At 67.8% G+C, this 112,164-nt stretch carries 104 protein-coding genes, 1 tRNA gene and 1 riboswitch (1 of these 106 only partly in view); of the genes, 62 read left to right on the top strand and 43 right to left on the bottom strand.

Annotated elements, in window-relative coordinates:
• On the bottom strand, positions 1-842 hold the 5' portion of the coding sequence (gene dusB, locus ACRARE_RS08560) for a tRNA dihydrouridine synthase DusB (RefSeq protein WP_432656012.1). It extends 163 nt beyond the left edge of the window; only the first 842 of its 1,005 coding nucleotides appear in the window; its start codon is at positions 840-842; its stop codon lies beyond the left edge, outside the window.
• A 217-nt stretch (positions 843-1,059) separates the two neighbouring features.
• On the opposite strand from dusB, the gene ACRARE_RS08555 reads away from it, so the two are divergent.
• The 3 genes from ACRARE_RS08555 to ACRARE_RS08545 are packed head-to-tail and all read left to right on the top strand — an operon-like array spanning position 1,060 to position 3,181.
• Positions 1,060-2,187, top strand: a complete 1,128-nt coding sequence (locus tag ACRARE_RS08555; protein WP_432656011.1) for a bifunctional 2-C-methyl-D-erythritol 4-phosphate cytidylyltransferase/2-C-methyl-D-erythritol 2,4-cyclodiphosphate synthase — start codon at positions 1,060-1,062, stop codon at positions 2,185-2,187.
• Between the two features lie 14 nt (positions 2,188-2,201).
• The gene (locus tag ACRARE_RS08550) at positions 2,202-2,699 is read left to right on the top strand and encodes a phosphatidylglycerophosphatase A family protein (RefSeq protein WP_432656010.1); all 498 of its coding nucleotides are present in this window, start codon (positions 2,202-2,204) and stop codon (positions 2,697-2,699) included.
• On the top strand, positions 2,696-3,181 hold the full coding sequence (locus tag ACRARE_RS08545; protein ID WP_432656009.1) for a CinA family protein: 486 nt from the start codon (positions 2,696-2,698) through the stop codon (positions 3,179-3,181). Before ACRARE_RS08550 ends, ACRARE_RS08545 begins: the two co-directional genes overlap by 4 nt.
• Here the strand turns inward: ACRARE_RS08545 and ACRARE_RS08540 are convergent.
• The gene (locus ACRARE_RS08540) at positions 3,172-3,618 is read right to left on the bottom strand and encodes a type II toxin-antitoxin system RatA family toxin (protein ID WP_432656008.1); all 447 of its coding nucleotides are present in this window, start codon (positions 3,616-3,618) and stop codon (positions 3,172-3,174) included. The genes ACRARE_RS08545 and ACRARE_RS08540 overlap by 10 nt on opposite strands.
• Before the next feature lie 113 nt (positions 3,619-3,731).
• Between ACRARE_RS08540 and hpt the strand changes: the two genes are divergently transcribed.
• The 3 genes from hpt (at position 3,732) to ACRARE_RS08525 (ending at position 5,457) form a co-directional block, all read left to right on the top strand.
• The gene (gene hpt, locus ACRARE_RS08535; protein WP_432656244.1) at positions 3,732-4,244 is read left to right on the top strand and encodes a hypoxanthine phosphoribosyltransferase; all 513 of its coding nucleotides are present in this window, start codon (positions 3,732-3,734) and stop codon (positions 4,242-4,244) included.
• A 10-nt stretch (positions 4,245-4,254) separates the two neighbouring features.
• Positions 4,255-4,437, top strand: coding sequence for a hypothetical protein (locus ACRARE_RS08530; protein ID WP_432656007.1), 183 nt, complete (start codon positions 4,255-4,257; stop codon positions 4,435-4,437).
• A 129-nt stretch (positions 4,438-4,566) separates the two neighbouring features.
• Positions 4,567-5,457 carry a c-type cytochrome gene (locus ACRARE_RS08525; protein ID WP_432656006.1) on the top strand — a complete coding sequence of 297 codons (891 nt, stop codon included), beginning with the start codon at positions 4,567-4,569 and terminating at the stop codon, positions 5,455-5,457.
• A 164-nt stretch (positions 5,458-5,621) separates the two neighbouring features.
• On the opposite strand, the gene lipA is transcribed toward ACRARE_RS08525, so the two are convergent.
• Positions 5,622-6,572 carry a lipoyl synthase gene (lipA, locus tag ACRARE_RS08520; protein WP_432656005.1) on the bottom strand — a complete coding sequence of 317 codons (951 nt, stop codon included), beginning with the start codon at positions 6,570-6,572 and terminating at the stop codon, positions 5,622-5,624.
• A 264-nt stretch (positions 6,573-6,836) separates the two neighbouring features.
• On the opposite strand from lipA, the gene ACRARE_RS08515 reads away from it, so the two are divergent.
• The gene (locus ACRARE_RS08515) at positions 6,837-7,379 is read left to right on the top strand and encodes a peroxiredoxin (protein ID WP_432656004.1); all 543 of its coding nucleotides are present in this window, start codon (positions 6,837-6,839) and stop codon (positions 7,377-7,379) included.
• A gap of 89 nt (positions 7,380-7,468) precedes the next feature.
• Here the strand turns inward: ACRARE_RS08515 and ACRARE_RS08510 are convergent, their stop codons facing one another.
• Positions 7,469-8,392: a hydrogen peroxide-inducible genes activator gene (locus ACRARE_RS08510; protein WP_432656003.1), complete on the bottom strand. Its 924-nt coding sequence runs from the start codon at positions 8,390-8,392 to the stop codon at positions 7,469-7,471.
• A 133-nt stretch (positions 8,393-8,525) separates the two neighbouring features.
• On the opposite strand from ACRARE_RS08510, the gene ACRARE_RS08505 reads away from it, so the two are divergent.
• Positions 8,526-9,248, top strand: a complete 723-nt coding sequence (locus ACRARE_RS08505; RefSeq protein ID WP_432656002.1) for a VIT1/CCC1 transporter family protein — start codon at positions 8,526-8,528, stop codon at positions 9,246-9,248.
• A 133-nt stretch (positions 9,249-9,381) separates the two neighbouring features.
• Here ACRARE_RS08505 and ACRARE_RS08500 read toward each other — a convergent pair whose 3' ends face one another.
• Positions 9,382-10,494 (bottom strand): DUF6456 domain-containing protein, encoded by a 1,113-nt coding sequence (locus ACRARE_RS08500; protein ID WP_432656001.1) that lies wholly within the window; start codon positions 10,492-10,494, stop codon positions 9,382-9,384.
• Positions 10,495-10,719: 225 nt separating this feature from the next.
• Here ACRARE_RS08500 and ACRARE_RS08495 point away from each other — a divergent pair, with 225 nt between their 5' ends.
• On the top strand, positions 10,720-11,055 hold the full coding sequence (locus ACRARE_RS08495; protein ID WP_432656000.1) for a DUF6477 family protein: 336 nt from the start codon (positions 10,720-10,722) through the stop codon (positions 11,053-11,055).
• Between the two features lie 19 nt (positions 11,056-11,074).
• On the opposite strand, the gene ACRARE_RS08490 is transcribed toward ACRARE_RS08495, so the two are convergent.
• A complete protein-coding gene (locus tag ACRARE_RS08490) occupies positions 11,075-12,619 on the bottom strand; it encodes a trimethylamine methyltransferase family protein (protein WP_432655999.1) in 1,545 nt (514 codons plus the stop codon).
• Positions 12,620-12,826: 207 nt separating this feature from the next.
• On the opposite strand from ACRARE_RS08490, the gene ACRARE_RS08485 reads away from it, so the two are divergent.
• Positions 12,827-14,041, top strand: coding sequence for an MFS transporter (locus tag ACRARE_RS08485; protein ID WP_432655998.1), 1,215 nt, complete (start codon positions 12,827-12,829; stop codon positions 14,039-14,041).
• Positions 14,042-14,043: 2 nt separating this feature from the next.
• Here ACRARE_RS08485 and ACRARE_RS08480 read toward each other — a convergent pair whose 3' ends face one another.
• Positions 14,044-14,871, bottom strand: a complete 828-nt coding sequence (locus ACRARE_RS08480) for a universal stress protein (protein WP_432655997.1) — start codon at positions 14,869-14,871, stop codon at positions 14,044-14,046.
• Positions 14,872-15,034: 163 nt separating this feature from the next.
• On the opposite strand from ACRARE_RS08480, the gene guaA reads away from it, so the two are divergent.
• The gene (gene guaA / locus ACRARE_RS08475) at positions 15,035-16,606 is read left to right on the top strand and encodes a glutamine-hydrolyzing GMP synthase (RefSeq protein WP_432655996.1); all 1,572 of its coding nucleotides are present in this window, start codon (positions 15,035-15,037) and stop codon (positions 16,604-16,606) included.
• Between the two features lie 69 nt (positions 16,607-16,675).
• Here the strand turns inward: guaA and ACRARE_RS08470 are convergent, their stop codons facing one another.
• Positions 16,676-17,797, bottom strand: coding sequence for a cobalamin-independent methionine synthase II family protein (locus ACRARE_RS08470; RefSeq protein ID WP_432655995.1), 1,122 nt, complete (start codon positions 17,795-17,797; stop codon positions 16,676-16,678).
• A gap of 179 nt (positions 17,798-17,976) precedes the next feature.
• Positions 17,977-20,256, bottom strand: coding sequence for a pectate lyase-fold domain-containing protein (locus ACRARE_RS08465; RefSeq protein WP_432655994.1), 2,280 nt, complete (start codon positions 20,254-20,256; stop codon positions 17,977-17,979).
• 235 nt (positions 20,257-20,491) lie between these two features.
• Between ACRARE_RS08465 and ACRARE_RS08460 the strand changes: the two genes are divergently transcribed.
• The 3 genes from ACRARE_RS08460 (at position 20,492) to eno (ending at position 23,392) form a co-directional block, all read left to right on the top strand.
• Positions 20,492-20,923 (top strand): Fur family transcriptional regulator, encoded by a 432-nt coding sequence (locus ACRARE_RS08460; RefSeq protein WP_432655993.1) that lies wholly within the window; start codon positions 20,492-20,494, stop codon positions 20,921-20,923.
• Between the two features lie 118 nt (positions 20,924-21,041).
• Positions 21,042-21,941 carry a DMT family transporter gene (locus ACRARE_RS08455; protein WP_432655992.1) on the top strand — a complete coding sequence of 300 codons (900 nt, stop codon included), beginning with the start codon at positions 21,042-21,044 and terminating at the stop codon, positions 21,939-21,941.
• Between the two features lie 176 nt (positions 21,942-22,117).
• Positions 22,118-23,392 (top strand): phosphopyruvate hydratase, encoded by a 1,275-nt coding sequence (gene eno / locus ACRARE_RS08450; RefSeq protein ID WP_432655991.1) that lies wholly within the window; start codon positions 22,118-22,120, stop codon positions 23,390-23,392.
• A 160-nt stretch (positions 23,393-23,552) separates the two neighbouring features.
• Here eno and ACRARE_RS08445 read toward each other — a convergent pair whose 3' ends face one another.
• Entirely contained in the window at positions 23,553-23,825 is a 273-nt protein-coding gene (locus ACRARE_RS08445) for a DUF2798 domain-containing protein (protein ID WP_432655990.1), read from the bottom strand.
• 285 nt (positions 23,826-24,110) lie between these two features.
• On the opposite strand from ACRARE_RS08445, the gene ACRARE_RS08440 reads away from it, so the two are divergent.
• A complete protein-coding gene (locus tag ACRARE_RS08440) occupies positions 24,111-24,539 on the top strand; it encodes a cupin domain-containing protein (RefSeq protein ID WP_432655989.1) in 429 nt (142 codons plus the stop codon).
• Positions 24,540-25,038: 499 nt separating this feature from the next.
• On the opposite strand, the gene pgi is transcribed toward ACRARE_RS08440, so the two are convergent.
• The 4 genes from pgi to ACRARE_RS08420 form a co-directional block, all read right to left on the bottom strand.
• Positions 25,039-26,643: a glucose-6-phosphate isomerase gene (pgi, locus tag ACRARE_RS08435; RefSeq protein WP_432655988.1), complete on the bottom strand. Its 1,605-nt coding sequence runs from the start codon at positions 26,641-26,643 to the stop codon at positions 25,039-25,041.
• Between the two features lie 99 nt (positions 26,644-26,742).
• The gene (gene pgl / locus ACRARE_RS08430) at positions 26,743-27,414 is read right to left on the bottom strand and encodes a 6-phosphogluconolactonase (protein ID WP_432655987.1); all 672 of its coding nucleotides are present in this window, start codon (positions 27,412-27,414) and stop codon (positions 26,743-26,745) included.
• A gap of 90 nt (positions 27,415-27,504) precedes the next feature.
• Complete coding sequence (gene zwf / locus ACRARE_RS08425) at positions 27,505-28,959, bottom strand: glucose-6-phosphate dehydrogenase (RefSeq protein WP_432655986.1); 1,455 nt, start codon at positions 28,957-28,959, stop codon at positions 27,505-27,507.
• A 150-nt stretch (positions 28,960-29,109) separates the two neighbouring features.
• The gene (locus ACRARE_RS08420; RefSeq protein ID WP_432655985.1) at positions 29,110-30,279 is read right to left on the bottom strand and encodes an anhydro-N-acetylmuramic acid kinase; all 1,170 of its coding nucleotides are present in this window, start codon (positions 30,277-30,279) and stop codon (positions 29,110-29,112) included.
• Between the two features lie 64 nt (positions 30,280-30,343).
• Here ACRARE_RS08420 and tyrS point away from each other — a divergent pair, with 64 nt between their 5' ends.
• The 3 genes from tyrS to ACRARE_RS08405 all read left to right on the top strand — a co-directional run bounded on the left by tyrS (position 30,344) and on the right by ACRARE_RS08405 (position 34,400).
• A complete protein-coding gene (gene tyrS / locus ACRARE_RS08415; protein WP_432655984.1) occupies positions 30,344-31,600 on the top strand; it encodes a tyrosine--tRNA ligase in 1,257 nt (418 codons plus the stop codon).
• Between the two features lie 201 nt (positions 31,601-31,801).
• The gene (locus tag ACRARE_RS08410) at positions 31,802-33,019 is read left to right on the top strand and encodes a multidrug effflux MFS transporter (RefSeq protein WP_432655983.1); all 1,218 of its coding nucleotides are present in this window, start codon (positions 31,802-31,804) and stop codon (positions 33,017-33,019) included.
• A gap of 166 nt (positions 33,020-33,185) precedes the next feature.
• Positions 33,186-34,400, top strand: a complete 1,215-nt coding sequence (locus ACRARE_RS08405) for an NADP-dependent isocitrate dehydrogenase (protein ID WP_432655982.1) — start codon at positions 33,186-33,188, stop codon at positions 34,398-34,400.
• Positions 34,401-34,494: 94 nt separating this feature from the next.
• Here ACRARE_RS08405 and ACRARE_RS08400 read toward each other — a convergent pair whose 3' ends face one another.
• The 3 genes from ACRARE_RS08400 to ACRARE_RS08390 form a co-directional block, all read right to left on the bottom strand.
• The gene (locus ACRARE_RS08400; protein WP_432655981.1) at positions 34,495-34,890 is read right to left on the bottom strand and encodes a hypothetical protein; all 396 of its coding nucleotides are present in this window, start codon (positions 34,888-34,890) and stop codon (positions 34,495-34,497) included.
• 517 nt (positions 34,891-35,407) lie between these two features.
• A complete protein-coding gene (locus ACRARE_RS08395; RefSeq protein WP_432655980.1) occupies positions 35,408-37,438 on the bottom strand; it encodes a methyl-accepting chemotaxis protein in 2,031 nt (676 codons plus the stop codon).
• Positions 37,439-37,658: 220 nt separating this feature from the next.
• Positions 37,659-38,219 (bottom strand): type 1 glutamine amidotransferase domain-containing protein, encoded by a 561-nt coding sequence (locus tag ACRARE_RS08390; protein WP_432655979.1) that lies wholly within the window; start codon positions 38,217-38,219, stop codon positions 37,659-37,661.
• Between the two features lie 286 nt (positions 38,220-38,505).
• On the opposite strand from ACRARE_RS08390, the gene ACRARE_RS08385 reads away from it, so the two are divergent.
• From ACRARE_RS08385 to ACRARE_RS08375, 3 genes are all read left to right on the top strand, one after another.
• A complete protein-coding gene (locus ACRARE_RS08385) occupies positions 38,506-39,132 on the top strand; it encodes a YitT family protein (protein WP_432655978.1) in 627 nt (208 codons plus the stop codon).
• 84 nt (positions 39,133-39,216) lie between these two features.
• Positions 39,217-39,867, top strand: a complete 651-nt coding sequence (locus ACRARE_RS08380; protein ID WP_432655977.1) for a YitT family protein — start codon at positions 39,217-39,219, stop codon at positions 39,865-39,867.
• Between the two features lie 24 nt (positions 39,868-39,891).
• Positions 39,892-40,224 (top strand): DMT family transporter, encoded by a 333-nt coding sequence (locus ACRARE_RS08375; RefSeq protein ID WP_432655976.1) that lies wholly within the window; start codon positions 39,892-39,894, stop codon positions 40,222-40,224.
• A gap of 103 nt (positions 40,225-40,327) precedes the next feature.
• On the opposite strand, the gene ACRARE_RS08370 is transcribed toward ACRARE_RS08375, so the two are convergent.
• Positions 40,328-41,200 carry an NAD(P)-dependent oxidoreductase gene (locus ACRARE_RS08370; protein ID WP_432655975.1) on the bottom strand — a complete coding sequence of 291 codons (873 nt, stop codon included), beginning with the start codon at positions 41,198-41,200 and terminating at the stop codon, positions 40,328-40,330.
• Positions 41,201-41,364: 164 nt separating this feature from the next.
• Between ACRARE_RS08370 and ACRARE_RS08365 the strand changes: the two genes are divergently transcribed.
• From ACRARE_RS08365 to hflX, 5 genes are all read left to right on the top strand, one after another.
• On the top strand, positions 41,365-43,860 hold the full coding sequence (locus ACRARE_RS08365) for a penicillin acylase family protein (protein WP_432655974.1): 2,496 nt from the start codon (positions 41,365-41,367) through the stop codon (positions 43,858-43,860).
• 158 nt (positions 43,861-44,018) lie between these two features.
• A complete protein-coding gene (gene trkA / locus ACRARE_RS08360; protein ID WP_432655973.1) occupies positions 44,019-45,395 on the top strand; it encodes a Trk system potassium transporter TrkA in 1,377 nt (458 codons plus the stop codon).
• 9 nt (positions 45,396-45,404) lie between these two features.
• Positions 45,405-46,976 carry a TrkH family potassium uptake protein gene (locus ACRARE_RS08355; RefSeq protein ID WP_432655972.1) on the top strand — a complete coding sequence of 524 codons (1,572 nt, stop codon included), beginning with the start codon at positions 45,405-45,407 and terminating at the stop codon, positions 46,974-46,976.
• 135 nt (positions 46,977-47,111) lie between these two features.
• Positions 47,112-47,351, top strand: coding sequence for an RNA chaperone Hfq (gene hfq, locus ACRARE_RS08350; protein ID WP_085890017.1), 240 nt, complete (start codon positions 47,112-47,114; stop codon positions 47,349-47,351).
• Positions 47,348-48,622: a GTPase HflX gene (hflX, locus tag ACRARE_RS08345; RefSeq protein ID WP_432655971.1), complete on the top strand. Its 1,275-nt coding sequence runs from the start codon at positions 47,348-47,350 to the stop codon at positions 48,620-48,622. Before hfq ends, hflX begins: the two co-directional genes overlap by 4 nt.
• A gap of 52 nt (positions 48,623-48,674) precedes the next feature.
• On the opposite strand, the gene ACRARE_RS08340 is transcribed toward hflX, so the two are convergent.
• From ACRARE_RS08340 to ACRARE_RS08325, 4 genes are all read right to left on the bottom strand, one after another.
• Entirely contained in the window at positions 48,675-49,118 is a 444-nt protein-coding gene (locus ACRARE_RS08340; protein ID WP_432655970.1) for an SRPBCC domain-containing protein, read from the bottom strand.
• Positions 49,084-49,443 carry an ArsR/SmtB family transcription factor gene (locus ACRARE_RS08335; RefSeq protein ID WP_432655969.1) on the bottom strand — a complete coding sequence of 120 codons (360 nt, stop codon included), beginning with the start codon at positions 49,441-49,443 and terminating at the stop codon, positions 49,084-49,086. The genes ACRARE_RS08340 and ACRARE_RS08335 overlap by 35 nt, the downstream gene beginning before the upstream one ends.
• A gap of 87 nt (positions 49,444-49,530) precedes the next feature.
• Positions 49,531-49,995, bottom strand: coding sequence for a DNA polymerase III subunit chi (locus ACRARE_RS08330; RefSeq protein ID WP_432655968.1), 465 nt, complete (start codon positions 49,993-49,995; stop codon positions 49,531-49,533).
• A 4-nt stretch (positions 49,996-49,999) separates the two neighbouring features.
• A complete protein-coding gene (locus ACRARE_RS08325) occupies positions 50,000-51,469 on the bottom strand; it encodes a leucyl aminopeptidase (protein ID WP_432655967.1) in 1,470 nt (489 codons plus the stop codon).
• Positions 51,470-51,771: 302 nt separating this feature from the next.
• On the opposite strand from ACRARE_RS08325, the gene lptF reads away from it, so the two are divergent.
• The 6 genes from lptF (at position 51,772) to ACRARE_RS08295 (ending at position 59,733) form a co-directional block, all read left to right on the top strand.
• Positions 51,772-52,935, top strand: coding sequence for an LPS export ABC transporter permease LptF (gene lptF, locus ACRARE_RS08320; RefSeq protein ID WP_432655966.1), 1,164 nt, complete (start codon positions 51,772-51,774; stop codon positions 52,933-52,935).
• Positions 52,932-54,050 (top strand): LPS export ABC transporter permease LptG, encoded by a 1,119-nt coding sequence (lptG, locus tag ACRARE_RS08315; protein ID WP_432655965.1) that lies wholly within the window; start codon positions 52,932-52,934, stop codon positions 54,048-54,050. Before lptF ends, lptG begins: the two co-directional genes overlap by 4 nt.
• Entirely contained in the window at positions 54,051-56,252 is a 2,202-nt protein-coding gene (locus ACRARE_RS08310) for an LPS-assembly protein LptD (RefSeq protein ID WP_432655964.1), read from the top strand.
• A gap of 171 nt (positions 56,253-56,423) precedes the next feature.
• The gene (locus tag ACRARE_RS08305) at positions 56,424-57,692 is read left to right on the top strand and encodes a peptidylprolyl isomerase (RefSeq protein ID WP_432655963.1); all 1,269 of its coding nucleotides are present in this window, start codon (positions 56,424-56,426) and stop codon (positions 57,690-57,692) included.
• A 3-nt stretch (positions 57,693-57,695) separates the two neighbouring features.
• On the top strand, positions 57,696-58,538 hold the full coding sequence (gene rsmA / locus ACRARE_RS08300) for a 16S rRNA (adenine(1518)-N(6)/adenine(1519)-N(6))-dimethyltransferase RsmA (RefSeq protein ID WP_432655962.1): 843 nt from the start codon (positions 57,696-57,698) through the stop codon (positions 58,536-58,538).
• Between the two features lie 73 nt (positions 58,539-58,611).
• Entirely contained in the window at positions 58,612-59,733 is a 1,122-nt protein-coding gene (locus ACRARE_RS08295; protein ID WP_432655961.1) for a THUMP domain-containing class I SAM-dependent RNA methyltransferase, read from the top strand.
• Here ACRARE_RS08295 and ACRARE_RS08290 read toward each other — a convergent pair.
• On the bottom strand, positions 59,709-60,377 hold the full coding sequence (locus ACRARE_RS08290) for an ArsR/SmtB family transcription factor (protein WP_432655960.1): 669 nt from the start codon (positions 60,375-60,377) through the stop codon (positions 59,709-59,711). The two genes, ACRARE_RS08295 and ACRARE_RS08290, sit on opposite strands and share 25 nt — an antisense overlap.
• 172 nt (positions 60,378-60,549) lie before the next feature.
• Between ACRARE_RS08290 and ACRARE_RS08285 the strand changes: the two genes are divergently transcribed.
• The 4 genes from ACRARE_RS08285 to ACRARE_RS08270 all read left to right on the top strand — a co-directional run bounded on the left by ACRARE_RS08285 (position 60,550) and on the right by ACRARE_RS08270 (position 63,668).
• On the top strand, positions 60,550-60,858 hold the full coding sequence (locus ACRARE_RS08285) for an NIPSNAP family protein (RefSeq protein WP_432655959.1): 309 nt from the start codon (positions 60,550-60,552) through the stop codon (positions 60,856-60,858).
• Between the two features lie 163 nt (positions 60,859-61,021).
• The gene (gene chrA / locus ACRARE_RS08280) at positions 61,022-62,293 is read left to right on the top strand and encodes a chromate efflux transporter (protein WP_432655958.1); all 1,272 of its coding nucleotides are present in this window, start codon (positions 61,022-61,024) and stop codon (positions 62,291-62,293) included.
• A 107-nt stretch (positions 62,294-62,400) separates the two neighbouring features.
• On the top strand, positions 62,401-62,892 hold the full coding sequence (locus ACRARE_RS08275) for an SspB family protein (protein WP_432655957.1): 492 nt from the start codon (positions 62,401-62,403) through the stop codon (positions 62,890-62,892).
• Positions 62,893-63,146: 254 nt separating this feature from the next.
• A complete protein-coding gene (locus ACRARE_RS08270) occupies positions 63,147-63,668 on the top strand; it encodes a class I SAM-dependent methyltransferase (RefSeq protein ID WP_432655956.1) in 522 nt (173 codons plus the stop codon).
• Positions 63,669-63,758: 90 nt separating this feature from the next.
• Here the strand turns inward: ACRARE_RS08270 and ACRARE_RS08265 are convergent, their stop codons facing one another.
• A complete protein-coding gene (locus tag ACRARE_RS08265) occupies positions 63,759-64,514 on the bottom strand; it encodes a hypothetical protein (RefSeq protein ID WP_432655955.1) in 756 nt (251 codons plus the stop codon).
• Positions 64,515-64,744: 230 nt separating this feature from the next.
• On the opposite strand from ACRARE_RS08265, the gene fumC reads away from it, so the two are divergent.
• The 5 genes from fumC to ACRARE_RS08240 all read left to right on the top strand — a co-directional run bounded on the left by fumC (position 64,745) and on the right by ACRARE_RS08240 (position 68,312).
• Complete coding sequence (gene fumC, locus ACRARE_RS08260) at positions 64,745-66,139, top strand: class II fumarate hydratase (RefSeq protein ID WP_432655954.1); 1,395 nt, start codon at positions 64,745-64,747, stop codon at positions 66,137-66,139.
• Positions 66,140-66,272: 133 nt separating this feature from the next.
• Entirely contained in the window at positions 66,273-67,247 is a 975-nt protein-coding gene (locus tag ACRARE_RS08255; protein WP_432655953.1) for a serine hydrolase domain-containing protein, read from the top strand.
• A 41-nt stretch (positions 67,248-67,288) separates the two neighbouring features.
• Positions 67,289-67,480, top strand: coding sequence for a DUF4169 family protein (locus ACRARE_RS08250; RefSeq protein ID WP_432655952.1), 192 nt, complete (start codon positions 67,289-67,291; stop codon positions 67,478-67,480).
• Complete coding sequence (locus ACRARE_RS08245; protein ID WP_432655951.1) at positions 67,477-67,725, top strand: ribbon-helix-helix domain-containing protein; 249 nt, start codon at positions 67,477-67,479, stop codon at positions 67,723-67,725. Before ACRARE_RS08250 ends, ACRARE_RS08245 begins: the two co-directional genes overlap by 4 nt.
• Positions 67,722-68,312, top strand: a complete 591-nt coding sequence (locus ACRARE_RS08240) for a nucleotidyltransferase family protein (protein ID WP_432655950.1) — start codon at positions 67,722-67,724, stop codon at positions 68,310-68,312. Before ACRARE_RS08245 ends, ACRARE_RS08240 begins: the two co-directional genes overlap by 4 nt.
• Here the strand turns inward: ACRARE_RS08240 and ACRARE_RS08235 are convergent.
• The 3 genes from ACRARE_RS08235 to speB all read right to left on the bottom strand — a co-directional run bounded on the left by ACRARE_RS08235 (position 68,257) and on the right by speB (position 76,058).
• Entirely contained in the window at positions 68,257-69,975 is a 1,719-nt protein-coding gene (locus tag ACRARE_RS08235) for a Hint domain-containing protein (RefSeq protein WP_432655949.1), read from the bottom strand. The two genes, ACRARE_RS08240 and ACRARE_RS08235, sit on opposite strands and share 56 nt — an antisense overlap.
• A gap of 661 nt (positions 69,976-70,636) precedes the next feature.
• Entirely contained in the window at positions 70,637-74,410 is a 3,774-nt protein-coding gene (locus ACRARE_RS08230; RefSeq protein WP_432655948.1) for a Hint domain-containing protein, read from the bottom strand.
• 685 nt (positions 74,411-75,095) lie between these two features.
• Positions 75,096-76,058, bottom strand: a complete 963-nt coding sequence (gene speB / locus ACRARE_RS08225; RefSeq protein WP_432655947.1) for an agmatinase — start codon at positions 76,056-76,058, stop codon at positions 75,096-75,098.
• A 143-nt stretch (positions 76,059-76,201) separates the two neighbouring features.
• Between speB and ACRARE_RS08220 the strand changes: the two genes are divergently transcribed.
• Positions 76,202-76,285: transfer RNA gene (locus ACRARE_RS08220), tRNA-Leu, on the top strand.
• A gap of 170 nt (positions 76,286-76,455) precedes the next feature.
• On the opposite strand, the gene ACRARE_RS08215 is transcribed toward ACRARE_RS08220, so the two are convergent.
• Entirely contained in the window at positions 76,456-77,142 is a 687-nt protein-coding gene (locus ACRARE_RS08215; RefSeq protein WP_432655946.1) for a cysteine hydrolase family protein, read from the bottom strand.
• 160 nt (positions 77,143-77,302) lie between these two features.
• On the opposite strand from ACRARE_RS08215, the gene ACRARE_RS08210 reads away from it, so the two are divergent.
• From ACRARE_RS08210 to ACRARE_RS08195, 4 genes are all read left to right on the top strand, one after another.
• Positions 77,303-78,304: an ABC transporter substrate-binding protein gene (locus ACRARE_RS08210; protein ID WP_432655945.1), complete on the top strand. Its 1,002-nt coding sequence runs from the start codon at positions 77,303-77,305 to the stop codon at positions 78,302-78,304.
• On the top strand, positions 78,301-79,113 hold the full coding sequence (locus ACRARE_RS08205) for an ABC transporter ATP-binding protein (RefSeq protein WP_432655944.1): 813 nt from the start codon (positions 78,301-78,303) through the stop codon (positions 79,111-79,113). The genes ACRARE_RS08210 and ACRARE_RS08205 overlap by 4 nt, the downstream gene beginning before the upstream one ends.
• Positions 79,106-79,951: an ABC transporter permease gene (locus ACRARE_RS08200; protein ID WP_432655943.1), complete on the top strand. Its 846-nt coding sequence runs from the start codon at positions 79,106-79,108 to the stop codon at positions 79,949-79,951. Before ACRARE_RS08205 ends, ACRARE_RS08200 begins: the two co-directional genes overlap by 8 nt.
• A gap of 61 nt (positions 79,952-80,012) precedes the next feature.
• On the top strand, positions 80,013-80,753 hold the full coding sequence (locus ACRARE_RS08195) for a sulfite exporter TauE/SafE family protein (protein ID WP_432655942.1): 741 nt from the start codon (positions 80,013-80,015) through the stop codon (positions 80,751-80,753).
• Here ACRARE_RS08195 and ACRARE_RS08190 read toward each other — a convergent pair.
• Together ACRARE_RS08190 and ACRARE_RS08185 are read right to left on the bottom strand one after the other, a co-directional pair.
• Positions 80,738-81,427: a GntR family transcriptional regulator gene (locus ACRARE_RS08190; protein ID WP_432655941.1), complete on the bottom strand. Its 690-nt coding sequence runs from the start codon at positions 81,425-81,427 to the stop codon at positions 80,738-80,740. The two genes, ACRARE_RS08195 and ACRARE_RS08190, sit on opposite strands and share 16 nt — an antisense overlap.
• 87 nt (positions 81,428-81,514) lie before the next feature.
• The gene (locus ACRARE_RS08185) at positions 81,515-82,498 is read right to left on the bottom strand and encodes a sugar-binding transcriptional regulator (RefSeq protein WP_432655940.1); all 984 of its coding nucleotides are present in this window, start codon (positions 82,496-82,498) and stop codon (positions 81,515-81,517) included.
• A 237-nt stretch (positions 82,499-82,735) separates the two neighbouring features.
• Between ACRARE_RS08185 and ACRARE_RS08180 the strand changes: the two genes are divergently transcribed.
• Genes ACRARE_RS08180 through ACRARE_RS08150 form a run of 7 tightly spaced genes read left to right on the top strand, consistent with a single transcriptional unit; the run spans position 82,736 to position 88,714 of the window.
• Entirely contained in the window at positions 82,736-84,055 is a 1,320-nt protein-coding gene (locus ACRARE_RS08180; RefSeq protein ID WP_432655939.1) for an extracellular solute-binding protein, read from the top strand.
• Complete coding sequence (locus ACRARE_RS08175) at positions 84,042-85,031, top strand: ABC transporter permease subunit (protein ID WP_432655938.1); 990 nt, start codon at positions 84,042-84,044, stop codon at positions 85,029-85,031. The genes ACRARE_RS08180 and ACRARE_RS08175 overlap by 14 nt, the downstream gene beginning before the upstream one ends.
• 3 nt (positions 85,032-85,034) lie before the next feature.
• Positions 85,035-85,958: an ABC transporter permease subunit gene (locus tag ACRARE_RS08170; RefSeq protein WP_432655937.1), complete on the top strand. Its 924-nt coding sequence runs from the start codon at positions 85,035-85,037 to the stop codon at positions 85,956-85,958.
• A gap of 32 nt (positions 85,959-85,990) precedes the next feature.
• Positions 85,991-86,734: a glycerophosphodiester phosphodiesterase family protein gene (locus ACRARE_RS08165; protein ID WP_432655936.1), complete on the top strand. Its 744-nt coding sequence runs from the start codon at positions 85,991-85,993 to the stop codon at positions 86,732-86,734.
• A gap of 14 nt (positions 86,735-86,748) precedes the next feature.
• Positions 86,749-86,922, top strand: a complete 174-nt coding sequence (locus ACRARE_RS08160; RefSeq protein ID WP_432655935.1) for a hypothetical protein — start codon at positions 86,749-86,751, stop codon at positions 86,920-86,922.
• Complete coding sequence (locus tag ACRARE_RS08155; protein ID WP_432655934.1) at positions 86,919-87,632, top strand: HAD-IA family hydrolase; 714 nt, start codon at positions 86,919-86,921, stop codon at positions 87,630-87,632. Before ACRARE_RS08160 ends, ACRARE_RS08155 begins: the two co-directional genes overlap by 4 nt.
• The gene (locus ACRARE_RS08150; RefSeq protein WP_432655933.1) at positions 87,620-88,714 is read left to right on the top strand and encodes an ABC transporter ATP-binding protein; all 1,095 of its coding nucleotides are present in this window, start codon (positions 87,620-87,622) and stop codon (positions 88,712-88,714) included. The genes ACRARE_RS08155 and ACRARE_RS08150 overlap by 13 nt, the downstream gene beginning before the upstream one ends.
• A gap of 93 nt (positions 88,715-88,807) precedes the next feature.
• Here ACRARE_RS08150 and ACRARE_RS08145 read toward each other — a convergent pair whose 3' ends face one another.
• From ACRARE_RS08145 to ACRARE_RS08100, 10 genes are all read right to left on the bottom strand, one after another.
• Positions 88,808-89,578: a 3-oxoacyl-ACP reductase gene (locus tag ACRARE_RS08145; protein WP_432655932.1), complete on the bottom strand. Its 771-nt coding sequence runs from the start codon at positions 89,576-89,578 to the stop codon at positions 88,808-88,810.
• On the bottom strand, positions 89,575-90,381 hold the full coding sequence (thiD, locus tag ACRARE_RS08140) for a bifunctional hydroxymethylpyrimidine kinase/phosphomethylpyrimidine kinase (RefSeq protein WP_432655931.1): 807 nt from the start codon (positions 90,379-90,381) through the stop codon (positions 89,575-89,577). The genes ACRARE_RS08145 and thiD overlap by 4 nt, the downstream gene beginning before the upstream one ends.
• The gene (thiE, locus tag ACRARE_RS08135) at positions 90,378-90,986 is read right to left on the bottom strand and encodes a thiamine phosphate synthase (protein WP_432655930.1); all 609 of its coding nucleotides are present in this window, start codon (positions 90,984-90,986) and stop codon (positions 90,378-90,380) included. Before thiE ends, thiD begins: the two co-directional genes overlap by 4 nt.
• Positions 90,983-91,774: a hydroxyethylthiazole kinase gene (thiM, locus tag ACRARE_RS08130; RefSeq protein WP_432655929.1), complete on the bottom strand. Its 792-nt coding sequence runs from the start codon at positions 91,772-91,774 to the stop codon at positions 90,983-90,985. Before thiM ends, thiE begins: the two co-directional genes overlap by 4 nt.
• 44 nt (positions 91,775-91,818) lie before the next feature.
• Positions 91,819-91,914: riboswitch (TPP riboswitch) on the bottom strand.
• 343 nt (positions 91,915-92,257) lie between these two features.
• Positions 92,258-93,142 carry a hypothetical protein gene (locus ACRARE_RS08125; RefSeq protein WP_432655928.1) on the bottom strand — a complete coding sequence of 295 codons (885 nt, stop codon included), beginning with the start codon at positions 93,140-93,142 and terminating at the stop codon, positions 92,258-92,260.
• Positions 93,143-93,200: 58 nt separating this feature from the next.
• Positions 93,201-95,246, bottom strand: a complete 2,046-nt coding sequence (locus tag ACRARE_RS08120) for a vWA domain-containing protein (RefSeq protein ID WP_432655927.1) — start codon at positions 95,244-95,246, stop codon at positions 93,201-93,203.
• A complete protein-coding gene (locus ACRARE_RS08115) occupies positions 95,243-96,184 on the bottom strand; it encodes a hypothetical protein (protein ID WP_432655926.1) in 942 nt (313 codons plus the stop codon). Before ACRARE_RS08115 ends, ACRARE_RS08120 begins: the two co-directional genes overlap by 4 nt.
• Before the next feature lie 126 nt (positions 96,185-96,310).
• Positions 96,311-97,402 carry a response regulator gene (locus tag ACRARE_RS08110; protein ID WP_432655925.1) on the bottom strand — a complete coding sequence of 364 codons (1,092 nt, stop codon included), beginning with the start codon at positions 97,400-97,402 and terminating at the stop codon, positions 96,311-96,313.
• Positions 97,399-98,751 carry a sensor histidine kinase gene (locus tag ACRARE_RS08105; RefSeq protein ID WP_432655924.1) on the bottom strand — a complete coding sequence of 451 codons (1,353 nt, stop codon included), beginning with the start codon at positions 98,749-98,751 and terminating at the stop codon, positions 97,399-97,401. Before ACRARE_RS08105 ends, ACRARE_RS08110 begins: the two co-directional genes overlap by 4 nt.
• The gene (locus ACRARE_RS08100; protein ID WP_432655923.1) at positions 98,748-99,233 is read right to left on the bottom strand and encodes a putative pterin-binding protein; all 486 of its coding nucleotides are present in this window, start codon (positions 99,231-99,233) and stop codon (positions 98,748-98,750) included. Before ACRARE_RS08100 ends, ACRARE_RS08105 begins: the two co-directional genes overlap by 4 nt.
• A gap of 241 nt (positions 99,234-99,474) precedes the next feature.
• Here ACRARE_RS08100 and ACRARE_RS08095 point away from each other — a divergent pair, with 241 nt between their 5' ends.
• From ACRARE_RS08095 to ACRARE_RS08070, 6 genes are all read left to right on the top strand, one after another.
• Positions 99,475-100,911 carry a hypothetical protein gene (locus ACRARE_RS08095; RefSeq protein WP_432655922.1) on the top strand — a complete coding sequence of 479 codons (1,437 nt, stop codon included), beginning with the start codon at positions 99,475-99,477 and terminating at the stop codon, positions 100,909-100,911.
• A 168-nt stretch (positions 100,912-101,079) separates the two neighbouring features.
• Entirely contained in the window at positions 101,080-102,264 is a 1,185-nt protein-coding gene (locus ACRARE_RS08090) for an ABC transporter substrate-binding protein (RefSeq protein ID WP_432655921.1), read from the top strand.
• A 122-nt stretch (positions 102,265-102,386) separates the two neighbouring features.
• Positions 102,387-103,265, top strand: coding sequence for an ABC transporter ATP-binding protein (locus tag ACRARE_RS08085; protein WP_432655920.1), 879 nt, complete (start codon positions 102,387-102,389; stop codon positions 103,263-103,265).
• Positions 103,262-103,966 carry an ABC transporter ATP-binding protein gene (locus ACRARE_RS08080; protein WP_432655919.1) on the top strand — a complete coding sequence of 235 codons (705 nt, stop codon included), beginning with the start codon at positions 103,262-103,264 and terminating at the stop codon, positions 103,964-103,966. The genes ACRARE_RS08085 and ACRARE_RS08080 overlap by 4 nt, the downstream gene beginning before the upstream one ends.
• A 4-nt stretch (positions 103,967-103,970) precedes the next feature.
• Positions 103,971-104,978, top strand: coding sequence for a branched-chain amino acid ABC transporter permease (locus tag ACRARE_RS08075; RefSeq protein WP_432655918.1), 1,008 nt, complete (start codon positions 103,971-103,973; stop codon positions 104,976-104,978).
• Positions 104,975-106,306 carry a branched-chain amino acid ABC transporter permease gene (locus ACRARE_RS08070; protein WP_432655917.1) on the top strand — a complete coding sequence of 444 codons (1,332 nt, stop codon included), beginning with the start codon at positions 104,975-104,977 and terminating at the stop codon, positions 106,304-106,306. The genes ACRARE_RS08075 and ACRARE_RS08070 overlap by 4 nt, the downstream gene beginning before the upstream one ends.
• A 77-nt stretch (positions 106,307-106,383) precedes the next feature.
• On the opposite strand, the gene ACRARE_RS08065 is transcribed toward ACRARE_RS08070, so the two are convergent.
• Entirely contained in the window at positions 106,384-107,277 is an 894-nt protein-coding gene (locus tag ACRARE_RS08065; RefSeq protein ID WP_432655916.1) for a YicC/YloC family endoribonuclease, read from the bottom strand.
• A 296-nt stretch (positions 107,278-107,573) separates the two neighbouring features.
• On the opposite strand from ACRARE_RS08065, the gene ACRARE_RS08060 reads away from it, so the two are divergent.
• Complete coding sequence (locus ACRARE_RS08060; RefSeq protein WP_432655915.1) at positions 107,574-108,332, top strand: PAS domain-containing protein; 759 nt, start codon at positions 107,574-107,576, stop codon at positions 108,330-108,332.
• A 122-nt stretch (positions 108,333-108,454) separates the two neighbouring features.
• On the opposite strand, the gene ACRARE_RS08055 is transcribed toward ACRARE_RS08060, so the two are convergent.
• Positions 108,455-109,822, bottom strand: coding sequence for a class II 3-deoxy-7-phosphoheptulonate synthase (locus ACRARE_RS08055; protein ID WP_432655914.1), 1,368 nt, complete (start codon positions 109,820-109,822; stop codon positions 108,455-108,457).
• A gap of 183 nt (positions 109,823-110,005) precedes the next feature.
• On the opposite strand from ACRARE_RS08055, the gene ACRARE_RS08050 reads away from it, so the two are divergent.
• Both ACRARE_RS08050 and ACRARE_RS08045 read left to right on the top strand, forming a co-directional pair.
• Positions 110,006-111,013, top strand: a complete 1,008-nt coding sequence (locus tag ACRARE_RS08050) for a GlxA family transcriptional regulator (RefSeq protein WP_432655913.1) — start codon at positions 110,006-110,008, stop codon at positions 111,011-111,013.
• Between the two features lie 100 nt (positions 111,014-111,113).
• Entirely contained in the window at positions 111,114-111,347 is a 234-nt protein-coding gene (locus ACRARE_RS08045) for a hypothetical protein (RefSeq protein WP_432655912.1), read from the top strand.
• 88 nt (positions 111,348-111,435) lie between these two features.
• On the opposite strand, the gene ACRARE_RS08040 is transcribed toward ACRARE_RS08045, so the two are convergent.
• A complete protein-coding gene (locus tag ACRARE_RS08040) occupies positions 111,436-111,798 on the bottom strand; it encodes a hypothetical protein (RefSeq protein ID WP_432655911.1) in 363 nt (120 codons plus the stop codon).
• Positions 111,799-112,164: the final 366 nt, after the last annotated feature.

The following is a 112,164-nucleotide window of genomic DNA, read 5'->3' as shown; positions in this document are numbered from 1 at the left end:
AGCACCCGGCGGCCAAGGTCGATGCCGTAGAAGGTGAGGCCCGCCTCGTAATGGGCGGAGACCATGTCGATGAAGGCAGCGGCCCCGGGCGCGGGGCGTGGGTCGCGCCCGGCCAGCACGTCGCGCAGCTGCGCCAGCAGCCAGGGGCGGCCCTGTGCGCCGCGGCCCACCATCACGCCATCGGCGCCCGACAGGCGCAGGGCGCGGCGGGCGCTGTCGGCGTCGGTGATATCACCATTGGCCACCACGGGAATGCGGACGGCGTCCTTGACCGCGCGGATTGCGGCCCAGTCGGCCTGACCCTTGTAGAACTGACAGCGGGTACGCCCATGGACCACGACCATCCGCACCCCGGCCCCTTCGGCGCGGCGCGCCAGCTCGGGGGCGTTGATCGTTTCGTCATCCCAGCCCAGGCGCATCTTCAGCGTCACCGGCGTGGCGACGGCCTCGGCCACCGCCTCGATCAGGGTCAGCGCGTGATCCAGATCGCGCATCAGGGCCGAGCCCGACAGGCCGCCCACCACCTTCTTGGCGGGGCAGCCCATGTTGATGTCGATGATCCGGGCGCCCTGCCCTTCGATCATCCGCGCCGCTTCGCCGATCCAGTAGGTATCGCGGCCGGCCAGCTGCACAGAGGTGGCGGCGGCGCCAAAGCCAAGCTCGGCCCGTTCGCGGGTACCGGGCTTGGCCTGGACCATTTCCTGGCTCGCCACCATCTCGGACACGACCAGATCCGCCCCGAGCCGTGCCACCAGGTCGCGGAACGGACGATCGGTGATCCCGGCCAGCGGGGCCAGGCAAACCGGGGGATGATCCTTGTCAAAGAGTGCGGAGACAGACATGCCTAAACCTTGAGCAACAGCTTATGCGTTAGACCAGAACCGGCGGGCAAACAACAAATCACGCCGAAATATACCCTGACCGGGGCGTCACATGCCTATTTTTTCGGCGGCGCCTTCCGGGCGCCCCATTGCCCCCGGCGCGGCCAAAGCCTATGCCTGCGGGCCAGAACGGGTCAAATCGGACCTGTCACGGGCCCTGCCAGAGAAGGAGCGCGGGATGGGCACTGCCGCAATCATCGTCGCCGCCGGGCGCGGCACCCGCGCCGGGGGCGACCTGCCGAAGCAATGGCAGCCGCTGGCCGGGCGGCGCGTCGCCGACTGGACCCTGGCGGCCATCGCCCGGGCGGGCCTGTCGCCCATCGTGGTGGTGCTGCACCCCGAGGATATGGACGCCCCCCTGCCCGAGGGGGTGATCCGCGTGGCGGGCGGTGCCACCCGCGACGCCTCGGTGCGCGCCGGGCTGGCCGCGCTGGACCCGGCAGAGGTCGCCAATGTGCTGATCCATGACGTCGCGCGCCCCTGCGTCCCGCAGGCGGTCATCACCGATGTCATCGCCGCGCTGGAGGCGGGCGCCGAGGCCGCCGCCCCCGGTCTGCCCGTCACCGACGCCCTGTGGCGCGGCGACGCAGGCCTCGTCACCGGCACCGCGCCGCGCGACGGCCTTTTCCGGGCGCAGACCCCGCAGGGCTTCCGCCTGGGCCCGCTTCTGGCCGCCCATGCGGCCCATCCGGGCGGGGCCGCGGACGACGTCGAGGTGGCCCGGGCCGCCGGGATCGGGGTTGCCATCACCCCCGGGGCAGAGGACAACCTGAAAATCACCCACCCCGGCGATTTCGCCCGGGCCGAACGCATTCTGAGAGGGACGATGGATATTCGACTGGGCAATGGGTACGACGTGCACGCCTTCACCCCCGGCGATCATGTCTGGCTGTGCGGGGTGAAGATCCCCCATGACGCCGCCCTGCTGGGGCATTCCGACGCCGATGTGGGGATGCACGCGGTGACCGACGCGATCTATGGCGCCCTGGCCGAGGGCGACATCGGCCGCCATTTCCCGCCCAGCGATCCCCAGTGGAAGGGCGCCGCCAGCCATATCTTCCTGGAGCACGCGGTGAAACTGGCCGCCGCGCGCGGCTTTGCCATCTCGAATATCGACTGCACCCTGGTTTGCGAGGCGCCCAAGGTCGGCCCCCATGCGGCGGCGATGCAGGCCCGCATGGCCGAGATCACCGGGCTGGATCCGGCGCGCATCTCGATCAAGGCGACGACCTCGGAACGGCTGGGGTTCACCGGCCGCAAGGAAGGGATCGCCGCCCTTGCCACCGCCTGCCTGATCCAGGCCTGAAGGAGCCCTGCCCCATGACCCTTTCGCACATGATCGCCACCGTCGCTGGCACCGGCCATCTGAAACCCGCCTCTGGCACCTGGGGCAGCGCGGCGGGGCTGCTGCTGGCCTGGGCGCTGCACCTGCTGGGCGGCCCGGCCCTGCTGATCGCGGCGCTGGTCTTTGTCTGGTTCGCGGGCCTCTGGGCGGTGAAAGTGGAAACCGCCGGCAAGACCGATCACGACCCCTCGGAGATCGTGGTGGACGAGGTTATCGGCATCTGGGTGGCCTTCCTGCCGGTCTCGATCGGCGCCGCCCATGTGGGCGCGCCCCTGACCGCGCTTTGGCCGGGCTGGGTCGCGGCCTTCCTGGGCTTCCGTCTGTTCGACATCTGGAAACCCTGGCTTGTGGGCCGGGCAGACCGGCGCAACGACGCCTTGGGCGTGATGCTGGATGACCTGATCGCGGGGGTCTTCACCGCGCTGCTGGTGATCGCCCTGGCCGCCTTCTCGCACCTGGTGCTGATGGCATGAGCGCGGATCTGGCCCGCGAGGTCATCGAGGCCTGCCGCGCGGCGGGGCTGAAGCTGGCCACCGCGGAAAGCTGCACCGGCGGGCTGATCGCCGGGGCGCTGACCGATATCCCGGGCTGCTCCGACGTGGTCGAAGGCGGGGTGGTCAGCTATTCACAGGCGGTGAAGCGCAAGATCCTGGGCGTTTCGGCCCGAACCCTGGCCGAGTACGGCGTGGTCTCGGAAGAGGTGGCGCAGGAAATGGCCGAGGGCGCCTGGTCGCATCTGGGCTGCGATCTGGCGGTGGCCACCACCGGCGTGGCAGGCCCCGGCCCGGCGGACGGCGCGCCCGAGGGGCGGGTCTGCTTTGCCGTCTCGGGCCCGGTCTATACCCGCACGGAAACGGTGGACTTTGGCGCCATTGGCCGCGACGCGGTGCGCAGGGCGGCGGTGGTCCATGGGCTGGAGATGCTTTTGGCCTCCCTGCGGGGGCTTCAGCCGTAAAGCTCGGCCGCGCGGCGCTCAAAGGCGCGCACGATGCGCTGCATCGCCTCGTTGAAGACCACGCCGATGATGCCTTGCAACACGGCGTTCTTGAATTCGAAATCAACGAAGAAATCCACCTCGCAGCCGCCATCCTCGGCGTCGCGGAAGGCCCAGTTGGATTTCATGTAGCGGAACGGCCCGTCCAGATACTCGGTGTCGATCTTCATCGCCTCGGGCCACAGAACGACGCGGCTGCCAAAGCGTTCGCGGAAGACCTTGAAAGAGATCACAAGGTCGGCCTCCATCACCGAATGATCGCCCTGGGGCGTCACGGCGCGGATGCGCGCGGCGGCGCACCAGGGCAGGAATTTCGGATAGGATCCCACATCGGCCACCAGATCGTACATCTGTTGGGCGGTATAGGGCAGTTTGCGGGTCTCGGAATGGGTCGGCATATCTTCCCGGCGATTGCGGCACGGTTCGGGTTTTTACTGGTCGTTTCCTGTCTTACACTAGGGCGGGACATTCAAGGGGGAAGACCGTGTCGCGTCCATATGTCATCGACGAAATGATTTCCGCAAAGGCCATCGCCGCCCGGATCGAGGAATTGTGCCGCGAGATTCGCGCCACCTTCCCCAAGGATGAACGGCTGGTGGTGGTGGGGCTGCTGCGCGGCTCTTTCGTGTTCATCGCCGATCTGGTGCGGGAGTTGTCCGACCGCGATGTCGAGGTCGATTTCATCGAAGCCTCGTCTTACGGCAATTCCACCGAAAGTTCGCGCGAGGTGCGGATCCTGAAGGACCTGCGCGGCGAGATCGAGGGCCGCAACGTGCTGGTGGTCGAGGATATCGTGGATACGGGTTATACGCTCAGCCATGTGATCCACCTGCTGAAATCGCGCCACCCCAAACAGCTGAAGACCGTTGCCCTGCTGGACAAACCGTCGCGCCGCGAGGTGAACTTCAAGGCCGATTGGACCGGCTTCGAGATCCCCGATGAATTCGTCGTGGGCTATGGCATCGACTATGCGCAATGCAACCGCAACCTGCCCTGTATCGGCAAGGTGCGGTTCACCGATTGAGCGGCGGGCGGTGAATTACACCTGGCTTCTGCGCGCCGTCCGCTGGGCGCGCAATCCGCCCTCGGAAAAGCGGGTGGTGCTGGTGCTGGTCGTGGTGGCGCTGTGTCTGGCGATCTGGGGGCTGGAGCAGCTGTTCGGTTTCCCCGACTGGCTGGTGCCCGAGCATGTGCGCGGCGGCGGCGCCCTGCGCTAGGGGCGCGGCGGACCGGCGAAGCCTCGCGGCTCACGGGATCGTCAGCGAATCCCGCTTGCCAGTTTGTCGCCCCCCGGTCACGCTTTGCCCGAAGGGCTGCGGCCCGCCCTCTGCGACAGGACGCCAGCCATGCCCAAAGCCCTGACCTCGATCGTTCTTCTGGCCGCCGTGGCCGCGGGGGCCGGCTGGTGGCTGACCGCGCCCGACCATGTGGATCCCGAGGAGTTCGCCGGGCTGACCGGTGACGCCACCCGCGGTGCGGCGGTCTTCCACGCGGGCGGCTGCGCGTCCTGCCATTCGGCCCCGGGCGCCGAGGGCGAGGACAAGTTGTTGCTGGTCGGGGGCCGGGCCTTCGAGACCCAGTTCGGCACTTTCTACGCCCCCAATATCACCCCGGACGAGGGCGCGGGCCTGGGCAGCTGGACCGAGCTGGATCTGGCCAATGCGATGATGAAGGGCACCTCGCCCGCCGGGCAGCATTACTACCCGGCCTTCCCCTATACCTCTTACGTGAAGGCGCGGCCCCAGGATGTGGTCGACCTTTACGCCTATATGCAGACCCTGCCCGCCGCCGATACCCCCAGCCGGGACCACGAGGTGGGCTTTCCCTTCAACATCCGCCGCAGCCTGGGCGGATGGAAGCTGTTGTTCTTCCGCGAAGACTATCAGATGGAGGTGGTCGACAGCGACCCGCTGGCGCGGGGCCGCTACCTGGTCGAGGCGCTTGGCCATTGCGCCGAATGCCACACGCCGCGCAATGCCCTGGGCGGAATGGACCGCGACCGCTGGCTGGGCGGCGCCCCGAACCCCTCGGGCCAGGGAAGCATTCCCAACATCACCCCCGGGGGCCTGGGCTGGTCGGAAGAGGAGATCGCGGAATACCTGGCCTCGGGCTTTACCCCCGACTTCGACGTGGTTGGCGGCGAGATGGCGGATGTGGTGGCCAATACCAGCCAGCTGTCGGACGACGACCGGCTGGCCATCGCGCGCTACCTGACCTCGGTGCCCGCGGTGGAGTGAGGCGCCAGGGGGCGGCATTCCGGGGCTCCGCCCCTTCGCCGCTGAAATCGTCCACCGGACGATGTCCGGGACGCGGCCCAGCCCCCGGGATATTTCTGGCCAACAAATAAAGAAAGGGTCGGCGCCGGGGCCGACCCTTTCCTTTGGGTGTTCGTGGCGGGGCGTCAGGCCAGGCCGAGTTTCTTCAGCCGCGCGGCGCGCAGGCGGGCGAAATCGTCGCCCGCATGGTAGGACGAGCGGGTCAGCGGCGTCGCCGAGACCATCAGGAAGCCCTTGTTGTAGGCGGCCTTTTCGTAGGATTTGAACTCGTCCGGGGTGACGAATTTCGCCACCGCATGGTGTTTCGGCGTCGGTTGCAGGTACTGGCCGATGGTCATGAAGTCGATGTCGGCGGCGCGCATGTCGTCCATCACCTGCAAGACCTGCGGGCGTTCTTCGCCCAGGCCGACCATGATCCCCGACTTGGTGAAGATCGTCGGGTCCAGTTCCTTTACCCGTTGCAGCAGGCGCAGCGAGTGGAAATAGCGCGCGCCCGGGCGGACCTCTTGATAGAGGCCGGGCACGGTTTCCAGGTTGTGGTTGAATACGTCGGGTTTCGCCTCGACCACCACCTCCAGCACCTCGGGGGCGCATTTCAGGAAATCGGGGGTCAGGATCTCGATCGTGGTCCCGGGCGAGCGGTGGCGGATGGCGCGGATGGTCTGGGCGAAGTGATCGGCGCCACCGTCTTCCAGGTCATCGCGGTCGACCGAGGTGATCACGACGTGGTTCAGCCCCAGCTTTTCCACCGCATGGGCGACCCGGCCCGGCTCGAAGACGTCCAGCGCATCGGGGCGGCCGGTGGCAATGTTGCAGAAGGTGCAGCCGCGGGTGCAGATCTCGCCCATGATCATCATGGTGGCGTGGCCCTGGCTCCAGCATTCGCCGGCATTGGGGCAGCCCGCCTCTTCGCAGACAGTGACCAGGCGGTTTTCCCGCATGATCTTTTTCGTCTCCATATATTCCTTCGAGGTCGGCGCCTTGACGCGGATCCAGTCCGGCTTTTTCGGCTGGGCATTGTCCGGGCGATGCGCCTTTTCGGGGTGGCGCTGCTCGGGGATCTTTAGATCGCGCATGGGTTTGGCTCCTTCTCCGGGCTGGGAGGTAGCATATCCTACAGCTTAGGGAAGAACCAGAGGTGCATGGCCCGGTTGCGCGGGGCGCAAGGGGCGCTGCCTGCGGCCCCCCTGCCCGGAAATTTCGCAGCCCGGGACCATACCCGAGCGTTTCCACAAGGTATTTCGCCGCAGCGCGGAAACTGCCTTGCAGAGGGTTTGGAACCATTCTAGACCACCGGGGAATCCGTGACTTTGACACAATGAAGAATGAAGGATGTTGCCATGCAACCTGGCTCCAAGCTCCCCGACGTGACCTTCCGCACCCGTGTCCGCGACGAAAGCGTCGGCGGCCCGAACCCCTTCCGCTGGCAGGACATGACCACCGCCGACTATTTCGCCGGCAAGCGCGTGATCCTGTTCTCGCTGCCCGGTGCCTTCACCCCGACCTGTTCCACCTACCAGCTGCCCGGCTTCGAAAACAATTTCGACAAGTTCAAGGAACTGGGCATCGACGAGATCTACTGCATGTCGGTCAACGACAGCTTCGTGATGAACCAGTGGGCCAAGGCCCAGGGCATCGAGAACGTGAAGGTGATCCCCGATGGCTCGGGTGAGTTCACCCGCCGCGCCGGGATGCTGGTGCAGAAGGACAACCTGGGCTTCGGCCTGCGCTCCTGGCGCTATGCCGCCATCGTCAAGGACGGTGTCGTCGAGGCCTGGTTCGAAGAGCCCGGCATCTGCGACAACCACGGCGAAGATCCCTATGGCGAAAGCTCGCCCGAGACGCTGATGAAGTACCTCGAAGAGAAGAAGGCCGCCGCCTGATCCGGACAACGGCCCATCGGTGACGACCTCAAGGGCGCGGGCAACCGCGCCCTTTTGCTTTGGCCCCTACCCTTGTGCGGCGCCGCGCGTCAGATCCGGGTGCGCAATTCGCGGGTCAGCCGGTTGCCCACGCCCGACAGGATCCCCGCCAGGGCGCGGAACCAGCCGTCATCGGGCGAGGAGGCGCGGCGCACCAGCGCCACCTGGCGGAAGGGTTCCGGGCTTGAGAAACGGCGCAGGCTAAGCCCCGCCCCTTCGCGTTCCACCGCCAGTTCCGGCAGAAGGGTCAGGCCGAAGCCCGCCGCCACCAGCCGCGACAGCGTGGCGAGAGAGGCCGCGCCCATGTTGATCTGCGCGTGACCCCGGCCCCGGCCGCAGACCTCCAGCGCCTGATCGGTCAGACAGTGGCCATCCTCCAGCAGCAGCAGCTGCGCCGGGCCGATGTGATCGGGGCGCAGCGCCTCGTGCCCCTCGCCCAGGGCCGCCAGCCGCGCCTCGGTTCCGGCCAGCAGGAAACGGTCCTCGAACAGGGGTTCGGCCACCAGCCCCGGCACCTCGTCATAGGGCAGCGCGATCACCGCGGCATCCAGCCGGGCGGCGCGCAAATCCTCCAGCAGGCGGGCGGTCTTGCCTTCCTGCACCTGCACCGACAGGCCGATGTCCTCGGCCCGGATCGCCGCCAGGGCGGCGGGCAGCAGATAGGGGGCGATGGTGGCGATCAGCCCCAGGCGCAATTCCCCCGCCAACCCGCCGTTCCAGCGCGCCAGGTCGTGCAACACCTGCACCTCGGTCATGATGCGGTCGGCCTGGCTCAGCACCAGGCGGCCAAAGGGGGTCAGCTCGATCTCGCGCCCGCCGCGTTCCACCACGCGGGCGCCCAGACTCTGCTCCATCTCGCGGATCTGCACCGACAGGGCGGGCTGCGACACATGCACCGCCTCGGCGGCGCGGCCAAAGTTGCGGTGCCGGGCGAGAGAGCGGAAATAGGTCAGCTGGCGCAGGGTGATGTTCATAAGGCAGGATTACCGTGCGCGGGTAGATAGCGCCAGTTTTCATTATGTCCTTGCCCCCTGCGAGTCGTTCGCGCTTTGCCCCGGGGCCGGGCGGGGCTATCCCCGAGGGGTGACAGACAGCGGGAGAACGGCGATGGATTGGGCCCAGCACAGGCGCGAGGCACACCAATTGGGGCGGGCACAGGAGTTTCTGCGCCAGATCGTTTACGGCGGCAATGACGGTATCGTCACCACCTTTGCCATCGTCGCGGGGTTCGCCGGGGCGCAGGCCGAAGGGGTCGCGCAGATCGGCGGTATGGCAGTGCTGATCTTCGGGCTGGCCAACCTCTTTGCCGATGGCGTGTCGATGGGCCTGGGCGAGTTCCTGTCGGGCCGGGCCCAGCATGACCTGTATCACGCGCGCCGCGAGATGGAGCTGCGCGAGATCGCCGAGAACCCGCAGCAGGAACGCGCCGAGCTGGAGGTGATCCTGTGCCAGCGCGGGCTGAATCCGGTCGAGGCCCATGCGGCGGCAGAGATCATGATCAACCACCCGCCGATCATGGCCGATCTGATGATGACCTACGAGTTCGGAATGCACGACCCCGCCGAGGAAAGCCCGGCGGTGAACGGCCTGTTCACCTTCACCAGCTTCATCCTTTTCGGCGCCGCGCCGCTGGTGCCCTATTTCCTCTATCCGGCGACCCCGGGGACCTTCCTGGGCTCGATCTGCACCTCGCTGGCGGCCCTCGTCGCCCTGGGCCTGCTGCGCTGGAGCGCGACCGGAGAGCGGCTGATGCGCAGCCTTTTCGAGACCCTGGCCGTAGGCAGCGTCTGCGCCGTGGTGGCCTATGTGGTGGGGATCGTCGTCGGCTGAGGCACGGATCTTGGGGGGCAGTTGTTTCCCTTATCGGGACAAAAATAACCCCGGCTCGCATTTTGTCGCGGGCCGGGGTTAAGCTTTCTTAAGATCGGGTCAGATTTGCGCCGCCTCCGCGCAGGCTCCGGGATCAGCCGATCAAGCGACTGTCGCGGGGCTGGGCGCCGTAGTGGCGGTGTAGCCGTTCCAGCGCGATGCGCAGCACGATCTTGCCCGAACGCGCCGACCAGCCCATCTTGCGCTCGGCGGTTTCCAGCCCCTCCAGCTGGCAGCAGCAGCGCAACGCCACATCGGCCAGGCCTGACCCCAGATCCTGAAGCGCTGCGGAGACCCGGGCGCGGGCCGCTTCCGGGCCACGCTGCGGGCCGCGGCCCGCGGGCGCGGCGCCGGTGTTCGCGGTCAGAAACCGCTCCCAGTCCTGGGTGATTCCAGGGCCCATCTGGGCTAGTTCGAAATCCTCGCGCAGCCGCTCGCCCGCGCGCACCAGCTCGGCGGCCAGGAAGGGGGCCCCGTCGCGGTCGCGGCGTCGCGCCAGAGCCGCCAGGGGGCTGTCGCTGACGCAAAGGCGCCCGCGCGGCCGCTCGCCCTCGTCGGCGGCCAAGGCGGCGCCGCGCAGCTCGAAGGGGGCGATGCCTTCGGCAAAACCGCGCGCGGTGTTTTCTTCCTTGGCTGTCAGTGTGTTAAGAATGGATCGCCCGGCCGATGTGATGGCATAACGCGAGATCCGCCCGGGCGTCTTGCAGGCGATCCAGTCCTTCAGCGCCATGGCCTCTGCCAGTTCGCGAGAGATCACGTCAAGCCGGTCGGGCGAGCCGTCGATGCGGTCGCGCACCACCACCGCCTTCTGCATGTCCTGGGCCACCGCCAGCACCGTGCCGCTGCGTGCCAGTTGGCGCAGCACTGGCAGGGCATCGCGGCGCAGGATAGGTTCGGTGATCGGGGTCGGGCTGTCGTCGCGGGCAGCGGAAGTCATCGTCGAGGGTCCCTTTCTGGGTGCCGGCGTGGCCCCGTCCCCCTGCCCGCCCAGCCGGGCCAGGGCGCAGTCGACCAACGGGTCGTCGCGCAGGGTTTCTAGGCGCCGGATCTGGCGCAGGATGGTCGAGGGGGCACAGCCCGCCTCGCGCGCCAATTGGCGGATGGGAACGCCGCCTTCGGTATGGACAAGATAGTGTCGCGCGGCCTGGGGCAGCCAGCCGGGCAGCGGGCGCGGCGCCGGTGCTTCACGGGTCACGTTCTGGCGCATGTCGGTCTCGTAGGGTCTCTGTCGGTCGGGGCCGTGCCCCAGCTTATCCACAGCAAACGGCGTTAAGGTTTAATAGAGGTTAATGGTTAACCACTTCCGCAATGATTGTTTCTAAAGGATAAACTATTCTTGCTGGACCGTTCGCGCGGCCCGGCACGACGCAACACCCGCAAGGGTTGTGCCATCCTGCCTTTCCGATCCCTGATCATGATGACGAGGTCCGAAATGCAGGATATTTCCGCCATGCTGTCGCGTCTGCGCCGCCCGCCCCTGCTGGTGCGCGCCGCCCGCATCGCCGCCGAGGACTACCGGCGCGAGGCGCATCTGCCCGCCCTGCTGGGCCAGCCGGTACCGCGCCGCCACGGCGCCGCCGCCCTGGCCCTGATGGAGCATGAGCGCGAGATCGACCGGCTGCGCCGGGACCGCGCCGCCACCTATTCCGCCCTGGGCCATGTGCGCCTGCTGTCGGCGCTGATCGGCGAGGCGCAGCTGCTGGCCGCCCCGGTCCCGCCGACACCCGGCGAAATGCAAAAGGCCGCCCCACAAGGGACGGCCCTGTAACGATCCGACGGCTGCCGCCTCAGGCGAAGGCGTCGGGCATCTCGGCCTTGCGCCGCGCCACGAAGGCGGCCAGCGCCTCGGCGATCTCGGGCTCCATGCTCGGCTGCTGGTAGTCGGCCAGCAGCTTGCGCACCCGTTCGGCGGCCAGGTGCTGGCTGTCGCGCGCGCCCTCTTCCGACCAGGTCTCGAAGGGCTTGTTGTCCAGCACCTCGGAGCGCCAGAAGGCGGTCTGGAAATGGCGTTGCGTATGGGCGCAACCCAGGTAGTGCCCGCCGGGGCCGACCTCGCGGATCGCATCCATCGCCTGGGCCTCTTCGTCATGGGACACGCCCGCGCCCAGCCGGTGCAGCACGCCCAGCTGGTCGGCATCCAGCACGAATTTCTCGAAGGACGAGACCAGCCCGCCTTCCAGCCAGCCGCAGGCGTGCAGCATGAAGTTCACACCGCCCAGAAGCGCCGCGTTCAGCGTGTTCGCCGTCTCATAGGCCGCCTGGGCATCGGGCAGTTTCGACCCGCACAGGCCCCCGCCCGACCGGAACGGCAGCCCCAGGCGACGTGCCAGCTGACCGGCGCCATAAAGGATCTGCGACGCCTCGGGCGTGCCGAAGGTGGGGGCGCCCGAGTTCATGTCGATCGAGGTCACGAAGGCGCCCATGATCACCGGGGCACCGGGGCGGATCAGCTGGGAATAGGCCACGCCCGCCAGGGTCTCGGCCAGCACCTGGGTCAGCGTGCCCACGACCGACACCGGCGCCATGGCGCCGCCGACGATGAAGGGCGAGATGATGCAGGCCTGCATGTTCGAGGCGTAGACCTCGAGCGCGCCCATCATCACGTCGTCGAAGGTCAGGGGCGAGTTGATGTTGATCAGCGACGTCATCACCGGCTGGTTCGTCGCCACCTCTTCGCCGAAGAGCATCTTGCACATCTCGACGCTGTCCTGGGCCCGGCTGGGCTCGGTGACCGAGCCCATGAAGGGCTTGTCGGACAGGGTCATATGGGCGTGCAGCATGTCCAGATGGCGTTTGTTCACCGGCACGTCGGTCGGTTCGCAGACCGTGCCGCCCGAGTGGTGCAGCCATTTGGACATATAGCCCAGCTTCACGAAATCGCGGAAATCCTGCATCGTGGCATAGCGGCGGCCACCGTCGAGGTCACGCACGAAGGGCGGGCCGTAGACCGGTGCCAGCACCAGGCCCTTGCCGCCGATCTCGACCGAGCGTTCGGGGTTGCGGGCAAGCTGGGTGAAGCGCGCGGGCGCCGTGGCACAAAGCTGCCGCGCCAGGCCGCGCGGGATATGCACCCTCTCGCCCTGCACATCGGCACCGGCCGCGCGCCATCGCTCCAGCGCGGCGGGGTTGTTGACGAAGTTGACGCCGATCTCTTCCAGCACCGTCTCGGCGTTGGCCTCGATGATCTCCAGCGCCTCTTCCGACAGCATCTCCATGTTGGGGATGCCGCGCTGGATCACCGGGGCGCAATCCATGCTGACCGCCGTGCGGGCCGCCCGCCTGGCTGCCCCGCCGCCGCCGCGGCCCCGTCTGCGCGTGGATGCTTCGGTCATAGCGCCGTTCCTCTTTCCCGGTCTCTGGCCCTTTTGATAGCTCTCTCGCCGGGCCGACCGTCCGCTGCAAGCGGCATCGAAGGGGCAAAAGCGACATAAGCGGCGCGGAATGCGCGGCGCGCGCGCCGCTTCGGGCGGGCTTGCCCTTGGCCACGAGGCGGGTAAACCTCCGCCGCGACGCAGCAGGCCACAGCAGGAGAGATAGGGATGATCACCGGAGATCGGGCAAAGGCGGGCGCCTGGGCGGCGCTGATCGTGGCGGGGCTGTTCTACCTCTACGAATTCGTGGCCCGGATCAGCCCCAGCCTGGCGCCCGCGCAGATCGCGGCGCATTTCGGCCTGGGCAGCGGCGGGTTCTCGACCCTGTCGAGCCTGTTCTTCTGGATCTATGCGCCGATGCAGATCGTCGTGGGCCTGGCGCTGGACCGCTTCGGCGCGCGCCGTCTGGTGCTGCCCGCCATGGCCTGCTGTGCGGGGGGAATGGCGCTTTTCGCTGCCAGCGATCTGGCCTGGCTGGCCGGGGCCGGGCGGCTGCTGACGGGCTTTGGTGCCTCTTTCGCCTTCGTCGGCGCCCTCTACATCGTCAACCACCGCTTTCCGCCCGCGCGCTTTGCGCTGCTCTCGGGGGCGGTGAACGCCCTGGGGATGCTGGGCACCGCCATTGGCGCCGTCTGGCTGAGCGAGTTGGTGGCAGGCGCGGGCTGGCAGCCGGTCTTCACCTGGACGGCCCTGGCCGGTGCCGTCCTGTTCCTTCTGGCGGTGTTGCTGCTGCATGACGGCGGCGAGGCCCCCGAACGCCGCCCCGGCGCCCATCCCCTGGCGCCGCTGAAGCCGCTGATCCGCGACCGCCGGCTGTGGCTGGTGGCCCTGACCGGGGCGCTGTTCTACATGCCTATCAATGTCTATGGCGGGCTTTGGGGCAAGGCCGAGATCCTGGCCGATCGCGGTCTGGACGACGCGGCGGCGGAACTGGCCGTGTCGATGATCTTCTGGGGGATGGCGGCGGGCAGCATCGGTGCGGGCTGGCTGTCGGACCTGCTGGGGCACCGCAAATGGCTGCTGAGCGGGTCGATCGCGCTGACCGCGCTGTTCTACGCACTGGCGCTGTTCTGGCCCGGTCTGGGCCTGGGGCCGCTGGCGGCGCTGCTGTTCCTGGCCGGGCTGACCAACGGGGCGCAGATGCTGACCTTCGCCATGGCCAAGGAGGGCCACCCGCAAGAGGTGTCGGGGACGCTGATCGCCTTCGTCAACATGGTGGGGATCGGCAGCGCGCTGATCTTCCAGCCCCTGCTGGGATGGCTGATCGACCGCGCGGGCGGCAGTTTCGGCCCTGCCATGCTGGTGATCCCCTGCACGGTGCTGCTGGCGGGGCTACTGTCGCTGACGGTCCGCGAGGAACGCCACCCCGACCACGCGGCCTGAGGTCAGCGGCGCACCACCAGGACGTCGGTGGGCGGATCGCGCAGGATCTGTTCGGTGAAGCTGCCCAGAAGCGTCGGCGACAGCGGCCCGCGCCCATGGGCGCCGATGGCCAGCAGGTCGGGCTTTTCCCGGTGCAGCAGCCGCGACAGCATCTCGTAGCGACCATGGGGCTGCGGCTCGGGGCGCGGCACGGCCTGCGGCAGGTCGGTCTGTTCCCACCAGCTGTCCAGGGCGTCGCGCGCCTCTTCCAGGAAGGGATGCAGCATCTCGGGGGTGCCCGCCCGCGCCACCAGCCCGCGATAGGGCACGTGGACGGCGTGGAAGGCATGGATCGTGGCCTTTGGCGCCAGTTCTGCGGCCAGGTTCAGCGCCGCGGCGCAGGCGGGCGACATGTCGACCCCCGACAGCACGCGGGCGTAGGGCGCCACCGGGGCATTGCGCACCAGCAGCACCGGCACCCGGGCGGCGCGCACGATCCGCTCCATCGTGGTGCCATAGAACAGATCCCAGACCGCGCGCGGGCGATGCACCCCCAGCACCAGAAGATCTGCCTCGACCTCTTTCATCGTGGTCAGGATATGCGGCAGCGGATCGGCGATCTCGACCCGCAGGTCGGCGGGCTGATCGGGCGAGATGGCATCGCAGAGCATCCGCAGCTCTTCCTCGGCCAAATCGCGCGAGCGCGCCGCCATGCCCGGCGGCAGATCCTCGTCCACCACGGTCAGCACGGTCAGCCGCGCCCCCTGTTCGGCGGCCAGCCGGTAGGCCCGGCGTAGGGCGCGTTCCGAGCGCATGGACAGGTCGGTGGCAATCAGGATGGACCGGCGCATCTCTTTCCTCCTATGGGCAGCTTTCTTGGGGCGGGCATGGGCGGTGTCGCCCCAGCCTAGCCGCTGTGGCCCGGGGTTCAAATGCCATTCCGCCGCAGCCCTGCGCGCCCCGCCCGCGCAGCGGAGGCTTGCCAGAGCGCGCGGGGCGGACTATGGCAGCGACATGAGCCAGACATCCCATGACCGCCTCCTCATCATCGACTTCGGATCCCAGGTGACGCAGCTCATCGCGCGTCGCCTGCGCGAGCTGAAGGTCTATTGCGAAATCCACCCCTACCAGAACGTCACCGCCGAGCTGTTGCGCGATTTCGCGCCCAAGGCCGTGATCTTCTCGGGCGGGCCCGACAGCGTCGTGCGCGAAGGATCGCCCCGGCCCCCGAAAGAGGTCTATGACCTGGGCGTGCCGATCTTGGGCATCTGCTATGGCCAGCAGGTCATGATGCAGGACCTGGGCGGCATGGTCGAAGCGGGCGAAAGCCACACCGCCGAATTTGGCCGCGCCTATGTCACCCCGGGGGACGAACGGATCGACCTGCTGAACGGCTGGTTCCTGGATGGCACGGGCCGCGAACAGGTCTGGATGAGCCACGGCGATCACGTCAGCAAGCTGGCCCCCGGCTTCAAGGTCTACGGCACCTCGCCCGGCGCCCCCTTCGCCATCACCGCCGACCTCGACCGCCGCTTCTACGCCGTGCAGTTCCACCCCGAGGTGCACCACACCCCGAACGGCGCCACGCTGTATGAAAACTTCATCCGCGACGCGGGCTTTACCGGCGACTGGACCATGGGCGCCTACCGCGAAGAGATGATCGCCAAGATCCGCGAACAGGTGGGCGACAAAAAGGTCATCTGCGCCCTCTCGGGCGGCGTCGACAGCTCTGTCACCGGCATCCTGCTGCACGAGGCCATCGGCGACCAGCTGACCTGCGTCTTCGTCGACCACGGCTTGCTGCGCCTCAACGAGGCCGAGCAGGTGGTGAAGATGTTCCGCGAGAACTACAACCTGAACCTGATCCACGCCGACGAAAGCGACCTGTTCCTGGGCGCGCTGGAGGGGGTTTCCGACCCCGAGGTGAAGCGCAAGACCATCGGCAAGCTCTTCATCGACGTCTTCCAGAAATACGCCGACCAGATCGAGGGCGCCGAGTTCCTGGCCCAGGGCACCCTGTACCCGGACGTGATCGAGTCGGTCAGCTTCTCTGGCGGGCCCTCGGTGACCATCAAGTCGCACCACAATGTCGGCGGCCTGCCCGAGAAGATGGGCCTGAAACTGGTCGAGCCGCTGCGCGAGCTGTTCAAGGACGAGGTCCGCACTCTGGGCCGCGAGTTGGGCCTGCCCGACAGCTTCATCGGCCGCCACCCCTTCCCCGGGCCTGGCCTGGCGATCCGCTGCCCCGGCGAGATCACCCGCGACAAGCTGGAGATCCTGCGCAAGGCCGATGCTGTCTATATCGACCAGATCCGCAAGCACGGCCTCTATGACGAAATCTGGCAGGCCTTCGCCGCAATCCTGCCGATGCGCACCGTGGGCGTGATGGGCGACGGGCGCACCTACGACTACGCCCTGGCCCTCCGCGCCGTCACCTCGGTCGACGGCATGACCGCCGACTACTACCCCTTCACGCACGAGTTCCTTGGCGAGACCTCGACCCGGATCATCAACGAGGTGAAGGGCATCAACCGGGTCTTCTACGACTGCACCTCGAAGCCCCCGGGGACGATCGAGCTGGAGTGAGCCGGGACACCGGAATTGAAAAGGCGCCACGGGGATCCGCGGCGCCTTTTTTCGTTCTCTCGTCGGGGATCAGGCCGAGGCCAGTTCCGCCCCCTTGCGCAGGTTGCGCAACTTCTTCCAGGTCACCTCGGGGTCGATCTTGCCGTAGCCCGCGAAGGTGCCGAAGCCGCAGTCGGTGCTGGCGATCACCCGGTCCTGGCCCACGATGTCGATGAAGCGTTGCAGGCGCTGCGCCACCAGTTCGGGGCGTTCGACGTAGTTCGAGCAGGTGTCGATGACGCCCGGCGCAAGGATCTTGTCCTCGGGGATGTCGGCATCGCGCCAGACCACCCATTCGTGTTCGTGGCAGGGGTTCGCCCCCTCGAAGAGGATCGTGGAGGGCCGCGCCGACAGCACCACGTCGATCACTTTTTCCAACGGGATGTCGTGGTCGTGCGGCCCTTCGTAGTTGCCCCAGCACAGGTGCATCCGCATCCGGTCGGCGGGCAGGCCCTCGGTCGCGGCATTCAGGGCCTCGACGTTCATTGCGGCGATCTTGACGAACTCGTCCTGATCCATGTCCTGATAGCCGGTGTGGGCCGACATGGCCAAATCAGGGCAATCGAACTGGATATCCAGACCGGCGTCCAGAATCGCCTCGTATTCGGGGCGCATGGCGGCCACCAGGGCCTCCAGATAGGCCTCGTGGCTAGGGTAGTACTTGTTCACCTGAAAGGCGGTGATCAGCCCCGGCGAGGCGGCGTTCATGAAGGCGCGGGTGCCCTGCCCCTCGGCCGCCAGCGCGGCCTTGAAGCGGCGGATGTCGTCCAGCGCCGGTTGCAGGTTCACCAGCTTGATCTCGCCGATGCAGGAGGCGCGGGTGAACTCCTGGCTGCCCATGATCGCCGACAGCTTCTTGGCGAGGTCCGGGTGGGCCGCCAGATCCTTGGCGGGCTTGCGGTCGATATGGCCGCCGAAGCCCGACAGGCGTTCCTGCATGTAGGTCGAATAGCCCACCTTGCCCAGCTCGCCATCCGACACGATGTCCACCCCCGCCTCGCGCTGGTGGCGCACCGCCTCGGTCACCGCGGCCTCGACGGCGGCATCGAAGGCGGCGGCGTCATAGGCCTCGCCCTTGTCCTTGGCGATCAGCAGCTGCGACAGGGCATCGCCGCGCGGCAGGCTGCCCACATGGGTGGTCTGAATGGTCATGATGTCTCGGCTCCTCTCCCTTTGGCGCGCGGTTAGCAGAGCATCGGCGGGCCGGAAACACAACCGCGAAGCGGCGGGGCGCGGCACCCGCCGCCGCGCCAAACCAGAACGCGCGCCCCCTAGCCAGAGGCGCGCGCGTGGTTCGTTGCTTGCGGCGGGCCCTAGACCCGTCCGGCGGGTTAGAACCGCATCCCGGCGGTTACCTGAACACCGCTTTTCTCATGCGCGTCATACTGGCCTTCGATGCGCAGGCGCCAGGGTTGGCTCGCGGCCTCCAGCTCGACGCCCAGGGTCAGCTGGCCCAGGGTGTCGTCCCCTTCGGTGGCATAGCGCGCGGTGCCCGAGCCGAGGCCCAGGGTCACGGCCTCGCCGTCGGTGAAGAGGACCTCGGCGCCCAGGAAGGGGGTAATCGTCCCGCCACCGGGCAGAGACCGGGTCAGCCGGGCCTCGGCGGACAAGAATCCGGTGGTGACGTCGCGCGCCGCATAGCGCGCCCCGCCCAGACCGGACAGGGTGAAACTGTCGAAGCTCTGATGCTCGATCCCGGCGCGGGCGGTGACCGACAGGCCCCCGGGCGTGGCCGCGCTGGTCACGGCCCCGGCCAGGCCGAAGATCCGGCTGTCCACGCTGCCCTTGCCCGAGACGCCGCCCGACAGATCTGTCTCGGCAAAGCCCAGGTAGGCGATGCCCACCAGATCGCCGCCCCCCGCCAGGGCGCGGCCCGTGTGCAGGCCGATCATCGTGCTGTCCTCGGTCAGGTCATAGCCACCCCCGGCCTCGCCCGTGGTCCGACCGTAGGAGACGAAGACCCCCAGACGGTCGTAGTCTCGGCCAACGGTCAGGCGCCCGGCGCCCTGCCCATCGAAGACCGAGGCAGAGCCCGAACCCCACCAGCCGCCCTGGTCCATGCCACCGGCGGCAAAGCCGAGGGCGGGCGCGGGTGCGGGATTTCCGGCCATCGGCATCAGGGCGGATTTGCCCATCTGGGCGGTGCGCCGCGCGCTCAGCCCGTCCATCGCGCCGAAGACGCCGCGCGGGCCGACCACCAGGGTCATGTCGCCGTAGACGGCCGTTTCCGGCGCCTCGTCCAGATCGACGATCTCGACGTCCGAGGCGAAATAGACCACGCCCTCTTCAACGGTTTCGCGCACGATGAGCGTATCTTCGCCCGTGCCCAGATCGACCGTGCCCTGGATGTCCATGGAATAGATGTCCAGCGTGTCATCGCCCGCGCCCAGTTGCAGCGCGGTGCCCGAGGTGCCGATGATGGTGCCGTGGTTGATCACCACCTGGGACATGGTGTTGGCCGGATCGTCGAGGCCCAGCTCGACATTCACCCCGATCTTGCCCGAGATGGTGCCGTGGTTGGTGATGGTCGAGGTGGCAACCTCGGAGGCGTCGAAGTCGATGCCGTCCTCGCCGCCCAGGGACTGGATCAGCCCGTAGTTCAGCACCGTCCCGCTGTCGATGTCGATCCCGTCCTGGGCGCCGGTGGCGGTCAGCACGCCGCCCAGGGCGTTGGTGATCATGGCGTTTTCGCCCGCGTTGATCGCGTCATCCAGCGCGGTGATGGTGCCCGCGTTGGTGATCTCGGCGTCATCGCCCGCCTCGATCCCCTCGTCATCGGACAGGATCGTGCCTTCGTTCAGGATCTTTGCGTCATCATCGGCCTGGATGCCCTTGTCGTCACTGTCGATCAGACCGTAGTTCCGCACCTCTCCGTCGTCGCCGACCTGCACGCCGTCGTCGCCCGCATAGATCTTGCCATGGTTCACGACCAGCCCGCCGTCGCCATCAACGCGTACGCCGTCACCGGTGGTGCCGGTGATGACGCCGTCTGCGTAGTTGTAGATCCAGGTCTCTTCCTTCGAATCCACGCCCCGATCCGTGCCGGTGATCGTGCCGTAATTGTGCACGGTGCTGTCGTCGCCAACCTGCACCCCTTCATCGGTGCCGGACAGGGTGCCGCGGTTGGTCACCTTGGAGTCGTCGCCGACCTGTACCGCATCGGCGCCGACCCACTCCTCTTCCTCGTCGTCATAGTCCCACAAGGTCGAGGTAATGGTGCCGTTGTTGATCACCTCGGAGAAGTCATCAGCCTCGACGCCCTTGTCGGCCGAGGAGGTGATCAGCCCCTCGTTCTTCAGGTAGAACTCGTCATCGCCGCGCAGGGCGCTGCCATCGTCAGAGGTGATGGTGCCGTGGTTGGTCACCCGCAGATCCTCGCCGCCGCGAATGGCCTCTTTGCCGTCGTCGCGGATCACCGCGCCAGCGGTCACGGTCACAGACAGCCCGTCCAGGTTCTTCTCGGTGAAGCCAGGGCCGGTGCCGGAACAGGTGACGACATCGTCGTCATCGGTCGGATAGGGCGAACAGGCGCCGGGCACATCGGCCTGGGCGACGAAGGGCAGCGCGGTCATCAGCGCGATCAGTGAAACCTGGGACAGGGGGCGAAGCATGATCTCTCCTGTGATCTTTGGGCCGTTGACCAGCGGCTGGCGCAAAAGTGTAACACCCGCGTGACGTCCGCCCTCCCTTGACACCAAAGGGTTGCCCCTGCGCCACAGGTCTGGCGACCGGCGCCGGGCCGCCGCGCCACGCCCCCGCCGCCGCCCTGTCGGCCCCCGGTGGCGCAAAGCGCTTGCCGCGCCGGGGCCGCTTTGAGAAAAGGAAGGAAAGGACAGCAGGATCCAGATGGCCAAACGCGAGACGATTTTGCACCGCTGCGAGACGGCGGGGCTGCGCATGACCGAGCAGCGCCGGGTGATCTCGGATGTGCTGGACGGCGCGCGCGACCACCCGGATGTCGAAGAGCTGCACGCCCGCGCCGCATCGCGCGATCCGCGCATCTCGCTGGCCACGGTCTATCGCACGGTCAAGCTGCTGGAAGAGGCCGGGATCCTGGAGAAGGTCGATTTCGGCGACGGCCGGGCGCGCTACGAGGATGCCGAGCGCGAGCATCACGACCATCTGATCGACGTGACCACCGGCCAGGTGATCGAGTTCGTGGACCCCGAGATCGAGGCGCTTCAGGAAAAGATCGCGGCCAAGCTGGGCTACCGCCTTCAGGGCCACCGGCTAGAGCTTTACGGCGTCCCCGTGGCGCGCAAGCCTGACGAGGGCTGAGGCCGAGCGGCAGGGCCGACGGCGGCGCAGGCCGGTCGCCCGGCGCCCCGGCGTCACAACGCTTGCCGCCCCCGGGGCGCGGTGTTAGCGGAAACCGCAGCCATTACGGAACCGCGCCATGCAGAACGTCAGGGGCATCGTCCTCGTCATCCTCGCCATGCTCTTCTTCACCATCGAAGACGGGTTCAACAAGTATCTGACCGGCGACCTGCCGCCGGGCCAGGTGATGATCCTGCTGGGTGTGGGCGGCGTGGTGCTGTTCGGCGGCATCTGCGCGCTGCGCGGCTATCCCGTTCTGGGGGCGGCCAGCCGCCATCCCACCGTGGTCTTCCGCACCATCTCGGAGGGATTCTCGACCCTCTTCTTCATCACCTCGCTGGCCCTGGTGCCGATCGCCACGGTGGCCGCGGTGTTCCAGGCGATGCCACTGGCCATCACCCTGGGGGCGGCGCTGTTTCTGGGCGAACAGGTGGGCTGGCGCCGCTGGTCGGCGGTGGCCGTGGGGTTCTTGGGCGTGCTGATCGTGATCCGCCCGGGCATGGCCGGGTTCCAGATCGAGGCGCTGCTGGTGCTGGGCGCCGTGGTGGCCGTGGCGGCGCGGGATCTTCTGTCGCGCCGGATGCCGCCCGCCCTGCCCTCGACCGTGGCGGCCTTTCTGGCCTTCGCGGTGCTGATCCCCGCAGGCGGGATCCTCATGGCGATCCTGGGCGACAGCTGGGCGGCGATGGACGCGCGCCAAAGCCTGCTGATGCTGCTGTCCTTCCTGTCGATGGCGGCAGGGTACTATTTCATGCTGATGGCCACCCGGGTTGGCGACGCCTCGGCGATCACGCCCTTCCGCTATACCCGGCTGCTGTTCACCCTGATCATGGGGGCGCTGATCTTTGCCGAGGTGCCTGATGCGCTGACCTATCTGGGCTCGGCGCTGATCCTGGCCTCGGGTCTTTATACCTTCCTGCGCGAACGCCGTCTGGCGCGGCGCAGCCTGGCCGAGGCCCGGGCCACGCCCCTGCCCTGATCCCTGGCCGGATCCGCCCGGACCGCCGCGCCCTCCTCGGTCCCGGCGGTCCCTCTTCGGGCCATTGCGCGCAAAGATCGCGCTGTTTGCGCTAATCTTTCCGGCCTCGCCTTTCCAAGCGCGGCGCGGGGCCTTACAACCCGCATCAAAGGCCCCTGGACAGAGGATATTTCCAGATGAGCACCATTATCGACATCCACGCCCGCGAAATCCTGGACAGCCGCGGCAACCCCACGGTCGAGGTCGACGTGATCCTTGAAGACGGCACCCTGGGCCGCGCCGCCGTCCCCTCGGGCGCCTCCACCGGCGTGCATGAGGCGGTCGAGAAACGCGACGGCGACAAGGCCCGCTACATGGGCAAGGGCGTGCTGGAGGCCGTGGCGGCGGTGAACGGCGAGATCGCCGAGACCATCGTGGGCTTCGACGTCACCGATCAGGTGGGCATCGACCTGGCGATGATCGAGCTGGACGGCACCCCCAACAAGGGCCGCCTGGGCGCCAATGCCATCCTGGGCGTGTCCCTGGCAGTGGCCAAGGCCGCCGCCGATTTCACCGCCCAGCCCCTGTATCGCTATGTCGGCGGCACTTCGGCCCGCGTCCTGCCGGTGCCGATGATGAACATCATCAACGGCGGCGAACATGCCGACAACCCGATCGACATCCAGGAATTCATGATCATGCCCGTCTCGGCCGCGAATATCCGCGAGGCCGTGCGCATGGGCTCGGAAGTGTTCCACACCCTGAAGAAAGAGCTGACCGCCGCGGGCCTGTCCACCGGCCTGGGCGACGAGGGCGGCTTTGCCCCCGAACTGGCCTCGACCACCGCAGCGCTGGACCTGATCCTGAAGTCGATCGAAAAGGCCGGCTACACCCCCGGCAAGGATATTTACCTGGCCCTCGACTGCGCCTCGACCGAGTATTTCAAGGACGGCAAGTACGAGATGAAGGGCGAGGGCAAGTCCCTGACCTCGGCCGAAAACGCCGCCTATCTGAAAGAGCTCTGCGCGGCCTATCCGATCATCTCGATCGAGGACGGCATGGCCGAGGACGATTGGGAGGGCTGGAAACTGCTGACCGAGGCCCTGGGCGACAAGGTGCAACTGGTGGGCGACGACCTGTTCGTGACCAACCCCGAGCGCCTGGCCATGGGCATTGAGCAGGGCGTGGCCAACTCGATGCTGGTGAAGGTGAACCAGATCGGGTCGCTGACCGAGACGCTGAAGGCGGTCGATATGGCGCACCGGGCGCGCTACACCAACGTGATGTCGCACCGCTCGGGCGAGACCGAGGATGCCACCATCGCCGATCTGGCCGTGGCGACGAACTGCGGGCAGATCAAGACCGGCTCGCTGGCCCGGTCCGACCGGCTGGCCAAGTACAACCAGCTGATCCGCATCGAGGAAATGCTGGGCGAGACCGCCGAATATACCGGCACCTCGATCTTGAAATAAGGGCCCTGCCCTGAGGTGATGCGCGCGCGCCCCGGCCCCTGGCTGCGGGCGCGCGTTGCGTTTCTGGGGGCGCCGGTGGTGGGCTGGGATGCCTCCGGCGGGGATATTTGGGGCAATGAGAAGAGGGGGGTGCCGCGCCCAGATAGACGGACGCCGCGCCTCAGGCCCGGCCTGCGGCGCGGGCGCGTAGAAACAGCACCAGGCCCGAGAGCTTGAACGCCACGGGGCCAACGCCCAGCGACAGCACGAAGGCCACCGGCCAGGCCGTCAGCCAGCGGGATATCCACAGGCCGAACCAGCCGGGGCCAAAGCCCATGGGCAGGATCGACATCAGGAAGGTCATCATCAGCGCCATGAGGCAGGAAATGAAGATCTGCGCGATCAGGATGAAGGCCTTCGATTGCGCGGCGGCGGGCGGGGTGGATTGGGACATGGTCAACTCCAGCAAGACAAAAAGGGGCAGCGTGCTGGGACAGGATCCAAACACAGCGCCCGGGATGAACAGGGCGCCGGGGATCGGGATCGACAAACTCGCGGGATCTCGCGGCGCACCCGAGGGCGCATCGCGAAAAACCGTGGCCGGGCTAACCAACCGGCCTTGCGTCTTTCGGCCCGAGCCGGATAGCCCGGGACGAGGCCCCGAGGCAAGATCGCCCGGGGAAAGCCCGCCATTCCGCCAGAGCATGGCGCGCCCGTGCAACGCCCGAAAGGACAGACCATGACCGCAGACGAGATCATCACCCTTCTGGACCTCGCCCCGCATCCCGAGGGCGGCCATTACCGCCAGACCTGGATCGCCGAGGCAGCCCCGGGGGAGCGGCCCGCAGGCACCTGCATCTATTTCCTGCTGAAGGAGGGCGAGGCCAGCCACTGGCACCATGTGGATGCGACCGAGATCTGGCACCATTACGCAGGCGCGCCGGTCACCCTGCGTCTGGCCGAGACAGAGGCCGGACCGGCCCGGAGCCTGACCCTTGGCCCCGATCTGGCCGCCGGGCAACGGCCCCAGGGCATCGTGCCTGCCCATCACTGGCAGGCGGCGCAGGCCGTGGAGGGCTGGGCGCTGGTCGGCTGCACCGTCTCGCCCGGTTTCGACTTCGCGGGCTTCGTCCTGGCCGCGCCGGGGTTCGACATTCCGCCGAGCTGACTTTTTTCGGCCTTCGACAGATTTTTTCGATTTCGGCGGGAACACTTTTCCCGGTCTCTACGTTGTTGTCGGTGAACCTTCCGTGAGACGTGCCGGTTTGTGAGTGCCGATCTGTGTGTGGGCATATCTGACGGAAGGTTTCCTCGCCCCGGACCGGGGCGCCCTCTGCCCCCCTCTGCCGCCGGACGCGACGCCGGACAGGCCGGGCAAAAAAACATCCCTCGCCTATCTTTTTTCTGAAACTTTTCCGAAACCGCCGCCGTAGCTTCGGGTAAGGCTTTCCCGAGCCTGGGGTGCAAACCCCCTCTGTGCGGGCCGTCCTTACCCTGGCGGTCCGGTCCGATGGCTGATGGCCGTGCCGCGCGCCCTGTCCCTGGCGCATTTCCCGACGGCGGGCCACGTCCTTTCCGGTCGGCCCTTTTCGCGCTTCCCACCACGCGCGCGAAAAGGGCCCGCAGCGATCTGCGGGCCCTCTAAGCGGTTTCCGCGTTAAGGCACCTTAGCGGGCGGCGCGCAGCGCAGCGACCAGACCGGCGGTCGAGCCGTCTTTGCCCTCGGTCCCCTCTTTGCCTGCCAGGATCGGCGACAGTTTCACCGCCAGTTCCTTGCCCAGCTCGACCCCCCATTGATCGTAGGAGTTGATCCCAAGGATCGCCCCTTCGACAAAGACCCGGTGTTCGTAAAGCGCCACCAGCTGGCCCAGCACATAGGGCGTCAGTTTCGGATAAAGCAGCGTGGTCGAGGGGCGGTTGCCCGGGAAGACGCGGTGGCGCGCCTGACGCTCCAGCTCGGCCCCCTCCAGCCCCTTGGCGGCCATGATCGCCGTCGCCTCGGCCAGGGATCGGCCGCGCAGCAGCGCCTCGGACTGGGCCAGGCAGTTGGCGGCCAGCAGATCGTGCTGATGCGCCAGGTCGGGCTCGTGCCCCTCGGCGCCCAGCATGAATTCGCAAGGCACAACCCGGGTGCCCTGGTGGATCAGCTGATAGAAGGCGTGCTGGCCATTGGTGCCGGGCTCGCCCCAGACCACGGGGCCGCTGTCGATCTCCAGGTCGGACCCGTCCATGGCGACTCGCTTGCCGTTGCTCTCCATTTCCATCTGCTGGAGGTAGGCGGGGAAACGCGCCAGGCGCTGTTCATAGGGCAGCACGGCGCGGGTGGCATGGCCCAGGCCCTGGTTGTGCCATAGGCCGGTCAGGGCCAGCAGCACGGGCAGGTTTTCCCCCGCGGGGGCGCTGCGGAAATGGACGTCCATCGCATGGCCGCCCGCCAGGAAGCCACGGAAGTCCTGGGCGCCGATGGCGATCATCAGCGCCAGACCGATGGGCCCCCACATGGAATAGCGCCCCCCCACCCAGTCCTCGAAGCCGAAGACGCGGCTCGCGTCGATGCCCCACTGGGCCGTCTTTTCCGCGTTCGAGCTGAGGGCGGCGAACTGCGCGCCCGGATCCGCGACGCGGGCTGCCATCCATTTGCGCGCCGTTTCCGCATTGGTCATCGTCTCGATGGTGGTGAAGGTCTTCGAGGCGACGATGACCAGGGTCCGCGCCGGATCGAGCCCCTTCAGCACGTCATGGATATGGGCACCGTCGACGTTCGAGACGAAATGGCAGTGCGGACCGTTGGCATAGGGTTTCAGCGCCAGTTCCGCCATGGCCGGCCCCAGGTCCGAGCCGCCGATGCCGATATTGACCACATCGGTGATCTTGCCCCCGGCGCCGGTAAAGCTGCCCTCACGCACGGCGGTGGCGAAATCCTCCATCCGGCGCAGGGTGGCCAGCACCTGGGGCATCACGTCCTGCCCGTCGACCAAAACCGGTGTGCCCGACAGGTTGCGCAGCGCGGTATGCAGCACGGCGCGGCCCTCGGTCTCGTTGATCTTGGCGCCGGTGAACATCGCCTCGCGCTTGGCCTCCAGCCCGGCGGCATCGCAAAGCGCCAGCAGGGCCGCGCGGACCTCGTCGCAGATATTGGTCTTGGAATAGTCGAACAGCAGCCCGTCGGCGCGGGCCGAAAAGCCCTCGAACCGGGCGGGGTCGGCGTCGAACAGCGACAGGATGGGGCGCTTGGCATAGCGCGCGGCCAGGGCGGAGAGGTCTTGCCACATGGGTCAGGGTCCTGTGTCGAGAAAGGTTTGCAACGGCGGAACCGGGCCGCCGGGATGAAAAAGCCCCCGGTCGCGCGCGGGCCACCGGGGGCGGATCGGTCACGGCGCCCAGTGCACCACCGCATTGGGCAGGATGGCGGCAATCGGCGCCTCCTCGGGTTTCTTGCCCTGGGCCTCTTCCAGCACCCGGCGCTTTTCCTCGCCCATGATCACCACATGGGTGGACAGCGCCCCCTTCAGGTAACGGGCGGTGATGGTGATGCGCGGCTCGCCCGCGCCCTCGGCCCGCATCGGCAGCAGGATCGGCGCGTCGGGCGCCAGCGCCTCGGTCAGGCGGTCGGCGCCGGGGAAGAGGCTGGCGGTATGGGCATCCGTCCCCATGCCCAGAAGCAGGACATTGATCGGCAGATGCGGGCGCAGCCCCTCGGACAGGGCGTCGAGCGCCAGGTCGGGTTCGGGCGTGTCGGTGTGCAGCGGCAGCAGGCTGGCCCCCGCCGCATGGCCGGTCAGCAGCCGCTTGCGCAACAGCGCGGTGTTCGACCGGGGCGAGCTTTCGGGCACCCAGCGTTCATCGTTCAGCACCACATCGACCCGGTCCCAGTCCAGCGCCACGGCGGTCAGCGCGTCGAAGATCGGGCCCGGCGTGGTGCCGCCGGGCACGCAGAAGGTCACGCGCTCTTCATGGCGCAGCGCCGCCCCCAGTTCCGAGGCCAGCGTGTCGGCCAGATCCAGCGCCATCAACTCTCGGTCGGGATAGTCCTTGAATTCCATGAGCTTGTCCCTTTCGGGTCCTCTCCCTTTCAGGGCGCACGACCTGCGCGCGCCCGATCATCATTTGGGCATCGTCGCGGGCAGAATGCCTCAGGCGCGGATCTCGCGCCAGCGCCGACCGTCGCGATGCATCAGCGCCAGCGCCTCTTCCGGCCCGGTCGAGCCGGTCTCGTAGGGCACCGGGCGGTCGCCGCGCTCTTCCCAGGATTCGATCAGCGGATCGGCCCAGGCCCAGGCGGCCTCGACCTCATCGCCGCGCATGAATAGGGTCTGGTTGCCGCGGATCACATCCATGATCAGCCGCTCGTAGGCGTCCGGTACATCCTCGGCGTCCGGGCCCAGGGCCTCGGCAAAGGTCATGTCGAGGGGCACGTCGACCAGGCGCATCCCACCGGGGCCGGGTTCCTTGATGGTGACGAAAAGGTCCATCCCCTCGTTCGGTTGCAGACGGATGGTCAGCACGTTGCGGTGCCGCCCGGCATCGGCGCCGAAGATGGAATGGGGCGTCTCCTTGAAGACCACGGCAATTTCCGAGCTGCGCGCCTTCAGGCGCTTGCCGGTGCGCAGGTAGATGGGGGTGCCGGCCCACCTCCAGTTCGACACTTGCAGCTTCATGGCGATAAAGCTTTCGGTCTTGCTCTCGGGGTTCTCGACATGGTCGAGATAGCCCTTCTTGTCGGTGCCATCGGCCAGGTACTGGCCGCGCACCACATCGTCCAGCGGCACCTGATCCAGGGCGCGGATCACCTTCAGCTTTTCATCGCGCACCGCGTCATGATCGAACTTCGCCGGCGGCTCCATGGCGATCAGGCACAGCAGTTGCATCAGGTGGTTCTGCACCATGTCCCGCATGGCGCCGGACTTGTCGTAATATTCACCACGCCCGCCGACACCCACGGTCTCGGCCACGGTGATCTGGATATGATCGACGTATTGGGCGTTCCACAGCGGCTCGAACAGCATGTTCCCGAAGCGGACGGCCATCAGGTTCTGCACCGTTTCCTTGCCCAGGTAATGGTCGATCCGGTAGATCTGGCTTTCGTCGAAATGCGCCGCCAGATCGGCGTTCAGCTCTTTCGCGCTGGCCAGGTCATGGCCGAAGGGTTTCTCGACCACGATCCGGGTTTCCGCATCGGCGATGCCGTGGCTGTGCAGGCGTTCCGCCAGGGCGCCGAAAAGGCGCGGGGCGACCGAGAAATAGAAGGCGCGCACCCGACCCGGCGACATCAGCGCCGCCAGTTCCGGCCAGCCATCGGTGCCCAGGGCGTCAACCTGGACATAGTCCAGACGTTCGAGGAACTGCGCCAGCAGCTCGGGCGTGCCGCTTCTGGGGTCGAACTCGGCGATTGCCTCGGCGATCATCTGGCGGAATTCCTCGCGGCTGTGTTCCGAGCGCGCGGCGCCGATGATGCGGCTGTTTTCCTCCATCTGGCCGGCGCAGAAGCGGCGGTAGAGGCCGGGCAGGATCTTGCGACGGGCCAGGTCGCCGGTGCCGCCGAAGATGACGAGGTCGAAGGGATCGACGGGAATCACGCGCGAGACCATCGGGGTTCCTTTCCGCTAGGGCATCTGCCGCCGGGCCGGTTGCGTCCCGGGGCGCCTGTTCTTGTCCGGGGCACGGCGGCCCCTCATGCCGCAGCGCGGCGTCTTTCGCGCGCAGCATAGCAGAGAACCACTAGGCGACAATGGGGGATGTTAGCGGTAACCGACCCCTGCGCGCCGCTTTTGGCCGCCCGGATCGGCCTGGACCCCGGGGCGCGAAACCTGCCCCCCGCCCACGGCCATGCGCACCCCCGTCGTGCCTTCGCAGGAGGTGGGCAGCCCATGCAGCACACGGGCCGCCAGATAGGCGAAGGCCTGCGCCTCAAGCATGTCGCCATCAAAGCCTGCCGCCTCGACCGGACGCACGGCGCAGGGTAGCGCCCGGGCCAGTTCGGCCATCAAGACCGGGTTCGCCCGCCCGCCGCCACAGACCAGAACCTCGGCCGGGGCTTCTGGCAGATGTTCCATCCCCCGGGCGACGGCGCCGGCGCAAAGGGCGGTCAGGGTGGCGGCGGCATCGGCATCACCCAGGCCCGCCACGGCGGCGGTCAGATCGCCAAAGGCGTTGCGATCCAGAGATTTCGGCGGGATGCGGAAGAAATAGGGGTGATCCAGCAGCTGCGCGATCAGGGCGTGGTCGGGCTGACCCTGGGCCGCCAGGGCGCCGTCGTGGTCGCACTCTTGTCCCAGCCGGACCTGCATCAGGTCGTTGATCGGCGCATTGGCCGGGCCTGTGTCAAAGGCCAGGAGGGCCCCCGGCGCCTCGGGCGCAGCCAGACGCGGATCGGCCCAGGTCAGATTGCCCACCCCGCCCAGGTTCAGGAAGGCCACCGGCGCCGTGGCGCCCATGTGGCAGGCCAGGGCGTGGTGATAGAAGGGCGCCAGCGGCGCCCCCTCGCCGCCAAGCGCCACATCGGCGCTGCGGAAATCCCAGACAACGGGGCAGGCCAGATCCTCGGCCAGCTGGGCGCCGTTGCCCGCCTGGAAGGTGCCGTGCCCGCGCGGATCATGGGCCAGGGTCTGGCCGTGAAAGCCCACCAGGTCGATGGCCTCGAACTGCGCCAGCAACTCGGCATGGGCGAGGTGCAGAACCGCCTCGGCGGCGGCGATGGCCGCGGCGCTTTCTTCGCCCGGCCACAGGCCCAGGGCAGCAGCCAGGGTGGCGCGTTCCGCCTCGCTATAGGGCCGATAGGCCGAGGGCCCGAAGGCGCGGATCCCCTGCCCGTCCGTCTCCAGCACCGCCGCATCGACCCCGTCCAGCGAGGTGCCGGACATGGCCCCCAGGACACGCAGCACGGGCTTCTCTTTCGTGTGGCGCGTCATGGTCTTTCCCTTGGCTGTCGTCGCGACTATAGAGTGCCGCGCAAACCCCAGAGGGACAAGAGCGATGACCTACACCCCCAAATCCGATTTCCTCCGTATCATGCAGGAACGCGGCTTCGTGGCCGATTGCACGGATTATCAGGGCCTGGACGAGGCGCTGATCAAGGGGGTTGTGCCGGGCTATATCGGCTTTGATGCCACGGCGAAATCGCTGCACGTCGGCTCGCTGATCCAGATCATGATGCTGCGCTGGTTGCAGAAGACCGGGCATCAGCCGATCACCCTGATGGGCGGCGGCACCACCAAGGTGGGCGACCCGTCCTTCCGCGCCGACGAGCGCCCGCTGCTGACCGAGGCGCAAATCGACGACAATATCGCCGGCATCAAGAAGGTCTTCGCGGCCTATATCGACTATGACAGCGAGGCGCCGAACCGCGCGCTGATGCTGAACAATGCCGAATGGCTGGACGGGCTGAACTACCTGGAATTCCTGCGCGACATCGGGCGGCATTTCAGCGTCAACCGGATGCTCAGCTTCGAGTCGGTCAAATCGCGGCTGGATCGCGAGCAATCGCTGTCCTTCCTCGAATTCAACTACATGATCCTTCAGGCCTACGACTTCCTGGAACTGAACCGCCGCTATGGCTGCCTGGTGCAGTTCGGCGGCTCGGACCAATGGGGCAATATCGTCAACGGGATCGACCTGACCCGCCGGGTGATCGACCAGCAGATCTACGGGCTGACCACGCCGCTGCTGACCACCTCGGACGGCAAGAAGATGGGCAAAAGCGCCGATGGCGCCGTCTGGCTGAACGCCGAGATGCGCTCGCCCTACGAGTTCTGGCAGTTCTGGCGCAACACCACCGACGCCGATGTGGGCCGTTTCGCCAAGCTTTACACCGAGCTGCCGCTGGACGAATGCGAACGTCTGGGCGCCCTTGGCGGGTCCGAGATCAACGCCGCCAAGGTGATCCTGGCCAATGAGGTGACCACCCTGCTGCACGGGGCCGAGGCCGCCGCCGCCGCCGAGGCCACCGCGCGCGAGGTCTTCGAGAAGGGCGGCGTGGGCGATGACCTGCCGACGCTGGAGCTGACCGCCGAAGAGGTCGCGGGCGGGATCTCGGTGGCGCAGCTGATCGTGCGGTCGGGCCTGGCCAAGACCGGCAAGGAGGCCAAGCGCCTGATCGCCGACAATGGCGCGCGGATCGACGATGCGCCGCTGACCGATGCGGGGCTGATGCTGGACGCCGCCGCCCTGGCCTCGCCGGTGAAGCTGTCGGCGGGCAAGAAGCGCCACGCCCTGGTCAAGCTGGTCGACTGAGGTCAGCCCCTCGGCCATCCAACGCGCGGGCCCCTTCGGGGGCCCGTTTGCGTTTCGCCCCTGCCTTCCCGGCGGCCCCACGCCCCGCGCGCGCCGACAGCCCCCTCTGTGCGATCACGCGCAGGCGGCTTGCTGGCCCCCCTGGCAGAAACGTGCTAGCGGCATGTATCAATGCCTCTCCCTTATCGAAAGACCCCCCACATGCCCAAACGCCTGCACCCTGTCGAATTCGTGGCGCTGATGGCAATGACGATGGCCACCGTGGCCTTCTCCATTGATTCCATGCTGCCCGCCCTGTCGGAGATCGGGCGCGAACTGGCGGGGGGCAATGCCAAGGATGCGCAGCTGGTGCTGTCGTCCTTCATGGTGGGGATGGGGGTGGGCACCCTGTTCACCGGGCCGCTGTCGGACAGCTTCGGGCGCAAGACGGTGATCCTTTACGGCGCCGTGGTCTATATCGCCGGGGCGCTGATCGCCTGGCAGGCGCCCAGCCTGGAATGGCTGGTGATCGGGCGGATCCTGCAAGGTCTTGGCGCCTCGGCACCGCGCGTGGTGGCCATCGCCATCATCCGCGACCTTTACGCGGGGCGCGAGATGGCACGGCTGATCTCTTTCGTCTTCATCGTCTTCACGGTCTTCCCGGCCATGGCGCCGATGGTCGGCGACTGGATCATCTCCGCAGGCGGCTGGCGTTCGATCTTCCTGGCCTATTTCCTGTTCTCGGTCGTCGGCTCCACCTGGCTGGCCGCCCGCCTGCCGGAACCCCTGCCCCGCGAGCGGCGGCAGAAATTCCGTGTCGTCTCGCTCTGGCACGCCCTGCAAGAGATGTTCGCCATCCCCATGGTGCGCCTGTCGCTGCTGGTGCAGACGGCGATCTTTTCGGTGATGTTCACCTCGATCTCGCTGATCGAGCCGACCTTTGCGCGGATCTTCAACCTGGGCGAGGCCTTCCCCGTCTGGTTCTTCGGCATCGGCCTGTTCTGCGCCACCTCCTCGATGGTCAACGCGGCCCTGGTGGGCCGCTTCGGGATGCGCGCCATCATCACCACCACCCAGGGCGTGTTCCTAGCCCTGTCACTGGCGCTGCTGGTGGTGCATTTCCTTTTGCCCCACACCCCGGGCTACAGCCCTTATTTCTTCGCCTATCTGATCTGGCAGGGGGCGGCGATGTTCCAGATGGGCCTGTCGATGGGCAACCTCAACGCGCTGGCCATGGAACCCATCGGTCATATCGCCGGTCTGGCCGCCTCGGTTCTGGGGGCGATCTCGACCATCATCGGCGCGGTCGTCGCCACCCTGGTGGCTCAGGCCTTCGACGGCACCATCCTGCCGCAGCTTCTGACCACCATCGCCCTATGCTGTCTGGCCCTGCCCATGCTGCTGCGGATGCGCCGATTGGAGCGGAAACGCGACGTCTGACGCCGATCCGCCCCCTGCGACCATTTGCGCGACGCGGGGGGCTCACATTTCTGTATACAACAGCATACCTAGGGTTTCCGCTAACAGCTCTTTAGTCTATGGAGGCGATGAAAGCCGTGCGCGGCTTGATTCCAGCCCGTTTCCAGATATCGCAGGGAGCCAGCCCATGACGAAGATCAAGGTGGAGAACCCCGTCGTCGAACTCGACGGCGACGAGATGACCCGCATCATGTGGGATTTCATCAAGAAGAAGCTGATCGAACCTTATCTCGACATCGACCTGCTGTACTACGACCTGTCTATCCAGGTGCGGGACGAGACCGAGGATCAGATCACCATCGACGCCGCCCACAAGATCAAGGAAGTGGGCGTGGGCGTGAAATGCGCCACCATCACCCCCGATGAGGCGCGGGTCGAGGAATTTGGCCTGAAGAAGATGTGGCGCAGCCCCAATGGGACGATCCGCAACATCCTGGGCGGCGTGGTCTTCCGCCAGCCGATCATCTGCCGCAACGTGCCCCGCCTGGTGCCGGGCTGGACCTCGCCCATCGTGGTGGGCCGCCATGCCTTCGGCGACCAGTACAAGGCCACCGATTTCACCTTCCCCGGCAAGGGCCAGCTGACGATGAAATTCGTCGGCGAGGACGGCACCGAGATCGAGAAGGTGGTCTATGACGCCCCCTCGGCCGGGGTCTTCATGGGGATGTACAACCTCGACCAGTCGATCCGCGACTTCGCCCGCGCCTCGTTCAACTACGGTCTGAACCTGGGCTGGCCGGTCTATCTGTCGACCAAGAACACCATCCTCAAGGCCTATGACGGCCGCTTCAAGGACATCTTCCAGGAGGTCTTCGAGGAAGAGTTCGAAGAGCAGTTCAAGGCCAAGAAGATCTGGTACGAACACCGCCTGATCGACGACATGGTGGCCTGCGCGCTGAAATGGAACGGCAAGTTCGTCTGGGCGCTGAAGAACTACGACGGCGACGTGCAGTCCGACACCGTGGCCCAGGGCTTCGGCTCTCTGGGCATGATGACCTCGCAGCTGATGACGCCGGATGGCAAGATCATCGAGGCCGAGGCGGCCCATGGCACGGTGACGCGCCACTACCGCCAGCACCAGGAGGGCAAGTCGACCTCGACCAACTCCATCGCCTCGATCTACGCCTGGACCGGCGGGCTGAAGCACCGCGCCAAGCTGGACCAGAACACCGCGCTGATGGCCTTTGCCACGACGCTGGAAAAGGTCGTGGTGGAAACGGTCGAGAATGGCTTCATGACCAAGGATCTGGCGCTGCTGGTCGGCCCCGATCAGGGCTGGCTGACGACGATGCAGTTCCTGGAGAAGGTCGACGAGAACCTGAACCGCGCCCTGGCGGGCTAAGCGCGCCGCATCGCTGATCCTTGCAAAGGCCCGCGCGCGACGTGGGCCTTTCTCGTTCAGGGGGCGCGCCCTGGACGGTAGATTCGCCGGCAGATCAGTCGCAGCGCCGGACCTCGCGGCTCAGCCAATCCCGCAGGTCGCCGGAATACTCCACGGACTCGAGCGACAAATCCCGGTTGTAGCGGGCATCCTCGCTGAGCTGGATGTAGTAGCCGTCGCGGGTCGAGTTAAAGGCATCGGCGCAGGCAAAAATCGCCTTCCGATAGCTTTCGGCCGCGTCCCGGAAGGCGCCACGGGCCTCCCCGATCATCCCCTGGTAGCTGCGGATCGCATTGCAGGCGGCGGCGTCGACCGAGGCGCCTCTGAGGCTCTCGATCCCCCGCTCGACCCGCAGGTACAGGGCATCGGCGCGATCATACAGCCGGTCGCCCTCATCCCAATAGCTGTCGCAGGAGGCCGCGGCGGCGCCCGCGATGCAGCTGGACAGCAAGACCGACGCGAACGCGCGTCCGAGCAAAATGCGGGGTGGCGAGAACCGCCGTGGAGTAAATGCCATTGAATAATCTCCCTCTATAGACACCCTCCGGCCGGCGACCGCCGGGCACGTCCCAAGGCAGAGTACCGGGCAAGCCGAAGCATCTCAAACTCTGGAAGATGAATAATCGCGTCATGACGGCTGGCGTCTGCGCAGATCGCCCGGCGTGACGTCGCTCTGCGAGAATTGAACGGTGTCGCAGCACTCTGAGGCCCCTAGCCAATGGTCTGCGCCGTCGGCGCCCTGCTGCGCCGGGCCGCCGCGCCTGACACATTGTGACTCGGCATGCCCTGCGATGCCCCTCTCCGACCCACTTACTTGTCGTGCCTGCCCCAAGGCGCCGCGTCTCGTCAGAGACCATCAGCCTGCGTCGCCGCGACGCGGGCCAGCAGGCGAGTGCGGGCCGGGGCCCTCCTTTCCGACAAGGCGCCTCTCCCGCAGCAGTTCTTTGGGCCGCAGAGGGCCCCCGTCTCTAGCTGGCGCGGCGCAGGGACGGCCCGCGCGGTGCCCCCGCCTGGGCGGCGCTGGCGAAATAGCTGACCGCCTGCTGCACATCGGCGATGCCCTCGGCCAGGGTCTGGATCGCGGCGCTGGTTTCCTCGGCCATGGCGGCGTTTTCCTGCGTCGCGTGATCCAGATCGCTGACCGAGGAATTCATCTCGGAAATGCCCATGGCCTGTTCCCGGGCCGAGGTGGCGATCTGGGCGACGATGCGGTTGATCTCGCCGAAACGGCTGTCGATCTCTTCGATGGAATGGCCCGCGCGGCCCACCAGGTCGACCCCCTTGCCCACCTGACGGGTGGACATGGAAATCAGCTCGGCGATCTCGCGCGCGGCTTCGGAGGACCGCTGCGCCAGGGCCCGCACCTCCTGCGCCACCACGGCGAAACCGCGCCCGGCATCGCCTGCCCGCGCCGCCTCGACGCCCGCGTTCAGGGCCAGCAGGTTGGTCTGAAAGGCGATGTCGTCGATGACATTGGTGATCGAGGTGATCCGGTTCGAGCTTTCCTGGATCTCGGTCATCGCGCCGACGGCATCGCCCACCACGCGCCCGGTCTCTTCGGTGCTTTTCTTCGCCAGATCCGCTTTTTCCTGCGCCTCGGTCGCGGCTTCGGCGGCATGTTGCACCGAGGTGGACAGCTGCGTCAGCGCGGCGGCGGTGGTTTGCAGCGTCGCGGCCTGCTGTTCGGTGCGCTGCGACAGTTCGGTGGTGGCGCCGGTGATCGCGCCGGTCTCGCCATAGACGTCACTGGCCCGCGCCAGGACCTGGCCGATCACCTCGTCGACCTTGCCGACCGCATCGTTGAACTTCTGCCGGATCATGTCCAGCTCGCCCAGGTTCTGTTCCAGCCTCACCGACAGGTCCCCCGCCGCCAGCCGGTCGAGCCCCTGCTGCATCGTGTCCACCGCCACTTGCAGCGCCGTGGTGTCGATGGCGTATTTCACCACCTTCACCACCTCGCCCGCGGCGTTCAGGATCGGGTTGTAGCTGGCGCGGATATGCACCACGCGCCCGCCCTTGCCGATGCGCTGGAAATTCCCCGCATGTTCCTGGCCCGCACGCAGATCTGCCCAGAACTGCCGGTATTCGTCCGAGCGCGCATAGTCGGCGGTGACGAACATCGAATGCGGGCGCCCCACCAACTCGTCGCGGTCATATCCCATGGCCTCGCAGAAGCGGTCGTTGACGCTGAGGATCTTGCCGGTGGTGTCGAAGGAGATCACCGCCTGCACCTTCTGGATCGCCGAGATCTGGCTGGCCGCATCGGCCTCCAGGTTCTTGGCCTCGGTCACGTCGAAGGCATATTCCACCACCTTGAAGGGCCGCCCCTCGGGGTCGATCAGGGTTTCATAGGTCGCTTCCAACCAGCGGATCCGGCCCATCCGGTCGCGCCGCTGCACCTGCCCTTTCTCGGAAGAGCCCTTGCGCAACCGCTCCCAGAAAGCGGCGTAATCGGCCCCGGCGGCCTCCTCCGCGTCGACGAAGATCCGGTGATGCTTGCCCTTCACATCCGACAGCGCATAGCCCATGGGCTTGAGGAAGATGTCGTTGGCATCCTGCACCGTCCCGTCCAGGTCGTATTCGACCACCGCCATGGAGCGTTTCACCGCATCCACCTGGCTGCGGTTGTCGCGGCGGCGGAAATGATGGGCCGAGATCTTGCGCGCCACCGACAGGACATGGCTGTAACCGCCCTCGGGCGCGGCGACCGGGGCATAGGTCACATCGAACCAATCCTCTTCCTGGGCGCCGTTCAGGCGCGGCACGATGCGGTTGATCACCTTGCCCTCGGCCATGTCGCGCCACAGGTTGCGGATCTCGGGCAGGTCGTGATCCTTCTTGCGCACCAGGAGCAGGTAGGACTGGCCCACCACCTCTTCGCGCTTGTGGCCGGTCTCGGCGCAGAAGGTATTGTTCACCTCCAGGATCGTGCCCTGCATGTCGTAGCGCACCAGCAGGTGCGAGCCGTCGATCGCCGCGATTTCATCGGCGCTTGTCACCGCCGTCTCACTACGCTTCCTGCCGAAAATCTGCACCATGCCGCCCTCTCGCTCGCTGACCGGGGCGACGCTACGCAGCGTCCCTTGCCGCGCGGTTAACCGGCACCGGCAAATGGTGACAATTTAAGGCAGAGGGCCCCAAGCCGCATAAACCAGGGCGCATAAGAAGGGCCGGCCCCGAAGGGCCGACCCCACGGCCGGGCTGTAGAGAGCGCCTGTATCAGGCAGCCCGCCGTGTGTGGCGCCCCTCGCGCACCTCTTCGACGATCTTGGCCACGAAGGCCTCCAGATCGCCGGGGTTGCGCGAAGTGACGATACCTTGTTCGCATACGACGTCGCTGTCCTGCCAGAGGGCACCGGCGTTTTCCAGGTCGGTGCGGATCGACGGATACGAGGTGACTGGCAGCCCCTTCACCACACCGGCCTCGACCAGCATCCAGGGGCCATGGCAGATGGCGGCAACGATCTTGCCCGCCTCATAGAAGGCCTTTACGAGGTCCACCGCCTCGGGCTTGGTGCGCAGCACGTCGGGGTTGATCTGACCGCCCGGCAGCACGAGGGCGTCGAAGTCGGGGGCACGGGCCTCGGACAGCGCCAAGTCGGCCTCGACCTCATTGCCCCAGGTCTTGTTGTCCCAGCCGCGGATCGGCTTGCCGTCCAGGCTGGCCACCTTCACGTCGGCGCCCCACGCCCGCAGCTTGTCGCGGGGAAACTCAAGCTCGGATTGCTCGAACCCGTCGGTGGCAAGGATCAGGATACGGGATTGCGCGATGTTGGGCATCGGGATGTCTCCTTTCGGCTCGGGTCTGCGGGGCGTTGCGCCCCCTTTCACCTGTCCAACACGCTGCCCCCCGGTCGGGGTTCCATCCCGCCCCGCCCCCGCCGCGCCGCCCCGGGGGCGGATTGTTGGGCAGTTTCGCGCGAGGGCGCGTATTGACGCCTCGTTCTGGCGGCCTTGCGCAGGGGACCTCTGGCGTCCTCCCCGGAGGGCGGGGTAGAAAGGAAGCAATGCTGACCTATCTAGTCGCACATCGACCGTCAGACCCGGCCAGACCCAGGAGGTGTTCATGCCAGCCCCCTTTCCGATCCCGACCGAATACCGCCAGTCCCATACGCCGATCGAAGACGCCCAGGGCTTTGCCATCGCCCTGCTGACCACGGCGACGGGCATTGTCTTCATCTCGTCGCTGGGCTTCATCACCGGCCAGACGGCCGGTCTGGCGCTGATCATCGCCTATGTCACGGGCTGGAGTTTCGGCACGGTCTTCTTCTTGGTCAACCTGCCCTTCTACGCCTTCGCCTGGAAACGGCTGGGGGCCGAGTTCACCCTGAAAAGCTTTTTCTGCGTCACCGCCCTGTCGCTGCTGGTGGACTACATGCCCCTGGGGTTGCGGTTCGAGACGCTGAACCCGATCCTGGGCACGACCATCTTCGGGGTGCTGGCGGGCTATGGCCTTCTGGGGGTGTTCCGCCACAAGGGGTCGCTGGGTGGCCTGGGGGTGATCGCGCTGATGGTGCAGGACAAGACCGGGTTCCGGGCCGGATATGTGCAGCTGATGGTGGATGCGGTCCTGTTCCTCATCGCCTTCTTCCTCTTCGACACGCGCACGGTGGCCTATTCCCTTTACGGCGCGCTGATCCTGAACTCGGTCATCACCTTCAACCACCGCCGCGACCGCTATATCGCCGACTAGGCGCGGGCCGCGCCCGCAGACAGGCGGGACACTGGACAGGCCCGCAGGGCGCGACTAGGACGGGCGCGAGCCAAGGAGGATGTGATGAGCGACCCGACCACCGAAACCCCGATCGAGGCCGAGGCCCAGGTGGCCGTCCGGCAAAGCAATCACACCCTGCTGGAAGACGCTCAGGGGCTGATCTACGGCACCACGATGTGCGGCTTCGGCATCGTCATCCTGACCCATCTGGGGCTGGTGACCGGCCAGACCGCGGGGCTGGCGGTGCTGATCAGCTATATCACCGGCTGGAGCTTCGGGCCGATCTTCTTCGTGGTCAACCTGCCCTTCTACTGGTTGGGCTACACCCGCATGGGCCTGCGTTTCACGGTGAAGACCTTCCTGGCGGTGGCGCTCCTGTCGGTGCTGTCGAAATTCCTCGGCACCCAGGTGCAATTCACCCAGCTAACCCCCTGGGTCGGCGCGGTGATCTTCGGATTCATCACCGGTTCCGGCCTCCTGGCGCTGTTCCGTCACGGCGCCTCGCTGGGCGGGATCGGCATCCTGGGCCTCTACTTGCAGGAAAAGATCGGCTTCCGCGCCGGCTGGACCCAGCTTAGCTTCGATCTGTGCCTCTTTGCGGTGGCCTTCTTCGTGCTGCCCGGCACCGCCTTCATCTGGTCCCTGCTGGGGGCCGTGGTGGTGAATTTCGTCATCGCGATCAACCACCGCAAGGATTGGTACGTCGCCACCTGACCCCCGAGAAGGAGGGCGCGGCCCATGCCCGTCTATCTGACCCTGATCATCGCCGTGGCGCTGGAAACCATCGGCACCTCGGCGCTGCAAGCCAGCCAGCAGTTCACCCGGCTGGTCCCTGCGGTGCTGACCGTGCTCGCCTATGCGGGTAGCTTCTATTTCCTGTCGCTGACCCTGCGCCACATGCCCGTGGGCGTGGTCTATGCGCTGTGGTCGGGGATGGGGATCGTCTTCATCGCGCTGATCGGCTACTTCGTCTTCGGCCAGCGGCTCGACCTGCCCGCGATCCTGGGAATGCTGATGATCGGCGGCGGCATCGCGGTGATCCAGCTTTTCTCCAATACCGCCCCGCACTGAGAGCCAGGCCGCAAAAAGGGGCGCGACCCGCCCCTTCTCATTGCCAGAATTATCCCCGCCGGAGGCATCGCGGCCCCGGGGCCGCGATATCCTGGGGCGCGCCTTAGCCGAAGGCCTGCAACCGCTTGATCAGGCTGGAGGTGTCCCAGCGACCGCCGCCCATGGCCTGCACGTCCTTGTAGAACTGATCAACAAGGGCCGTGACCGGCAGCGGCGCGCCTATCTCGTCGCCCGTGGACAGGCAGATACCCAGATCCTTGCGCATCCAGTCAACGGCGAACCCATGCTCGAAAGCATCGGCCAGCATGGTCTGATAGCGGTTCGACATCTGCCAGGAGCCTGCGGCGCCCTGGCTGATCACCTCGACCACCTTCTCGCCGTCCAGCCCTGCCTTTTGCGCGAAATGCAGTGCCTCGGACAGCCCCTGCACCAGGCCCGCAATGGCGATCTGGTTGCACATCTTGGTCATCTGACCGGCGCCCGAAGGGCCCATCAGGCGGCAGATCTTGGCATAGGCGTCGATCACCGGGGCCGCGCGCTCGAACACCGCCGTGTCGCCGCCGCACATCACCGACAGGGCGCCGTTCTCGGCCCCCGCCTGCCCGCCCGAAATCGGCGCATCGACAAAGCCCAGCCCCTGCTCGGCGGCCAGGGCGTAAAGCTCGGCCGTGACCTTGGCGGAAACGGTGGTGTGATCGACCAGCACCGCGCCCTTTTCCATGCCGGCAAAGGCCCCCTCGGGTCCGGCGCAGACGGCGCGCAGGTCGTCGTCATTGCCGACGCAGGTCATGACGAAATCGGCGCCCTTGGCGGCCTCGGCAGGCGTGGCGGCCGAGGCGCCGCCGTGCTCGGCCACCCAGGCCTCGGCCTTGGCGGCGGTGCGGTTGTAGACGGTCACGTCATGGCCCTGCGCGGCCAGGTGCCCCGCCATCGGATAGCCCATCACGCCCAAACCCAGAAAGGCGACTTTCACCATGGCTCATTCCCCTGTATTGGTGCCCCCGCCGGGGCCTCCCCGGACAGGTCTGTTCTCAACTGTCGCCACACTGTCCGGCTGCCTGCCGGAAGGCAAGGGCCGAGGCGGACCGCAGACCGGCCCGGTTTTCGGGACGGGACAAGGACATAAGGGCTGAAGATCGCATGACACTGCTGTTCCGCTGGCTGCTCCGCCTGGCCGGAGGCCTGGTCTTTCTTTCCGTCGTGGCCGTCGCGGGGATCTACTATCTCGCCGCGCGCTCGTTGCCGGAATACGACAAGACCCTGACCGTCGAGGGGCTACAGGCCCCGCTGGAGATCGTGCGCGATACCGCCGATGTGCCGCATATCTTCGGGGCCAGCGACGAAGATGTCTTCTTTGGCCTGGGCTATGCCCATGCCCAGGACCGGCTGTGGCAGATGATGACCCTGCGCCGTACCGCCCAGGGGCGCCTGTCCGAGGTCTTCGGGGTGCGCACCCTGCCCGTCGACCGGATCATGCGCCGCTTCGACCTCTACCGACTGGCCATCGAGTCGGTGCCCGATCAGGACGCCCGCAGCCGCGCCGCCCTGACCGCCTATGCCGCGGGCGTCAACGCGCGCCTGGCCGAGATCAACGAGGATGCCCTGGGCCGGGGCGCGCCCGAGATGTTCCTGTTCAACACCCCTGTGGCCCCCTGGCGCCCGGCCGATTCCATCGCCATTGGCAAGCTGATGGCGGTGCAGCTCTCTGGCGCGCTGGACAGCGAGGTGGAACGCGCCCGCGTCTCGCTGGCCCTGCCCCAGCCCGACATGCTGGCCGACATCCTGCCCGATGCGCCGGGCGCCGCCATCGCCGCGCCGGACTATGCCACCCTGATGCCCGAGGGCAGCCTGACCCGCTTCGCTGCCCTGGGCGCGCCCGCGCCGGGGATGACCCGTGCGGGCCTGCCCGAGACCGCCCTCTCGCCCTTCCCGGCCCGCGACATGGCAGGGGCGTCGAACGCCTTCGCCGCCGCGCCTTCGCGCTCGGCCACCGGCGGGACGCTTCTGGCCAATGACCCACACCTGGGCTTTACCGCCCCGGCGATCTGGTATCTTGCCCGGATGGAGCTGCAACAGGGCGGCGTCATCGGCGCCACCATCCCCGGGCTGCCCTCGATCCTGTCGGGACGCTCGCATTTCCTGGGCTGGGGGCTGACCTCGTCCTACCTCGACGACCTCGACGTGCTGATGGAAGAGGTGAACCCCGACAACCCGGAGGAATACCGCACCCCCGAGGGCTGGGCCCGGTTCCAGACCCGGCAGTCGATCATCAACGTCAAGGACGCCGCGCCGGTCACCCTGACCCTGCGATGGACGGAAAACGGCCCCGTGCTGCCCGGCAGCCATTACAACCTGGCCTCGGTCACCCCCGCGGGCCATGTGGCCGCCGTGGCCTGGACCGCCCTGTCACCCGACGACACCACGGTCAGCGCGGGCGTCAACCTGATGTATGCGCGCAATATCGACGAGGCGATCGAGGCCGGGCGCGCCCATGTGGCGCCGTCGCAGAACCTGACCCTGGCCGATGCCAGCGGCATTGCCATGAAGACCATCGGCGCCATGCCCGCCCGCGACCCCGGCCACGACAGCCAGGGCCGCCTGCCCTCGCTGGGCTGGAAGGCCCAGAACCGCTGGCAGGGCCTGCTGCCCTATGAGGACAACCCCCAATTCGTCGATCCGGCGGGGGGCCTTCTGGGCAATACCAACAACAAGTTCACCGACCGCCCCTTCCCGCGCCATGTCAGTTTCGACTGGGGCGACACGCAGCGGATCCACCGCTGGCAGCGCCTGATGCAGACCCGCCAGGTCCACACCCGCGACAGCTTCATCGAGGCGCAGCTGGACACGGTGTCCTTCACCGCCCGTTCGCTGCTGCCGCTGATCGGCCGCGACCTGTGGTTCACCGGCGATCCGGCGCCCGATGGCACGCCCGAGCGGCTGCGCCAGGATGCGCTGACCCTGCTGGCCAACTGGAACGGCGAGATGAACGAACATCTGCCCGAACCGCTGCTTTACGCCTCCTGGCTGCGGGCGTTGCAGGAAAAGCTGATCCGCGACGACCTGGGGCCGGTGGCCGATGACTTCACCCACGTCGACCCGGTCTTTATCGAGCGCGTCTTCCGCAACATCGACGGCGCCGCGCGCTGGTGCGACATCCGCCAGTCGACGGTGACCGAGACCTGTGCTGACATCTCGCGCCAGGCGCTGGACACCGCCCTGCTGGAGATCTCGGAGCGCTATGGCGACAACCTGGAAAGCCTCCGCTGGGGGGATCTGCACCAGGCCACCCATGATCACCCGGTGCTGGGCCAGGTGCCGGTGCTGCGCCACTTCGTCAACATCCGCCAAAGCACCTCGGGCGGCGACAACACGCTGATGCGCGGGCTGACCCTGGGCGAAGGGCCGAACCCCTTCCTGAACGTCCACGGGGCGGGCTATCGCGGAGTCTATGACTTCGCCGATCCCGACAGTTCGGTCTTCATCACCGCCACCGGCCAGTCGGGCCATTTCCTGTCGCGCCACTACGACGATCTGGGCGAACGCTGGCGGCGCGGCGAATATATCCCCATGTCGCTGGACGAGGCCCTGGCGCGGGCCGCCGCCGTCGGCGTGACCCATCTGCGCCCGGCCCGCTAAGGGCGCCGGGGCGACGCATTTCCCCGCGCCGCCCCCGCTCTGCGGCCGCCTGCGCAGAGCGGCGGGGGAATTGAATTGACCCTTTTGGGCCAACCTGCCATGCAGGTCATTCAGAACGGCAGTTCGGCCCCCGGGCCGACAGGACGGGATCGGGACCCATGAAAGTCATCATCTGCGGCGCGGGCCAGGTTGGCTGGCAGATCGCCCGGCATCTTTCCGGCGAAAACAACGACGTGACCGTCGTCGACAACAACCCCGACCTGGTGCGGCGCGCCACGGACACGCTGGACGTGAAGGGGATCGCGGGCTTTGCCTCTTACCCCGACATTCTGGATCAGGCGGGCGCGCGCGACGCCGACATGGTCATCGCCGCCACCTTCTCGGACGAGGTCAACATGGTCACCTGCCAGGTGGCCCATTCGGTCTTTTCCGTGCCGCGCAAGATCGCCCGGCTGCGCGCGCGCAGCTATCTGGACGCGATCTATTCCGACCTCTACCGGCGCGATCACATGCCCATCGACGTGGTGATCTCGCCCGAGCTGGAGGTGGCCGAGGCCGCGCTTCAGCGTCTGGCGGCGCCGGCGGCCTTCGACGTGGAACAGTTCCTGGGCGGGCGGGCACAGCTTCTGGGGATCCAGATCGACGAGGACTGCCCGGTGGTCAACACGCCGCTGCGCCAGTTGACCGACCTCTTCTCGACCCTGCGCGCCGTGGTGGTCGGCATCCGCCGCGAGGGGCGGCTGTTCGCGCCCGAGGCGGGCGACCAGATCTTTCCGGCCGATGAATGCTATGTCTGCGTCCATACCGAGGATGTGTCGCGCTGCCTCGAGGTCTTCGGCAAGTCGAACAAGCAACAGGACCGCGTGGTCATCCTGGGCGGCGGCAACGTGGGCCAGACCGTGGCCAAACGGCTGGAAAACCAGAGCCGCCGCATCCGCGCCAAGGTGATCGAGAAAAGCCGCAAGGTGGCCGAACGCGCCGCCGATGCGCTGGAACGGACCATCGTGCTGAACGGCGACGGCCTGGATTCCGCGCTGCTGGCCGAGGCGGGGATCAGCCGCGCCGATGCGGTGCTGTGCATCACCGACGACGACAAGACCAACATGCTGGCCGCGGTGCGGGCCAAGAACCTGGGCTGTCCGATGGCCATCGCCCTGATCAACGACCCAACCCTGGTCCCCCTGATGGGCCCCCTGGGCATCGACGCCTATATCAACCCGCGCGCCACCACCGTCTCGTCCATCCTGCGCCACATCCGCCATGGCCGGGTGCGCGGGGTCTATTCCATCGGCGATGCCGAGGCAGAGGTGATCGAGGCCGAGGTGCTGTCGACCTCGCCCATGTCCGGCAAGCCCATTCGCGACATCGCCTTCCCCGAAGGCGTGCTGGTCGGCGCGGTGATGAAGAACGACAAGGTGCTGCGCCCGCGCGCCGATCTGGTGATCGACGAAGGCGACACCATCGTCCTCTTCGCCCTGGCCGCTGACGTGCCCGAGGTGGAGCGCCTGTTGCAGGTCTCCATCGACTATTTCTAGGGCCCGGCGATGCGCGGTACCCCCGCCCCCCTTGCCTCTGGCACGGCTCCGGCCCGTGGACTGCGCCCCTTCATCGAAGGCCAGCCGCTGTTCCTGGTCCTTTTCGCGGTGCTGTCGGTCTCGATGCTGATCCCCGCAGGGCTGGCCCTGGGGGTCGAGGAATTCGCCACCGCGCGGCATTTCTTCTACACCGCCCTGCTGGGCTCGGCCCTGGCGGGGATGGTCGCCCTGGCGCGGGGCGCGCGCCCCGACAACGCCACGGGGCGCTCCGACCTCTTCGGCCTGGTGTCGCTGTTTGCTGCCTTCCTGCTGCTGCCGCTGCTGCTGGCCGTGCCCTTTTCCGAAAGCCTGCCCGACACCCGCTTCATCAATGCCTATGTCGAGATGGTGTCCTCTTTCACCACCACCGGCATGACCTTCTTCGACGACCCCCGCCGGTTGTCGGCGCCCTTGCACCTGTGGCGGGCGCAGGTGGCCTGGATGGGCGGCTTCATGATCTGGGTCTGCGCCGCCGCCGTCATGGCACCCCTGTCGCTGGGCGGGTTCGAGATCACCGCGGCGGGCCGGGACGAGACCACCACCCGCATGGCGCGGTTCCAGCGTGCGGGCGTGATGCGTCGGGTGATCCGGGGCGCCATCCAGCTGGGGCCGATCTATATCGGGCTGACCTTCGCCCTCTGCGTGCTGCTGCTGATCGCGGGAGACCGCCCGCTGGTCGCGCTGATGCACGCCATGGCCACCATGTCGACCTCGGGCATCAGCCCCGTGGGGGGCGTGTCGAACTCGGGCTCGGGCACCCTGGGCGAGGTTTTCATCGCGCTTTTCCTGCTTTTCGCCCTGTCGCGCGTGGCCTTTTCCTCGGACACCGTCACGGCCCGCATCGGCCTGCACCGCGACCCCGAGTTCCGCGCCGGGCTAGCCCTGGTGATCGTGGTGCCGCTGCTGCTGTTCCTGCGCCACTGGATCGCCGCCTTCGACGTCAAGGCGGGCGAGGATCTGGGGCTGGGGTTCGGCGCGCTTTGGGGGGCGGTCTTTACCGTGCTGTCCTTCCTGACGACCACCGGCTGGGAAAGCCAGCACTGGCAGACCGCGCAGGCCTGGTCCGGGCTGGAAACCCCGGGGATGGTCCTGGTGGGGCTGGCGATGATCGGCGGCGGCGTGGCGACCACGGCGGGGGGTGTGAAACTGCTGCGGGTCTATGCCCTTTACCTTCAGGGTCGGCGCGAGATGGACCGGCTGGTGCATCCCTCTTCGGTCTCGGGCACCGGCATATCGGGGCGCCGCATCCGCCGCCACGGCGCCTTTCAGGCCTGGGTCTTCTTCATGCTGTTCGCCATCGTTCTGGCCAGTTCGATGACCGTACTGTCGCTTTTCGCGATCCCGTTCGAAGAGGCCACGGTGCTGTCCGTCGCGGCCCTGGCCAATGCGGGCCAGTTGACCGTCACCGGCGGCGCGGAACCCGTCGCCCTGCTGGAACTGTCCACCGGCGCCAAACTGACCCTGGGGGCGGTGATGATCATGGGGCGCCTGGAACTTCTGGCCATTCTGGCGCTGTTCAACCCGGACCTGTGGCGCGACTGACGCAAAGCGGCGTCGTCAAAGAGAAAACCCGCAGATCGGGGGTGGAATCTTCCATTCCGGCCCCCCATACTCACCCGGACGAATTCAAAAGAGCCGCGCACGGCATATAATAAACCAAAAAAAGGCGTAACAAGAATGGCTTCCGACAGACAGAACCTCCAGGACGCATTCCTGAACCACGTTCGGAAAACCAAGGTTCCGGTCACGATTTTCCTGATCAACGGGGTGAAGCTGCAAGGCGTGATCACCTGGTTCGACAATTTCTGCGTGCTGCTGCGCCGCGACGGCCAGGCGCAGCTGGTCTACAAGCACGCGATCTCGACCATCATGCCCTCGCAGCCCATTTCCCTTTATGAAGGCGACGGCGACAATTGATCGGACATGAGACGGCGCCGACGCGCGCCTTCGTGATCCACCCCGAGTTCAAGGGAGAGGAGGCGCGCCATGCGCCCCTTTACGCATTGGCAGAGGCCGTGAGCCTGGCCCATGCCCTGCCCGGTCTCGAGGTGGTCGGCGAACAGCTGGTGCGGATTGCCACGCCCCAGCCCAAGACCCTATTCGGATCCGGCAAGGTCGAAGAGCTGAAGGCGATCCTCGCCGGGGCCGAGGCCGAGCTGGTGCTGATCGACGGCCCCGTATCGCCGAAACAGCAACGCAACCTGGAAAAGGCCTGGGACGTGAAGATCCTGGACCGCACCGGGCTGATCCTGGAAATCTTCTCGGACCGTGCCCGCACCCGCGAGGGCGTGTTGCAGGTGGAACTGGCGGCGCTTGGCTATCAGCGCACCCGCCTGGTGCGTGCCTGGACCCACCTGGAACGGCAGCGCGGCGGGCTTGGCTTCGTCGGCGGCCCCGGCGAGACCCAGATCGAGGCCGACCGCCGCGCCATCGACGACCAGATGGTGCGCCTGCGCCGCCAGCTGGAAAAGGTGGTGAAGACGCGCGAGCTGCACCGCGCGTCCCGCGCCAAGGTGCCTTTCCCGATCGTCGCCCTGGTGGGCTATACCAACGCCGGGAAATCGACCCTGTTCAACCGGCTGACCGGCGCCGATGTGCTGGCCAAGGACATGCTCTTCGCCACGCTGGACCCGACCATGCGCCGGGTCAAGCTGGAGACCGGGGCCGAGATCATCCTGTCTGACACCGTGGGCTTCATCTCGGACCTGCCCACCCAGCTGGTCGCGGCCTTCCGCGCCACGCTGGAAGAGGTGCTGGAGGCCGATCTGGTGCTGCATGTACGCGACATCTCGCATCCCGAGACGCGCGAGCAGAAGGCCGATGTCGAGGATATCCTGACCGACCTGGGCCTCAGCGAGGACGTGCCGGTGCTGGAGGTCTGGAACAAGATCGACCTGCTGCCCGAGGACGAAGAGGCGCGCCTTCTGACCGCCGCCGACCGCGATCCGAAGATCCTGCCGATCTCGGCCATCACCGGCGCGGGGATCGAGGCCATGCTGACCGAGGTCACCCGCGCCCTGGACGCCGAGCGCCGCCGCGAGACGGTCACCCTGCCCTATTCCGACGGCAAGCGCCGCGCCTGGGCCTTCAAGGAAGGCATCGTCCAGGCCGAGCGCCAGACCGAGGACGGTGTGGAACTGGATGTTCTGTGGACCGCCCGCCAGGCGGAACGCTTCTGGGCCCTGTGACCCTTGACGGCGCGCCGCCCCTCAGGGTCCGGCGCGCCGATGTCTTTTGCCTTCAGGCGGCGGCCAGGGCCGCCAGGCTGTCCAGCGCGGCGGACCAGCCCCCGGCGTATTCGTCGAACAATTCCGGCCCGGCCAGGCTGGTGACCTGCAAGGTCACCGTCAGGCGGCTGCCGCTGCCCAGACCCGCGATTTCCTGGCCGCAAAGCGACACCGACAGGATCTCGCCGCCGATCGTCAGCACCTCTGTCATCGACAGGAAGTCCGGGGTGACCAGGTGAAAATGCCCGGTGGTGGTGAAGTCCGGGGCCTCTTTCGGGCCAGAGCGCGTTTCTTCGCGCCCGCCGGTGCGACAGTCGCAATACTCTAGCACCACCTCGCTGCTGTCGTCCGGGGCGATCCAGGCCGCGCGGTGGCGCGGGTCCGTCATCAGGGCAAACAGCCGTGCCGGGGTGCAAGGCATGTCACGTTCCAGCTGTACCGTCCGGTAGTCCGTCATTCTCGTCGTCCTCTTGTGTCGCGGCCAGGGCCGCCAGCCGGTCCAGCCGGCCTTGCCAAAGGTCCCGGGTCCGGCGCAGCCAGTCTTCGGCCCCCGCCAGCCCCTCGGCCTCGATCTCGACCATGCGAACACGGCCGATCTTACGCGACCGGACAAGTCCGGCCGCCTCCAGCCTGCCCAGATGTTTCAGGAAGGTTGGCAGCGCCATGTCATGCGGGGCGTGCAGGTCCGAGACCGGCGCCGGGCCGGTCATCAGTCGTTCCACCACCGCCCGACGGGTCGGATCGGCCAGGGCCGCGAACAGCCCGTCCAGGTTTGCAGTCATGCAGGCACCCTAGGCCGGGCCGCGCGCAGCTGGCAAGCCAAAACTTATCCGTTTGGCTAAGTATTGGATCTGGGGCCGAAGGCGCCCCTATTTCCCCGCGCTTTCGGCCTTCTTTTCCCAGCGACCCGATTCCTCGGACCAGTAGACCGCCGGACAGCCCGCCGCCGTCAGGGCCTTCCACTGGCCGCGCGCATGAACCAGGGCCGGTTCGTCATGGCCGTCAAACAGGATGCAGGCGCGTTTGACGCCGCCCACCTCTTCGGGCGTCAGCGCCGCGCCGTCGATGCACATCAGGCAATCGGGCGCATTGGCGGGCTGGCCCAGGGTCAGAAGCACCGGTTGCAACTCGGCATGGGGGGCCTTGTCCTGGCCATGCGGCAGGAACCCCTCTTCGGGGCCCAGCCACAGCTTCTGATCCAGCCAGTCCAGCCGGTCGGGCTCCTGCGCGCGCACCGCGACGCGCCAGCCGCCCGCCAGGGCCCGGGGCAGCAGGTTCTGCAACGCCCCGTCCACCGACGAGCGGGTCAGGTGGTAGAAATAGACCTCGCCCAAGGGCTCAGCCCTCCGCGCTTTCGAAGGCGTCGGCGACCAGCCGGTTCAGCGCCAGAACGCCCCAGCCGGTGGCGCCCGCGGGGGCCAGGTCGGTGCCCGCCTTGATCGAGGCGGTGCCCGCGATGTCCAGATGGATCCAGGGGGTCTCGTCCTTGACGAAGCGTTTCAGGAACTGCGCCGCTGTGACCGAGCCCGCAGGCCGCCCGCCAAGGTTCTTCATGTCGGCGATACGGCTTTTCAGCTGATCGTCATAGCCCTGGGCCAGCGGCAGGCGCCAGGCGCCCTCGCCCTCGGCGCCTGCGGCCTTCAGGAACTGGGCGCAGAAGGCGTCGTCATTGGCGTAGGTGCCGGTCATCTCATGGCCAAGGGCGATGATCACCGCGCCGGTCAGGGTGGCCAGGTCGATCATGCCCGCCGGTTTGAACCGTTCCTGCGCGTACCACATCACATCGCACAGAACGAGGCGCCCTTCGGCGTCGGTCGAGATCACCTCGACCGTGTCGCCCTTCATCGTGGTCAGCACGTCGCCGGGGCGATAGGCATTCCCCGCGGGCATGTTCTCGACCAGGCCCACCAGACCCACCACATTGGCCTTGGCCTTGCGCAGGGCGAGGGTCTTCATCACGCCGGCCACGGTGCCCGCGCCGCCCATGTCCATGGTCATGTCCTCCATGCCGCCGACGGGTTTCAGGCTGATGCCGCCAGTGTCGAAGACCACGCCCTTGCCGACCAGGGCCAGGGGTGCGGCGTCCTTGTCGCCGCCTTTCCACTGCATGACCACCACCTTGGAAGGGGTGACCGAGGCCTCGCCCACGGCCAGCAGGGCGCCCATGCCCAGCTCGCGCAGGGCCGGTTCCTCCAGAACCTCGACCTCAAGGCCAAGCGCCGACAGCTCGGCCAGCTGATCGGCGAAGGCCTGGGTGGTCAGCACATTGGCGGGCGCATTGACCAGATCGCGGGTGAAGAAGACGCCTTGCGCCAGCGCGTCCACCGCGCCCGCCTCGGGCAGCGGGGCGGCGCACATCACCGTCACCGGGCCCTTGGGATCGGCCTTGGTGGTTTTCTGGGCGTCGTAGTCATAGGCGCGCAGGGTCATTCCCAGGGCCAGCTCTTCCGGCGCCTTCAGATTGCCCGCCAGCACCAGCGCGCCCGCCTTGCCCGCCAGCTTGCCCAGCTTGGCGCCGGTGCGCCGCGCCAGGGACACATCGGGCTTCTTGGGCAGCACCACCACGTCCAGCGCCTCGGCGGCCAGGCCCTGGGGCCAGGCCAGGGTGATCACCTCGCCGGGCTTGCGCCCGGCCCAGCTTTCGTCCTCGACCAGCCGCGCGATGGCGCCGCGCGTCAGCTTGTTCACCCGCCGTACCGCTGCCGTCATCCGCCCCTCGGGCTCGACCACCAGGGCGATGCGCCCGGGGCGCGTGGCCAGATCGGCCAGGTCGGTTTCGGCGAAGGTCAGGGCAAGGGTATCGGTCACGGGGTCTTCCTTCCGGATCAGGGGTGTGCGCCCCGCGCCACGGGCCGGGCGGCCTTGGGCCGACGCGGGCGCGCGGGGTCCCGGAACGGCGCAGCCTGGCCACCACCGCCCGGGTTTGCCGCGAAGCTAGCCTGCCACCGCCCCTTTGACCAGAATGCAGTTTTCCCGGCCCGGGAAACCCGCTAATGTTCTGAACGGACAGCCCGCCGGGGGGTGGGCTGCCTGCTGCCGATGTCTGCTGCTAAAGACTGAACGACCAAAGAACGAAGGGCCGCCCGCGTGCGGCCGCACGGGGGGTGCGCGTGGCGCGATTCGACAGATATATCCTGTCGCAGCTGATGATGCTCTTCGGGTTCTTTGCCCTGGTCCTGGTGGCGATCTACTGGATCAACTCGGCCGTGCGGCTGTTCGACCAGCTGATCGCGGACGGGCAATCGGCGGCGGTGTTCCTGGAATACACCGCCCTGACCCTGCCCAATGTCATCCGCATCACCCTGCCGATGGCGGTCTTTGCCGCCGCCGTCTACGTGACCAACCGGCTCAGCACCGACTCGGAACTGGTGGTGATGCAGGCCACCGGCTTCTCGCCCTGGCGGCTGGCGCGCCCGGTGCTGTGGTTCGGGGCGATCACCGCGCTGATGATGTCGATCCTGACCCATTTCCTGGTCCCGATGAGCCATGCCGAGATCGTGCGCCGCAACCAGGAGATCTCGCGCAATGTCACCGCGCGGATGCTGACCGAGGGCACCTTCCTACATCCGGCCTCGAACATCACCTTCTACATCCGCGCCATCGACGCCGACGGGGCGTTGCACGATGTCTTCCTGTCCGACCGGCGCGACCCGGAAGAGGTGCAGACCTATACCGCCGCCCGCGCCTATCTGGTCAATGCCGCCGAGGATCCCGACGCCGATCCCGAGCCCAAGCTGGTGATGATCGACGGTCTGGCGCAAAGCCTGTCGACCCGGTCGAACCGCCTTTACACCACCCATTTCCAGGATTTCGCCTATGACGTGGGCGCCCTGATCGAGGGCTCTTCGGAAATCCGCTATGGGCTGCGCGACCTGTCGACGTTTGAGTTGCTGGGCGATCCGCAGGCCGCGGCGCTGCGCACCCGAGAGGATCCGGGCCGCGCCATCCAGGAAGGGCACGGGCGGATCACCCAGGCGCTGCTGTGCCTGGTGGCGGCGATGATCGGCTTCTCGGCGCTGCAAGTGGGGGGCTTCTCGCGCTTCGGGGTGTGGAAGCAGATCGTCTTTGCCATCGGCCTGCTGGTGGTGGTGAAATTCGTCGAGGGCAGCGTCACCGACCCGGTGCGCAAGGACGGGGCCCTGTGGCCGATCCTTTACCTGCCCGCGCTGATCGGGGTGGTGATCTCGGCCCTGCTGCTGTGGTGGGCCGCCCGGCCCCGCCGCCTGCGCCGCCGCGCGCCCCCCGCCGCGCCAGGGCTGGAGGCGGCCGCATGATCCTGCACGCCTATTTCGCCCGCCGCTTCGCCAAGTCTTTCCTGCTGATGCTGGCCGTCTTCTTCCTGCTGTCGGCGATGATCGACCTGGTCGAACAGATGCGCAAAATGTCCAGCTATGACGTGGGCCTGGCCCAGGTGCTGGGCCTGGTGCTGCTGAACGTGCCGGCGGGGCTTTACGAGATCCTGCCGCTGATCCTGATCCTGGCCACGGTGGCGCTGTTCATCGCCCTGTCGCGCTCGTCCGAACTGGTTGTGGCGCGCGCCGTGGGTCGCTCGGCCCTGAAGACGCTGCTGGCGCCCCTGGCGGTGACCCTGGTGATCGGGCTGATCACCGTGGCCATGTTCAACCCGATCGTCGCCTCGACCTCGAAACGCTACAACGATGTCGCCGAGGGCTACCGCTCTGGCGGGGTCGACACGCTGTCGGTCTCGGAAGAGGGGCTGTGGCTGCGCCAGGGCGGCGAAGAGGGCCAGACGGTGATCCGCGCCGCCCGCGCCAACCCCCAGGCGACCGAGCTTTACGAGGTCACGATGATTTCCTACGCGCCGATGGAGGCCGACGAAGCCTCGGGCGGCGGGCCGCAACGCCGGATCGAGGCGCGCCATGCGCAGCTGGTGCGCGGCGCCTGGGAGCTGGACGGGGTGAAGATCTGGCCCCTGGGCGACGGCATCAACCCCGAGGCCCAGGCCGAGGTGCACGCCCATTACACACTGCCCTCGACCCTGACCGAGGAACGTATTCGCGACAGTTTCGGCGACCCTTCGGCGATTCCCATCTGGGAGTTGCCCGCCTATATCGCCCAGCTGGAACGGGCGGGCTTCTCAGCCCGGCGCCATGCGGTCTGGTTCAACATGGAACTGGCCCGGCCGCTGTTCCTGCTGGCCATGGTGGTGGTCTCAGCCGCCTTCACCATGCGGCCTGCGCGTTTTGGCAAGACAGGCCAGTCGGTGCTGATTGCCATCCTGCTGGGCTTTGCGCTTTACTACATTCGCAACTTCGCGCAGGTCCTGGGCGAGAACGGTCAGATCCCGGTTCTGCTGGCCGCCTGGGCCCCGCCGGTGGCGGCGCTTTTGCTGTCCACCGGGCTTTTGCTACAGATGGAGGACGGATAGATGGCCGCCCCCTTTGCCCGATCCCGGCGCGTCCCGCGCGACCGCTCGCCTCGCATCCCGGCGCTGGCCCTGGCGCTGTCGCTGGCGGCGCTGACCGCCCTGCCCGGCCCGGCGCTGGCCGCAGATCCCGCGATGCTGATCGCCGATCAGGTCTATCTGACCGGCAATGACCGCATCGTCGCCGAGGGCAATGTCGAGGCCTTGCAGGGCGACATCCGCCTGACCGCCCGGCGCATCAGCTTCGACCAGACCGAAGGCAAGCTGAACATCGAGGGGCCCATTCGCATCACCGAGGCCGGGGGCGAAACCGTCATCGTGGCCGAGGCCGCCGCTCTGGACGCCGATCTGCGCGACGGGCTGCTGACCGGGGCGCGGATGATGCTGTCGAGCCAGGTGCAACTTGCCGCCGCCCAGCTGAGCCGCAGCGAAGACCGCTACAATTCGCTGTTCAAGGCCACCGTCTCGTCCTGCCATGTCTGCGACGACGGCAAGCCGCCGCTGTGGCAGATCCGCGCCAAGCGGGTCACTCATGACGAGGCCGAGGGGCAGCTTTACTTCGACGAGGCGCGTTTCGAGGTGATGGGGGTGCCGCTGCTGTACCTGCCGCATCTGCGGATGCCAGACCCGACCCAGACCCGGGCCACCGGTTTCCTGATCCCCTCGATCCGGCGCAATTCGCAACTGGGAACCGGGCTGAAGCTGCCCTATTTCTGGGCCATCGACGATCAGCGCGACCTGCTGGTCACCCCCTACATGTCGCAGAATACCCGCACACTGGAATTCCGCTATCGCCAGGCCTTCCGCAGCGGCGCCATCGGCATTTCCGGGGCACTGTCGAGCGACGACCTGATGCCGGACAAGGATGCGCGCGGCTATATCCAGGCTGCCGGGCGCTTCGACCTGCCGCAGGATTTCGTCCTCAGCTTCGATCTGGAGGCGGTGACCGATGACGCCTACCTCAACGACTACGACTATTCCGACAAGGACCGGCTGGACAGCCGCGTGGCGGTGGAACGGGCGCGACGCGACGAATGGGCCTCGGTGGCGCTGACCCATTACTATTCGCTGCGCGAGGACGAGGACAATTCCACCCTGCCCTCGATCATCGGCGACGCCAATTACGAGCGGCGCTATTTCCCCGACCGGATCGGCGGCGAGCTGCGCCTGGGCGCCGAGGCGCATAGCCACCTGCGCTATTCCGAGGATGCCTTCGACGGCCCCGACCCCGACAGCGAGGTCGACGGCCGCGACGTGACCCGGCTGAGTGTCAGCGCCGACTGGCGGCGCTGGTACACACTGCCCGCGGGGATTCGCGCCGAGCTGATGGCCGGGCTGGCCGCCGACGCCTTCCACACCACCCAGGACAGCACCCTGCCCGACAGCCAGACCGGCGTCACGCCCACCTCGGCGGTGACCCTGCGCTGGCCGATGTCACGGGTGACCGCGGCGGGCGCCACCCAGGTGATCGAGCCGGTGGCGCAGGTCGCCTGGTCGGGGGGCCATGACCTGGACGTGGCCAATGACGAAAGCACCCGGCTGGAATTCGACGAGGGCAACCTGCTGGGCCTGACCCGGTTCACCGCGCCCGACCGGCGCGAGCGCGGCTGGCGCGGCGCCTATGGCGTATCCTGGGCCCATTACGACCCCTCGGGCTGGCAGGGCCGGCTGGTGCTGGGCCAGGTGGTGCAGGAACGCGCCGACCCGGCCTATTCCAGCACCTCGGGCCTGGGCTCGGACGTGTCGGACCTGTTGGTAGCGGGGCAGCTGGCCGGGCCCGATGGCTGGTCGATCGCCGCGCGCGGCCTCTTCTCTGACCAGCTGGACCCGTCCAAGGCCGAGGCCCGCGCCGCCTGGCAGAACGACCGCGCCAGCATCGCCGCCGCCTATGTCTGGCTGGGCCGCGACTTGCAGGAAGATCGGCCATCGGTGATCTCGGAATGGCTGCTGGATGGCGATTACCGATGGAACGACAGCTGGCTGACCTCGGCCAATTTCCGCTATGACGTGGCCGACGACCGCCTGGCCGAGGCGGGCTTTGGCGTGACCTGGTCCAACGAATGCGTGGATGTGTCCCTGGCCATGTCGAAAAGCTTTGCCTCCTCCACCGTGCTGACGCCCTCGACCGATTTCAGCTTCACCATCGGGCTGCGCGGCTTCTCGGCCTCTTCGGGGGGCAGCGCCCGGGTGAAATCCTGTAGCTGAGGCGCCTTCCCCCCATCCGGGCGGCAAGAACCGCAACGCCGGGGCAGGAACCGATTGAGACGGGGCGCGAAAACGATATAGATAGGGCTGGACGGTCCCCGCGTTCTTGGAACATGCGGCCCGGCCGAACCCGGCAGATGGCCCGGCCAGGGCAGAAAGAGACTTGAGGCAATGATCAGATCCGCACCGACCCGCCCGCATCTCCGCACGGCCTTTGCACAGCTGCGCGCCTACGCGCGTCCGGCGATTCTGGGCCTGACCCTGGCCCTGTCCCAGGCGATGCCCGCCACGGCGCAGAGCTTCGGCCCGGTGATCCGGGTCAACGACAAGGTCATCACCGGCTACGAGCTGGACCAGCGGGCGCGGATGCTGGACGTGTTCAACGCCCCCGGCAACCCCCAGAACCTGGCGCGCGAGCAGCTGATCGAGGAACGGCTGAAGGCCGATGCCGCCGACCGCTTCGGCCTGACCGCCGAGGCCGAGGACGTGACCGAGGCAATGGCCGAATTCGCCGGTCGCGCCAATATGGAAACCCAGCAGTTCCTGACCGCGCTGCAAGGTGAAGGCATCTCGGAGGAGACCTTCCGCGACTTCATCACCTCCAGCGTGATCTGGCGCCAGCTGGTGCGCGGCATGTTCTCTGCCAAGGTGTCGGTCAGCGAGGAAGACGTGGATCGCGCCATCGCCACCCAGAACCAGCAGACCGGGGTTCAGGTGCTGATCTCCGAGATCTTCATTCCCACGGCGCAGAACCCGCAGCAAGCCAACCAGCTGGCCAACCAGATTTCCCAGATCACCAGCGTCGATGCCTTCGCCCAGGCCGCGCGGCAGTATTCCGCCGCGCCCAGCGGGCAACAGGGGGGCCGGGTGAACTGGATGAACGCCGCCAACCTGCCGCCCGCCCTGCGCCCCCAGATCATGGCGCTGAGCCCCGGCCAGGTGACCCAGCCGATCGAGGTGAACGGCGCCCTGGCCCTGTTCCAGCTGCGCGCCATCCAGGAGGCCGGCGGCGTCAAGGAAGGCTATTCGGCCATCGAATACGCCAGCTACTACATCCCCGGCGGCCGCTCCGAAGCGGCGCTGGCCACTGCCGCCAAGATCCGCGCCGAGATCGACACCTGTGACGACCTGTACGGCGTGGCCAAGGGCCAGCCCGAAGAGGTGCTGGAGCGCGTGACCCTGGCCCCCGGCGAGATCCCCCAGGACATCGGCCTGGAACTGGCCAAGCTGGACCGTCACGAGGTCTCGACCGCGCTGACCCGCAACAATGGACAGACCCTGGTCTTCCTGATGCTATGTGCCCGCACCCCCGAAGGCGCCCCCGATCCCGAAGAGGTCGACCGCAACGCCGTGCGCACCCAGTTGCAGAACCGCCGCCTGGCCTCCTTCGCCGAGGGCTACCTGGCGCAGCTGCGCTCTGAAGCGCGCATCGTCGAGTAAGCAATGGCCGCCATCGACGGGCTTCCGCCCCTGCGCGAGGTCATCGCGACCCATGGCCTGGCGGCGAAGAAGTCGCTGGGCCAGAACTTTCTTCTGGACCTGAACCTGACCGCCAAGATCGCCCGCCAGGCGGGCGACCTGTCGGAATGTGACGTGCTGGAGGTCGGGCCCGGCCCCGGCGGTCTGACCCGTGGCCTTTTGGCCGAGGGCGCGCGCAAGGTACTGGCGATCGAGAAGGACGCCCGCTGCCTGCCTGCCCTGGCCGAGATCGCGGCGCATTACCCCGGCAAGCTTGAGGTGATCGAGGGCGACGCGCTGGAGATCGACCCGCTGGCGCATCTGACGCCGCCGATCCGCATCGCCTCGAACCTGCCCTATAACGTCGGCACCGAACTGCTTGTGCGCTGGCTGACCCCGCCGGAATGGCCGCCCGTCTGGCAAAGCCTGACCCTGATGTTCCAGCGCGAGGTGGCCGAACGGATCGTGGCCCAGCCCGGCAGCAAGGCCTATGGCCGTCTGGCCCTGCTGGTGGCCTGGCGGGCCGAGGCGCGCATTGCCCTGTCGCTGCCCCCCGAGGCCTTCACCCCGCCGCCCAAGGTCAGCTCGGCCGTAGTCCATGTGACCGCCCTGCCCGAACCGCGCTATCCGGCGGATCCCCAGGTTCTGGAACGGGTGGTGGCCAAGGCCTTCAACCAGCGCCGCAAGATGCTGCGTGCCGCGCTGAAGGGGCTGGCGCCAGATCTGGAAGACCGTCTGCTGGCCTCTGGCATCCAACCCACCGACCGGGCCGAGACCGTCAGCCTGGAACAGTTCTGCGCCCTGGCGCGCAACGTCGCGGCGGGCTGAGGGCGCCCCTGCCGCGAGGCCGAGATGCATTTCCGCCTCGCAGCGCGCCCCGAAACCCTGTATCAGCCCGCCGATGAGCGCCGCATTCGAGATATTCCTGCAAGGCACCCCGGGCCTGGAAGAGGCCCTGGCCGAGGAGGCCCGCGAGGCGGGCTTTGCCCGGGCCGAAGCCGTGCCCGGCGGCGCGACCCTTCAGGGGCAATGGACCACCGTCTGGCGGACCAACCTGAAGCTGCGCGGCGCGGGCGCCGTCCTGGCCCGCATCGGCGGCTTCCCGGCCAGCCACCTGTCGCAGCTCGACAAACGCGCCCGGGCCTTTGCCTGGGGCGAGGTGTTGCGCCCAGATGTGCCGGTTCGGGTCGAGGTCACGGCCACGTCGAAATCGAAGATCTATCACGCGGGCGCCGCCCAGGAACGGATCGAACGGGCGTTGCGCGAGAGCTTCGGCGCGCCGGTCGATCCCGAGGCCGCGCTAGTGCTGAAGACCCGGATCCAGCGCGACTATGTGCAGTTCAGCGTCGATACCAGCGGCGAAAGCCTGCACAAGCGCGGCCACAAGCCCGCCGTGGGCAAGGCGCCGATGCGCGAGACTCTGGCGGCGCTGTTTCTGCGTCAGGCGGGCTATCGCGGCACCGAGCCGGTGCTGGATCCGATGTGCGGCTCGGGGACGTTCCTGATCGAGGCGGGCGAGATGGCCGCGGGCCTCTGGCCCGGCCGCGACCGGCGCTTTGCCTTCGAGGATCTGGCGACGTTCAACCCAGATCTCTACGCCCGGATCCGCGCCGAGGCGCCCGTGGCCCGCGCCGCCGCCGATCTGCCGGGGCTCTATGGCTCGGACCGCAACGCGGGCGCCATCGAGAACACCAGCCGCAACGCCGCCGCCGCCGGTCTGGCCGAGGCGCTGCATCTGGCGCATCGCGCGGTCTCGGATCTGGACCGCCCCGCAGGCCCGCCCGGGCTGGTCATCGTCAACCCGCCCTACGGGGCGCGGATCGGCGACCGCAAGCAGCTGTTCGCCCTTTACGGGCGCCTGGGCGCGGTGCTGAAAGAGCGCTTCGGCGGCTGGCGCGCCGCCGTGATCACCGCCGATGGCGGCCTGGCCCAGGCCACCGGCCTGCCCTTCCTGCCGCCCGGGCCCCCGGTCGCCCATGGCGGGCTGCGGGTAAAGCTTTACCAGACCGCCGCGCTGCCCTGAGGCACCGGGAAAAGCGCGTCGAAGGCCCGTGTGCCGGGCGGGGTGAACAGCACTTCGCGCCCTGCCCCCCGTCGCGCCCAACCCTGCGCCAGAAGCCCCTCCAGCAGCTGTCGCCCCAAGGGGCCTGCCAGATGCATCCGCCGTTCCGACCAGTCCAGGCACTGCCGCGCCGCAAGCCCCGCTGCGGCCTCGGGCAAAAGCGGCGCCAGCGCCAACGCGCCCTCATCCGTCAGGATCAACCCCTCAGGACCGGGGCGCAACATCCCGCGCGCCGCCAGGCTGTCGTGGATCTGCACCCCGAGGGTTCCCGCCAGATGATCGTAACAGCTGCGCGCGGCACGCAGCGCCGGGTCGCGTGGCCCCGGGCGGCAGCGGCGAAAGCCCCGCGCCTCGGCCAGGCCCATCAGGGCCTCCAGCGTCGCCGCGACCTCGGGGCCGTTGAGGCGGTAGTAGCGGTGCCGCCCCTGCGCCAGGACGCAGATCAGGCCCGCGTCCAGCATCTGCGCCAGATGGCCCGAGGCGGTGGTGCGCGCGGTGCCCGATTCCTCGGCCAGTTCCGAGGCGGTCAGCGCCAGCCCCGACATCAGCGCCTCGGCCATGGCGGCGCGTGCGGGCTCGCCCAGCAGGGCGGCGATGCGGGTCATGTCAGGGCCCTGACGGGGCCCTGGGGGCACATAGGACATCGGGCGGCCTCTCTGGCAGGGTTCCGGGATCAGCCTAGCACAGCGGCGCCGCAAAAGCGTCCGCCCGAACCGACACATGGCGCGGGCGCGGTCTGGCACAAGGGCGGCACCTGCCGTCTTGAAAGGACCCGACATGCTGACCTGCGTCATCCAATACCGCATCCGCCCCGACCGCCACGCCCAGTTCGCCCAATATGCCCGCATGTGGGGCCAGGCGATCCCCCGCAATGGCGCCACCCTGCGCGGCTATTTTGCCCCGCACGAAGGCTCTACCACCCTGGGCTACGGGATCTACGACATCCCCTCACTGGCCGAGTATGAGGCCTACCGCCAGAGCCTGGCCGCCGATCCGCTGGGCCGCGCGGCCTATGACTTTGCCCAGGCCGAGGGGTTTCTGACCAGCGAAGAGCGAACCTTCCTGCGCCGGGTCGATCAGGGCTAAGGGGGGCGGCGGCGGGTCAAAGCGGGGCCGAAAGGCCACGCCGCGCGGCGCGCGCCCCCGGCCCCGAGGGCGCGCCTTGACCCCTGCGCCCGACCCGGCAATGGTCCCGGCAAAGGGGCGCGCCCGCGCCCCCCTCTCCCGCGCCGCAACCCCGGAGCCGCCCATGCCGACGCCCGATCCCCGCCCAAGCTGGCGCGCGATGTTCCACGCCTTCGGGCGCATCGGCCTGGTCAGTTTCGGCGGCCCTGCGGCGCAGATCTCGGTCATGCATGGCGAGCTGGTGGACCGCCGCCGCTGGCTGGGCGAAGAGGCCTTTCTGGGCGCGCTGAGTTTCTGCATGTTGCTGCCCGGGCCAGAGGCCATGCAGCTGGCCACCTATGCGGGCTGGCGCCTGCGCGGGGTGGCAGGCGGGCTGATGGCGGGGCTGCTTTTCGTGCTGCCCGGCGCGGCGGTGGTGGCCGCGCTGGCCCTGGCCTATGTGCACTGGGGCACGCTGCCCGGGGTGCAGGCGGGGTTCCTGGGCATCAAGGCCCTGGTCGTGGCGCTGGTGGTGCAGGCCCTGTGGCGGCTTTCGCAACGCGCCCTGACCGGGCGGGCGCAGCGCCTGTGGGCCCTGGCCGGGTTCGTGGCGATCTTTGCCCTGGGCCTGCCCTTCCCGCTGCTAATCCTGGCTGCCGCCCTTTGGGGGCTTTGGCAAGGCGGCGCGCCCGGCGGGGCCGCGCCTGCGCCCCCGCCCGCCGCCGCGCCCGCGCTGGCGCGCAGCCTGGGGACCACGCTGATCTGGGCCCTGGCCTGGCTGGCCCCGGTGGTGGCCCTGCGCCTGGCGGGGGTGGATTTCCTGGCCGATCTGGGCGCCTTCTTTGCCCGTCTGGCGGTGCTCAGCTTCGGCGGGGCCTATGCGCTGCTGGCCTGGATGGCCCAGGTCACGGTCGAGCAGCACGGCTGGCTGACCCCGGGCCAGATGATCGACGCCCTGGGCCTGGCCGAGACCACGCCGGGGCCGCTGATCCTGGTGACCCAGTTCGTGGCCATGGTGGCCGGCGCCCTGCGCGCCGGACCGGGGCTGGGGCTGGCCGCCGGCGCGCTGACCCTTTGGGTGACCTTCGTGCCCTGTTTCCTCTTCATCTTCGTCCTGGCCCCCCATGTGGACCGGCTGCTGGCGCAACCCCGGCTGAAGGCCGCCCTGGCCGCCGTGACGGCCACGGTGGTGGGGGTCATCGCCTCGCTGGCGCTGTGGTTCGCCCTGCATGTGCTGTTCGAAACGGTGCATAGCGCGGGCGCCCTGCCCCTGCCCGCCCTGGACAGCCTGCGCCCGCTGGCGGCGGTGCTGATCGCCCTGGCGCTGCTGCTGGTGCTGGGCCTGCGCCTGGGCCTGCTGCCCGCGCTGGCCCTGATGGCGGCCCTGGGTTACGCCACCCTCTGGCTGGCTGCCTGACCGCCCCGGCGGCTTCCCCGCTTCGTTATGCAGAATCTTCGGCGATCACCTTCCGTTTTGCTTCGAATCCCCTATGCTCAGCCGAAAGTGAGCCCCGGAAGACAGACATGGCCCAATCGATCGACTACGGAAATCTGATGCACCGCGCCATGCGCAGCCTGATCCAGGATGTGCTAACCGACGTAGCCGCCAACGGATTGCCGGGCGCGCATCATTTCTTCATCACCTTCGACACCACCCATGAGGATGTCGAGCTGGCTGCCTGGCTGCGCGACCGCTACCCCACCGAGATGACGGTGGTGATGCAGCACTGGTTCGAGGATCTCGAGGTCAGCGACGACGGCTTTGCGGTCACGCTGAACTTCGGCGACAGCCCCGAACGCATGTTCATCCCCTATGACGCGATCCAGACCTTCGTCGACCCTTCGGTCGAATTCGGCCTGCGGTTCGAGACCCAGGGCCATGATCTGGACGACGAGGAAGACGACGAGGACGACCTGGCCGACGAGGCCCCCCTGGCCGAGGACGCCGAAGAGGCCCCCGCCGCCGAGGGCAAGAAGGACGCCGACGTCGTCAGCCTGGACGCCTTCCGCAAGTAACGCGGCCTGCCCCCCGCAGCCCCCCAATGCGCAGAAAACCGGCAGTTGCCCGTGCCCCCAACCGGGCGCAGGGCGGCTGACGCCTGTTCCCCGGCCGCTTTGTAACAAAGCGCCGAGGCTTCGGTGAATTTTTTGTAAACGCAAACAATCCACCTTGTCCCACCGGGGCCTGATCGCCCAGACATGCGGGCAGAACAGGCAGTCAAGGGGACAGACCGGTGGCCAGCGATTTCGCAGTTTTTCTCGGACAAATGATGCGCAAGCCGAAAGAGGTTTCGGCCATTGCGCCCTCTTCCGCCGCCGTGGCGCGGATGATGACCGAAGGGGTCGAGCATGTGGAAGGGCCGATCCTGGAGATCGGGCCGGGCACCGGATCCTTCACCCGCGTCATCCTGGAGCGGGGCATCGCCCCCGAACGGCTGATCCTGATGGAGCTGAACGAACGCTTCTGCGAAGAGTTGCGGGCGAAGTTTCCGGGCGTGCGGGTGCTGAACCAGCCCGCGCAACAGATCGAAAGCATCGGGGTCAGCAACCTGGGCTGCGTGATCTCTGGCGTGCCGGTGCTGGCGCGGCCACAGATCCAGCGCGAGGTGGTGGGCAACGCCTTCAAGGTGATGGCGCCCGAGGGGGTCTTTGCCCAGATCACCTATAGCCCGAACGCGCCGATCCCCGAGGATGTGCAGGCCGAGATGGGCATCACCGCCCGCAAGCGCGGCACGGTCTGGGCCAACCTGCCCCCGGCCCGCGTCTTCGAATTCCGCCGCCGCCCGAACTGATCGGCAGCACCAGCTGAGGCCCGCAAAGAACAAGGCCGCGTCCCGCCGGGCGCGGCCTTCTGATTTGGCTCGGCTCAGATCGGGTGCGCCTCAGACCCGCAGCGCGCCGCGCACCTCGGTATAGGGCATGTCACGATAGCGCATGACCAAATCGCGGAACCCATCCATCAGCGCGATGATCGAAGTCTCCGCGCGGCGCGACACCGCCAGCACCTGGATGCCGAATTCCACCGGCACGCCCTCGCCCTGGGGCACGATCTTGCGGAAGATCAGCGAGACCTGCGGCGCGCCGTCGATCCCCGCCCCCGGCTCGACCCGCATCAGGGCCATGCCCACCGAAGGGTCGATGCCGGTCACATGGCCCAGGGTCCAGCCCTTCGGCCCCGGCGCCCCGGCAGCGCGGTCGATCCGCTGGGCCAGGGTGGCGCAGGTCTCGCCCTTAAACAGTTCGCGCCAGTCGCGGCCCTCGCTGTCGGGCAGCTCGTGCTTTGCGGCCTCCAGCACATCGGTTTCATGGCTGCGCACAACCCGGAATTCCTCGGGGGCCGAGCCGAAGCGCAACAGCCCCTTCTCGTTCTTCTCGAAAGCGCCCGCGAGGTAATAAAGATATTCCCCCCGGGGCTGCGTCTCCCACAGGATATGTTCGTAGGTGGGCGGCGTCAGGCTCTCGGGGGCTTCATCCACCCAAAGCGGCAGGTCCAGCGCGGCGCTGCGGCCCTTCTCGGCCAGATCGACCACCGGATGCTGGGCCAGCGCCGTCTTCGGGTTCACCGTGGGCGTCACCCGGCGCGCCTGCGGTCCCGCCTCCGAGGCCCCGCCGAAAAGCCTGCTCCAGAACCCCGCCATCGCCGTCACTCCTGTCATGGTCGTCTTGGGGGACAAAATGCACCTCCGCCCCGCATCTTCAAGGCGGAACGCCGCAGCGCGCCCCGGGATCGCGGCGCTGTGATCGGGTCGGTTTCGGCATACGGTTGTGCACAAAAGCACCCGAAGACCCCCTGCGTTAGCGGGAACGGCATTGAAACTGGGCCGCTTTGCGGTAAACCGGGCGCGACGTTCCTTTTGGGAGATCTGAAATGTCGCAGACCCGCACCGAAACCGACAGCTTCGGCCCGCTCGAAGTTCCCGCAGACAAGTACTGGGGCGCCCAGACTCAGCGGTCGATCATGAACTTCCCCATTGGCTGGGAAAAGCAGCCGGTTCCGATCATCCGCGCCCTTGGCGTGATCAAGAAGGCCTGCGCCATGGCCAACAAGGAACTGGGCAACATGGAGGCCGAGATCGCCGATGCGATCATCGCCGCCGCCGGTGAGGTGATCGAGGGCAAGTTCGACGACAACTTCCCGCTGGTGGTCTGGCAGACCGGGTCGGGCACCCAGTCGAACATGAACGCCAACGAGGTGATCAGCAACCGCGCCATCGAGATGCTGGGCGGCGAGCTGGCGTCCAAGTCGCCGGTGCACCCCAACGATCACTGCAACATGGGTCAGTCGTCCAACGACACCTTCCCGACCGCCATGCACGTGGGCATCGCCATGGCCGCCCGCGACACGCTGCTGCCGGGGCTGGAAAAGCTGGCCGCGGCGCTGGAAGCCAAGTCGGAAGAGTTCAAGGACATCATCAAGATCGGCCGCACCCACACCCAGGATGCAACGCCGCTGACCCTGGGCCAGGAATTCGGGGGCTATGCCCATCAGGTCCGCAAGGGGATCGAGCGCGTGAAGTCGGCCCTTGGCGACATCTACGAGCTGGCCCAGGGCGGCACCGCCGTCGGCACCGGCCTCAACACCAAGAAGGGCTGGGCCGAAATGGTCGCCGCCAACATGGCCGAGATCACCGACCTGCCCTTCGTCACCGCGCCGAACAAGTTCGAGGCCCTGGCCGCCCATGACGCCATGGTCATGTTCTCGGGCGCGCTGAAGACCGTTGCCGCATCGCTGTTCAAGATCGCCAACGACATGCGCCTGCTGGGCTCTGGCCCGCGGTCCGGTCTGGGCGAGCTGATCCTGCCCGAGAACGAGCCGGGCTCGTCGATCATGCCGGGCAAGGTGAACCCGACCCAGGCCGAGGCGCTGACCATGGTCTGCGCCCATGTCATGGGCAACGACGCGGCCATCGGTTTTGCCGGTTCGCAGGGCCACTTCGAGCTGAACGTCTACAACCCGATGATGTCCTACAACGTGCTGCAATCCATGCAGCTTCTGGGCGACAGCGCCTCGGCCTTCACCGACAACATGGTGGTGGGCACCCAGGCCAACCTGCCGCGCATCGACAAGCTGATGAAAGAATCTCTGATGCTGGTCACCGCGCTGGCGCCGACCATCGGCTACGACAACGCCACCAAGGTGGCCAAGACCGCGCATAAGAACGGGACCACCCTGAAGGAAGAGGCCATCGGCCTTGGCTTCGTGGATGAAGAGACCTTCGACCGTGTGGTGCGCCCCGAGGACATGATCGGTCCGAAGGACTGATCCTGCCGGGCAGACAGAGAGGGGGGCGCGGCCAGCGGGTTGCGCCCCTTTTCCATGCGCCGAAGGTCGGCCCCACGGGAACGTGAGCGCGCGTTGCTTGCCCCGCGCCCGCACGCGCCGCAGATCATGGCCCATGATCACCCGACGTGCCCTTCTCGGCTCCGCCCTCGCCCTGCCCTTCATCCGCCCCGCCCAGGCCGCCGTGGGCGACCAGCTGGCCGAGGCCGGGCAGCGCTTCGATCAGATGCACAGCCTTATGGTGCTGAAGGACGGCGAAGAGGTGTTCGCCCGGGCCTTTCGCGGGTCCGGCCTCGACGGGCTGGCCAATATCAAGTCCTGCTCGAAAAGCCTGGTGGCGCTGATGCTGGGCGCGGCCATCGACGCGGGCGACGTGCCGGGTGTCGACGCCACATTGGCCGAGGTCGCCCCCGGCCTTCTGCCCACTGATGCCACCCCGGGCGCCGCCCAGATCACCCTGGGCGATCTGGCCAGCCTGCGCGGCGGCCTGGCCGCGACCTCTGGCGCCAACTACGGCGCCTGGGTCAACTCCGCCAACTGGATCCGCTACGCCCTGACCCGCCCGATGGAGGCGGATCCGGGCGGCCGGATGATCTATTCCACCGGCGCCACCCATGTGCTGGGCGCGGCCCTGGCAGAGGCCACGGGCGAGACCCTGCTGACCCAGATGCGCAGCCATCTGGGCCGCCCCCTGGGGATCGACGTGGCCCCCTGGACCCGCGACCCGCAGGGCTATTACATGGGCGGGAACGAAATGGCCCTGACACCCCGCGCCATGCTGCGCCTGGCCGAGGTGATGCGGCGCGGCGGGCAGCACGAGGGCCAAGAGGTGATCCCGGCGGATTGGGTGGCGCGCTCGACCCAGCCGCTGACCCGCTCGCCCTGGTCCGGGATGTCCTATGGCTATGGCTGGTTCCTGACCGACAGCGGCTATGCGCTGGCGCGCGGCTATGGCGGTCAGGTCATCGCCTGGCACGAGGGGCGCGGCCTGGCCGTCGCGCTGACCTCGGACCCGCTGCGCCCGGCGCGCTCGGACGGGTACTTTGGCGACTTCATGGACTTGCTCGACGGGCCCCTGCTGGCCCTCTGAGGGCGCTTGCCCGGCCCGCGCCACGCTGGCAATATGCGCCCATGTCGAACGTCACCAACCTCAACCGCTTCCGCAAGGACCGCGCCCGCGCCGCGAAACGCGCGCAGGGCGACGCGAACGCGGTGAAATTCGGCCGCACCGGGGGCGAGAGGGCCGCCGAGAAGGCCGAGGCCGAGAAGGCGCGCCGCGCCCTCGACGGACACCGCCGCGACGACGACAGCCCGAAGGGATGAGCGGGCGGCCCGTCAAACGCTCGCTGACGCTGCGCGGGCATCGCACCTCTGTCTCGCTGGAAGATGAATTCTGGGCCGAGTTCCGCCGCCTGGCCGAGGCCCGCGCCACGCCGATCAACCAGTTGGCCGCCCAGATCGACGCCGAGCGGGGGCTGGACCTGGGCCTGGCCTCTGCCATCCGTCTTTACGTGCTGCGCGCCCTACAAGAGGAAGCTGCCGCCGCGCGCGGGGACGGCGCGCGATGATCGCCGTGCTGCTGCTGGCGGCGGGGGCCTCGCGCCGGATGCGCGGGCGCGACAAGCTGCTGGAAGAGATCGACGGCGCGCCCCTGCTGCGCCGCCAGGCCAGCGCGGCCCTGGCCGCCGGGATCGGGCCGGTGCTGGTCACCCTGCCCTGCGCCGATCATCCCCGCGCCGCCGCGCTGGACGGCCTGGCGGTGACCCCGGTGCCGGTGGCCGACGCGGACGAAGGCATGGGCGCCTCGATCCGGGCGGGCGTGGCCGCCCTTCCGCCGGGGATGCGCGGGGTGATGATCCTGCCCGCCGACATGCCCGATCTGGGCGCGGTCGAACTGATGCAGATGGAACAGGCCTTTCGGGGCGACCCGCTGCCGATCCTGCGCGGCGCCAGCGGCGCGCGCGCGGGGCATCCGGTGCTGTTCCCCGCCGATCTGTTCCCGGCCCTTGAAACGCTAAGCGGCGACCGCGGGGCCGCCCCCGTGATCGCCGCCAATCGCGCGCGTCTGCGTCTGCTGCCCCTGCCGGGGCAAAGCGCCCTTACCGACCTCGATACGCCTGAGGCATGGACAGAATGGCGGGCTCGGCGCGGGTGACGATGCCACCCTCGGCGCGCAGCACCTCGGCCTCGTGCTTTTTCAGGCTGCGGCGCGCCGCGCCGAAGGCCTTGGGCGCCCGGGCGGAGGCCAGTTCCGGGAAGAGATAGTGGATCTCGGCGCGCTGCGCCTGATCCAGGGTCTTCATCGAATAATCGCCGGGCTGGAAGCTTTCGGACCAGGCACCATTGGCCAGGATCACCTCGTGCTGGTCAAACAGCAGGTGCAGATAGGTGGCGGAGCGATTGGCCAGACGCTCGACCCCGGCCATGCCGACCAGATCCTTGGCGGCGACCAGCACCTCGTTCTCTTCATACAGCAGCGAGGCTCGGTCCGAGCGGATCAGCATCCGGTGCTGCGGGCTGACCACCAGATCCGTATGCGGCAGACCCTGGCCCAGGGCCCCGGCGCGCAGCAGAACGGGTTGCAGATGCGGCATCCTGGCCAGCTCTGCCGCGCTCAGCTCTCGGCGGCCGATCCAGCGCAACTCCTGCATCCCGTTGTCGCGGGTGATCACCCGGTCGCCCGCGCGCAGCTGCTCGACCGGCACTTCGCCGCGCATGGTGGCGATCAGCGAGCCCGGGGCGAAACAGATCGCGCCATTCGGGCTGTCGGTGGTGATCTGCTCGATGTCCTTGTAGTAGATCCGGCCCAGCTCGCGCCCGTCACCGGTCTTCATCAGGATCGTGCCATCCTCGCCATCGGCGCTGACGTTGGAATAGATCAGTTGCAGATCGGGGTAACGTTCCTTGAACTCCGACAGGTCCAGCACGTCCCAGTCGGTATCGCCGGGATCCTCGCCGCCGTAGACGTAGAGGTTGTTCAGGTTGCTGTCGTCGGCAATGGCGGTGAAGAGGTCATCGCCCGAGCCGCCGTAAAGCTGGTCCTGGTTGCCGTTCGAGCGCAGGGTGTCGTCGCCCTGCCCGCCGTAAAGCGTGTCGGTCGAGCGGTCCCAGGCGGTATCGCCCGCTTCGAGGAAGTCATCGCCGGACTGGCCCCAGATCCTGTCCTGGCCCTGACCGCCATAGACGCTGTCGTTGCCGCGCCCGGCCTCGATGCTGTCATCGCCGCCGCCACCGTCGATCGTGTCGTTGCCGTCGCCGCCGTAGATGGTGTCGTTGCTGTTGCCGCCGTCGATGGAATCGTCGCCCGACCCGGCGGTGATGTGGTCCTCGGACTCGCCGCCGTAGAAGGTGTCGTTGCCCGCGCCACCCTCCAGAATGTCACGGCTGTTGCCGCCATCCAGCAGGTCGTTGCCGTCGCCGCCGTAGAGGCTGTCTTCGGCCTCCCCGCCATAAAGGCTGTCGTCGCCCGAGCCGCCATAGAGCTTGTCGCTGACGTTGCCGCCGAACAGGCTGTCGTCCCCGGCGCCGCCATAAAGGGTGTCGTTGGTGTCGCCGCCGTCGATCGTGTCGTCGCCCGAGCCGCCGTAGATCTTGTCGCTGCCGGTGCCGCCGTCGATGGAGTCGTGCCCCGCATCGCCGGTGATCGTGTCGTTGCCGTCGCCGCCATAGATCACGTCATCGCCGCGCTTGCCCGCGATGTCGTCATTGCCGCCATAGCCCGAGATCGTGTCGTCCCGGCAGGTGCCGTCCAGATCGTCGTTCTGCCAGCTGCCGTTGATGTTCTGGCCGTCCCCGGACCCGCTACCGCTCGTCGTCATATCGACCTCTCGACGCACAAAAGACTGGTTGCGGAGCCCCGCAGGACCCCGCTCGAAATTCCCATATTCTCTGAATGCCCGGATGGCTGCCCAACGTCAGCCGCGCCCGACCTCAGCGCCCCTCGGAGGGTGGTAACCTACGGGAAAGGATATATGCAATCCTGACGCTGCGATTTCCGTCAGGCGCCGCGCAATGCACGTGCAGAAACGATCTTTGTTTCCCGGTGGGAAACGAAAATGCCCAGGAAACACGCCGATCAGCGCCCGAGCCTCGCAGCAGGCACAGGGCCGCCATGCAACTGAAGCAATTTCTTAAGCGCCGAACCGAACAGCGATTCGCAATTGTGGCTTTACTATCTGAAATTAGACATAAATTTTCAGACAAGTGCCACGCTATTGTCGCAATCTCGGAAACGGCAGGGTTCGGATTTCAACGCTGGCGCGAGCGCCTTCTGCGCCTGCACAATCCACCGTTGGGTGAGGTCGGATGGCCCCGCCGGGCCCAGGGGCGGGCCGGAAAGGTCCGGCACCGCCCGGGACGATCTGCGCGTGTCGGGGCACGGTCCCCTCCCCGACACGGGCGTCCCGGGCGGCCGGCATCACCGGGGGCCCGACCCCGGCGAAATACCACGCCTCCCCCCAGAGGCGTGGCAAACCCAGCTCAGCTCAGGATGAGCAGATCCGCTTCGTGCTTCTTCAGCGTCTTGCGCGCCGCGTGATAGTCTTCAAGGCCTCCGCCATTGCGCAGTTCGGGGAACAGCTCGAAGATCTCGTTGCGCTGCGCATTGCCAAGCCCGTCCATCGTCTGATGGCCCGGCTGGAAGGTTTCGGACCAGGCACCGTCGGACAGGATCACCTCGTGCTGATCGAAGAGGAAGTGCACGTAGGTCGTGCTTTTCGCGTGCAGCCGCTCGATCCCGTCGAGGCCGGTCAGATGCTTGGCCGCGACCAGCACCTCGCGGTCTTCGAAGTACAGCGCCGTCTTGTCGTTGTTGATCAGCATTCGGTGGTTCGGGCTGACCACCATGTCGCGTTCCGGCAGGCCGTAGCCAAGCGCGCCCTTACGGATCAGCACCGGCTGAAGATGCCGCGCCTTCAGAAGCTCTTCGCCGCGCAGATGGCGGCTGCCCTTCCAGCGGATCTGCTGCATCCCGTTGTCGCGGGTGATGACCCGGTCGCCTTCCTGCAACTCTTCCACCGGCACTTCGCCGCGCGGCGTCGCAATCAGCGTGCCGGGGGTGAAGCAGGGCACCACGTTCTCGATATCGTGGAATTCCGCCGTCCCGGCCAGGGTGTTGTCCGGGTTGTAGAACTCGACGATGCCGTCTTCGCGGTCGGCCGAGGTGTAGTTGATCTTGATATGGCCGCCGGGCACGCCGTAGCCGGTCAGGTCCAGCGTGTCGTAGTCGTCGCCAGAGCTGCCGCCGTCGATATAGTCGCCGGTGGTGGCGCCGACGATGCTGTCACGATCGGCCCCGCCATAGACCTGGTCGGCATTGGCCGAGCCAAAGATCGTGTCGGCGCCGAGGCCGCCATAGACCTCATCCTCCTGGTCCGAGCCATAGAGCAGGTCGTCGCCGCTTTCGCCCAGGATGGTGTCGTTGCCCGAGCCGCCGTAGATCTCGTCATTGCCGGCGCCGCCGGAAATCTGGTCGTCGCCCGCGTCCCCGGCGATGAAGTCGTTGCCTGCGCCGCCCTCGATGCTGTCGCCCGAGGTGCCACCGCGGATGCTGTCGTCACCCGAGCCGCCCGAGATCGTGTCGGCGCCCGAGCCGCCCAGCAGGGTATCGGCGCCCGCGCCGCCCTCCAGCGTGTCCTCGCCGTTGCCCGCGGTCAGGCTGTCGTTGCCGTCGCCGCCCACAAGGCTGTCCGCCCCCTGGCCGCCATCCAGCACATCGTCGCCCGAGCCACCGAAGAGGGCGTCGGCATCATCGCCACCGTCGAGGGTATCCGCCCCCTGGTTGCCGTACAGCAGGTCTTCGCCCGCGCCGCCGATCAGCTCGTCATTGCCGTAGTCGCCGACCAGGGTGTCCTCGTCGATGCCGCCATCCAGCACGTCATCGCCCGAACCGCCATGCAGCATGTCGTCATCGTCACCGCCAAAGACGGTGTCGTTGCCGTGGCCCGCATAGACCTCGTCGCGGTCGTTTTCCGGCACCGGGTCGCTGTCGTCGGGGGCGTTGGGATAGTCCATCCCGCTGGTCTGGGCGCTGGCGTCGATGCTGTCGTCGCCCGAGCCGCCCAGGATCGTGTCCGAGCCATGGCCGCCCAGGATGACATCCGCACCCTGGCCGCCCTCGACATAGTCGTCGTCGATACCCGCATTGATGCTGTCTTCGCCCGAGCCGCCATAAAGCGCGTCCGCATCGTCGCCGGAAAGGATCGTGTCGTTGCCGATGCCGCCATAGACGGTGTCCTTGCCGTCTGCGGTGTTGGGGTCGGACAGGTTGCCGTCGGCATTATAGGGATTGGGCAGATTGGGATCGTCGCCCACGTAGTCCGAGAAGGCGTCGACACCGGCCACCAGGCTGTCGTCGCCCGAGCCGCCGAAGATCAGGTCGTTGCCAAGCGTGCCATCGACGATGCCGTTCAGGCTGCCGTCGACGGTGTCGTTGCCCGCCCCGCCATAGATCTCGTCGTCGTCCAGGCCGCCGTCGATGCTGTCGGCGCCATCGCCGCCATAGATCGTGTCGGCATCGTCGCCGGTCGAGATGGTATCCTCGCCCGAGCCGCCCTCGACATAGTCGGTATCGTCCAGCTGCGCATCGCCGGTCTCGAACGGGATGCCGGGGAAGGTCTCGTGGTCGTTGACCTGATCCGCCGCGCCGGTCGAGATGCTGTCGTTGCCCGCGCCGCCGTAGACATCGTCGCTGCCCTCGCCCGCGATGACGGTATCGTCGCCCGAGAAGGCCAGGACCACGTCGTCGTCGCCGCTGTCGCCGGGCAAAAGCGCGTCGTCGGCGTCGATCATGTCGCCGTCGGGGTCGCCGTCATAGCCCGCGTCGATCACGTCACCGCCCGCGGTGCCCTCGACATAGCCGTCAAGCTGCGGATCGGGATCCTCGGGGTCGGTCAGCACGGTCTCGATATTCTCGAAGGTCATCGTGCCGGTGACGTTGTCGTCATCGTCCAGGAAGCTGACGGTGCCCGCCTCGGGGTCGCTCGGGTCGTATTCGACCGAGACGTTCAGGCCCCGCAGGTCCAGCGTGTCCTCGTCGATCCCGGCCTCGCCGCCATCCACATGGTCGCCGGCCGAGCCGCCGATGAAGGTGTCGCGATCCGCCCCGCCATAGGACAGGTCGGCGCCCGCGCCATCGGTGATCGTGTCGTCGCCGCCCTCGCCGAAGAGGGTATCCTCGCCCGAGCCGCCGTCGATCGCGTCGTTGCCGTCGCCGCTGGTGGTGGCAGAGCCATCCACCAGATCGGGGGTCACATCATAGAAGACGTCGCTGACGGTGATGCCGGTCGTGCCATGGCCGACCTGGGTATGGGTGATCTCGATCCGGCTGATCGGGCCCGGAATGGTCACCAGCGCCGAATACTGCGGGCTGCTGTCCGAGGCGCCGCCATTGGGGGTGGCCGACAGCAGGGTTTCGGTGCCCCCTGCCGCGTCTTCGTCGGTCGCCGTGATCATCGAGCCCGCATCGACCTGGATGTCCACCAGGTTGCCATCCGCGTCATAGGCGCGGATCACCACCTCGGAGAGATAGTCGATGTCGTTGATGCGGAAGGACACATCGTCCACATCCTGCGAGAAGGCGAGGCTATAGGTCGCCGCCTCGCCATTGGCGTTCAGGTAGGACGACATGGTGGAATTGCTGTCCACCCCGTTGCCATCGTCGACGATGCCATCGGTGTTGCCCTCGACCTCGTAATAGGTGGTCTCGGGGCTGCCCACGGTGGTCTGGGTGAAGGTGACGTTCACCTGGCCGGTGTCCTGGGTCAGCGTACCATACAGCGGGTCGTTATGGTCGATCCGGCCGCCATAAGGATCCGGGTCGGGCAGCTTGTCCCATTCGAAGCTTTCGCGCACCGCCTCGGGGGCCGCGCCGGTGTCGCCATAGATGATGTCGTTGCCGCTGTCGCCGGACAGGTCGTCGTCGCCCTGCCCGCCCGAGATCATGTCGTCGCCAGAGCCGCCCTCGACCACGTCATTGCCGCTGCCGGCATAGACGTCATCGTCGCCTGCGCCCGCCAGCACGGTGTCATTGCCGCCACCGGCGCGCACGATATCGTCGTCGCCGGTCTCTCCGGGCAACAGCGCGTCGTCGTTGTCGATGAAATCGCCGTCCGGGTCACCGTCGTAGGCGGCGTCGATCAGCTCGCCCGCGCCGGTGCCGTCGACATAGCCGTCCGGGGTCGGGTTCTGATCATCCGGGTCGCAATCGTCGTCGTGCCCGCCGTAATGCTTGCCGCCGTAATAGTAGCCGGTCATGGTCGTCACCCTTCTGTCGCATCCGGAGCCTGCTCCGGTTCGGCGCCGGGACAGACCGCGCGCCAAAGGAATCTCTCTCTACCCAAATCATGGAGGCGACTGGGGGCGTGCCGGGGTTGATCCCCGGGCATAGGGCCTCGGTCCGGCCAAAGCCGGTTTCCGGAAAGACTCCGGATCTGCATCTCCATGATGCAAGTTGTCTCGAAGGACCGCCCCAGGTCCCGAATAGGTGCCCACCCAGTCGGGCAAGACAGGTGATACCCCTTCCCCAAGGCGCCACAAAGAGAAAAAAGGGGCGGAAAAGTGGCGAAGGCATGGCACCCACCCCCGCAGGTTCGCCAGATTTTAGCCACATTTGAGGCGCAAGCTTGCCGGATTGTTTACCTATGGGAAGCCAGAGGCAGCACGCTAAACTCAAGCCCATAAGCAATTTAATTCGCTTTCCCGACAGTAACATCGGGTGGTCTTTCTGCGGGCCGTTTCCCAAGGGGAAACATTCCAACCCGGAGCAATGGCCTCATTCCCTCCTTATTGCGACCATCTTTCTGCGGGTCTGCTGCCCGCAGAGAGGCAGAATTCATCGGGTATACGCAGCTTTAGGGCGAGTTTTCCGCCGCTTACGCGCCTAAAAGGCGGGCCGGGGGAATCGCGATCCGGTTGCGATTCGTCCGGGCCGGGGCGCGGCTCATCCCTCGGCGCGATGATGCAGGACGCGGCCGATCAGGTTCATCAGCAGCTGCGCCGCCAGGGTCGTGGTCGACCCGGTGGGGTCGTAGTCGGGGGCCACCTCGACCAGGTCGATCCCCACGACCTCGTTGCGCCGCGCCAGCCCGTCCAGCAGCTCCAGCACCTCGTAGTAAAGGAATCCACCATGGCTGGGGGTGCCCGTGCCCGGGGCGATCGAGGGGTCGAAGGCGTCAATGTCGATGGTCAAGTAGATGCGCTCGCCCTCGGGCACCCGGCGCAGCAGCGCCTCGGTGCCCAGGGCCCGGGCCTGGCGCACCGACAGGATGTCCGACCCCATGGCGCGGGCATCCTCGTAGCCGTCGCGGGCGGTGGACGAGACATTGCGGATGCCGATCTGGGTCAGCCCGGTCACATAGGGTTTCTCGGCCGCGCGGCGCATGGGGTTGCCGTGGCCATAGCGCACTCCGTGGCGTTCATCGACGAAATCCAGATGGGCGTCGATCTGCACCACGTGAAAGGGCTCTTGCCCCTCGAAGGCGTTGATACAGGGGATATTGATCGAATGGTCGCCCCCGATGACCACCGGCAGGGCGCCTGCCGCCAGGATGCGGCGCACCCCATGTTCGATGTTCTCATGGCTGCGGATCGTGTCCGTATGCACGATGTCGGCATCGCCGATATCCACCACGCTGACCTTGGCCGGATCCAGGTAGGTCACGTCATCCTCGTGATCATAGGCCCCCGCATGGCCGAAGCTGAACAGGGTCGAGGCCTCGCGCACGCCACGCGGCCCCATCCGGGCCCCGGCCCGCCACTGGGTGCCCGCATCGAAAGGCGCGCCCATGACCGCCACATCGGCGTCGATCGCGCTCCAGTCCTCGACCAGGGGATATTTGCCGAAGGTGCAGATCCCCACGAAGGGCAGGTTCAGCCGCCCCGTCTCATAGCCATGTCGCGTCATCCGCCCGCCCCTCTGCTGTCTGATCCCGGTTCTGGGCGCCACGCTACCGGCCCCCGGCCCCGCCGGTCGAGTCCCGCCCGCATTCCCACTGGACGCGGCCCCGCCAGATCGCTAAACGGAAGGCCCGAAGCGACAGCTTCCGGGCCCAAGTGGCGGAATGGTAGACGCAGGGGATTCAAAATCCCCCGCCGCAAGGCGTGTCGGTTCGAGTCCGACCTTGGGTACCAATGACTTAGCAGAAATCCGGGCGGGCCACGCCCCGGCCGGTCCCAGATCCCCTGCGGGGTCACGAACTGTCGCCCAGTTTTCCAAGAGCACTCCGGCTATTAAGGCCCCGGAAACTGACGCAAGCAGATCGCTGCGAAAAGTGCGCCCGGCCGCAGGGGCCGGACGTGGGTCAGCCGTAGCGCTGCACAAGCTCGGCCGTGTCGGTCACATCGCCAAAGAACAGGGCGAAGTGGATCAGCGCGAAGGCGTGTTCGTCGTCGCGCAGAGAGGCGCAGCCGTCATGCACCATCGTAGTGCGGAAATTACGCATCATCGCGTCCCGCGCCGTCGACTCGCAGCAGGCATTGGTCATCGTGCCGGTGACCAGCAAGGTGTCGATCCCCGCCGCGCGCAGCTGCGCCTCCATGTCGCCCGCGCCCTGGATCATGCCGCTGTAGCGCGTCTTCTCGACGATCATGTCTTCGGCCCGCACGTCCAGTTCGGGCCAGAGCTGTGAACCCTCTGCCGCGCGGTCCAGCGCGGCGCAGCGGGTCTCGAATCGCTCGGGCGTCAGAAGCTCGTGATGGAAATGCGGGATATCCGCCAGCGCCTCTTCGGTGAACAGGGTCCGGATCCAGACCACACGCCCGCCCGCCGCCCGCAGCGCCTCGGCCAAGCAGTTGATATTGGGGACAATCGCCCGGGCATTGGGCACCGAGGCCCCGCTGGCCGGGTCGAGGAAGTAGTTCTGCATGTCCACCACCACCAGCGCCGTCGCACTGGCAGGCCGCCCGTCGAAGATCAGCCTGCGCCCCTGGCGGGCAATGACGCGCTCTTCGGCCCAGACGGGCATCTCGAAGGGGTGAACCTGGCTCATTTTCGTCTCCTGAAGCTGTGTCTGCCCGATTTTCGGGCGTTTGAGGGAAGAGATCAACGTGCGGATCCCGTTCTTCAATTTCGTCTATTGTATACAGTATGTCCACCTACTATCGACGCAGGGCAACGACGTCATAACGATACGCAACAGGGAAATGCTCATGAAACTCACCCGTCGCCTGACCCTCGCCGCAGGGTTTGCCGCCGCCACATTCGGCGCCACCGTCGCCCCGGCCCGCGCCGAGGCCCCGACCAAGATCGCCTTCATGGAGGTGATCCACTCTCTCTTCTACTCGCCGCTCTATGTCGCGCTCGACCGCGGTTTCTTCACCGAGGAAGGCATCGCCTTCGATTTGATCGCGGGCCAGGGCAGCGACAAGGTGACGGCGGCCCTGCTGGGCGGTTCGGTCGACATCGCGCTGGCCGGTCCGGAAACCACCGTCTACGTCGAAACCGGCAAGTCGCCCGAGAAGATCCGCATCTTCGCCGGGCTGACGGCCACCGACGGGTCCTTCCTGGTGGGCCGCGAGCCCGCCGCCGAGCCCTTCGACTGGGCCGCGCTGGAGGGCAAGACGATCCTTGGCTGGCGCGAGGGCTCTGCCCCTGCCCTCTTCCTGCGCGAGGCGCTTGAAGGCGCGGGCCTCGACCCCGACGAGGATGTCGAGATCATCACCAATGTCGCCATTCCCGCCCGGGTCGGTGCCTTCCTGTCCGGCGTTGCCGACTACGGCACCTTCTTCGAGCCGGATGTCACCAAGCTGGAGGCCGAAGGGCTGCACGCCCAGACCAATGTCGGCCAGGCCGTGGGCGAGATCGACTATACGGTCTTCATCGCCCGCGAAAGCTACATCGCCGAGAACCCCGAGATCGTCGGCGGCTTCACCCGCGCCATTGCCCGGGCCGAGGCCTGGATCGCCGAGGCCCCCGAGGCCGAGGTGGCGGCCTCTCTTGCCGCCTATTTCCCCGGGGTCAGCGCCGAGGAACTGGCCGCCTCGGTCACCCGCCACCGCGACGCCGGCGTCTGGAAGCGGACCCCCGCCGTCACCCCCGAGGCGGTGGCCGCCCTTCAGGACCTGCTGATCGGCAACGGCCTGATGGCCGAGGGCAGCGCGGTGGCCTACGACCGCGTCGTCGATCCGCAATTCTTCGAGGCGGCCGAATGAACACGCAGGTCACGTCGGGGCGGCACGATACGGTGCCGCCCAAGGTCGAATTCAACAAGGTCAACCTGCACTACTTCTCGGAGGCGGGCGAGACCCACGCGGTCAAGGACATGAGCTTTTCCGTCCGCCCGGGCGAATTCGTGTCGATCGTCGGCCAGTCCGGCTGCGGCAAGTCGACCCTGCTGTCGCTGCTCAGCGGGTTGATGAAGCCGACCGGCGGACAGGTGCTGATCGACGGCGCCAAGGTCGAGGGCCCCTCGCCGCAGGTCGGGTTCATGTTGCAGCAGGACACACTGTTCGAATGGCGCACGATCCTCGAAAATGCCCTGTTGGGCCCCGAGATCCGGGGCATGGACATGGATGCCGCCCGCAGCCGCGCCGAACGGATCCTGACCAGCTACGGGCTGGGCCAGTTCCTGCACCATCGGCCCGGGCAGCTGTCGGGCGGAATGCGCCAGCGCGCCGCCCTTGGCCGAACCATGTGCATGGAGCCGGACATTCTGTTGTTGGACGAGCCCTTCTCGGCGCTGGATTTCCAGACCCGCCTGGCGATCGCCGAAGAGATCGGCGAGATCATCCGCCGCGAGGGCAAGACCGCCATCCTGGTCACCCATGACATCCCCGAGGCCATCGCCCTGGCCGATCGCGTGGTCGTCCTCAGCCCCCGCCCGGGTCGGCTGAAAAGCATCCACGAGATCACCTTCCCGAGCCTCGGCCCCGACCGGCCGGGCAGCCTGGCGGTCCGCGAAGCGGCCGAATTCCGGGACTATTACCACACGATCTGGACGGAGATGGAATCCGATGGCTGAGCCCACGACCACCCCCGAAACCCCCTCTGCCGCCCCCACCCCGGGCACGGACACAGGCCCCAGCGTCGCCTATCTGAATTGGCAGGCCCGGCAATCGCGCAACCGCCGCCAGGTGCAGGTCGGTCGCGTGCTGCTTCTGCTGGCCTTCCTCGGCCTGTGGGAGGCCGCGCCGCGCGTGGGCCTGGTTAACCCGATGCTGACCAGCTACCCCTCGGCGGTCTGGCAGGGCTTCATGGAGCTGATCGCCCAGGGCAACCTGGGCCTGCATATCGGTGTCACGATGATGGAGGTGGTCATCAGCTTTGCCGTGGCCATGGTGCTGGGCACGCTGGTGGCCATCCTACTGTGGCTGTCGCCGATGCTGGAAAAGGTGCTGGACCCCTTCCTGGTGGTCGGCAACGCCCTGCCCAAGATCGCCCTGGTGCCGATCTTCTACATCTGGCTGGGGCCCACCGGGTCGATCTATGCGGTGGCCATTGCGGTGTCGCTCTTCATCACCATCCTGATGCTTTACACCGGCTTCCAGCAAACCGACCCGAACAAGATCAAGCTGGCGCGCACCCTGGGCGCGGGGCAGCGGCAGATCCTGACCAAAGTCGTACTGCCCGGCAATGTCCACACCTTCATGGCGACCCTGAAGGCCAATGTCGGCCTCAGCCTGGTGGGCGTGATCGTGGGCGAGTTCCAGGCCTCGAAGGCCGGGCTGGGCTATCTGATCGTCTATGGCAGCCAGATCTTCCGCATGGACATGGTCATGGCCGCGATCGTCATCCTCAGCCTGATCTCGGTGGCCATCTACCTGGCGGTGCAGAAGGCCGATGCCCTGCTGAACCGCTGATCGCCGGTCCCGCCCGGGCGGGCGGGCCGGCCCCCTCCCTCTCAAGACAGAAAGACAGATCATGGGATCGCTCCTCGAGCAGATGCTGGTGCACAACTGGCACTGGATCGCGCTTGTCGTCTTCGCAGGCGCCCTTCTTCAGGGCCTCAGCGGAGTGGGCTTGGGCATGGTGGCCTCGCCGCTGCTGGCGCTGCTGGACCCGGCGCTGGTGCCCGGGCCGCTGCTGATGATTTCCTGCGTCATCGCCGTCATGTCGGTGCTGCGCGAACGTGCCGCGCTGGACGTGTCGGGGCTGGGCTATGCCCTGGCCGGACGGCTGGCCGCCTCGATCCCCGCCGCGCTGCTGATCGGCCTGCTGCCGGTGCGCGGGCTGGCGATCACCTTTGCCCTGGTAATCCTGCTGGCGGTGCTGGCCAGCCTGCTGAAACTGCCGCTGCGCCCGACCCGGCTGAACCTGGCCATCGCCGGGACGCTGTCGGGGTTCATGGGCACGCTGACCTCGGTCGGCCTGCCGCCCATGGCGCTGGTCTACCAGTCGGTGCCGCCCGCGCAGCTGCGCGCCTCGATCGGGGGGTTCCTGGCGGTCGGCTCGCTGATCTCGGTCGCGGCCCTGGCCTCGGTGGGCCGGTTCGGCCTGCCCGAGATCGGCATGGGGCTGCTGCTGCTGGCGCCGCTTTTCGCCGGTTTTGCCGTCTCCGGTCGGCTGCGCCACCGGCTGCCCGCGCGGCACATGCGCCTGGTGGTGCTGAGCATCGCCGCCGCCAGTGCGGCGCTGCTGCTGCTACGTCAGCTGACGGGCTGATCCCCAGCCTCTGCCGCCCGCGCCCTGGCCCTGTCGCCCGCGTTCAGCACGTGATTGCGCGACAGGGTCTCGGCCCCGTCCTCGTCCCCGTCCAGGATCGCCTGAAGAATGCCCGCGTGTTCGCGCCAGGACTGCGCCTGCACCGCCGGATCCCCCATGGCGAAGCCCAGCGAAGAGCGCAGCCGGACCGACCCCAGCATCTCGCCCAGGCTCTCATTCTCCGAGGCCCGGGCCAGCGCCGCGTGGAATTCCTCGTTCAGGCGTCCCAGCTGGCCGGTCTTCTCGCTCTCCAGCGCCTTTTGTCCGCGTTCCAGGATGCGGCTGGCGGCGGCCAACAGTTTCGGATTGCCGCGCCGCGCCGCAAGCCGGGCGTTATGCCCCTCCAGCACCGCGCGGATCTCGACCAGCTCCTGGATCTTCACCGGGTCCGGCACCGCCACATAGACCCCCCGCCGGGCGTTCAGCTCGACCAGGCCGTCGGCGCTCAACATGCGGATGGCCTCGCGGACCGGGTTGCGCGAGACGCCGAAATCGGCGGCCAGCCGGTCCTCGACCAGACGGTCCCCGGGGCGCAGGTCGCCCTGATGGATGCGGTCGCGCAGCGCCTCGTAGATCTGGAAGAACAGCGCCCTATGCGCCGCGCCAAGCTGCGGTGTGGTATTTCTGGCTGTCATGCCCTGCCCCGGTTTTATCGTATACAATGGACGGTAGCACCATTCCCCGGCAGAGGAAAGGCGGGCCGGGCCGCCCAGCCCGGCGCCTCACCCCCGGCGCCCGCCCCCTTCCAGCGCCAGCACCGCCTCGGCGGTTGCCTCGTTGGTGACCAGGCAGTTGATGAAGCCGCCGCGCATGGCCGCCCGGATCGCCGCTGCCTTGCTGACCCCGGCGGCCACCGCGTGGATCGGGTGGCTGTCGGTCGCCTGGCGCAGCGGGACAGAGTTCACGCGATCATTGGCCAGACCCTCGATCAGCCGCCCCTCGGCGTCGAAGATCCAGCCGGTGACCTCGCCGACCGCCCCGGCAGCGATATAGCCCGCCACCTCGTCCTGCGACATGAAGCCGTCCATCGCCAGCGGCCCGTCGAGGCCGATATTGCCGATCCCCATGAAGGTGACATCGGCGCGGGCCGACAGCTCGTGGATCTGGCGCACCGGGTCCAGCATCGCGTAAAGGGCCCGTTCGCGGGCGTTGCGGGCATAGATCGGCAGCGGCATCGGATAGTGGCTGGCGTTGATCCGGTCGGCCAGCCGCACCACCACGTTGAAGGGCGTCGCCAGCCCGTCGGGCATCATGTGGCCCAGCCGGGCGACGATCAGGTGCTGGGGGCGGTTCATCGGCTCCAGATCCTCGACCGCGGCCCGCAGCGACCGGCCGGTGCCGACACTGACCACCAGGGGCCGGGTACTGCTGAGCGCGCGTTCCATCGCCACGGCGGCGGCCTGGGCCAGCCCGGCCACGCCCTGCGGCGCCTGCGGGTCCGAGGGCACCACCTCGCAATGTTTCAGCCCGAAGGTGGTCGTCATCGCATGGGACAGCTCCATGCAGCGCAGGATCGGATGCTCCATCCGGATGCGCACCAGCTTTTCCCGCAGGGCCAGGGAAATCATCCGCTGCGCGGTCTGTCGCGAGACGCCCAGGTAGCGGGCGATCCGTTCCTGGGTGTAGCCCGCGAAATAGTAAAGCCAGGCGGCCCGGGCCGCATCGTCCAGCCGGTCGGCATAGCCGTCATGATCAAGTTGGCGCATCTTTTCCTGTTCCTTCCACGGCTTGCGCCCCGGCGTCGTCACCCGCCCCGGGCATCTGCCGCACCCTCCCGGCGCCCCCGGCGGGCAGAGGGTGGGCATCTGCCCATGAGAGACAGCATTTGTTACGACGGCGTAACAATGCGGACCTAGGTCGAGATCATCGCCTGACCGTCGCATCCCGGCCACGCTGCCGGTGGCACCAGGCGCTGCCTCTTGAACCTGACAAGGAATGCCCTGATGTCCTTCCCGCTCAAATCCGCCGCTCTCCTCGCGGCTCTCAGCCTGTCCTGCGCGCCTGCTGCCATGGCCCAGGACAAGACCACGATCGAATGGTGGTACGCCAACGGCGGCCGGATCGAGGAAGCGATCCAGCAGATGATCGCGGATTTCAACGCCAGCCAGGACGACTACGAAGTCATCGGCGCCCGCAAGGGCAACTATGAAGAGACCTTCGCCGCGATGATCGCCGCCTATCGCGCGGACCAGCATCCGACGATCATCCAGGCCACCGAACGTTCGGTCCTGACCATGGTCGACTCGGGCGCCATCGTGCCGGTGCAGGAACTGATGCAGGCCAATGGCCGGCAGATGGAAACCTCCGACTTCCTGCCCGCCGTCGCCGCCTACTACGTCATCGACGACGAGGTGAACGCCCTGCCCTTCAACTCGTCCACCGGGATCATGTGGTACAACGCCGACCACTTCGCCGCCGCCGGCCTCGACAAGCCCGCCGAGACCTGGGACGACTTCGAGAAGCAGCTGTATACCCTGAAGGACAAGGGCGTGACCGACTGCGCCATGGTCCTGAACAGCGATTACATCTGGTCGCTGGTCGAGGGCTATTCGACGATCAACGACATGCCCTTCGGCACCCTGTCGAACGGCCGAGACGGGCGCGGCACCGAATATGTCTACAACACCACCGGCGTGGTCGATCAGGTCGCCCGGCTGAAGAAGTGGGTCGACGACGGCATCATCGTGCTGTCGGGCACCGGCATGTCGCCCAGCCAGCTGTTCACCTCGGGCACCTGCTCGACCTGGTCCTCGTCGACCGCCGGCCACGCGGGTGTCGAAGGCGCCGCCGAGTTCAACTGGTCGGCCACCCTGCAACCCCATGAAGCCGGGATCACGCCGCGCAACTCGAACCTGGGCGGCGCCGCCCTGTGGGTGCTCGATGGCAAGTCCGACGCCGAATACGAGGCCACCGCCGCCTTCCTGGAATTCGTCGCCGCCCCCGAGACCCAGGCCTGGTGGTCGGCCACCACCGGCTACATTCCCGTCACCCAGGCCGCCTATGACCTGCTGACCGAACAGGGCTTCTTCGAAGAGCATCCCACCCGCGAGATCGCCCTGCTGCAACTGACCCGCGGCGGCGAACCCACCGACAATTCCTGGGGGATGCGCTTTGGCAACTCGAACCAGTGGTGGGCGGTGATCAAGGAAGAGCTTCAGGCCGCCTTCACCGACCAGAAGACGGTGCAAGAGGCGCTGGACGCCTCGGTCGCGCGCGGCAACGAGATCCTGCGCCAGTACGAGCAGCTCCATGCCGGCAACTGAGGCAAAACCGATCGGGGGGGCGCCGTCTGGCGCCCCCTTCACCGGGCTGGCCCGTACCGCCACGCGCGTGTTCGCCGCCGGGGACGAGGGGCTGAAACGCTCGCATTTCCGCAATACCGGCCTGGCGGCGCTGCTGCTGTCGCCGCAACTGCTGATCCTGCTGTTCTTCTTCTTCATCCCCACCTTCAAGGCGCTGTCGCTGGCCTTCGTGCAGGTGGACCCCTTCGGCGGGCGGCAGATCTGGGTCGGGCTGAAGAACTTCGTTCAGCTCTTCTCGTCGGAAAGCTATCGCGCCTCGGCCTGGCTGACCTTCTGGTTCACCATCGTCCAGAACATCGCCACGCTGCTGATCGCGGGGGTGCTGGCCTTTGCCACCGATCACGTGATCCGCATCCGCGCCGCCTATCGCAGCGTGATCCTGCTGCCCTATGCCATCGCGCCGGTGATCTCAGGCGCGATCTGGGCCTATCTGTTCAACCCGGTGGTCGGGCCAGCCGGCGCCTTCATCCAGTGGCTGGGCTATCCCTGGAACCCCACGCTGGTGGCCGAGGACGCGGTGGTGCTGATCATCATCTCGGCGGTGTGGAAACACATCTGCTACGACTACATCTTCCTGGCCGCCGCCATGCTGGCGGTGCCGCAAAGCCTGCGCGAGGCGGCGGCCATCGACGGCTCGAAACCGCTGACCCGGTTCCGCACCATCACCCTGCCGCTGATCATGCCGGTGGTGATGTACCTGTTCATCATCAACCTGGTCTACGGGTTGTTCGACACCTTCGGCATCATCGACTCGGTCACCCGGGGCGGGCCTGCGGGATCGACCACAACCCTGGTCTACAAGGTCTACCAGGACGGCTTCGTGATGATGAACCTGGGCTCTTCGGCGGCGCAAAGCATCGTGCTGATGGTGCTGGCGGTCCTTTTCACCGTGCTGCAGTTCCGCGCCATGGACCGGCGCGTCAATTATCAGGTGTGACCCATGATCGAACGCTCTCCTGTCCTGACGGTGGTCTGCCACGTCATCCTGATCCTCGGCGCGCTGATGGTCTGTGCGCCGCTCTACTTCGCCTTCGTGGCTGGCTCGCATGACGGCGCGGCGCTGCAACAGGTGCCGCAGCCGATGCTGCCCGGGCCGCTGTTCTGGGAGAACCTGACCGAGGCCTGGACCAAGGCCAATTTCGGCACCGCCTTCCGCAACACGCTGATCGTCACCCTGCTGATCGTGGTGGGCAAGATCACCCTGTCCTTCATCGCCGCCTTCGCGATCACCTATTTCCGCTTCCGCTTTCGCATGACCTGCTTCTGGCTGATCTTCATGTCGCTGATGCTGCCGGTCGAAGTGCGCATCGTGCCCACCTACGAGGCCGTGGCCGATGTGGCGGGGCCGCTGCGCTGGCTGCTGGACGTAAGCGGGCTTGACGCGCTGATCGCCTGGATCTCGGGGGTGCGGATCAGCGCGGGCCTCGACATCTCGATGGTCGATACCTTCCCTGGGCTGACCCTGCCGCTGATCGCCTCGGCCACCGCCGTCTTCCTGTTCCGGCAGTTCTTCCTGACCATCCCCGACGAGCTGTGCGAGGCGGCGCGCATCGACGGCGCCGGGCCGCTGAAGTTCCTGCGCGACGTGGCCCTGCCGCTGTCGGTGCCCAATATCGCCGCCCTGGCCATCATCCTTTTCGTCTACGGCTGGAACCAGTACCTCTGGCCGCTGCTGTTCACCACCCGGCCCGAGATGACCACGGTGATGATCGCGCTGAAGGGGCTGATCCCCGGCCCCGACGACCCCTCCGACTGGTACGCCTATGCCATGGCGATTTCCTTCGTGATCATGCTGCCCCCCACCGTCGTCATCCTGAGCCTGCAACGCTGGTTCGCCCGTGGCCTGGTGGACAGCGGCAAATGACCCCTCCCCCCTTTCAGAAAGGACCTGACATCATGACAGGCATCATCGGCCATCGCGGCGGCCGCAACCTCTGGCCCGAGAACGGGCTGACCGGGTTCCGCAACCTGCTGGACCTGCCCGTGGCGGGGGTGGAATTCGACCTGCACCTGTCCGACTCGGGCGAGGTGCTGGTCATCCACGACGCCCGTCTCGACCGCACGGTCGAGGCCACCGGCCTGACCCGCTCGCTCTCGCCCGAACGGCGCAAGGTGACGCGGCTGAAGGACAGCGCGGATACCGTGCCGCTGCTATCCGAGGTGCTGGAGGTCTATGCGGACAGCCCCCTCGCCCTGCATATCGAGTTGAAGAACGACGAGCTGAACCAGCCCTACCCGGGCCTGCCCGCCCTGGCCCTGGCCGAGATCGACCGGCTGGGCCTGCGCGACCGCGCTGTGCTGACCTCTTTCGACCTGGGGGTGCTGGAAACCTGCCGTGACCTGGCCCCCGACGTGCGCCGCCTCTGTTCCATGTCCGAAGGCTCGACCCGGGCGCGGGGCTTCGAGGCCAGCCTGGCCGCCACCGAGCCGCTGGCCGACTATATCGCGATCCACAAGGACCTTCTGGACACCCACTGGACCGAGGTCAGCCGGCGCATCGCGCCCGAACGCCTTTGCGCCTGGGTGTGCAACACCGAGGGTGAGCTGCACCACTGGCTGGCGCGGGCGCCCGGGTTCATCACCTCGGACGATCCTGCCCTGGCCTGCCGCCTGGCCGCCGAAACGCCCGCCCCGGCCTGAGCAAGGACGCCTTCATGCAGACCCTGACCCGGCGCCGGCTGATCCCGGCCGGCGCGACGGCGGCGCTGTGGCCCGCGCCGGGCGCGCTGCACGCCGCCCCTTTCGACCGCAAGGCCCCCGACGCCACCGCCCGCATCCACCGCCCTTTCGCGGTGCTGCCCCGCGCCCCCGGAGTGAACAGACTTTGACGACCTCTCCCTATGACCTGGTGATCTTCGATTGCGACGGCGTGCTGATCGACAGCGAGCCGCTGGCCTCGCGTACTCTGGCCGAAATCCTGACCGAGGCGGGCCAGCCCTTTACCGCCACCGAAGTGCTGATCGCCTTCACGGGCAAAAGCGAAAGCCAGATCCGCGACATGCTGCGGGCGCATGGCCTAGTGGAACTGGACCCGCTTTTCGACGCCTGGCAGGCGCGCCTTTTCACCGCCTTCGCGCAAGAGCTGCGCTGCATGGCGGGGATCGAGGCGCTGCTGGACCAGCTGCCGCAGCGGCTTTGCGTGGCCTCCAACTCGACCCGGCTGCGGCTGGAACGCAGCCTCGGGCGGACGCCCTTGTGGGACCGCTTCGCGCCGCATGTCTATTCCGGCGCCGAGATGCCCCGACCCAAGCCCGCGCCCGACCTGGTGGACCATTGCCTGGCCCGTATGCAAAGCGCCGCCGCCCGCGCGGTGATGATCGACGACAGCGCCACGGGCATCCGTGCCGCCCGCGCCGCCGGGGTCCGCGCCATTGGCTTTGTCGCCCCCGGCGATCCGCGCCCCGACCGTGCCCGCCTGCTGCGCGCGGCGGGCGCCCATGACATCGCCCATGGCTGCGCCGCCCTGGCGCCGCTCTTGCTCTGTGCCCAGGCGCCCGACGCGCCCCTTGAGGAAGGACCCCAGACATGTCCAGAATAGACATCACCCAGGCGGTGAAGACCTACCCCGGCGAAGTCACCGCCCTGCACGGCATCGACCTGACCATCGAGGACGGCGAGTTCGTCGTGCTGGTCGGCCCCTCGGGGTGCGGCAAGTCCACCTTGCTGCGGATGATCGCCGGGCTGGAAACCATCTCGGCGGGCGAGATCCGCATCGGCGACCGGGTGGTCAACCAGATGGAACCGGCCGAGCGCGACATCGCCATGGTGTTCCAGAACTACGCCCTTTACCCCCATATGACGGTGCGCCAGAACCTGTCCTACGGGCTGAAGAACCGCCGGGTGCCGAAGGCCGAGATCGACCGCAAGATCGCCGAAACCGCCGCCATCCTGCAAATCGAGGACTACCTGGACCGCAGGCCGCGTGCCCTGTCGGGCGGCCAGCGTCAGCGGGTCGCCATGGGCCGCGCCATCGTGCGCGACCCCGCCGCCTTCCTCTTTGACGAGCCGCTGTCGAACCTGGATGCGAAACTGCGCCTGCACATGCGCGGCGAGATCAAGCAGCTGCACAAGCGCCTCGGCACGACCTCGGTCTATGTGACCCATGACCAGCTTGAGGCGATGACCCTGGCCGACCGGCTGGTGGTGCTGAATGCGGGCCGGATCGAACAGGTGGGCCGCCCGCTGGATCTCTACCGCAAACCGGCCTCGACCTTCGTCGCGGGTTTCCTCGGGGCGCCCGCGATGAACCTCTTCCCCGGCGATCTGTCGGGCGGGGTTCTGCGGTTGGAAGAGCTGACGCTGGCCCGGGCCGTCGCCCTGCCCGACGGGATGGTCACCGCCGGGATACGCCCCGAAGCTCTGCGCCTGGCCCCGGCCCCCGATGGCGCCTTCCGGCTGAACTATGTCGAGGAACTGGGTGGCTCGCGCATCGTGCAGGGCCATGTCGGCGCCCAGGCGATGATCGCCCAGATCGACCTGGAACAGCCCCTGGCAGAACGCATGTCGCTTCAGGTCGACCCCGCCGAGCTGCACTTCTTCGACGCGGCAAGCGGTCAACGCATCGCAGATCCGGCTGTCAAAGCGCCGGGGTCGGTTCAGCGACAGACCGAGACCGCCTGATCCAACGGACCAAGCCGCACCTGGCACCAGGGGTGCCAGGTGCGGCGGCGGTCTCACGGATGCGGCCCGCGGCCTCAGCCCTCTGTCACCGCCTCAGTCACACACCAGCCCGCCGTCGACCACCAGCGTCTGGCCGGTGACCGCGCTCGACCAGGGCGCGGCAAAGAACAGCACGGCATCGGCCATGTCCTCGGGGGTGGTGACCCGGCCAAGCGGTGTCAGACCGGCGATCATGTCGAAGACCGCCTCCGGCGTGGCGGCGCTGGCGTCGGTGGTGCGCAGCAGCCCGCCCGCGACCATGTTGACCCGAACGCCAAGCGGGCCAAGGTCCTTCGAGGCCGTGCGCGTGAAGGCCATCAGCGCCGCCTTGGCCGCCGTGTAGTCGTGATAGGGCACCACCGGGTTCTGCACGAGGTTGGTGCCAACGGTGACGACACTGCCGCCCCCTGCCGCCTCGAAATGCGGGCGCATCGCCTGGATCGCGTGCAGGGCACCGCCCACGGCCACCTCGGCCTGGCGGGCAATGTCGCGCCAGCGCAGGCTGTCGAGCTTTGGCCGTTCGTCGCCGTTGAACGAGAAATCCGCCAGCGCGTTGTGCACCAGGGTCGTGGGGGGGGCGAGCTGGTCTGCGATCTGGTCCACCATGGCCGCCAGCGCCTCGGGGTCGGTGACATCCGCCGCAAAGGCCCTGGCGCGCGGGCCAAGCTCTTCGGCCAGGGCCTCGGCCTGTGCGGCACTGTTGCGATAGTTGATCGCCACCCGCGCCCCTTCGCGGGCGAAGGCGCGGGCGATGGCGGCCCCAAGGCCGCGCCCCGCGCCGGTGATCAGGACGGTCTGCTCTGCAAGGGAATGGGAAAAGGTCATGTGGCCTCCGGAAAGAACGCGTGGAAGTGATGGACGGGGCCGTGGCCCGATCCGACGGACAGATCGCCAGAGCGCGCGATGGCCCGGGCGATGTAGGATTTCGCCTGGGCGCTGGCCTCGCCCAGGGACAGGCCCCGGCCCAGCAGGGTGGCCAGGGCCGAGGACAGGGTGCAGCCGGTGCCATGGGTGTTGCGCGTCGCCTGACGTTCCCCCTCGATCCACCGGGCCTGACCCGCGCCGAGCAACAGATCGGGGCTGTCGGCCCCGGCCAGATGTCCGCCCTTCAGCAAGACGGCCCCCGGCCCCAGGGCCAGCAACGCCTGCGCCTGCGCCTCCATCCCTGCGCGGTCCGCGGCCACGGTAGTCTCCAGCAGGTCCGCAGCCTCGGGCAGGTTCGGGGTGATCACCGTGGCCAGCGGCAAGAGCCGGTCGCGCAGGGCGGTGACGGCCTCGGCCGCCAACAGGCGATCGCCGCCCTTGGCCACCATCACCGGGTCCAGCACCACCGGCGCGGCCAGCCCCGACAGCGCCTCGGCCACCGCCTCGATGAGCGCGGCGCTGCCCAGCATCCCGATCTTCACGGCGTCGATGCGGATGTCCTCGCGGATCGCGCCGATCTGGGCGGCGACCATCTCGGGCGCGATCAGCGTCACCGCGCGCACCCCTTGGGTGTTCTGGGCAGTCAGCGCCGTCAGCGCGGCCATGCCATAGCCGCCATTGGCCGAGATCGCCTTCAGGTCGGCCTGAATGCCGGCCCCGCCCGAGGGGTCAGAGCCTGCGATGGACAGGATATTGGCGATCATGCACGCCTCCATGCGTCGACAAGGGCGCGGGTCGCGGCCTCGGGGTCCGGGGCGCGGGCCACGGCCGAGACAACGGCCATGCCCGAGGCGCCCGCCTGTTTCAGGGTTGCGATGTCGCCCAGGCCCAACCCGCCTATGGCAAGGGTCGGCACCGGGGCGGCGGCCACGATGCGGGCAAGCCCCCCGGCCCCGATGGGTACGGCGGCATCGGGCTTGGTCGGCGTGGCGCGAAAGGGGCCCGCGCCGATGTAGTCCACCCCCTCGGGGAGGCGCCCGACCTGGGCCAGGGTTTCGATGGACAGACCCAGCAAGGCCTCGGGCGCGATCCGCGCGCGTGCCCGCGTTGGGTCGCCATCGCCCTGCCCGATATGCAGATCGGCGCCGGTGGCGCGGGCCACCTCGACCCGGTCATTGACGAAAAGGCGCACCCCCAGGGGCCGCAGCCTGTCGATCAGCGAGGCGACCAGAGGGACAAGCTCTGCATCAGAGGCGCCCTTGTCGCGCAGCTGCACCGCCCAGGCCCCGCCCCGCGCGGCGGCCATGGCCTGCTCGGGTACCGACAGCGGCGCGCCGGGATCGGTCACCACATAGACCGGCCCGATCATGCCAGGACCTCGATCCGGGCCGCCGCATCAAGGGCCTGCGGTTGCAGATGGTAAAGCGCATCGAGGAAGGCCACCTGAAAGCTGCCCGGCCCCTCGGCGGTCCGGCCCGCGTCCTCGCCCGCGACCCCATAGGCCGCCTGGGCGGCGACCGTGGCCTCGAAGCTTGGCTGACCGGCGCAGAAGGCCGCGATCACCCCGTTCAGCGAACAGCCCATGACGGTGATCCGGGGCATCATCGGGTGGCCATTGGCCACCCGCGCGGCGCGCGCGCCGTCGGTGATGAAATCCACCGGCCCGGACACGGAGACCACGCCCCCGGTGCGCCGCGCCACGACGCGGGCGCCCTCTTCGGCGGCCGCGACACTGTCGCCCGCGTCCACCCCGCGCGCCGCGCCGCCAAGGCCCGCCAGCGCCAGGATTTCCGAGGCATTGCCGCGCACCACCGTCGGGCCGAGATCCAGCAGCCTGGCGGAAAGATCCTGCCGAAACCGGGTGGCGGCCACGCCAACGGGATCGAAGACCCAGGGGCGCCCGGCCTCCACCATCACGGCAGCCGCATCGCACATAGCCGCGCCCCAGTCCGGGTCGGCGGTGCCGATATTGACGCTTAGCGCCTGGGCCAGGGCGGCGAACTCGGCCGCTTCCTCGCGCGCATGGACCATGGCGGGCGAGGCGCCGATGGCCAGCAGGACATTGGCCGTCACGTTCATGGCGACGAAATTGGTGATGCTGTGAACCAGCGGCGTCTGCGCGCGCATGGTCGCCAGATATGATCCTGGGGTCTGCATTGTGCCTCCTTTCAGACGGAGGCACGGCAGACGGACCCCAAGCCGGGCCCATCTCCGCAACTTCCTCCGCCGGCATGATCCGGGTCAGGTTCAAAGGGTGCTTCTCAGCCCGCCGGTCGCGGACGCCCCTGTTGCGAGCGGCAAGATTGCACAGCTTCGCAGGGAATACAAACGGAGGTTTGCGGGCCGGATCCTGGGAGGCCGTTTCAGGCCTGAGGTCTCAGTTTAGATGGAAGTGAAGTTTAATAAATACATTCTAAAGCAGACACTTAAAGAACACACTTCACCCTCAGGAAAGTGCGCCTTTCCAGCCTCTCTCGGCCGATGCCTCGTCGCCCACCCAAGACAGGCACAGTCGGCGCGCTTGCCCCGGACAAGGCCGTGGGCCCTGGGCAAAGGCAGCCAAGGGCGCCCCCCCCCGGAAACGGCAAACGGCCCGCAGCTTGCGCCCGGGCCGTGCGGTGTCGTCGGATCGCTGCGGGTCTAGCCCGGCTGGTGGCGCAGATCGAAGACCATGCGCACGAAACAGCTGCCCAGGCCCAGGGCCTCCATCTCGGCCTGACCGATCCCCTCCAGCATGGTGCCGATGTTCAGGCTGCTTTCGGCCTCGATATGATCGGGGGCCAGCAGGCGCATCCCCAGGTCCGAGCTGATCGCCACCTCGTCGCTGCCCTGGGCCAGCAACCGCCCGGTAAAGCTGTTGGGCCCGCTCCGGGTCCAGTCTACCTTCTGGCCATCGCCGTTGAGGAAATCCAGCACCGCCGGGTCAAAGCGCCCGCCCCACTGGATGTCGCGCACCGTGTCGCGGCCCTGGGCCTGCATCACCGGGCCCAACATGCTTTCCATCATCGGGTTGCAGTTCTGGAACTGCTGATCGCGCGGGGTGACGCGCCAGGTGCCATCCCGCGGCACCAGGGCCCCGGCCATGGTCACCGGCGCGGGCGCGGGCGCGACCTCGGCCGGGTCGAACAGCGGGATGGTCAAATCCTGGCCCAGATCCGCAGGGGTAAAGACCTTACCCGGTGCGCGCAGCGTCGCATCGCCCGGCGACAGCACCAGCTGGCCGATCTCGCCCGTGCCGCCATAGGCGCCATGCAGCATGTCGGCGGGGAAGGTGGTCGCGGTGACGCCCGGCACGCCGCGCAGCTGCACCAGGCGGTGCGTGGCGGCAGCCATGTCGGCGGGGGCCTTGTCGGGGCCCAGAAGGGCGCGGGCCTCGGCGGCGGTCAGATCGGCCTTGCCCTGCCAGCAGCCCTGCCCCTGCACGCAATAGAGCAGATCCATCTTCGGCCCCTCCTGGGCCCAGGCGGGCCCGGCCAGCAGCATCAGGGCCAATACCGCGCGCAGGCGGCGGGACAGTATCGTCATCATCTTCTCCTCGGGAAACGGGGCCACCGGGGCACCGCCACAGGCGCCCCGGAGCAGATCACTCGGCCAGGGCCAGCGAGGGCATCAGCACAGAGATGGCGCTCATCGCCTCGGCGCCGGTCATGCACAGCGGGCCAAGCGGCGACGGCAGGCAGGCGCCGAGGTCGCTGGCGTTGGGATCGGGCGGGTTCAGCATCAGACCGCGCCCGGCCTCGGCCTCGAAGAAATGCACCCGCACCGGCGCCCCGGGGCCCTCTTGATAGGGGTAATCGGCGGCCCAGCCCCCCGGCAGGGTGAAGGACAGCCCGGTCTGGGCATCGGTGAAATCGCAGGTGGTCCCGGCCTCGCCGGTGCAGAGGAAGGCCACATCCTCGCCCAGGCCCGCCTCGCTCTCCTCGGCGCTCAGCCCCATTTCGGCGGCGGCACTGTCGCGCAGTGCCTCGACCTGGGCCTTGATGTCACTGTCCTCCAGCGGCGCCGGATCGGGGAGCACCACCTCGGGGGCGATAACCTCGGTCTGCGCGGGGGCCGCGGTGGCCGGCTCGGGCGCCGAGGTACGCGGCGGCAGGGTCACATCCACGGGGGCCTCGGCGCTGACGGTCAGCGGGATCCGGGCCAGCACGGCGCGGCCATCGCCGCTTTCGGCGACATAGCGGATTTCATAGGCGCCGGGGGCATCGGGGGCGTAAAGCCAGCCTTCGCCCGCGCTGCTGTCCTTGGTGTAGAAGTAGGACAGCTCGCCGCTGAACTCGGCAAAGCCCGTGGGCACCAGATCGACCCAGTCGTTGAAGGCCATCGGGCCGGTGGCACGCACCTGGAAGGAGGCGCCGGGTCGCACGGCGGGCGGGGCCCGCAGGCTGGCGGTGGTGGGCAGCACCTCCAGCGGCAGGGACAGGCCGACCGAGCGGTCGTCGGGCCCCTGCACCACATAGCGCAGCTGATAGGCCCCGGGCGTCACCGGCACCTGAAGCTCTAGCGGATTGCCGTCGCGCACCCAGCGATAGGTCACCTCTCCGCTGACGGCGGTGCTGCCCTGGGGCATGGTGTCGATATAGTCGTCCGCGCCGCCCGGCCCGCGCCAGAAGACGGTGATCACCGCGCCCTGTTCGGCGGCGACCGGCGCATCCAGGGCAAACGCGGCATCGGTGACGGTGACCGGCAGGGTGGCCAGGGTGGTATCGGCCTTGCCGCCCGTCCAGCGATAGCGCAGCAGGTAATCGCCGGGGCTTACCGGCAGGCGGATCTGGGCGGGATTGCCCGTGGCGACATTGACATAGCTGAGATAGCGGCCCTCGGGATCGCTGGCCGGCACGATGTCGACATAGTCCTCCTCGGCGCCCGGCCCCTCCCAGGTAACGCTGTAGCTTGCGGTGATCGCCCCCGCAGGCGCCGGGGCCGACAGGCTGGCCGCAGGCAGGGTCATCGGCGGTTCGGGCTGCGGCGCGGGCACCGGCGCGGGCGCCGGGTCGGCACTGGCCAGAACGGTCTGCGACAGGGCGTCGGACAGGGCACCGGCATTGCCCGCCTCGATATAGCGCCCGCCGGTTTCCCGGGCCAGGCAGGCCACCTGCGCGCCCTCTTCGGCGGTCAGGCCAAAGCCCACCACATGGGCGGTAAAGTCGATGCCCGCCGCCTCCAGCTCGCGCCCCAGGGCGCAGGGATCGGCGGAACAGGTCTCCAGCCCGTCGGTGACCAGCACCACGGTGGCCGGATCCTCGGTGAACCGCAGCGCCTGGGCGGCCTGACGCACCGCCTCGGACAGGGGTGTCTTGCCCTGGAAACGCATGGCGTTCACCGCCGCCAGCACCTGCGGCGCGGTGCCGGGTGCGGGCGGCACCATGACCTCGATATCGCTGCAATCGCCGCGCGTGCGGTGGCCATAGGCCACCAGGCCCAGCCCCCGTTCGGGCGGAAAGTCGGCCAGCACATCGGCCACGGTCTCGCGCGCGATTTCCAGCTTGGTGCGGCCGTCGATCTGCCCCCACATGGAGCCCGAGCCATCCATCACGATGATGGTACGGCCCGTCGCGGCGCCCTCTTGCGCCGCCAGGGCGCCCGGCAGGGCACCGGCCAGCAGCAGGGCGGTCAGGCTCAGTCGGATCATGCTTTCTCTCCGGAAAACGCTTCGGATGCGGGCTGGCCCGGCGCCTTGTGCGCGCCGACCCATTGGGCCGCGCCTTCGCCAAGCTTGCGGAACTTTGCGGAGGCGCCGTTCAGACGGGCCTCCCATTCGGGGTTCGGGGTCTGGCCCTCGGTCACCTTGAAGAAGGCCTGCAACAGGCAGGCGATGGCGAAGGGTTCGATCAGCGCGGCCTTCACCGCCCAGGCAAAGACCAGGGCAAAGACCACGCCCCCCGCCGACCAGGCGCCGGGGATCAGGTAGACGACCCCGGCCGCCGGGGCCAGCATCAGCAGGAAGACCAGGATCGACAGGCCCCAGCTGAAGAAGGTCACCCAGGCGGCATTGATCAGCATCGGCTTGGCGTTCTGGCCATAGAGCACCAGCGCCTCGCGGGCGCTGTCCCAGGGGTTCTCGGCGCGCTGACGCAGGGCATGGGCCAGGATCACCTCGTCCAGCAGGCCCACGGCGACGCGCAGATAGGCGCGCACCAGCCCCATGATCCGGTCGAGCCCGGGAATGGGCAGCAGCGTCAGCAGCCCCTGCAATAGCCCGGTGATGGCGCCAAGCACGCCCTTCACCAGCTGGTCGATGCCGAAAAGAACCGAGGCCTGGCCGAAATTGGCAGAGACGATCTGGCGGGCATAGGCAATCTGCCCCTGGCCGCCGGGCAAATCGCGCCCGTCCAGCGCCTCGACCATCACCGCGACATGGCCCGCCTTGACAATGTAGAGGATGAATTCCCGCGCCAGATAGATGGCCCCGGCGCAAAGGGCAAAGCCGATCCCGCCGCCCCAAAGCGTGGCCGAGGCGCGGAAATCCTCATCGCCGAAACCGCCTATTCCATAGCCCAGACCGGCACCTGCGCCGGTGACCAGGACATAGGCCAGGGCAATGCCGAAATACACAAGGATGCGAAACACAATAAAAGGCGCCGTGCGCCTCATCAGGCGCACGGCGACCAGGGACGAAAAGTCGTACATTCTAAAAATGTTCTCCACTCAGGTAATGAGCAGAGGGTAATGCAGGGCGGATCGCCTGCGCCTCCCCTATTCGGGGGAGGGCATGGCGGAAAGTGACAAAAGAAGCGCGACAAGATCGGTCTGGCGGTGCGTTTCGGTCTTTGCAAAGACGCTTTTCAGGTGCGAGGCGACCGTGGCGGGGGACACGCCCAGGGTCTCGGCGATGGCATCGCTGCGCAGCCCGCTGGCCAGAAGGCTGGAAATGCGCGCCTCGGTCGGTGTCAGGCCCAGGGCTTGGCGCAGAAGGTCGGGATCCGGGGCCACGCGCCGCGCCGGGTCGACGATCAGCACCATCAGGGCCGGGCCGCCGGCCTCCTCGGCGCCCGTCCCGCCCTCGTCGCTGCGGATCACTTGGGCCTCTGGGCGCAGCCGCGACAACAGCAGGATCGGCCCCTGCCCCCGGTCGGGCCTTTGCAGCGGCACCGGGGCGACGCCCGCCAGCGGCGCCTCGCCCTCCAGCGTGTCACGCAGCACCTGGCGCAGATGCGCGGGTTCGACCTCGGCCCGCAGCTCCTGATCCAGCCTTAGGCCAGAGCCCGCGACGCAGACCAGCTGGGCGGCGGCATTGGCGTGCAGGACCCGTCCGCGCCCATCCAGCAGCACGATCCCCTGGGCCAGCCGGTCCAGCGCCGCCCAGGCGCCGCCCTCGGCCTCGGCCAGGGCCTGGCGGGTCCGGTCCATGGCCGCCTCGCCGCCCGGGCTGGCCCCGTCACGGGCGGCGGCGATCCGGCGCACCTGGCGCAGATGCGCCGCCAGGGTGGCCAGCAGCACCTCGTAATCCACCGGCTTGACCAGATAGTCATCGGCGCCGCGCAGCTTGCCGTCGATCATGTCGGCGCGGTTGCTGAAGGCGGTCAGGAACAGGAAGGGCACATCGGCCAGATCGGCCCGCGTCTGGCGCAGCCGGTCCAGCAGGGCGCGCCCGTCCAGCCGGGGCATGGCGATGTCGCACAGGATCAGGTCGGGCCGCGCCTGCTCCAGCAGCGCCAGTGCCTCCAGCCCGTCGCTGGCCGCCAGGGTCTGATAGCCCGCCTCGCTCAGCTCTGCGCAGATGTCGTCCAGCAGGTGGCGTTCATCCTCGCAGACCAGGATGCGGGCACCGGGGGCGGCCTCTGTCATGTCTCTTGTCCTTTCTTGCCGGGCGGGGTGGCGGGCAGCCAGAGGGTAAAGAGGGCGCCGCCGCCGGTGCGCCGCTGCGCCTCGATCCGCCCGCCCTGCAACAGCGCCAGGCGCTGCGCCAGCCACAGGCCGATGCCGGTCCCGCTGGCCGGCGCATCCTCGCCCCGCTGGAACCGCGCGAAAAGCCGCGCCGCCTCTTCCTCGGTCAGGCCGGGGCCGCGGTCGGCCACGGCGCAGGCCACCCGCCCCTCTTGCTGGAACAGGCTGACCTCGACCGGGCTGGAGGGGGGCGAGTATTTCACCGCATTGTCGATCAGGTTCATCACCCCGTGCTGCACCAGTTTCGGGTCGCACCAGGCGCTCAGCGGGCCCTCGCCCAGGCTCAGGGTGATCTCACGCCCACGGTGGCGGCGCTGCATCTCATCCACGATGCCGCGCAGGGTCGGCGCCAGGTCGATGATCACCTGCTGCGGCCGCTCCATCTTGTTGTCGATCCGCCCGATCAGCAGCGCCGCATCCACCAGCCGGTCCAGCGAGCCGACCATCTCGCGGATCGTCGCCTGCTTGGCCTCCAGCACCTCTTCCGAGGCGGGCTGGCCGCGCCGGTAGATCCGCTGCGCGGCGCTGTCGATCACCGCCAGGGGCGTGCGGAACTGATGCGAGACCACGGCGGCGAAGTCGCGCCAGTGCGCCACGGTGGCGCGTTCGCGGTCCAGATCCTCTTCCAGCCGGGCCGAGCGCAGGCGCAATTCCTCGGCGTCCAGCCGCGCGCGGCGATCGGCGACGATGCGCCAGCCAAGGTAGATCGCCACCAGCACTCCGACCGCCAGGGAATAGGCCACCTGCGCCACCGCCGTGCGGTAGCGCGCCAGCCGGTCCGACAGGATCCGCCATTCGCCCACCATCGCCCGGTTCGCGGCCCGGTTCAGCTGCCGGTTCAACTCCACCAATTCGCGGCTCAACGCCTGTTCCTCGAAAGGCGCCAGCTGGCGCACCGCCGGGTCCAGACGATGCACCAGCCGTTGCGCGGCCATCACCTGGGTGGCCACCTGAAACTCTTCCAGAAAGCGCCGCTGCGGGCCCTGGGTCAGCATGTCCATGCGGCTGCGGAACAGGTCGTACTGATGCGCGATCACCGCGCCGTCGCCCGGCGCCTCGGCCAGGACCGCGCGCAGCTTCAGCGCCTCGACCTGGGCCTGGCTGATCACCCAGACCATGTTGGTGGCATCGTCCAGCCGCATGGATTTCTCGATCGCCCGCAGCCGCAGAAAACCGAAGACCAGCAGGCCGATGCAGACCAGCAGCAGCAGGACCGGCGCGGTGGTGCGCCAGAAGGCCGCCCGGCTCATTGCGCCTCGATGCGCGTCAGCTGCCAGACCCAGCGGTAGTCAAAGTTGATGTCCTGCAACTCGCGGTGCTGATCGCGCGGATAGACGATCCAGATCGGGCCCTTGTCACGCGGGGTCATCGCCGCGCCGTTCATGGTCAGCGCCGCGATCACGTCATAGCGGGTGAAATCCTCGACCGGCAGGTCGATCTCATAATCGTTCAGGGCGATGGCCAGCACGCTGGAGGCCTCGACCCCGGCCTCGGCCAGCAGGTCGCGCATCAGCGGGCCGGTGAAATCCTGCGGCCCGTCGGTGACGGTGGTATGGGTCGTCAGGGCGTGCTGCGGCAATGCCTCCAGCCGGGCGCGGTCGAAAAGCTCGGTGCGCTCCGGCGTGACCACCTCCAGCAGCACCGCGTCGGTGTCCTGGGCCAGGGCCGCGCCGCCAAGCGGCGCCAGCAACAGGCCTGCGATCAGCAGCAGGCGGCGGGAAAAATGGATCATGCTGTCAAAACCCTCGGAAAAATGGGCTGTAGAAATCTGCCGTGACCATAGGCCAGCGGCGCCGACACATGCAAATGTCCCGTGCGGGGCCGTGCGGATCGGTGCCGCACCTTGCCCGCTGATGGATCGCGCCGGGCCCCGGGGGCGAAGAACGCGATGGATCGGGCGCGCGCCCTGCCCTAGCATTCCGGCCAACGCTGCCCCGCGCCCTGGGGCGCCCCAGCAGAAGGTCGCGCCTGCCATGCCCAAATATACCGCCCCCGGCGTCTATATCGCGGAAACACGCGGCCTGCCGCCGGTGGTCGGCTCCGACAGCGCCGTGCCCCTGTTCATCGGCCCCACGGAGCGGGCCACAGACGCCCAGGGCCACGACCTCACCGGCAGGGTGCAGCCGGTTTCCAGCCCGGCGGAGTTCGCGGCGCTCTTCGGCGACCCGCCCCGGCACGAGATCCGCACCCGCGCCGATGGTCAGGGGCTGGAGGTCGGCGCCCCCTTCCTGCTGCCCCGCGCAGTCGCGCTGTTCTTCGAGACGGGCGGCGCCAAGGCCTACGTGCTGTCCACAGGCCCCTTCACCCGCGCCGGAAAGGGGCTGCGACCCGAGGCCGAGCCGCTGATCGCCGCGCTGGAGAGCGCCGAAGCCCGGGCCGAGGGGCCCGACCTGCTGGTCCTGCCCGACGCCGGGCGTCTGCCCCCGGATCAGGCCCTGCGGGTCTGGCGCGCGGCCCTGGCCCATTGCGCGGCCCAGGGCGACCGGATCGCATTGATCGACCCGCCCGAGGCGGGCGGTTCGGCCGAGCTGGAGGCCTTCCGCCAGGCGCTGGACATCCCCGAGGCGGCCTTTGGCCTGGCCTATGCCCCCTGGCTGATCTCCCCCTTGCCCAGGTTCGACTGTCGCGACCTGTCGGCCGCGCTGCGCCGCGATCTCTCGGCGCAGATCCTGGCCGAGCCGGACCCCGGTAAGATCCACGGCGCAGCGAAGGAACTGGGCCAAGAGCCCCTCGCGCCCTACGTGGATCCGGCCTGGATCCATCAGGTGCTTCAACAAGGCAGCGCGACCTATCGCGCCACGGCCGACGCGGCGCAAAGCCTGGTCGCGCCGGTGCCCCCCTCGGGGGTGATCGCGGGGATGATCGCCGCCGCCGATGCCCGGTGGGGGATGTGGAAGGCGCCTGTGCGAACGGTCCCGCAAGCCGTGCAGGGCCTTGCCTCAGACCCACCTGCCGCCAGCCTTGCGGCCCCCGGAGCCAGTGTCGCGATCAACCCGTTGCGGCTGGATCCGAGCCAGGGGATTCTGATCGACGGGGCCCGCATGATGGCGCCCGACAGCGGCGATCTGCGCTATCTGCCGGTGCGGCGCACCCAGCTTTACATCACCCGCACCTTGCGCGCCGCCCTCAGGGGCTATGCGCTGTCCTCTCCGGGCACCGGCGATGACCCCGCGCTGTGGCAGGCGGTGAAAACCGAGGTCGAGGCCTTCCTGGCGTCCCTGTGGAGAGACGGCGCCTTCCCCGCCGCCAGCGCGGACGAGGCCTTTTCGGTCGCCGTGGGACCGGGCCTGTCGATGACCCAGGCCGTGAGGGACGCGGGGATCCTGCGGCTGAGCGTCGGCATAGCCCTGGTGCGCCCGGCCAGTTTCATCCCCGTCGAGGTCGAGGCCCGGCGCCCCGCCGCGCCCTGACCCGCCCCCAAGCCGCCCATGGGTGCAAGAATTTTCATCACTTCCCCTTCGCACCCCCTTGACCTTCCGCGCCGCTTCCGTCCCATTCGGGGGCAGACAAGAGCGCAGCTCTTTGTTCTCACAAACAAGCCGGATCCGCGAAAGCCGGATCTCAGGAGGGAGATCACAATGAAGAAATTGCTCATGACCACGGCCGTGCTGGCCTTTGGTGCCTCGGCGGCCTCGGCCGAAGAGATCAAGATGGGTGTCCTGCTGGGCTTCACCGGCCCGCTGGAATCGCTGGCCACCCCGATGGCCCTGGGCGCCGAGATGGCCATGGCCGAGGTTTCCGAGTCCGGCGCGCTGCTGGACGGCTCGACCGTGACGGTCGTGCGTGGCGACAGCACCTGCGTTGACGCCGCCGCCGCCACCGCCGCCGCCGAAACCCTGGTGACCTCGGACGGGGTGAAGGGCATCATGGGCGCCATGTGCTCTGGCGCCACCACCGCCGTGCTGCAAAACGTCGGGATGCCGAACGGCGTCGTGATGATCTCGCCCTCGGCCACCTCGCCCGCCCTGTCGAACCTGGAAGACGGCGGTTTCTTCTTCCGCACCGCGCCCTCGGATGCCCGTCAGGGCGTCGTGATGGCCGAAGAGATCCTGGAAAAGGGTATCTCCTCGGTTGCCGTGACCTATACCAACAACGACTACGGCAAGGGCCTGGCCGACAGCTTCCAGAGCGCCTTCGAGGCGGCGGGCGGCACCGTGACCATCTCGGCCTCGCATGAGGACGGCAAGGGCGACTATTCCGCCGAAGTGGGCGCGCTGGCCTCCGCAGGCGGCGACGCGCTGGTGCTGGTCGGCTACGTCGATCAGGGCGGCTCGGGCGTGCTGCGCGGCGCGCTGGACAGCGGCGCCTTCTACACCTTCGTCTTCCCCGACGGCATGGTCAGCCAGGCCCTGGAAGACAACTTCGGCGCGGAACTGGACGGCTCCTTCGGCCAGCTGCCCGATTCCGAGGGTGAAGGCATGGCGACCTACCTCTCGATGGCAGAGGCCGCCGGTTTCGACGGCTCCTCGGCCTATTCGGGCGGCGCCTATGACAGCGCGGCGCTGATGCTGCTGGCCATGCAGGCGGCGGGATCCAGCGATCCCAAGGTCTACAAGGACAAGATCATGGAGATCGCCAACGGTCCCGGCGAAAAGATCTACCCCGGCGAACTGGCCAAGGGTCTGGAACTGCTGGCGGCGGGCGAAGCCATCGACTATGACGGCGCGACGGCGATCGAACTGATCGGCCAGGGCGAAGCGGCAGGCACCTTCCGCGAGATCCTGTTCGAAGACGGCAAGATCACCACGGTCGGCTACCGCTGATCCCGCACCACGCCACGGGGAACCGGCCCGGGACGGCTTGCACGTCCCGGGCCGTCCTACATCCCCCGCGCGCGTTCTGAACAGACAACCACCGGCCCCAGTGCCGGAACTCGGGGGACCCCATGATCCGGGTCGAGAACCTAGTGAAATCCTTCGGCGGCTTCCATGCCGTCGATAATGCCAGCATCGAGATCGCCACCGGCTCGATCACCGGCCTGATCGGGCCGAACGGGGCTGGCAAATCCACCCTTTTCAACGTCATCGCCGGGGTCCATGCGCCCACCTCGGGCCGCGTCACCATGGATGGCGAGGACATCACCGGCCTGACGCCGCACCAGCTGTTCCACAAGGGCCTGTTGCGCACCTTCCAGATTGCTCATGAGTTCCCCACGCTCAGCGTGCGCGAGAACCTGATGATGGTGCCCGCGCAACAGACCGGCGAGACCCTGCTGGCCACCTGGTTTGCCCGCGCCCGCATCCGTGCCGAGGAAGCCGCACTGCGCGCCAAGGCAGATGAGGTGCTGGACTTCCTCACCATCTCGCATCTGGCGGACGAGAAGGCGGGCAACCTGTCGGGCGGGCAGAAAAAGCTGCTGGAACTGGGCCGCACGATGATGGTCGAGGCCAAGATCGTGTTCCTGGACGAGGTCGGCGCGGGGGTGAACCGCACCCTGCTGAACACCATCGGCGACGCCATCGTGCGGCTGAACAAGGAGCGCGGCTATACCTTCTGCGTCATCGAACATGACATGGATTTCATCGGCCGCCTGTGCGACCCGGTGATCGTCATGGCCGAGGGCCGTGTGCTGGCCGAAGGCCCCGCCGCCCATATCATGGAGAACGAAGCGGTGATCGAGGCCTATCTGGGCACCGGATTGAAGAACAAGGTGGTGGCCGAAGAGGCCGCCGAAGCCGCCGCAGGCCAGGATCTGGGTGCCCAGCCCGGACTGGGCGATCAGGCAGGACGGGGCGATCAGGCCGGCAAGGGAGAGGCGCAATGAGCTATCTCGACGCCTCGAACATGACCGGCGGCTATGGCAAGGCAGACATCCTGCACGGCTGCACCCTGACCGTGGAAAAGGGCCAGATCGCCGTCATCGTCGGGCCCAATGGCGCGGGCAAGTCCACCGCCATGAAGGCCGTCTTCGGCATGTTGCCCCTGCGCGGCGGCTCGGTCACCCTGGACGGGGTCGACATCACCGCCCTGTCGCCCCAGGACCGGGTCAAGAAGGGCATGGGCTTTGTCCCCCAGGTCGACAACGTCTTTCCCACCATGTCGGTGCAAGAGAACCTGGAAATGGGCGCCTTCCTGCGCGAGGACGATTTCCGCGACACGATGGAGCAGGTCTTTGACCTGTTCCCGATCCTGAAGGACAAGCGCCAGCAGAACGCGGGCGAGCTGTCGGGCGGGCAACGCCAGCAGGTGGCCGTGGGTCGCGCGCTGATGACCCGGCCCAAGCTTCTGATGCTGGACGAACCCACGGCGGGGGTCTCGCCCATCGTCATGGACGAGCTGTTCGACCGCATCATCGAGGTCGCCCGCACCGGGATCTCCATCCTGATGGTGGAACAGAACGCCCGCCAGGCGCTGGAGATCGCCGACCGGGGCTATGTCCTGGTGCAGGGCGCCAACAAGTATACCGACACCGGCAAGGCCCTTCTGGCCGACCCGGAGGTCCGCCGCACCTTCCTGGGGGGCTGAGCTGATGGAACTACTCAACGCATTGGTGGCGCTGACGAATTACGTCATCATCCCGGCCACCGCCTATGGCGCGCAGCTGGCGCTTGGCGCGCTTGGGGTGACGCTGATCTATTCGATCCTGCGCTTTTCGAACTTCGCCCATGGCGACACGATGGCCTTCGGGACTGCCGTGGTGATCCTGATCACCTGGGGCCTTCAGGCCCTAGGCGTCAGCTTTGGCCCGCTGCCGACGGCGCTGATCGCCCTGCCCTTCGCCATCGCCATCACCGCCGCGCTTTTGCTGGGCACCGACCGGGCGGTCTATCGCTATTACCGGCGCATCCGCGCCCAGCCGGTGGTGCTGGTCATGGTCTCGGTCGGCGTGATGTTCGTGATGAACGCCCTGACCCGCTTCCTGATCGGGGTGGACCAGATCAATTTCGCCGATGGCGAACGCTTCATCCTGTCGGCGCGGACCTGGAACCAGCTGACCGGGATGCGCGAGCCGCTGACCCTGCGCACCACCCAGGCCATCACCGTGGTGACGGCGGTGCTGGTGATGGTCGCCCTCTTCTGGTTCCTGAACCGCACCCGCACCGGCAAGTCGATGCGCGCCTTTTCCGATAACGAGGATCTGGCACTGCTGTCGGGAATCGACCCCGACCGCGTGGTACGGGTGACCTGGGTGCTGACGGCGGCGCTGGCGACCATCGCGGGCACGCTTTACGGGCTCGACAAGTCGTTCAAGGCCTTCACCTATTTCCAGATCGTCCTGCCGATCTTCGCCTCGGCCATCGTGGGCGGCATCGGCAACCCGGTGGGCGCCATCGCGGGCGGCTTCATCATCTCCTTCTCCGAGGTCGGGCTGACTTACGCCTGGAAGAAGGTGGCGGGCTACATGATCCCCGGATGGGAGCCTGACGGCCTGGTTCAGCTTTTGTCGACCGACTACAAATTCGCGGTCAGCTTCGTGATCCTTATCCTGGTGCTGATCTTCCGGCCCACCGGTATCTTCAGGGGGAAAGTGGTATGAGCACATCCCGTCAACCGGGCGATCCCAGCCCGCTGCGCGCGCCGCTGTTCTTCGCCATCCTGGCTCTGCTTTTGCTGGTCGAGGGGCTGACCACCGGCTGGAACTCGGCCCTGGGGATCCTCAACATGGGGCTGATCTCGGCCATCATGGCGCTTGGGATCAACCTGCAATGGGGCACCGCCGGGCTGTTCAACGCGGGCGCCATGGGGTTCCTGGCGCTTGGCGGCCTGGCGCCGGTGCTGATCTCGATGCCGCCCACGCCCGGCGCCTTCGCCGCAGGCGGCCTGGGGATCCTGACCGCCTTCGCCGTGGCGGTGATCGCGCTGATCCTGTCGGGGCTGTGCTGGCGCCGGATGCCCAAGGGCCGGGCCCGGGGCCTGGCGGTGGTGGGGATCCTGCTGGCGGGCTTCTTCGCCTACCGGGCGCTTTTCGACCCGGCGGTGGCCGCGATCGAGGCGATCAACCCCTCGGCGGCGGGCAACCTGGGCGGTCTGGGCCTGCCCACCCTGATCTCCTGGCCCGTGGGCGCGGTGCTGGCGGCGGGCGCGGCCTGGCTTGTGGGCAAGACCGCCCTCGGCCTGCGCTCGGACTATCTGGCCATCGCCACCCTGGGCATCGCCGAGATCATCGTGGCCGTGCTGAAGAACGAGCAATGGCTGGACCGGGGCGTGCTGAACGTCAACGGCATTCCCCGCCCCTGGCCCGTGCCCTACGAGATCGACCTTCAGGCCAACCCCGGTTTTGTCGCCCGGGCCGAAGACTGGGGGCTGGATCCCACCCTGGCCTCGACCCTGCTGGTGAAACTGGCCTTCCTGGCGCTGTTCATCGTTGTCATCCTGCTGCTGATCTGGGCCGCCGAACTGGCGCTGAAATCGCCCTGGGGCCGGATGATGCACGCCATCCGCGACAATGAGGTCGCCGCCGCCGCCATGGGCAAGAACATCACCCGTCGTCACCTGCACGTCTTCGTGCTGGGCTCGGCGGTGATCGGTCTGGCGGGCGCCATGATGATCTCGCTTGACGGGCAGATGACCCCCGCCTCCTACAACCCGCTGCGCTATACCTTCCTGATCCTGGTGATGGTCGTGGTCGGCGGCTCGGGCAGCAACTGGGGCTCTGTTCTGGGTGGCGTGCTGATCTGGTATCTCTGGGTCAAGGCCGGGGACTGGGGCCCCGAGATCATGCAGATGGCGGTGTCGCCCCTGCCCGAGGGTGGGCTGAAGGACCACCTGATCAACTCGGCCGCCCATATGCGGATGCTGTTGATGGGGGTGCTGCTGCTGATTGTGCTGCGGTTCAGCCCGCGCGGCCTTCTGCCGGAGCGCTGAGGGCGCAGGCGCGCAGAGACGACAAAGGCCCCCGCCAATCGGACGGGGGCCTTTTTCTTGCCGTCCGGTGGCGCGGCTCACTCGATGTTCTGCACCTGCTCGCGCATCTGGTCGATCAGCGTCTTCAGCTCCAGCCCCAGGGCGGTCAGATCCTTGTCCTGCGCCTTGGCGCAGAGGGTGTTGGCCTCGCGGTTGAACTCCTGCGCCAGGAAGTCGAGCTTGCGCCCGACCGCGCCGGACGCCGCTAGCAGGCCCCTCGCGGCGGTCACATGGGCGCCCAGCCGGTCCAGCTCTTCGGTCACATCGGCCTTGATGGCGAGCAGCGCCAATTCCTGCGCGACGCGGTCCGCCTCCTGCCCCGGGGCGTTCTCCAGCACCCGGGCCATGGCGGCGCGCAGCGCCTCGGCCTGGCGCGGGGCACGGGCCTGGGCGGCCTCGGTGGCGCGGGCCACCAGCTCTTCGATCCTGTCCAGCTGGCCCGCCAGCAGGACCGAGACCGCGCGGCCCTCTTGGGCGCGCATCTCCAGGAACTCGGCCAGAAGCGGCTCGGCATCGGCCAGAAGGGCCGCGCGCAACGCGCCCTGGGCGTCTTCCTCGGGCGAAGCAGCCTCGAGCACGCCGCGCATCCCCAGAACCTCGGCCGCCGTGGGCACCGCCAGGGTGATCCCGCGCGCCTCTGCCGCCGCCTCGACCTCGGCCAGGGCGGCCAACATCGCCTCCAGCTGGCCCCGGTTCACCTGCACCGCCGCGCTGGTCTCCTCGCGCGACAGCCGCAGGTTCAGCGTGACCGAGCCGCGCGCCAGCGCCGTGCCCAGCCGGTCGCGCAGCGCCGCCTCCAGCCCCGGCACCCAGTCCGGCAGACGCAGCCGCAGATCCAGCCCCTTGGCATTGACCGAGCGCAGCTCCCAGCTCCAGCTGAAGCCCTGCCCCTGGCCCCGCCGGGCGGCGAAGCCTGTCATCGAATAGGTCATTTGTCCCCCAATCCGCCCTGCCCCGACGCGCCCGCCTGTCCCGCGGGGCCGTGCGCCCGTGTCAGCAGAGGTTAACCATTGCCCCAGAAAACCCGGAAAATTGCAATCAATTATGGCATATTAATGGATACGTAACCTCTGTGAAGATACCTTTACCAAGTTCCCCGGATCCCCTCCGGCCAGCCCGCCGCGCGCCCTGCCCCGCGCCCTCGGTTCTGGCCGCCTGTGGTCCGCCCTTGGCTTTGGCACCGGATGTGACCGACGGAGGTTGCGATGACACAAGCTGGAGTTTCAACATGCCACAGGACGGGGACGGCAGCACCGTCATCAACATGGCCGGCTTCCTGAGCGCGGCCCGGTTCAACGCCGTGCAAGAGGTCGAGGCCTATTGGGAGGCGATCCGCGCCGGGCGGCTGGTGCCGCGCCGGTCCGACATCGACCCGCGCGGGATCGAACGGGCGCTGGAATATGCCTTCATCCTGGAACGGGTGGCGCCCGGCATCGCGCGGCTGCGCATCGCGGGCTCGCACCTGTCGGATCTGATGGGGATGGAGGTGCGCGGGATGCCCCTGTCGGCCTTCATGACGCCCCAGGGCCGCAACCAGCTGGGCGAGATCCTGGAAGAGGTCTTTGACACGCCGTCGCGCGCCACGGTGGATCTGGTGGCCGAACGGGGCCTCGGCAAGCCCGAGATCGCGGCGCGGCTGCTGCTTCTGCCGATGAAAAGCGACCTGGGCGACATCTCGCGGGTGCTGGGCTGCCTGGCCACCACCGGCGAGATCGGCCGCGCGCCACGCCGGTTCGACATCACCGCGGCCCAGGTCACGCCCCTGCTGGGCGATTTCATGCGCCCGCCCGAAGAGCAGAGCCAGACGGAAGAGAGCCCCGCCGAGACGCACGCGCCGGATCGCAACGCCGGTCTGGCCGAGGCGCCCGCGCCCTTCACCGCCGCGCCGCCCCCGTCTGCCCCGCAGGATGACAGCCCCAAGGGGACCAACGGCGCCCGGCTGAAACCCGGCCCCCGCCCCTACCTGCGCCTGGTCAAGGACGACTAGCCCGCCCGCGAGGAGGCCCGCCAGGGCCGAGGAGCGCCCCCATAGGCGCCATAGAAAAAGCCGCCAGGGATCGCCCCGGCGGCTTTTCCAATTGTCCCAAGGTGCGCCGCAGCGCGCGGGCCTCAGCCGTGCGCGGCCAGGCGGGTTTCGCGCAGGCTCACCAGCTCTTCGGCCACCATGAAGGCGAGCTCCAGCGCCTGAGAGGCGTTCAGGCGCGGGTCACAGGCGGTGTGATAGCGGTCGCTCAGGTCCTCTTCCGACACCGCGTGGACGCCACCGGTGCATTCGGTCACGTCGTTGCCGGTCATCTCGAAGTGCACGCCGCCCGGGACGGTGCCCATGTCACGGTGCACCGCGAAGAACTCCTGCACTTCCGACAGCACGGTGTTGACCTGGCGGGTCTTGTAGCCGGTGTTGGACTTGATGGTGTTGCCATGCATCGGGTCGCAGACCCAGACCACATTGGCCCCTTCCGATTTCACCGTCTCGATCAGGCGCGGCAGATGTTCCGCCACATTGCCCGCGCCGAAGCGCGCGATCAGGGTCAGACGGCCCATGTCGTTCAGCGGGTTCAGCTTGCCCATCAGGACCTTCAGATCCTCGGCCGTGGTCGAGGGGCCGCATTTCAGACCGATCGGGTTCAGCACGCCCCGGCAGAATTCCACATGCGCCCCATCGGGCTGACGCGTGCGGTCGCCGATCCAGATCATGTGACCCGAGCCCGCCAGCCATTTGCCAGAGGTCGAATCCATCCGGCACAGCGCCTCTTCATATTCCAGAAGCAGCGCCTCGTGGCTGGTGTAGAACTCCACCTGGCTCAGCGTATGGGCGCTTTCAGGCGTCACACCGGCGGCCTTGATGAAGTCCAGCGTATCGCTGATCCGGTTGGCCATGTCGCGGAACTTCTCGGCCTTGTCCGAAGCGGTGAAGCCCAGGGTCCACTGGTGGACCGAGTTCACATCCGCATAGCCCCCGGTCGAGAAGGCGCGCAGCAGGTTCAGCGTCGCGGCGGCCTGGGTATAGGCCTGCAACATCTTCTGCGGGTTGGGAATGCGGGCCTCGGGGGTGAAGGCCAGCTCGTTGATGATGTCGCCGCGGTAGCTGGGCAGCTCAACACCGCCCACGGTCTCGGTGGGCGCCGAGCGCGGCTTGGCGAACTGGCCCGCCATCCGGCCCACCTTCACCACCGGCACCTTGGCGCCGAAGGTCAGGACCATGGCCATCTGCAGCATCACCTTGAAGGTGTCGCGAATGCTGTCGGCGCTGAACTGATCGAAGCTTTCGGCGCAATCGCCGCCCTGCAACAGGAAGGCCTCGCCGCGCCCTGCGGCGCCTAGCTGCTCGCGCAGCCGCCGCGCCTCGCCCGCAAAGACCAGGGGCGGATACTTCGAAAGCTGGCCTTCAACGGCGTGCAGCGCTTCCTGATCCTGATAGTCAGGCATCTGCACCCGCGGCTTATTGCGCCAATCGGACTTCTGCCAGGTCCCCATCTCATCCTCCGGGTTTCAAGCTTCTTAGGGGGTCAGCCTATACCGGCTCGGGCCTCAAAGAGCCACAATTCTTTTCCGACGCTTGACGTCGCGGCCAGGCTCTGCGCTTCATATTCCCCACCCCGGCGGCCTCCGCGCCCAACCGGGGGCCTTGCCACGTTGCCGTCAATGTTAGGTCAGCCCATGCCGGAGCCCCGCCCCCCGCTCTCTTCGGCCGCCACAGCCGCCTCGCGCCCGCGCCGTTTCGTCTTTGTCCTGCTGGATCAGTTCACCCTACTGTCCTTTTCCTCGGCACTGGAATGCCTGCGCATCGCCAACCGCATGTCCGACCGCAGCCTGTATAGCTGGACCCTGCACAGCGAGGACGGCGAGCCGGTCAGCTGTTCGGGGGGCGTGTCGTTCAACGTCGATGGCGGGCTGGAAGAGGTCGGGCGCGAAGATTTCGTGATGATCTGCGGCGGCATCGGGGTGAAGGAAAAGACCACCCGCAAGCTGTTGAACTGGCTGCGCCGGGAATCCCGCAAGGGCGCGGCCATCGGCGGGCTGTGCACCGCCGCCCATGTGCTGGCCAAGGCCGGGCTGCTGGACGGCAAGCGCGCCACGACCCACTGGGAAAACCACGACAGTTTCGCGGAAGAGTTCGACGAGGTCACCCTGACCAAGTCGGTCTTCGTCATCGACGGAAACCGCATGACCACGGCGGGCGGCACCTCGTCCATTGACCTGATGCTGAAGCTGATCGCCGATCAGCACGGCGAGGATCTGGCCAATGCCGTGGCCGACCAGCTGATCTATTCCTCGATCCGCACCGACCAGGACACGCAGCGCCTGTCGGTGCCGACCCGGATCGGCGTGCGCCACCCCAAGCTCAGCCAGGTCATCCAGATGATGGAAGCCAATATCGAGGAACCGATATCGCCCGCCCTGCTGGCCAAAGAGGTGGGCATGTCGACCCGCCAGCTGGAACGGCTGTTCCGCCGCTACCTGAACCGCTCGCCCAAACGCTATTACATGGAACTGCGCCTGTCGAAGGCGCGCAACCTGCTGATGCAGACGGATATGTCGGTGATCAACGTGGCGCTTTCCTGCGGCTTCGCCTCGCCCTCGCATTTTTCGAAATGCTACCGGGCGCAGTACCAGACGACGCCCTACCGGGAACGGGGCACCCAAGGCACGCGGCTGTCGATCTGAGGCGGGGTCGCGGACCGCGCCCTTTGCCCAACCGCTTGATTCCCGCCCCCGTCCCGGTCCATATTGATCCTTGGTTACCCAGTGTCGGGAGGTCAGTTCCATGCAAGCTATGCAAGCCAACGCCGTGAAGCGCCGGGTGCAGGTCGTCTGTGCCGTCTTCCTGCATATCCCGCTGGTGGCCCTTGCCGCCTATGCGCTGTCCGAAGGTTTCCTGGATCATCTCAACGTGCTGGCCGTGGCCCTGGTGGCCACCCTGCTGGGAACCGGGCTGATGGTGCCCTATATCGGTCGGGTTCTGGACGCGGGCCCCGAGGGCGCCGAAGCGTCGAGCTGAGGCCGCCACACGCCGGCTACGCGCCTTTTGCGTGGACAGAGACCGTCACCGCGCAGAGGTGTTGCGGCGGCAGGCGACAGCCCTGAAATCACAGGAAAAGATACAGGATCCAGGCCAGCAGCAGCAGCTTGGCCGTGGCCATGGTGACCACCAGGCCGCGATTTTCCGGCGCCCGCAGCCAGTCGCGCCAGCGCTGGCCACGCGGCAGCGCCGCGGCCCCGAAAAGCGCCGCCTCGACATTTGCGAAGACCTGCGGGCCGGGACGCGGCGCGTTGGCAGGCACGGCCAGGACCGGACTGTCATAGACGGTGACCAACTCTTCGATCCAGGCGCCATAGGCCGCGCGCATCTGGGGATCCACGGTCACCTCATGCCAGGCCTCCTGTGCCTCGGCCTCATCCAGAAGACCGAGGGCCAGCTCACCGGCACGTAGAACAATCTCGTCACTCACCTGACCACCAGCCTCCATTCCGAAACGCGCCGAGACCCCCGCCCCGGATGCGCTTCGTACACGATGCAACCGTCGCGCAATCCCGCGCGCGGTTCAATCCGCTTCTCACGAAGACCGCCCGCCTGCCCAGGTCACATATCTGCACATCTTTGATAACGAGCGGGGGCGGGAAAAAGTTTCAGACCAGGAAGACAAGTTTTCTGTCCCGCTGGACAGGACTGCCCCAGGGCCCACCGATGGCCCTGGGGTGGCGCCTTCAACGGGCGCGGAACAGGCAGCCGGACAGGCCGCGCAGAAGGCGCTTTCCGCTGGGGCCCAGCAAGTTACGGGTCACCGCCTAGGGGCGCGCCTGACCCAGCCGGCCCC

It is taken from the genome of Pseudooceanicola aquaeponti, assembly GCF_050897975.1.
Lineage (GTDB): Bacteria > Pseudomonadota > Alphaproteobacteria > Rhodobacterales > Rhodobacteraceae > Pseudooceanicola.
The sequence above is the reverse complement of the archived record's forward strand: the minus strand, read 5'-3'. Positions and strand labels throughout refer to the sequence as shown.

Coding starts and splice junctions, on each gene's coding strand:
- ACRARE_RS08540 (WP_432656008.1), bottom strand. CDS start 3,618: ATGCCGACCCATTCCGAGACCCGCAAACTGCCCTATACCGCCCAACAG.
- ACRARE_RS08495 (WP_432656000.1), top strand. CDS start 10,720: ATGCAGGATATTTCCGCCATGCTGTCGCGTCTGCGCCGCCCGCCCCTG.
- ACRARE_RS08455 (WP_432655992.1), top strand. CDS start 21,042: ATGCAGAACGTCAGGGGCATCGTCCTCGTCATCCTCGCCATGCTCTTC.
- ACRARE_RS08210 (WP_432655945.1), top strand. CDS start 77,303: ATGAAACTCACCCGTCGCCTGACCCTCGCCGCAGGGTTTGCCGCCGCC.
- zwf (WP_432655986.1), bottom strand. CDS start 28,959: ATGGTCTCGCGCGTGATTCCCGTCGATCCCTTCGACCTCGTCATCTTC.
- ACRARE_RS08480 (WP_432655997.1), bottom strand. CDS start 14,871: ATGCGCCGGTCCATCCTGATTGCCACCGACCTGTCCATGCGCTCGGAA.
- ACRARE_RS08305 (WP_432655963.1), top strand. CDS start 56,424: ATGATCAGATCCGCACCGACCCGCCCGCATCTCCGCACGGCCTTTGCA.
- ACRARE_RS08100 (WP_432655923.1), bottom strand. CDS start 99,233: ATGATCCATTTTTCCCGCCGCCTGCTGCTGATCGCAGGCCTGTTGCTG.
- ACRARE_RS08445 (WP_432655990.1), bottom strand. CDS start 23,825: ATGTCCCAATCCACCCCGCCCGCCGCCGCGCAATCGAAGGCCTTCATC.
- pgi (WP_432655988.1), bottom strand. CDS start 26,643: ATGTGGCAAGACCTCTCCGCCCTGGCCGCGCGCTATGCCAAGCGCCCC.
- ACRARE_RS08310 (WP_432655964.1), top strand. CDS start 54,051: ATGGCCGCCCCCTTTGCCCGATCCCGGCGCGTCCCGCGCGACCGCTCG.
- ACRARE_RS08185 (WP_432655940.1), bottom strand. CDS start 82,498: ATGCGCCAACTTGATCATGACGGCTATGCCGACCGGCTGGACGATGCG.
- lptG (WP_432655965.1), top strand. CDS start 52,932: ATGATCCTGCACGCCTATTTCGCCCGCCGCTTCGCCAAGTCTTTCCTG.
- ACRARE_RS08060 (WP_432655915.1), top strand. CDS start 107,574: ATGCCACAGGACGGGGACGGCAGCACCGTCATCAACATGGCCGGCTTC.
- speB (WP_432655947.1), bottom strand. CDS start 76,058: ATGACGCGACATGGCTATGAGACGGGGCGGCTGAACCTGCCCTTCGTG.
- hfq (WP_085890017.1), top strand. CDS start 47,112: ATGGCTTCCGACAGACAGAACCTCCAGGACGCATTCCTGAACCACGTT.
- ACRARE_RS08290 (WP_432655960.1), bottom strand. CDS start 60,377: ATGACCCGCATCGCCGCCCTGCTGGGCGAGCCCGCACGCGCCGCCATG.
- hpt (WP_432656244.1), top strand. CDS start 3,732: ATGATTTCCGCAAAGGCCATCGCCGCCCGGATCGAGGAATTGTGCCGC.
- ACRARE_RS08405 (WP_432655982.1), top strand. CDS start 33,186: ATGACGAAGATCAAGGTGGAGAACCCCGTCGTCGAACTCGACGGCGAC.
- ACRARE_RS08235 (WP_432655949.1), bottom strand. CDS start 69,975: ATGACGACGAGCGGTAGCGGGTCCGGGGACGGCCAGAACATCAACGGC.
- pgl (WP_432655987.1), bottom strand. CDS start 27,414: ATGGAATTCAAGGACTATCCCGACCGAGAGTTGATGGCGCTGGATCTG.
- lipA (WP_432656005.1), bottom strand. CDS start 6,572: ATGCGCGATCTAAAGATCCCCGAGCAGCGCCACCCCGAAAAGGCGCAT.
- ACRARE_RS08505 (WP_432656002.1), top strand. CDS start 8,526: ATGGATTGGGCCCAGCACAGGCGCGAGGCACACCAATTGGGGCGGGCA.
- ACRARE_RS08285 (WP_432655959.1), top strand. CDS start 60,550: ATGCTGACCTGCGTCATCCAATACCGCATCCGCCCCGACCGCCACGCC.
- ACRARE_RS08515 (WP_432656004.1), top strand. CDS start 6,837: ATGCAACCTGGCTCCAAGCTCCCCGACGTGACCTTCCGCACCCGTGTC.
- ACRARE_RS08070 (WP_432655917.1), top strand. CDS start 104,975: ATGAGCACATCCCGTCAACCGGGCGATCCCAGCCCGCTGCGCGCGCCG.
- tyrS (WP_432655984.1), top strand. CDS start 30,344: ATGACCTACACCCCCAAATCCGATTTCCTCCGTATCATGCAGGAACGC.
- ACRARE_RS08265 (WP_432655955.1), bottom strand. CDS start 64,514: ATGGCGGGGTTCTGGAGCAGGCTTTTCGGCGGGGCCTCGGAGGCGGGA.
- ACRARE_RS08550 (WP_432656010.1), top strand. CDS start 2,202: ATGACCCTTTCGCACATGATCGCCACCGTCGCTGGCACCGGCCATCTG.
- ACRARE_RS08075 (WP_432655918.1), top strand. CDS start 103,971: ATGGAACTACTCAACGCATTGGTGGCGCTGACGAATTACGTCATCATC.
- ACRARE_RS08245 (WP_432655951.1), top strand. CDS start 67,477: ATGAGCGGGCGGCCCGTCAAACGCTCGCTGACGCTGCGCGGGCATCGC.
- ACRARE_RS08295 (WP_432655961.1), top strand. CDS start 58,612: ATGAGCGCCGCATTCGAGATATTCCTGCAAGGCACCCCGGGCCTGGAA.
- guaA (WP_432655996.1), top strand. CDS start 15,035: ATGAGCCAGACATCCCATGACCGCCTCCTCATCATCGACTTCGGATCC.
- ACRARE_RS08460 (WP_432655993.1), top strand. CDS start 20,492: ATGGCCAAACGCGAGACGATTTTGCACCGCTGCGAGACGGCGGGGCTG.
- ACRARE_RS08045 (WP_432655912.1), top strand. CDS start 111,114: ATGCAAGCTATGCAAGCCAACGCCGTGAAGCGCCGGGTGCAGGTCGTC.
- ACRARE_RS08085 (WP_432655920.1), top strand. CDS start 102,387: ATGATCCGGGTCGAGAACCTAGTGAAATCCTTCGGCGGCTTCCATGCC.
- ACRARE_RS08420 (WP_432655985.1), bottom strand. CDS start 30,279: ATGACGCGCCACACGAAAGAGAAGCCCGTGCTGCGTGTCCTGGGGGCC.
- ACRARE_RS08050 (WP_432655913.1), top strand. CDS start 110,006: ATGCCGGAGCCCCGCCCCCCGCTCTCTTCGGCCGCCACAGCCGCCTCG.
- ACRARE_RS08215 (WP_432655946.1), bottom strand. CDS start 77,142: ATGAGCCAGGTTCACCCCTTCGAGATGCCCGTCTGGGCCGAAGAGCGC.
- ACRARE_RS08525 (WP_432656006.1), top strand. CDS start 4,567: ATGCCCAAAGCCCTGACCTCGATCGTTCTTCTGGCCGCCGTGGCCGCG.
- ACRARE_RS08240 (WP_432655950.1), top strand. CDS start 67,722: ATGATCGCCGTGCTGCTGCTGGCGGCGGGGGCCTCGCGCCGGATGCGC.
- trkA (WP_432655973.1), top strand. CDS start 44,019: ATGAAAGTCATCATCTGCGGCGCGGGCCAGGTTGGCTGGCAGATCGCC.
- fumC (WP_432655954.1), top strand. CDS start 64,745: ATGTCGCAGACCCGCACCGAAACCGACAGCTTCGGCCCGCTCGAAGTT.
- ACRARE_RS08105 (WP_432655924.1), bottom strand. CDS start 98,751: ATGAGCCGGGCGGCCTTCTGGCGCACCACCGCGCCGGTCCTGCTGCTG.
- eno (WP_432655991.1), top strand. CDS start 22,118: ATGAGCACCATTATCGACATCCACGCCCGCGAAATCCTGGACAGCCGC.
- ACRARE_RS08065 (WP_432655916.1), bottom strand. CDS start 107,277: ATGACCTATTCGATGACAGGCTTCGCCGCCCGGCGGGGCCAGGGGCAG.
- ACRARE_RS08200 (WP_432655943.1), top strand. CDS start 79,106: ATGGCTGAGCCCACGACCACCCCCGAAACCCCCTCTGCCGCCCCCACC.
- ACRARE_RS08090 (WP_432655921.1), top strand. CDS start 101,080: ATGAAGAAATTGCTCATGACCACGGCCGTGCTGGCCTTTGGTGCCTCG.
- ACRARE_RS08160 (WP_432655935.1), top strand. CDS start 86,749: ATGCAGACCCTGACCCGGCGCCGGCTGATCCCGGCCGGCGCGACGGCG.
- ACRARE_RS08385 (WP_432655978.1), top strand. CDS start 38,506: ATGCCAGCCCCCTTTCCGATCCCGACCGAATACCGCCAGTCCCATACG.
- ACRARE_RS08255 (WP_432655953.1), top strand. CDS start 66,273: ATGATCACCCGACGTGCCCTTCTCGGCTCCGCCCTCGCCCTGCCCTTC.
- ACRARE_RS08510 (WP_432656003.1), bottom strand. CDS start 8,392: ATGAACATCACCCTGCGCCAGCTGACCTATTTCCGCTCTCTCGCCCGG.
- ACRARE_RS08485 (WP_432655998.1), top strand. CDS start 12,827: ATGATCACCGGAGATCGGGCAAAGGCGGGCGCCTGGGCGGCGCTGATC.
- ACRARE_RS08275 (WP_432655957.1), top strand. CDS start 62,401: ATGGCCCAATCGATCGACTACGGAAATCTGATGCACCGCGCCATGCGC.
- ACRARE_RS08170 (WP_432655937.1), top strand. CDS start 85,035: ATGATCGAACGCTCTCCTGTCCTGACGGTGGTCTGCCACGTCATCCTG.
- ACRARE_RS08165 (WP_432655936.1), top strand. CDS start 85,991: ATGACAGGCATCATCGGCCATCGCGGCGGCCGCAACCTCTGGCCCGAG.
- ACRARE_RS08390 (WP_432655979.1), bottom strand. CDS start 38,219: ATGCCCAACATCGCGCAATCCCGTATCCTGATCCTTGCCACCGACGGG.
- ACRARE_RS08205 (WP_432655944.1), top strand. CDS start 78,301: ATGAACACGCAGGTCACGTCGGGGCGGCACGATACGGTGCCGCCCAAG.
- ACRARE_RS08370 (WP_432655975.1), bottom strand. CDS start 41,200: ATGGTGAAAGTCGCCTTTCTGGGTTTGGGCGTGATGGGCTATCCGATG.
- thiM (WP_432655929.1), bottom strand. CDS start 91,774: ATGCAGACCCCAGGATCATATCTGGCGACCATGCGCGCGCAGACGCCG.
- ACRARE_RS08120 (WP_432655927.1), bottom strand. CDS start 95,246: ATGATCCGACTGAGCCTGACCGCCCTGCTGCTGGCCGGTGCCCTGCCG.
- ACRARE_RS08545 (WP_432656009.1), top strand. CDS start 2,696: ATGAGCGCGGATCTGGCCCGCGAGGTCATCGAGGCCTGCCGCGCGGCG.
- ACRARE_RS08500 (WP_432656001.1), bottom strand. CDS start 10,494: ATGCGCCAGAACGTGACCCGTGAAGCACCGGCGCCGCGCCCGCTGCCC.
- ACRARE_RS08195 (WP_432655942.1), top strand. CDS start 80,013: ATGGGATCGCTCCTCGAGCAGATGCTGGTGCACAACTGGCACTGGATC.
- chrA (WP_432655958.1), top strand. CDS start 61,022: ATGCCGACGCCCGATCCCCGCCCAAGCTGGCGCGCGATGTTCCACGCC.
- ACRARE_RS08150 (WP_432655933.1), top strand. CDS start 87,620: ATGTCCAGAATAGACATCACCCAGGCGGTGAAGACCTACCCCGGCGAA.
- ACRARE_RS08080 (WP_432655919.1), top strand. CDS start 103,262: ATGAGCTATCTCGACGCCTCGAACATGACCGGCGGCTATGGCAAGGCA.
- ACRARE_RS08095 (WP_432655922.1), top strand. CDS start 99,475: ATGCCCAAATATACCGCCCCCGGCGTCTATATCGCGGAAACACGCGGC.
- ACRARE_RS08270 (WP_432655956.1), top strand. CDS start 63,147: ATGCGCAAGCCGAAAGAGGTTTCGGCCATTGCGCCCTCTTCCGCCGCC.
- ACRARE_RS08175 (WP_432655938.1), top strand. CDS start 84,042: ATGCCGGCAACTGAGGCAAAACCGATCGGGGGGGCGCCGTCTGGCGCC.
- ACRARE_RS08375 (WP_432655976.1), top strand. CDS start 39,892: ATGCCCGTCTATCTGACCCTGATCATCGCCGTGGCGCTGGAAACCATC.
- ACRARE_RS08125 (WP_432655928.1), bottom strand. CDS start 93,142: ATGACGATACTGTCCCGCCGCCTGCGCGCGGTATTGGCCCTGATGCTG.
- ACRARE_RS08465 (WP_432655994.1), bottom strand. CDS start 20,256: ATGCTTCGCCCCCTGTCCCAGGTTTCACTGATCGCGCTGATGACCGCG.
- ACRARE_RS08335 (WP_432655969.1), bottom strand. CDS start 49,443: ATGACTGCAAACCTGGACGGGCTGTTCGCGGCCCTGGCCGATCCGACC.
- thiD (WP_432655931.1), bottom strand. CDS start 90,381: ATGATCGCCAATATCCTGTCCATCGCAGGCTCTGACCCCTCGGGCGGG.
- ACRARE_RS08180 (WP_432655939.1), top strand. CDS start 82,736: ATGTCCTTCCCGCTCAAATCCGCCGCTCTCCTCGCGGCTCTCAGCCTG.
- ACRARE_RS08340 (WP_432655970.1), bottom strand. CDS start 49,118: ATGACGGACTACCGGACGGTACAGCTGGAACGTGACATGCCTTGCACC.
- ACRARE_RS08470 (WP_432655995.1), bottom strand. CDS start 17,797: ATGACCATTCAGACCACCCATGTGGGCAGCCTGCCGCGCGGCGATGCC.
- rsmA (WP_432655962.1), top strand. CDS start 57,696: ATGGCCGCCATCGACGGGCTTCCGCCCCTGCGCGAGGTCATCGCGACC.
- ACRARE_RS08145 (WP_432655932.1), bottom strand. CDS start 89,578: ATGACCTTTTCCCATTCCCTTGCAGAGCAGACCGTCCTGATCACCGGC.
- ACRARE_RS08380 (WP_432655977.1), top strand. CDS start 39,217: ATGAGCGACCCGACCACCGAAACCCCGATCGAGGCCGAGGCCCAGGTG.
- ACRARE_RS08230 (WP_432655948.1), bottom strand. CDS start 74,410: ATGACCGGCTACTATTACGGCGGCAAGCATTACGGCGGGCACGACGAC.
- ACRARE_RS08365 (WP_432655974.1), top strand. CDS start 41,365: ATGACACTGCTGTTCCGCTGGCTGCTCCGCCTGGCCGGAGGCCTGGTC.
- ACRARE_RS08490 (WP_432655999.1), bottom strand. CDS start 12,619: ATGACCGAAGCATCCACGCGCAGACGGGGCCGCGGCGGCGGCGGGGCA.
- ACRARE_RS08410 (WP_432655983.1), top strand. CDS start 31,802: ATGCCCAAACGCCTGCACCCTGTCGAATTCGTGGCGCTGATGGCAATG.
- thiE (WP_432655930.1), bottom strand. CDS start 90,986: ATGATCGGGCCGGTCTATGTGGTGACCGATCCCGGCGCGCCGCTGTCG.
- ACRARE_RS08190 (WP_432655941.1), bottom strand. CDS start 81,427: ATGACAGCCAGAAATACCACACCGCAGCTTGGCGCGGCGCATAGGGCG.
- ACRARE_RS08355 (WP_432655972.1), top strand. CDS start 45,405: ATGCGCGGTACCCCCGCCCCCCTTGCCTCTGGCACGGCTCCGGCCCGT.
- ACRARE_RS08555 (WP_432656011.1), top strand. CDS start 1,060: ATGGGCACTGCCGCAATCATCGTCGCCGCCGGGCGCGGCACCCGCGCC.
- ACRARE_RS08055 (WP_432655914.1), bottom strand. CDS start 109,822: ATGGGGACCTGGCAGAAGTCCGATTGGCGCAATAAGCCGCGGGTGCAG.
- ACRARE_RS08110 (WP_432655925.1), bottom strand. CDS start 97,402: ATGACAGAGGCCGCCCCCGGTGCCCGCATCCTGGTCTGCGAGGATGAA.
- ACRARE_RS08440 (WP_432655989.1), top strand. CDS start 24,111: ATGACCGCAGACGAGATCATCACCCTTCTGGACCTCGCCCCGCATCCC.
- ACRARE_RS08250 (WP_432655952.1), top strand. CDS start 67,289: ATGTCGAACGTCACCAACCTCAACCGCTTCCGCAAGGACCGCGCCCGC.